General features: G+C 56.6%; 109 protein-coding genes, 2 tRNA genes and 1 pseudogene (1 of these 112 running past the window's edge). 61 read left to right on the plus strand and 51 right to left on the minus strand.

The window, feature by feature from the left end; translation table 11 throughout:
• Positions 1-421, minus strand: the 5' portion of a protein-coding gene (locus I5192_RS01165; protein WP_223117560.1) for a histidine phosphatase family protein. 158 nt of this gene lie to the left of the window's left edge; the window shows 421 of its 579 coding nt (coding positions 1-421); the start codon lies at positions 419-421; its stop codon lies off the left edge, out of view.
• Positions 418-939, minus strand: a complete 522-nt coding sequence (cobU, locus tag I5192_RS01170) for a bifunctional adenosylcobinamide kinase/adenosylcobinamide-phosphate guanylyltransferase (protein WP_223118247.1) — start codon at positions 937-939, stop codon at positions 418-420. The genes I5192_RS01165 and cobU overlap by 4 nt, the downstream gene beginning before the upstream one ends.
• A gap of 103 nt (positions 940-1,042) precedes the next feature.
• On the opposite strand from cobU, the gene I5192_RS01175 reads away from it, so the two are divergent.
• The 6 genes from I5192_RS01175 (at position 1,043) to I5192_RS01200 (ending at position 7,618) form a co-directional block, all read left to right on the plus strand.
• On the plus strand, positions 1,043-1,921 hold the full coding sequence (locus tag I5192_RS01175) for an RNA polymerase factor sigma-32 (protein WP_170423772.1): 879 nt from the start codon (positions 1,043-1,045) through the stop codon (positions 1,919-1,921).
• Positions 1,918-2,739 (plus strand): ChaN family lipoprotein, encoded by an 822-nt coding sequence (locus I5192_RS01180; RefSeq protein ID WP_223117561.1) that lies wholly within the window; start codon positions 1,918-1,920, stop codon positions 2,737-2,739. Before I5192_RS01175 ends, I5192_RS01180 begins: the two co-directional genes overlap by 4 nt.
• Before the next feature lie 63 nt (positions 2,740-2,802).
• Positions 2,803-3,999, plus strand: coding sequence for a bifunctional phosphopantothenoylcysteine decarboxylase/phosphopantothenate--cysteine ligase CoaBC (gene coaBC, locus I5192_RS01185; RefSeq protein ID WP_170733600.1), 1,197 nt, complete (start codon positions 2,803-2,805; stop codon positions 3,997-3,999).
• 26 nt (positions 4,000-4,025) lie between these two features.
• Positions 4,026-4,481: a dUTP diphosphatase gene (gene dut, locus I5192_RS01190; protein ID WP_170818616.1), complete on the plus strand. Its 456-nt coding sequence runs from the start codon at positions 4,026-4,028 to the stop codon at positions 4,479-4,481.
• Complete coding sequence (locus tag I5192_RS01195; protein ID WP_223117562.1) at positions 4,481-5,527, plus strand: molybdopterin-synthase adenylyltransferase MoeB; 1,047 nt, start codon at positions 4,481-4,483, stop codon at positions 5,525-5,527. Before dut ends, I5192_RS01195 begins: the two co-directional genes overlap by 1 nt.
• Before the next feature lie 75 nt (positions 5,528-5,602).
• Positions 5,603-7,618, plus strand: a complete 2,016-nt coding sequence (locus tag I5192_RS01200) for a M3 family metallopeptidase (protein ID WP_223117563.1) — start codon at positions 5,603-5,605, stop codon at positions 7,616-7,618.
• Here the strand turns inward: I5192_RS01200 and I5192_RS01205 are convergent.
• Genes I5192_RS01205 through I5192_RS01230 form a run of 6 tightly spaced genes read right to left on the minus strand, consistent with a single transcriptional unit; the run spans position 7,615 to position 14,174 of the window.
• Positions 7,615-8,547: a glyoxylate/hydroxypyruvate reductase A gene (locus I5192_RS01205; RefSeq protein ID WP_223117564.1), complete on the minus strand. Its 933-nt coding sequence runs from the start codon at positions 8,545-8,547 to the stop codon at positions 7,615-7,617. The genes I5192_RS01200 and I5192_RS01205 overlap by 4 nt on opposite strands.
• 10 nt (positions 8,548-8,557) lie before the next feature.
• Positions 8,558-9,697, minus strand: coding sequence for a rod shape-determining protein RodA (rodA, locus tag I5192_RS01210; protein WP_170395892.1), 1,140 nt, complete (start codon positions 9,695-9,697; stop codon positions 8,558-8,560).
• Positions 9,694-11,643: a penicillin-binding protein 2 gene (gene mrdA / locus I5192_RS01215; RefSeq protein WP_223117565.1), complete on the minus strand. Its 1,950-nt coding sequence runs from the start codon at positions 11,641-11,643 to the stop codon at positions 9,694-9,696. Before mrdA ends, rodA begins: the two co-directional genes overlap by 4 nt.
• A complete protein-coding gene (locus I5192_RS01220; RefSeq protein WP_170597301.1) occupies positions 11,640-12,176 on the minus strand; it encodes a rod shape-determining protein MreD in 537 nt (178 codons plus the stop codon). The genes mrdA and I5192_RS01220 overlap by 4 nt, the downstream gene beginning before the upstream one ends.
• Positions 12,169-13,071 carry a rod shape-determining protein MreC gene (mreC, locus tag I5192_RS01225; protein WP_170408296.1) on the minus strand — a complete coding sequence of 301 codons (903 nt, stop codon included), beginning with the start codon at positions 13,069-13,071 and terminating at the stop codon, positions 12,169-12,171. The genes I5192_RS01220 and mreC overlap by 8 nt, the downstream gene beginning before the upstream one ends.
• Before the next feature lie 56 nt (positions 13,072-13,127).
• Positions 13,128-14,174, minus strand: coding sequence for a rod shape-determining protein (locus I5192_RS01230; protein WP_039523195.1), 1,047 nt, complete (start codon positions 14,172-14,174; stop codon positions 13,128-13,130).
• 154 nt (positions 14,175-14,328) lie between these two features.
• On the opposite strand from I5192_RS01230, the gene I5192_RS01235 reads away from it, so the two are divergent.
• Entirely contained in the window at positions 14,329-15,114 is a 786-nt protein-coding gene (locus I5192_RS01235) for a 23S rRNA (adenine(2030)-N(6))-methyltransferase RlmJ (RefSeq protein ID WP_170612941.1), read from the plus strand.
• A 172-nt stretch (positions 15,115-15,286) separates the two neighbouring features.
• Here the strand turns inward: I5192_RS01235 and I5192_RS01240 are convergent, their stop codons facing one another.
• Positions 15,287-16,858 (minus strand): 2-isopropylmalate synthase, encoded by a 1,572-nt coding sequence (locus I5192_RS01240; protein ID WP_170395900.1) that lies wholly within the window; start codon positions 16,856-16,858, stop codon positions 15,287-15,289.
• 80 nt (positions 16,859-16,938) lie between these two features.
• Complete coding sequence (locus I5192_RS01245) at positions 16,939-17,154, minus strand: hypothetical protein (protein WP_170395902.1); 216 nt, start codon at positions 17,152-17,154, stop codon at positions 16,939-16,941.
• Here I5192_RS01245 and I5192_RS01250 point away from each other — a divergent pair.
• A complete protein-coding gene (locus I5192_RS01250) occupies positions 17,135-17,800 on the plus strand; it encodes an SDR family NAD(P)-dependent oxidoreductase (protein WP_170395904.1) in 666 nt (221 codons plus the stop codon). The two genes, I5192_RS01245 and I5192_RS01250, sit on opposite strands and share 20 nt — an antisense overlap.
• Before the next feature lie 7 nt (positions 17,801-17,807).
• Here I5192_RS01250 and I5192_RS01255 read toward each other — a convergent pair whose 3' ends face one another.
• Entirely contained in the window at positions 17,808-19,313 is a 1,506-nt protein-coding gene (locus I5192_RS01255) for an MORN repeat-containing protein (RefSeq protein WP_223117566.1), read from the minus strand.
• A gap of 141 nt (positions 19,314-19,454) precedes the next feature.
• Here I5192_RS01255 and I5192_RS01260 point away from each other — a divergent pair, with 141 nt between their 5' ends.
• The 3 genes from I5192_RS01260 to I5192_RS01270 all read left to right on the plus strand — a co-directional run bounded on the left by I5192_RS01260 (position 19,455) and on the right by I5192_RS01270 (position 23,154).
• The gene (locus tag I5192_RS01260; RefSeq protein ID WP_170818624.1) at positions 19,455-21,113 is read left to right on the plus strand and encodes an NAD+ synthase; all 1,659 of its coding nucleotides are present in this window, start codon (positions 19,455-19,457) and stop codon (positions 21,111-21,113) included.
• A 218-nt stretch (positions 21,114-21,331) separates the two neighbouring features.
• On the plus strand, positions 21,332-21,673 hold the full coding sequence (locus I5192_RS01265) for a hypothetical protein (RefSeq protein ID WP_170423801.1): 342 nt from the start codon (positions 21,332-21,334) through the stop codon (positions 21,671-21,673).
• Positions 21,674-21,822: 149 nt separating this feature from the next.
• Entirely contained in the window at positions 21,823-23,154 is a 1,332-nt protein-coding gene (locus I5192_RS01270) for an FAD-binding oxidoreductase (protein WP_223117567.1), read from the plus strand.
• Positions 23,155-23,157: 3 nt separating this feature from the next.
• Here the strand turns inward: I5192_RS01270 and I5192_RS01275 are convergent, their stop codons facing one another.
• Complete coding sequence (locus I5192_RS01275; RefSeq protein ID WP_170395914.1) at positions 23,158-24,090, minus strand: MBL fold metallo-hydrolase; 933 nt, start codon at positions 24,088-24,090, stop codon at positions 23,158-23,160.
• A 116-nt stretch (positions 24,091-24,206) separates the two neighbouring features.
• Between I5192_RS01275 and I5192_RS01280 the strand changes: the two genes are divergently transcribed.
• Together I5192_RS01280 and gltX are read left to right on the plus strand one after the other, a co-directional pair.
• On the plus strand, positions 24,207-24,641 hold the full coding sequence (locus tag I5192_RS01280) for a DUF1801 domain-containing protein (protein ID WP_223117568.1): 435 nt from the start codon (positions 24,207-24,209) through the stop codon (positions 24,639-24,641).
• A 60-nt stretch (positions 24,642-24,701) separates the two neighbouring features.
• On the plus strand, positions 24,702-26,027 hold the full coding sequence (gene gltX, locus I5192_RS01285; protein WP_170395918.1) for a glutamate--tRNA ligase: 1,326 nt from the start codon (positions 24,702-24,704) through the stop codon (positions 26,025-26,027).
• A gap of 15 nt (positions 26,028-26,042) precedes the next feature.
• Here gltX and I5192_RS01290 read toward each other — a convergent pair whose 3' ends face one another.
• Positions 26,043-26,654 carry a gamma-glutamylcyclotransferase family protein gene (locus I5192_RS01290; protein WP_170514025.1) on the minus strand — a complete coding sequence of 204 codons (612 nt, stop codon included), beginning with the start codon at positions 26,652-26,654 and terminating at the stop codon, positions 26,043-26,045.
• A gap of 94 nt (positions 26,655-26,748) precedes the next feature.
• Between I5192_RS01290 and I5192_RS01295 the strand changes: the two genes are divergently transcribed.
• Entirely contained in the window at positions 26,749-27,195 is a 447-nt protein-coding gene (locus I5192_RS01295; protein WP_170395922.1) for an Rrf2 family transcriptional regulator, read from the plus strand.
• Between the two features lie 2 nt (positions 27,196-27,197).
• Here I5192_RS01295 and I5192_RS01300 read toward each other — a convergent pair whose 3' ends face one another.
• Together I5192_RS01300 and I5192_RS01305 are read right to left on the minus strand one after the other, a co-directional pair.
• A complete protein-coding gene (locus I5192_RS01300) occupies positions 27,198-29,726 on the minus strand; it encodes an ABC transporter permease (RefSeq protein ID WP_223117569.1) in 2,529 nt (842 codons plus the stop codon).
• Entirely contained in the window at positions 29,723-30,418 is a 696-nt protein-coding gene (locus tag I5192_RS01305) for an ABC transporter ATP-binding protein (protein ID WP_223117570.1), read from the minus strand. The genes I5192_RS01300 and I5192_RS01305 overlap by 4 nt, the downstream gene beginning before the upstream one ends.
• 69 nt (positions 30,419-30,487) lie before the next feature.
• Between I5192_RS01305 and I5192_RS01310 the strand changes: the two genes are divergently transcribed.
• Together I5192_RS01310 and I5192_RS01315 are read left to right on the plus strand one after the other, a co-directional pair.
• Positions 30,488-31,108 (plus strand): arylesterase, encoded by a 621-nt coding sequence (locus I5192_RS01310; RefSeq protein WP_223117571.1) that lies wholly within the window; start codon positions 30,488-30,490, stop codon positions 31,106-31,108.
• A 9-nt stretch (positions 31,109-31,117) separates the two neighbouring features.
• Positions 31,118-31,732: an SOS response-associated peptidase gene (locus I5192_RS01315; protein ID WP_170423818.1), complete on the plus strand. Its 615-nt coding sequence runs from the start codon at positions 31,118-31,120 to the stop codon at positions 31,730-31,732.
• Here the strand turns inward: I5192_RS01315 and I5192_RS01320 are convergent.
• The gene (locus tag I5192_RS01320) at positions 31,729-32,283 is read right to left on the minus strand and encodes a L,D-transpeptidase (protein WP_170395928.1); all 555 of its coding nucleotides are present in this window, start codon (positions 32,281-32,283) and stop codon (positions 31,729-31,731) included. The two genes, I5192_RS01315 and I5192_RS01320, sit on opposite strands and share 4 nt — an antisense overlap.
• Positions 32,284-32,450: 167 nt before the next feature.
• Positions 32,451-32,657, minus strand: a complete 207-nt coding sequence (locus tag I5192_RS01325) for a cold-shock protein (RefSeq protein ID WP_010442474.1) — start codon at positions 32,655-32,657, stop codon at positions 32,451-32,453.
• Between the two features lie 327 nt (positions 32,658-32,984).
• Here I5192_RS01325 and I5192_RS01330 point away from each other — a divergent pair, with 327 nt between their 5' ends.
• The gene (locus tag I5192_RS01330) at positions 32,985-33,584 is read left to right on the plus strand and encodes a transposase (RefSeq protein WP_223117572.1); all 600 of its coding nucleotides are present in this window, start codon (positions 32,985-32,987) and stop codon (positions 33,582-33,584) included.
• Positions 33,585-33,712: 128 nt separating this feature from the next.
• On the opposite strand, the gene I5192_RS01335 is transcribed toward I5192_RS01330, so the two are convergent.
• Together I5192_RS01335 and ettA are read right to left on the minus strand one after the other, a co-directional pair.
• Positions 33,713-34,489, minus strand: coding sequence for a hypothetical protein (locus I5192_RS01335; RefSeq protein ID WP_223117573.1), 777 nt, complete (start codon positions 34,487-34,489; stop codon positions 33,713-33,715).
• Between the two features lie 52 nt (positions 34,490-34,541).
• Positions 34,542-36,209, minus strand: a complete 1,668-nt coding sequence (gene ettA, locus I5192_RS01340; protein ID WP_170462733.1) for an energy-dependent translational throttle protein EttA — start codon at positions 36,207-36,209, stop codon at positions 34,542-34,544.
• Positions 36,210-36,347: 138 nt separating this feature from the next.
• On the opposite strand from ettA, the gene I5192_RS01345 reads away from it, so the two are divergent.
• From I5192_RS01345 to dacB, 3 genes are all read left to right on the plus strand, one after another.
• Positions 36,348-36,818, plus strand: coding sequence for an MOSC domain-containing protein (locus I5192_RS01345; RefSeq protein WP_223117574.1), 471 nt, complete (start codon positions 36,348-36,350; stop codon positions 36,816-36,818).
• Positions 36,819-36,850: 32 nt separating this feature from the next.
• Entirely contained in the window at positions 36,851-37,471 is a 621-nt protein-coding gene (locus tag I5192_RS01350) for a nicotinate-nucleotide adenylyltransferase (protein WP_223117575.1), read from the plus strand.
• 67 nt (positions 37,472-37,538) lie between these two features.
• Positions 37,539-39,017, plus strand: a complete 1,479-nt coding sequence (dacB, locus tag I5192_RS01355; protein ID WP_223117576.1) for a D-alanyl-D-alanine carboxypeptidase/D-alanyl-D-alanine-endopeptidase — start codon at positions 37,539-37,541, stop codon at positions 39,015-39,017.
• Here the strand turns inward: dacB and I5192_RS01360 are convergent.
• The 3 genes from I5192_RS01360 to I5192_RS01370 form a co-directional block, all read right to left on the minus strand.
• A complete protein-coding gene (locus tag I5192_RS01360) occupies positions 39,014-39,436 on the minus strand; it encodes a tellurite resistance TerB family protein (protein WP_170395941.1) in 423 nt (140 codons plus the stop codon). The two genes, dacB and I5192_RS01360, sit on opposite strands and share 4 nt — an antisense overlap.
• 325 nt (positions 39,437-39,761) lie before the next feature.
• Positions 39,762-40,469 (minus strand): substrate-binding domain-containing protein, encoded by a 708-nt coding sequence (locus I5192_RS01365; protein ID WP_223117577.1) that lies wholly within the window; start codon positions 40,467-40,469, stop codon positions 39,762-39,764.
• A 20-nt stretch (positions 40,470-40,489) separates the two neighbouring features.
• Positions 40,490-40,660 (minus strand): LysR family transcriptional regulator, encoded by a 171-nt coding sequence (locus tag I5192_RS01370; protein ID WP_223117578.1) that lies wholly within the window; start codon positions 40,658-40,660, stop codon positions 40,490-40,492.
• 157 nt (positions 40,661-40,817) lie between these two features.
• Here I5192_RS01370 and I5192_RS01375 point away from each other — a divergent pair, with 157 nt between their 5' ends.
• Entirely contained in the window at positions 40,818-42,392 is a 1,575-nt protein-coding gene (locus I5192_RS01375; protein ID WP_223117579.1) for an arylsulfatase, read from the plus strand.
• A 93-nt stretch (positions 42,393-42,485) separates the two neighbouring features.
• Here the strand turns inward: I5192_RS01375 and I5192_RS01380 are convergent, their stop codons facing one another.
• The gene (locus I5192_RS01380) at positions 42,486-43,235 is read right to left on the minus strand and encodes an SDR family oxidoreductase (RefSeq protein WP_170395947.1); all 750 of its coding nucleotides are present in this window, start codon (positions 43,233-43,235) and stop codon (positions 42,486-42,488) included.
• 118 nt (positions 43,236-43,353) lie between these two features.
• On the opposite strand from I5192_RS01380, the gene I5192_RS01385 reads away from it, so the two are divergent.
• From I5192_RS01385 to I5192_RS01400, 4 genes are all read left to right on the plus strand, one after another.
• Positions 43,354-44,232 carry a LysR substrate-binding domain-containing protein gene (locus I5192_RS01385; RefSeq protein WP_223117580.1) on the plus strand — a complete coding sequence of 293 codons (879 nt, stop codon included), beginning with the start codon at positions 43,354-43,356 and terminating at the stop codon, positions 44,230-44,232.
• Positions 44,233-44,468: 236 nt separating this feature from the next.
• Positions 44,469-46,043 (plus strand): lysine--tRNA ligase, encoded by a 1,575-nt coding sequence (locus I5192_RS01390; protein WP_223117581.1) that lies wholly within the window; start codon positions 44,469-44,471, stop codon positions 46,041-46,043.
• A gap of 48 nt (positions 46,044-46,091) precedes the next feature.
• Positions 46,092-46,493, plus strand: a complete 402-nt coding sequence (locus tag I5192_RS01395; protein WP_223117582.1) for a DUF4864 domain-containing protein — start codon at positions 46,092-46,094, stop codon at positions 46,491-46,493.
• A 136-nt stretch (positions 46,494-46,629) separates the two neighbouring features.
• A complete protein-coding gene (locus I5192_RS01400) occupies positions 46,630-48,915 on the plus strand; it encodes a glycoside hydrolase family 55 protein (protein ID WP_223117583.1) in 2,286 nt (761 codons plus the stop codon).
• A 38-nt stretch (positions 48,916-48,953) separates the two neighbouring features.
• Here I5192_RS01400 and I5192_RS01405 read toward each other — a convergent pair whose 3' ends face one another.
• The gene (locus I5192_RS01405) at positions 48,954-49,637 is read right to left on the minus strand and encodes a hypothetical protein (protein ID WP_255612007.1); all 684 of its coding nucleotides are present in this window, start codon (positions 49,635-49,637) and stop codon (positions 48,954-48,956) included.
• 134 nt (positions 49,638-49,771) lie between these two features.
• Here I5192_RS01405 and I5192_RS01410 point away from each other — a divergent pair, with 134 nt between their 5' ends.
• The 3 genes from I5192_RS01410 (at position 49,772) to I5192_RS01420 (ending at position 51,087) form a co-directional block, all read left to right on the plus strand.
• Positions 49,772-50,098 carry an antibiotic biosynthesis monooxygenase gene (locus I5192_RS01410; RefSeq protein WP_170395957.1) on the plus strand — a complete coding sequence of 109 codons (327 nt, stop codon included), beginning with the start codon at positions 49,772-49,774 and terminating at the stop codon, positions 50,096-50,098.
• A gap of 65 nt (positions 50,099-50,163) precedes the next feature.
• Positions 50,164-50,571, plus strand: a complete 408-nt coding sequence (locus I5192_RS01415) for a universal stress protein (RefSeq protein ID WP_170395959.1) — start codon at positions 50,164-50,166, stop codon at positions 50,569-50,571.
• A gap of 72 nt (positions 50,572-50,643) precedes the next feature.
• Positions 50,644-51,087, plus strand: coding sequence for an excalibur calcium-binding domain-containing protein (locus I5192_RS01420; protein WP_255612008.1), 444 nt, complete (start codon positions 50,644-50,646; stop codon positions 51,085-51,087).
• A gap of 66 nt (positions 51,088-51,153) precedes the next feature.
• On the opposite strand, the gene I5192_RS01425 is transcribed toward I5192_RS01420, so the two are convergent.
• Positions 51,154-51,384 (minus strand): aspartate aminotransferase, encoded by a 231-nt coding sequence (locus I5192_RS01425; protein WP_170396104.1) that lies wholly within the window; start codon positions 51,382-51,384, stop codon positions 51,154-51,156.
• 100 nt (positions 51,385-51,484) lie between these two features.
• Between I5192_RS01425 and I5192_RS01430 the strand changes: the two genes are divergently transcribed.
• Entirely contained in the window at positions 51,485-51,838 is a 354-nt protein-coding gene (locus I5192_RS01430) for an MmcQ/YjbR family DNA-binding protein (RefSeq protein ID WP_170423840.1), read from the plus strand.
• A 5-nt stretch (positions 51,839-51,843) separates the two neighbouring features.
• Here the strand turns inward: I5192_RS01430 and I5192_RS01435 are convergent, their stop codons facing one another.
• Positions 51,844-52,554 (minus strand): ORF6N domain-containing protein, encoded by a 711-nt coding sequence (locus tag I5192_RS01435; RefSeq protein WP_255612009.1) that lies wholly within the window; start codon positions 52,552-52,554, stop codon positions 51,844-51,846.
• A gap of 211 nt (positions 52,555-52,765) precedes the next feature.
• Between I5192_RS01435 and I5192_RS01440 the strand changes: the two genes are divergently transcribed.
• Positions 52,766-52,843: transfer RNA gene (locus I5192_RS01440), tRNA-Arg, on the plus strand.
• 102 nt (positions 52,844-52,945) lie between these two features.
• Here the strand turns inward: I5192_RS01440 and I5192_RS01445 are convergent.
• Together I5192_RS01445 and I5192_RS01450 are read right to left on the minus strand one after the other, a co-directional pair.
• Positions 52,946-53,428: a GNAT family N-acetyltransferase gene (locus I5192_RS01445; RefSeq protein WP_170408263.1), complete on the minus strand. Its 483-nt coding sequence runs from the start codon at positions 53,426-53,428 to the stop codon at positions 52,946-52,948.
• Positions 53,429-53,441: 13 nt separating this feature from the next.
• A complete protein-coding gene (locus I5192_RS01450) occupies positions 53,442-53,753 on the minus strand; it encodes an ETC complex I subunit (RefSeq protein ID WP_170395965.1) in 312 nt (103 codons plus the stop codon).
• A gap of 154 nt (positions 53,754-53,907) precedes the next feature.
• On the opposite strand from I5192_RS01450, the gene I5192_RS01455 reads away from it, so the two are divergent.
• The 3 genes from I5192_RS01455 to I5192_RS01465 all read left to right on the plus strand — a co-directional run bounded on the left by I5192_RS01455 (position 53,908) and on the right by I5192_RS01465 (position 57,541).
• Complete coding sequence (locus I5192_RS01455; RefSeq protein WP_223117584.1) at positions 53,908-54,378, plus strand: SRPBCC family protein; 471 nt, start codon at positions 53,908-53,910, stop codon at positions 54,376-54,378.
• Between the two features lie 77 nt (positions 54,379-54,455).
• Positions 54,456-56,642 carry an excinuclease ABC subunit UvrB gene (gene uvrB / locus I5192_RS01460; RefSeq protein WP_170664073.1) on the plus strand — a complete coding sequence of 729 codons (2,187 nt, stop codon included), beginning with the start codon at positions 54,456-54,458 and terminating at the stop codon, positions 56,640-56,642.
• Between the two features lie 32 nt (positions 56,643-56,674).
• Positions 56,675-57,541, plus strand: a complete 867-nt coding sequence (locus I5192_RS01465; RefSeq protein ID WP_223117585.1) for a hypothetical protein — start codon at positions 56,675-56,677, stop codon at positions 57,539-57,541.
• A 94-nt stretch (positions 57,542-57,635) separates the two neighbouring features.
• Here the strand turns inward: I5192_RS01465 and I5192_RS01470 are convergent, their stop codons facing one another.
• On the minus strand, positions 57,636-57,878 hold the full coding sequence (locus I5192_RS01470; protein ID WP_170408258.1) for a zf-TFIIB domain-containing protein: 243 nt from the start codon (positions 57,876-57,878) through the stop codon (positions 57,636-57,638).
• A gap of 440 nt (positions 57,879-58,318) precedes the next feature.
• On the opposite strand from I5192_RS01470, the gene I5192_RS01475 reads away from it, so the two are divergent.
• Positions 58,319-58,654, plus strand: coding sequence for a hypothetical protein (locus I5192_RS01475; RefSeq protein WP_170514092.1), 336 nt, complete (start codon positions 58,319-58,321; stop codon positions 58,652-58,654).
• Positions 58,655-58,765: 111 nt separating this feature from the next.
• Here I5192_RS01475 and I5192_RS01480 read toward each other — a convergent pair whose 3' ends face one another.
• On the minus strand, positions 58,766-59,770 hold the full coding sequence (locus I5192_RS01480) for an AraC family transcriptional regulator (protein WP_170637487.1): 1,005 nt from the start codon (positions 59,768-59,770) through the stop codon (positions 58,766-58,768).
• Between the two features lie 124 nt (positions 59,771-59,894).
• Between I5192_RS01480 and I5192_RS01485 the strand changes: the two genes are divergently transcribed.
• From I5192_RS01485 to I5192_RS01500, 4 genes are all read left to right on the plus strand, one after another.
• Entirely contained in the window at positions 59,895-61,307 is a 1,413-nt protein-coding gene (locus tag I5192_RS01485; RefSeq protein WP_255612010.1) for an amidohydrolase family protein, read from the plus strand.
• Positions 61,308-61,393: 86 nt separating this feature from the next.
• Complete coding sequence (locus tag I5192_RS01490) at positions 61,394-62,098, plus strand: DUF3299 domain-containing protein (RefSeq protein ID WP_255612011.1); 705 nt, start codon at positions 61,394-61,396, stop codon at positions 62,096-62,098.
• A complete protein-coding gene (locus I5192_RS01495) occupies positions 62,095-63,273 on the plus strand; it encodes a carbohydrate porin (RefSeq protein ID WP_223117587.1) in 1,179 nt (392 codons plus the stop codon). The genes I5192_RS01490 and I5192_RS01495 overlap by 4 nt, the downstream gene beginning before the upstream one ends.
• A gap of 51 nt (positions 63,274-63,324) precedes the next feature.
• Positions 63,325-64,566 (plus strand): dipeptidase, encoded by a 1,242-nt coding sequence (locus I5192_RS01500; RefSeq protein ID WP_170626120.1) that lies wholly within the window; start codon positions 63,325-63,327, stop codon positions 64,564-64,566.
• A gap of 197 nt (positions 64,567-64,763) precedes the next feature.
• On the opposite strand, the gene I5192_RS01505 is transcribed toward I5192_RS01500, so the two are convergent.
• Positions 64,764-66,608 carry a DUF3604 domain-containing protein gene (locus I5192_RS01505; protein ID WP_223117588.1) on the minus strand — a complete coding sequence of 615 codons (1,845 nt, stop codon included), beginning with the start codon at positions 66,606-66,608 and terminating at the stop codon, positions 64,764-64,766.
• Positions 66,609-66,962: 354 nt separating this feature from the next.
• Between I5192_RS01505 and I5192_RS01510 the strand changes: the two genes are divergently transcribed.
• Positions 66,963-68,399 (plus strand): arylsulfatase, encoded by a 1,437-nt coding sequence (locus I5192_RS01510; RefSeq protein ID WP_223117589.1) that lies wholly within the window; start codon positions 66,963-66,965, stop codon positions 68,397-68,399.
• A 238-nt stretch (positions 68,400-68,637) separates the two neighbouring features.
• On the opposite strand, the gene I5192_RS01515 is transcribed toward I5192_RS01510, so the two are convergent.
• Positions 68,638-69,024 (minus strand): excinuclease ABC subunit A, encoded by a 387-nt coding sequence (locus tag I5192_RS01515; protein WP_255612012.1) that lies wholly within the window; start codon positions 69,022-69,024, stop codon positions 68,638-68,640.
• Positions 69,025-69,353: 329 nt separating this feature from the next.
• On the opposite strand from I5192_RS01515, the gene I5192_RS01520 reads away from it, so the two are divergent.
• Positions 69,354-69,542: a hypothetical protein gene (locus I5192_RS01520; RefSeq protein ID WP_223117590.1), complete on the plus strand. Its 189-nt coding sequence runs from the start codon at positions 69,354-69,356 to the stop codon at positions 69,540-69,542.
• A gap of 253 nt (positions 69,543-69,795) precedes the next feature.
• Here I5192_RS01520 and I5192_RS01525 read toward each other — a convergent pair whose 3' ends face one another.
• Positions 69,796-70,359: a hypothetical protein gene (locus I5192_RS01525; protein ID WP_223117591.1), complete on the minus strand. Its 564-nt coding sequence runs from the start codon at positions 70,357-70,359 to the stop codon at positions 69,796-69,798.
• Positions 70,360-70,390: 31 nt separating this feature from the next.
• Between I5192_RS01525 and I5192_RS01530 the strand changes: the two genes are divergently transcribed.
• The 11 genes from I5192_RS01530 to I5192_RS22730 all read left to right on the plus strand — a co-directional run bounded on the left by I5192_RS01530 (position 70,391) and on the right by I5192_RS22730 (position 79,180).
• Positions 70,391-70,966, plus strand: coding sequence for a hypothetical protein (locus tag I5192_RS01530; RefSeq protein ID WP_223117592.1), 576 nt, complete (start codon positions 70,391-70,393; stop codon positions 70,964-70,966).
• 134 nt (positions 70,967-71,100) lie between these two features.
• On the plus strand, positions 71,101-71,721 hold the full coding sequence (locus tag I5192_RS01535) for a PepSY domain-containing protein (RefSeq protein ID WP_223117593.1): 621 nt from the start codon (positions 71,101-71,103) through the stop codon (positions 71,719-71,721).
• Positions 71,722-71,759: 38 nt separating this feature from the next.
• Entirely contained in the window at positions 71,760-72,419 is a 660-nt protein-coding gene (locus I5192_RS01540; protein ID WP_223117594.1) for a response regulator transcription factor, read from the plus strand.
• Positions 72,419-73,747, plus strand: coding sequence for a sensor histidine kinase (locus tag I5192_RS01545; RefSeq protein ID WP_223117595.1), 1,329 nt, complete (start codon positions 72,419-72,421; stop codon positions 73,745-73,747). The genes I5192_RS01540 and I5192_RS01545 overlap by 1 nt, the downstream gene beginning before the upstream one ends.
• Positions 73,748-74,168: 421 nt before the next feature.
• Positions 74,169-74,537, plus strand: coding sequence for a deoxyribodipyrimidine photo-lyase (locus I5192_RS22405; protein WP_255612013.1), 369 nt, complete (start codon positions 74,169-74,171; stop codon positions 74,535-74,537).
• A gap of 330 nt (positions 74,538-74,867) precedes the next feature.
• A complete protein-coding gene (locus I5192_RS22410; RefSeq protein WP_255612014.1) occupies positions 74,868-75,683 on the plus strand; it encodes an FAD-binding domain-containing protein in 816 nt (271 codons plus the stop codon).
• Positions 75,680-75,817: a DUF2256 domain-containing protein gene (locus I5192_RS01555; RefSeq protein WP_223117596.1), complete on the plus strand. Its 138-nt coding sequence runs from the start codon at positions 75,680-75,682 to the stop codon at positions 75,815-75,817. Before I5192_RS22410 ends, I5192_RS01555 begins: the two co-directional genes overlap by 4 nt.
• Positions 75,799-77,055, plus strand: a complete 1,257-nt coding sequence (locus I5192_RS01560; RefSeq protein ID WP_255612015.1) for an FAD-binding domain-containing protein — start codon at positions 75,799-75,801, stop codon at positions 77,053-77,055. The genes I5192_RS01555 and I5192_RS01560 overlap by 19 nt, the downstream gene beginning before the upstream one ends.
• Positions 77,056-77,064: 9 nt before the next feature.
• Positions 77,065-78,558 (plus strand): cryptochrome/photolyase family protein, encoded by a 1,494-nt coding sequence (locus I5192_RS01565; protein WP_223117597.1) that lies wholly within the window; start codon positions 77,065-77,067, stop codon positions 78,556-78,558.
• Positions 78,559-78,579: 21 nt separating this feature from the next.
• The gene (locus I5192_RS01570) at positions 78,580-78,858 is read left to right on the plus strand and encodes a hypothetical protein (protein WP_223118331.1); all 279 of its coding nucleotides are present in this window, start codon (positions 78,580-78,582) and stop codon (positions 78,856-78,858) included.
• Positions 78,746-79,180: a DUF2306 domain-containing protein gene (locus tag I5192_RS22730; protein WP_223117598.1), complete on the plus strand. Its 435-nt coding sequence runs from the start codon at positions 78,746-78,748 to the stop codon at positions 79,178-79,180. The genes I5192_RS01570 and I5192_RS22730 overlap by 113 nt, the downstream gene beginning before the upstream one ends.
• Here I5192_RS22730 and I5192_RS01580 read toward each other — a convergent pair.
• The 3 genes from I5192_RS01580 to I5192_RS01590 are packed head-to-tail and all read right to left on the minus strand — an operon-like array spanning position 79,171 to position 85,243.
• A complete protein-coding gene (locus tag I5192_RS01580) occupies positions 79,171-80,490 on the minus strand; it encodes an aspartate aminotransferase family protein (RefSeq protein WP_223117599.1) in 1,320 nt (439 codons plus the stop codon). The genes I5192_RS22730 and I5192_RS01580 overlap by 10 nt on opposite strands.
• Positions 80,487-82,868, minus strand: coding sequence for an FAD-dependent oxidoreductase (locus I5192_RS01585; protein ID WP_255612016.1), 2,382 nt, complete (start codon positions 82,866-82,868; stop codon positions 80,487-80,489). The genes I5192_RS01580 and I5192_RS01585 overlap by 4 nt, the downstream gene beginning before the upstream one ends.
• Positions 82,865-85,243, minus strand: coding sequence for an FAD-dependent oxidoreductase (locus tag I5192_RS01590; protein WP_223117600.1), 2,379 nt, complete (start codon positions 85,241-85,243; stop codon positions 82,865-82,867). Before I5192_RS01590 ends, I5192_RS01585 begins: the two co-directional genes overlap by 4 nt.
• Positions 85,244-85,290: 47 nt before the next feature.
• Here I5192_RS01590 and I5192_RS01595 point away from each other — a divergent pair, with 47 nt between their 5' ends.
• Positions 85,291-86,043 carry a hypothetical protein gene (locus I5192_RS01595; RefSeq protein WP_170396015.1) on the plus strand — a complete coding sequence of 251 codons (753 nt, stop codon included), beginning with the start codon at positions 85,291-85,293 and terminating at the stop codon, positions 86,041-86,043.
• On the opposite strand, the gene I5192_RS01600 is transcribed toward I5192_RS01595, so the two are convergent.
• Positions 86,028-87,551, minus strand: a complete 1,524-nt coding sequence (locus I5192_RS01600) for a trimethylamine methyltransferase family protein (RefSeq protein ID WP_170566487.1) — start codon at positions 87,549-87,551, stop codon at positions 86,028-86,030. The genes I5192_RS01595 and I5192_RS01600 overlap by 16 nt on opposite strands.
• 112 nt (positions 87,552-87,663) lie before the next feature.
• Here I5192_RS01600 and I5192_RS22415 point away from each other — a divergent pair.
• Together I5192_RS22415 and I5192_RS01605 are read left to right on the plus strand one after the other, a co-directional pair.
• Positions 87,664-87,828 (plus strand): annotated as a pseudogene (locus tag I5192_RS22415) (LysR family transcriptional regulator); the annotation flags it as partial.
• Positions 87,829-87,888: 60 nt separating this feature from the next.
• Entirely contained in the window at positions 87,889-88,617 is a 729-nt protein-coding gene (locus tag I5192_RS01605; protein ID WP_255612158.1) for a substrate-binding domain-containing protein, read from the plus strand.
• A gap of 228 nt (positions 88,618-88,845) precedes the next feature.
• Here I5192_RS01605 and I5192_RS01610 read toward each other — a convergent pair whose 3' ends face one another.
• Both I5192_RS01610 and I5192_RS01615 read right to left on the minus strand, forming a co-directional pair.
• A complete protein-coding gene (locus I5192_RS01610; RefSeq protein ID WP_223117601.1) occupies positions 88,846-89,730 on the minus strand; it encodes a hypothetical protein in 885 nt (294 codons plus the stop codon).
• Between the two features lie 447 nt (positions 89,731-90,177).
• On the minus strand, positions 90,178-91,122 hold the full coding sequence (locus tag I5192_RS01615; protein WP_170566494.1) for an alpha/beta hydrolase: 945 nt from the start codon (positions 91,120-91,122) through the stop codon (positions 90,178-90,180).
• 119 nt (positions 91,123-91,241) lie between these two features.
• Between I5192_RS01615 and I5192_RS01620 the strand changes: the two genes are divergently transcribed.
• On the plus strand, positions 91,242-91,832 hold the full coding sequence (locus I5192_RS01620; RefSeq protein ID WP_223117602.1) for a TetR/AcrR family transcriptional regulator: 591 nt from the start codon (positions 91,242-91,244) through the stop codon (positions 91,830-91,832).
• A 536-nt stretch (positions 91,833-92,368) separates the two neighbouring features.
• Here the strand turns inward: I5192_RS01620 and I5192_RS01625 are convergent.
• Positions 92,369-92,444 (minus strand) — tRNA-Val (locus I5192_RS01625).
• A 408-nt stretch (positions 92,445-92,852) separates the two neighbouring features.
• On the opposite strand from I5192_RS01625, the gene modA reads away from it, so the two are divergent.
• From modA to modC, 3 genes are read left to right on the plus strand one after another with little or no spacing between them, the layout of a single operon-like run.
• Entirely contained in the window at positions 92,853-93,617 is a 765-nt protein-coding gene (modA, locus tag I5192_RS01630; RefSeq protein ID WP_170733630.1) for a molybdate ABC transporter substrate-binding protein, read from the plus strand.
• A 4-nt stretch (positions 93,618-93,621) separates the two neighbouring features.
• Positions 93,622-94,314 carry a molybdate ABC transporter permease subunit gene (gene modB / locus I5192_RS01635; protein ID WP_170408879.1) on the plus strand — a complete coding sequence of 231 codons (693 nt, stop codon included), beginning with the start codon at positions 93,622-93,624 and terminating at the stop codon, positions 94,312-94,314.
• Positions 94,311-95,402 carry a molybdenum ABC transporter ATP-binding protein gene (gene modC, locus I5192_RS01640; RefSeq protein ID WP_223117603.1) on the plus strand — a complete coding sequence of 364 codons (1,092 nt, stop codon included), beginning with the start codon at positions 94,311-94,313 and terminating at the stop codon, positions 95,400-95,402. Before modB ends, modC begins: the two co-directional genes overlap by 4 nt.
• A gap of 3 nt (positions 95,403-95,405) precedes the next feature.
• Here the strand turns inward: modC and I5192_RS01645 are convergent, their stop codons facing one another.
• Together I5192_RS01645 and I5192_RS01650 are read right to left on the minus strand one after the other, a co-directional pair.
• Positions 95,406-96,329 (minus strand): Hint domain-containing protein, encoded by a 924-nt coding sequence (locus tag I5192_RS01645; protein ID WP_223117604.1) that lies wholly within the window; start codon positions 96,327-96,329, stop codon positions 95,406-95,408.
• Positions 96,326-96,838 carry a toxin-activating lysine-acyltransferase gene (locus tag I5192_RS01650; RefSeq protein WP_170408881.1) on the minus strand — a complete coding sequence of 171 codons (513 nt, stop codon included), beginning with the start codon at positions 96,836-96,838 and terminating at the stop codon, positions 96,326-96,328. Before I5192_RS01650 ends, I5192_RS01645 begins: the two co-directional genes overlap by 4 nt.
• A 188-nt stretch (positions 96,839-97,026) precedes the next feature.
• Here I5192_RS01650 and I5192_RS01655 point away from each other — a divergent pair, with 188 nt between their 5' ends.
• A complete protein-coding gene (locus I5192_RS01655; RefSeq protein WP_170396038.1) occupies positions 97,027-97,443 on the plus strand; it encodes a hypothetical protein in 417 nt (138 codons plus the stop codon).
• Positions 97,444-97,446: 3 nt separating this feature from the next.
• On the opposite strand, the gene hemF is transcribed toward I5192_RS01655, so the two are convergent.
• From hemF to clpS, 4 genes are read right to left on the minus strand one after another with little or no spacing between them, the layout of a single operon-like run.
• The gene (gene hemF, locus I5192_RS01660) at positions 97,447-98,331 is read right to left on the minus strand and encodes an oxygen-dependent coproporphyrinogen oxidase (protein ID WP_170396040.1); all 885 of its coding nucleotides are present in this window, start codon (positions 98,329-98,331) and stop codon (positions 97,447-97,449) included.
• Positions 98,332-98,336: 5 nt separating this feature from the next.
• Positions 98,337-99,137, minus strand: coding sequence for an SDR family NAD(P)-dependent oxidoreductase (locus I5192_RS01665; RefSeq protein WP_170408883.1), 801 nt, complete (start codon positions 99,135-99,137; stop codon positions 98,337-98,339).
• A 37-nt stretch (positions 99,138-99,174) separates the two neighbouring features.
• Complete coding sequence (locus I5192_RS01670; RefSeq protein WP_223117605.1) at positions 99,175-100,137, minus strand: class I SAM-dependent methyltransferase; 963 nt, start codon at positions 100,135-100,137, stop codon at positions 99,175-99,177.
• Between the two features lie 9 nt (positions 100,138-100,146).
• Positions 100,147-100,488, minus strand: a complete 342-nt coding sequence (gene clpS, locus I5192_RS01675) for an ATP-dependent Clp protease adapter ClpS (RefSeq protein ID WP_170396046.1) — start codon at positions 100,486-100,488, stop codon at positions 100,147-100,149.
• A gap of 94 nt (positions 100,489-100,582) precedes the next feature.
• Between clpS and I5192_RS01680 the strand changes: the two genes are divergently transcribed.
• Entirely contained in the window at positions 100,583-101,284 is a 702-nt protein-coding gene (locus I5192_RS01680) for an HAD family hydrolase (protein ID WP_223117606.1), read from the plus strand.
• Positions 101,285-101,565: 281 nt separating this feature from the next.
• Positions 101,566-102,936: a D-alanyl-D-alanine carboxypeptidase family protein gene (locus I5192_RS01685; protein ID WP_223117607.1), complete on the plus strand. Its 1,371-nt coding sequence runs from the start codon at positions 101,566-101,568 to the stop codon at positions 102,934-102,936.
• Between the two features lie 66 nt (positions 102,937-103,002).
• On the opposite strand, the gene I5192_RS01690 is transcribed toward I5192_RS01685, so the two are convergent.
• From I5192_RS01690 to I5192_RS01710, 5 genes are all read right to left on the minus strand, one after another.
• Positions 103,003-104,250, minus strand: coding sequence for a hypothetical protein (locus I5192_RS01690; protein ID WP_223117608.1), 1,248 nt, complete (start codon positions 104,248-104,250; stop codon positions 103,003-103,005).
• 164 nt (positions 104,251-104,414) lie between these two features.
• The gene (locus I5192_RS01695; RefSeq protein WP_223117609.1) at positions 104,415-105,194 is read right to left on the minus strand and encodes a hypothetical protein; all 780 of its coding nucleotides are present in this window, start codon (positions 105,192-105,194) and stop codon (positions 104,415-104,417) included.
• A gap of 212 nt (positions 105,195-105,406) precedes the next feature.
• Positions 105,407-106,168 carry a LamB/YcsF family protein gene (locus I5192_RS01700; RefSeq protein ID WP_223117610.1) on the minus strand — a complete coding sequence of 254 codons (762 nt, stop codon included), beginning with the start codon at positions 106,166-106,168 and terminating at the stop codon, positions 105,407-105,409.
• A gap of 12 nt (positions 106,169-106,180) precedes the next feature.
• Positions 106,181-107,176, minus strand: coding sequence for a biotin-dependent carboxyltransferase family protein (locus I5192_RS01705; RefSeq protein ID WP_170664085.1), 996 nt, complete (start codon positions 107,174-107,176; stop codon positions 106,181-106,183).
• A complete protein-coding gene (locus I5192_RS01710) occupies positions 107,173-107,922 on the minus strand; it encodes an allophanate hydrolase subunit 1 (RefSeq protein ID WP_223117611.1) in 750 nt (249 codons plus the stop codon). Before I5192_RS01710 ends, I5192_RS01705 begins: the two co-directional genes overlap by 4 nt.
• Between the last annotated feature and the right edge of the window lie 720 nt (positions 107,923-108,642).

A 108,642-nucleotide genomic window follows, 5' to 3' on the forward strand; every position in this document is an offset into this window, starting at 1 on the left:
GGACTAGGTCACATCCGGTATGGGCCGCGATCAGGGTGTCGACGACCCTATCGACACGCGCGCGGACCTCATTCCAGCTTTCCCCGTTTGGAGGCCTGGCCTCGCCCGGATTATCCCAGTAGGCAAAGCAAAGCTCGGGGTCTTCCGCCTCGATCTCGGCGAAGGGGCGCATCTCCCAGTTGCCGAAATTGATTTCGCGCAGATCGCGGTGGTGCGGAAGGCGGAGGCGCGTGCCTTGAATGGCGCTGGCCGTATCGCTGGCGCGTGACAAGTCTGATGAGATTACGACGGCATTGGAAGGCAGATGCGCATCAAGCCGTGCAATCGCGGCCTCATCACTCAAGTCGGCAGGAAGGTCGGACCAGCCTACCATAGTTTTAGCATGGGTGGGGCCGTGCCGTACCAAATGCAGGCGCGTCATAGGGGTTGCCCTTTGAGAACCAGCGGCAGCCCGGCCGTAACCTGCACCACCCGATCTGCCTGCGCAGCCAGAGCGATGTTCAGCCGTCCCTGAGCCTCGCGAAACCGGCGGGAAAGCGCGTTGTCGGGGACGATCCCGTGGCCGACTTCGTTTGATACCACGACGATCTGGGCGGTACAGGTCTTCATCGCCTCAAGCAGCCCGGCCTGTGCTTCCTCTAGGTTATTCTCTGCCAGCAGGTGATTTGTCAGCCACATGGTTGCACAATCGATCAGGCAAATCTGATCATTTGTCAGCTTGGCGAGTTCCGGCGATAGATCAAATGGCGCTTCGATCGTCGTCCACCCGCTGCCGCGTTGTGCAATATGTTGCCTGATTTTTAGGCGCATCTCGTCATCAAACACTTGTGATGTCGCAAGGTAAACGCGACTTTTCCCAGTTGAAACAGCAAGTTGCTCCGCAAAAGCAGATTTTCCGGATGCAGCGCCGCCTAGGATAAAGGTTAAATCGGCATGCACTTTTATTACCTTTCTGGTGATCCACCCGGTTTTGTCCTGCGTATCGACCACAAGTCGGCAAGGCAAGCCCGGCCCATCGCCTGTGATAAAAGGGGAGAATTGCATGGCACTCGACAACGCACATGATTTTTCGATGTCCCGGCAGGCAATGAAGGCCGAGCTGCTGGATGCGGAGACTGAATTGAAACTGGCCTATGCCTGGCGCGACGAACGCGATGAGCAGGCGCTGCATCGCCTCATTACAGCTTATATGCGGCTGGCGATATCAATGGCGGCGAAATTCAAACGCTACGGCGCGCCGATGAATGATCTGATTCAGGAGGCGGGACTGGGCTTGATGAAAGCCGCCGACAAGTTCGATCCGGATCGGGGTGTGCGGTTTTCAACGTATGCAGTGTGGTGGATCAAGGCCAGCATTCAGGATTACGTGATGCGCAATTGGTCGATGGTGCGCACTGGTTCGACCTCTTCCCAGAAATCGCTGTTCTTCAACATGCGTCGGGTACAGGCGCGTCTGGAGCGCGAAGCCGCGACTGAGGGGCTGGAGCTGGATCGCCATCAGTTGCATCAGAAGATTGCCGCCGAAATCGGAGTCCCGCTGCGTGATGTCGAGATGATGGAAGGCCGTCTGGCAGGGTCCGATTTCTCGCTGAATGCGGTGCAGTCTGCAGATGAGGACGGGCGCGAGTGGATTGATGCGCTGGAAGATGACAGCGAACAAGCCGCCGAGGTAGTAGAGAACAGCCACGACAACCAGCAACTGCGCGAATGGCTGGTGGCGGCGATGCAAGCTTTGAACGATCGCGAGCGGTTTATCGTTCGCGAAAGAAAACTGCGTGAGCCTGCCCGGACGCTGGAAAGTCTTGGGAAAGAGCTTGGCCTGTCGAAAGAGCGTGTGCGCCAGCTCGAGGCGGCAGCGTTCACAAAGATGCGCAAGAACCTTGAAGCGCAATCGCGCGAGGTGCAACACTTCTTCGCATGAAACCTCTTGCGATTCTTACAGCTTTTGTGTTGCTCGCCACTTTGCCTCAAACGGTTCGAGCTGCTGAATTTATCCCTCAGGACGTGTTGGCCGACATGCGGGCCGCGGATGTCGTCATTCTGGGCGAGATACATGACAACCCTCAGCATCATCTGGTCCAAGCCGAAGCAGTTGAAGCAATCACGCCCACGGCGGTTGTCTGGGAGATGGTGACCGAAGAAGGTGCTCAGCGGTTGGCTCAAAAAGCGGCAACCAATCCCGAGGAGCTGTCCCGAATTCTGCGCTGGGCAGAATCCGGCTGGCCGCCTCTTAGAATGTACTACCCCATTTTTCAGGCCGCGGATGTGCCGGTGTATGGCGCGATGGTTCCGCGTGAAGCGGCCCGCGCTGCTATGGAACGCGGGGCGGCCACAGCGTTGGGGGCTGATGCGGCCAGATATGGATTGACTGTACCCCTGTCGGATGAAGATCAAGCCGCACGCGAGGCTGATCAACTGGCGGCACATTGCGACGCATTGCCCGCTGAAGTTCTACCGCAGATGGTCGCCATTCAACGTCTGAGGGACGCTGTGTTGACCCGAGCCATTCTGCGCGCCACCGATGAAACTGGTGGGCCTGTCGCGGTCATCACTGGCAATGGCCATGCCCGTAAGGATCGCGGAATTCCGACTTTTCTGTCGCGACTGCGCCCCGGTTTGAAGGTCTTTGTGCTTGGACAATCCGAAGATGGGGTCGTGAGCGGGGATTTTGATGCTGTTATCGATAGCCCCACGGCCGAGCGAGAAGACCCCTGCAAAGCCTTTGAGGTGCAGAATTAACTGCTGGAACTGCCCGCCAGCGTTGCCTAATGTCAGGGCCGACCGGGACGGGAAGGGCGAGCCATGCTGTCATCGAAACGTATTCTGCTGATTATCGGCGGTGGGATTGCGGCCTACAAGTCGCTGGACCTGATCCGGCGGTTGCGGGAACGTGGTGCTGCGGTCACGCCGGTTTTGACGCGTGCTGCCGAAGAATTCGTAACTCCGTTATCCGTGTCTGCCCTGGCCGGTGAAAAGGTCTATCGAGATCTCTTTGATCTGACCGATGAAGCTGAGATGGGTCATATTCAGCTTTCCCGTTCGGCTGATCTGATCGTGGTTGCTCCGGCAACGGCCGATCTGATGGGTAAGATGGCAGGCGGGTTGGCTAATGATCTGGCCTCGACCCTTTTGATGGCGACCGATACGCCGGTTCTGTGTGCGCCTGCGATGAATGTCCGCATGTGGGAGCATCCCGCAACCCGGCGTAACCATGCGCAACTGGAAGCAGACGGCGTGCGTTTTGTCGGCCCGAACGAAGGCGATATGGCTTGCGGTGAATACGGTCCGGGCCGCATGTCGGAGCCACTTGAAATTGTCGCGGCGATCGAGGCGCAGTTCGGGGATGGGCCTTTGGCTGGCAAACGTATTCTGGTGACATCGGGTCCGACACATGAACCAATTGATCCGGTACGATACATCGCCAACCGATCGTCGGGCGCGCAGGGGACAGCTGTCGCACGCGCGCTATCTGCATTGGGGGCCGATGTTACATTTATTACGGGTCCGGCTGACGTGCCTCCTCCAGACGGCGTGAAGGTCGTGCGTGTAGAGACCGCGCTGCAAATGTCGGATGCGGTCGACGCAGCGCTTCCGGTGGATGCGGGGGTATTTGCAGCTGCAGTGGCCGATTGGCGGGTATCCAGTGCCTCGGACCGGAAGCTGAAGAAAAGCCGCGACGGGGTGCCTGCGCTAGAGTTTGCCGAGAATCCCGACATTTTGAAGCGCATCGCGCGAATGGGAAGTGGCAGGCCCGTTTTGGTGGTGGGTTTTGCCGCCGAAACAGACAACGTGATCGAACATGCTACGGCCAAACGTGCCCGCAAGGGCTGTGACTGGATCGTTGCGAATGATGTCAGCCCCGCGACAGGTATCATGGGCGGTTCTGAGAATGCGGTGATCCTGATCTCAGAGCAAGGTGCCGAAGAATGGCCGCGAATGGGCAAGGATGATGTGGCAAAGCGGTTAGCAGCCAAGATCGCCGGCGCGTTGACCAGATAGCAGCCATAAAGACAAGAGGTACAGGTATGGTGGCAATTCGCGTGATCCGAGAGGAGGGGGCTGACCCGTTGGTGCCATTGCCTTCCTACGAAACCGCGGGTGCTGCCGGGGCGGATGTGCGCGCCAATCTGCCGGATGGTGCGTCAGTTATTCTTCAACCTGGCCGTCGTGCGCTGATACCGACAGGCCTTAGGATCGAAATTCCGCAGGGGTTCGAGGTTCAGGTACGTCCACGATCGGGCCTTGCCTTGAAACACGGGATCACCTTGCCCAACACTCCGGGTACAATCGACAGCGACTATCGCGGGCCATTGGGCGTAATCGTGATGAATGCGGGTCAGGAACCGTTCGAGATTACGCATGGCGAACGTATCGCGCAACTGATCGTCGCACCGGTGGTGCAGGCCATGTTCCAGGACGTTGAGGCTCTGACCGAGACTGATCGCGGCGCGGGTGGCTTCGGCTCGACCGGGCGCAGCTGATGCTGCTGGTTCTGATCCTTGCCGCCGGGCTTTGGGGTGTCGGCTATATTGCCGGGGTGTCGCGCAGCGCGCGGCTGGTTTCTGTTGGCGCGCTCTTGACGGGCGTGATTATTGCTCAACTTCTGCTGCCTGAGGGAAACCCGTTGCGTCAGGCGACCGGTGGGTCGGCAGCGATGTGGCTGATCCTCGCTGGAGCGGCTGTGCTGGTGCTGCTTTATGGGCGGGGTTTGAAGGCGTTGCGAAATCGCGCCGCGTCCGGCCAGACGTCGGAGCCCGCCAAGCCATCCGAACAGTTCAGCGAGACCGAGCTTGAACGCTATGCCCGCCACATCGTTCTGCGTGAACTGGGCGGTCCCGGCCAAAAGCGAATGAAACAGGCGCGCGTGCTGGTAATCGGTGCGGGGGGGCTCGGCGCGCCCGCCCTGCAATATTTGGCTGCCGCCGGAGTGGGAACAATCGGCGTAATCGACGATGACGAGGTCGAGAACGCGAACCTGCAGCGGCAGGTTATTCACCGCGATGCTGATATCGGTATGCCCAAGGTGTTTTCAGCCCAGCAGTCTATGTTGGCGCAGAATCCCAATGTGATTGTCTTGCCTTATCATCGCCGTCTGACCGAAGAGATTGCAACAGATCTGTTCGCTGATTTCGATTTGATCCTTGACGGCACTGACAATTTCGATACCCGCTACCTGGCCAACCGAACGGCCGTTGCGTTGGGCAAACCGCTGATCTCGGGGGCGCTTTCGCAATGGGAAGGGCAGCTGAGTGTGTTCGATCCCGCCACAACCGGCCCGTGCTATCAGTGCATTTTCCCCGAAGCGCCTGCCGCCGGCCTTGCACCTTCTTGCGCCGAAGCTGGAGTAATCGGCCCACTGCCGGGTGTGGTCGGCTCGATGATGGCGGTTGAGGCGATCAAGGTGATCACCGGCGCCGGGCAGGCATTGCGAGGTGAGATGTTGATCTACGATGCGCTATACGGCGAAAGCCGCAAGATCACCCTGGCGCGTCGCACCGATTGCCCGATCTGCGGGGCATCTCATTAAGGTGGGCTCAAATTTTCGGCTAGCTCTGGATCATTTCGACGGACGGTCTTAGCTATGAGGTCAAAGGAGACCTCAATGACCAATCCGATCCTTTCTGACTGGAACACGCCTTTCGAAATCGCACCGTTTGACACAATCTCGGATGATGATTTTTCCCCCGCGCTGAAACAGGCGATGCACGCACATGATGCCGAGATTGAGGCGATAGCAGCGAGCCCGGACACGCCCACATTCGCCAATACGATCGAAGCGCTGGAGGCTGCAGGCGAGCAGATGGATAAGGTTCTGTCGGTCTTTTTCACCGTTGCAGGTGCGGACAGCAACCCCAAGCGTGAAGAACTGCAACGCGAATTTTCGCCCAAGCTGGCGGCACACTACTCGCGCATCTCATCAAACAAAGCACTGTTTAAGCGCGTGGCGGATTTATGGGACCGGCGCGATAATCTGGACCTGACCGATGAACAGGCGCGCGTTTTGATGCTGTCTCATCGCGGGTTCGTGCGGGCGGGGGCGGCGTTGACCGGCGACGACGATGCGAGAATGCAAGAGATCAAGGCCCGTTTGGCGTCTCTGGGCACGTCCTTCACGCAGAACTTGCTGGCGGATGAACGCGACTGGTTCATGGATTTGACCGAAGAAGACCTGCAAGGCTTGCCGGATTTTGTTATCGATGCAGCGCGCGCAGCGGGTCAGGAAAAGGGAGCGGATGGCCCGGTGGTAACCCTTTCTCGGTCGATTATCGTGCCCTTTCTGCAATTCTCGCCCCGCCGGGATTTGCGTGCAAAGGCTTATCGCGCGTGGACTGCACGGGGGGCAAATGGAGGTGAGACCGACAACCGCGAGATTGCGGCGGACATCCTGCGCCTGCGCGAAGAACGCGCCAAGCTGCTGGGGTATGCCAGCTTCGCCGCCTACAAGCTTGAGACCGAGATGGCCCGCACACCAGATCGCGTGCGAGAGCTGCTGCTGGATGTGTGGGAGCCCGCCAAATCCCGCGCCGACGCAGATGCCGAGGTGCTGACGGCAATGATGCAAGAGGATGGCGTAAATGGCCCGCTGGAGGCGTGGGATTGGCGCTACTATGCCGAGAAACGCCGCAAGGCCGAACATGATCTCGATGAAGCGGCGCTGAAGCCGTACCTGCAACTGGACCGAATGATCGAGGCGTCTTTCGCCTGCGCCACACGGCTGTTCGGGCTGGAGTTCGCGCCGCTTGATGTGCCGCTCTATCATCCCGATTGCCGTGCATGGGAGGTGTCCCGTGACGGGCAGCATATTGCGGTGTTCATCGGTGACTACTTTGCACGCGGATCGAAACGGTCGGGTGCATGGTGCAGCGCAATGCGCGGGCAGGCGAAATACCCGAAAGAACAGGCTCCGGTCGTGATCAACGTCTGTAACTTTGCCAAAGGTGAACCAGCGCTTTTGTCCTATGATGACGCCCGAACGTTGTTTCACGAGTTCGGCCATGCCCTGCACCAGATGCTGTCCAATGTGACCTATGAGAGCATCTCGGGCACCTCGGTGGCGCGTGATTTCGTTGAACTGCCCAGCCAGCTTTACGAACACTGGCTGGAAGTGCCTGATGTACTGGCCGAGTTCGCGACCCACGCCGAAACCGGCGCACCGATGCCGCAAGAGATGTTGCAGAAGGTGCTACAGGCCGCCAATTTCGATCAGGGGTTCCAGACGGTGGAATATGTCGCCTCGGCCCTGGTCGATCTGGCGTTTCATGAGGGGGCTGCCCCCGCTGATCCGATGGAGAAACAGGCCGAGGTGCTGGCCGAAATCGGCATGCCTCGGGCCATTGGAATGCGCCACGCCACCCCGCATTTCGCCCATGTCTTTGCGGGCGACGGTTATAGCGCAGGTTACTACAGTTATATGTGGTCCGAAGTCATGGATGCCGACGCCTTTGCGGCCTTTGAAGAAGCAGACGGTGCGTTTGATCCCGAACGCGCCAAGGCACTGGAGGAACACATCCTGTCAACTGGCGGATCCCGCGAGGCGGAAGAGCTGTATCTGGCCTTCCGTGGACGTCTGCCTGGCGTCGAAGCCTTGCTGAAAGGCCGCGGGCTGATCGCGGCCTAGTACCCAAGCTTTCGGTCGACGAGGTGGAGAAAGGGTTCACCCGCTTCACCTCGGCGAATGTTCTCGCAGATCACCTGAGCTGCGGTAACAGGTCTAGTTTCCGAGGCGATATGCGGCGTCACCGTCACATTGGGATGTGCCCAATAGGGATGCTCGGTCGGCAGGGGTTCGGTGCGGAAGACATCCAGCGTGGCGTGCCCGACCTGCCCTGAATTCAGCGCGGCCAGCAGGGCCTCATCATCGATAAGCGGCCCGCGACCCGGGTTGATGATCTTGGCCCCTTCCGGCAACAGCGCCAGTGTTTCGGCGTTGAGCGTGTTTTCGGTCGCCGGAGTATCTGGCAGCAGCAAAACCACTATCTCGACCTGGGACAGCGCATCGCGCAGCCCGTTCTTACCATGCAGACAGGTCACGCCGGGAATAGTCTTGGCGGTACGGCTCCAACCGATGACATGGAAATTCAACGCTGCCAACGCGTGGGCCGATGCTTCACCCAATGCGCCCAAACCCAAGATGCAGACGGTGCGTTGCTGGGCCAGTGGTGGCGCATCAGGTGTCCAGACCCCATCCTGTAGCGTAATGTGTTGGTCCATCCCAAGGTGATAGCGCAGCACATGGCCCACCACCCATTCCGTCATGCCTTGCGTTAAACCCCCGTCAACCATACGCGCCAGCGGAACGGTCAAGGTTTCATTGCCCGAGATTTTCTCAACCCCCGCCCAGAGGCTCAGCACCGCCTTGAGCCGTGTAAAGGGGGTGAAATCCTGTACCCCTCCGTTCGGGGCGTAAACGATGTAGTCGACCTGATCTGCAGGGATGTCCGTGGCCAGATGAAAATCTAGCCCTGCGTCCGACAAGTATAGATGCATCAGAGCTTCATACTCAGGCCACAACTCAGGGCGCGCGGAAAACAGGACATTCACGGGCATGGGAAACCTTTCAGCGGGGACGATGTATATGGGCGCTTTGAACGATGCCAAAGGCGGCCATCAGGACCAGCATGGCCGAGCCGCCATAACTGACCATCGGCAGCGGTACTCCGACCACTGGGGCCAGCCCCATCACCATCGACATATTGACGGCAAAGAACAGGAAGAAATTCAGCGCGATCCCAAGTGTCACCAGAGACGAGAAACGATCCTTGGTCGACAGCGCCGTGACCATGCAGAAGATCAGGATCAGACCGTAAAGGATCAACAGTGTGATGCCGCCGACAAAGCCGAACTCTTCGGCCAAGGTGGTGAAGATGAAATCGGTGTGTTTTTCGGGCAGGAAGTTAAGACGTGATTGCGTTCCCTGCATGAAACCGCGCCCATTCCAGCCCCCCGAACCCAGAGCGATCTTCGATTGCGTGATGTGATATCCCGCTCCCAACGGATCGGTTGAAGGATCCAGAAACGTATCGATGCGTCGGAACTGGTAATCTTTGAGCAACTGCCATTCAGTCCCTCGGCTGTTGAACACCGCAGCAATCAGGCCAACCCCCGCTGCAATCACGGCAGCGAAATAGGCCCAATGCACCCCGGCAAGGAACATCAGACCACCACCAGCAGCCAATAACAGGATCGATGTGCCTAGGTCGGGCTGGCGCAGCACCATGAATGTCGGGATCAGGATCAGAATGACCGGGATAATCACCCAGAGCGGGCGCGAGGTTTTGTGCGCCGGCAGCCAGTCGTAATAAGCGGCCAGCACCATCACCAACGCCACTTTCATTACTTCTGAGGGTTGCAGCCGCATGAAGCCCAGATCAATCCAGCGCTGCGCCCCCATGCCGATCGTTCCAAACAGTTCGACCACGATCAGTAGACCGATCGCGCCCAGATAGGCCACAACCGACATGTTCCGCCAGAACCAGATGGGCACCAGCGCAATGATAAACATGGCTGCCAAGCCCAGACCGAACCGTTCCATTTGCGGTTCCGCCCACGGCATCCAGGATCCACCCGCGACCGAGTAGAGCATCAGGAACCCCGCGCTTGCCACGCTGATCAGCAACAGGGTGAGCGGCCAGTTCATATAAAGGAACTTGCGAAACCCCGACGGCGTGGATTTGACGGCATATTCAAGATAGCTCATGCGCGGTCCTTCTCGTCAGGACGCGCTTTGGGGCGACGGTCACCCTCTAGCCGTTTCTGTTGTTCCTTTATGCGTTCTCGATCTCCGGCCGGATACGCCTCGAGCGGTGGCGTGCCATCGTAGAGTGCCTGCAGCATGATATCGCGCGCCACTGGGGCCGCGGCTTTGGAGCCGCCGCCGCCGTGTTCTACCACCACAGCCACAGCGTATTTCGGATTGTCATAGGGGGCGAAGCTGACGAACAGGGCGTGGTCTCGACGCTCCCATGGCAGGTCTTCGTTTCGGATTACACCTGCGGCGCGTTCTGCCTTGGTAATATTGCGCACCTGACTAGTGCCGGTTTTGCCCGCCATGCGGAACTCATCGGCGATGATGCGACTGCGATACGCGGTGCCACGCCTGTTATTCGAGACTGTGAACATGGCTTTGCGCACTTGCTCAAGGTTGTTGCGGTTCACCTGCAGCGGTTCACCCGCGCCCGAGGGCTGCTCAACCCCATTGATTGATCGAACAAGGCGTGGTTGCACGGCGCGACCTGTCGCCAAACGCGCGGTCATCACGGCCAATTGAAGCGGTGAGGCAAGCATGAACCCCTGACCGATCGACGCGTTTGCGGTGTCGCCTACCAGCCAGTCCTGTCCGTGAACCCGCTGCTTCCATTCCTGATTGGGGGCAAGCCCGGCGGCAACGGCAGACATCGGAATGTCATGTTTGATACCCAGTCCGAAGGTGCGTGCCATCTCGGAAATCCTGTCGATCCCGACACGTATTGCCACGTCGTAATAGTAGACGTCGCAACTGCGCTTCAGCGAGGTTTCAAGGTCAACCGTCCCGTGCCCGCCGCGTTTCCAGCAGTGAAAGCGGCGGCTGCCCACTTTCATGTGACCCGGACAGTACACCGTGCTGGAAGGGCTGATCACCCCGGCTTCGAGCGCGGCCATGGCGGTGATCATTTTGAAAGTCGATCCAGGAGGGTAGGTGCCCTGCACTGTCTTATTGGCGAGTGGCCGATACTTGTCCTGCGTCAGCATCTGGTAGTCCGCCACCGAGATACCACGCACGAACAGGTTCGGATCGAAGCTGGGCGCGGAACTGATGGCGCGGATGTCGCCGGTTTCGCAGTCGATCACGACCGCGGCGGCGCTTTCCCCAGCCAATCGCGCCTGCGCGTATTGCTGCAGATTGGCGTCGACTGACAATTGCAAGTCAGCCCCGGCTTCGCCGATCTGGCGGTCCAACTCGCGCATCACCCGGCCTGTGGCGTTGACCTCAACCCGCTTGGCCCCCGCCTTGCCGCGCAATGTGATCTCTTGCTTGGCTTCCAGTCCGACCTTGCCGATCTGGAACCGTGGGATGCGCAGTACCGGCTCGGGGTCTTCAATCTGGCTCAGATCATAGTCGCTGACCGGGCCGACATAGCCGACCACATGGGCGAAATCTTCATAGCGCGGATACTGGCGCGTCATGCCGACCTCGGGCGTGACACCAGGCAGTGCGGGGGCATTGACCGCGACTTTCGAGATATCCTCCCACGTTACTTGATCGGCCAGCGTGACCGGCAGAAACGGGGCCGATCGACGCATCTCGGTTTTGGCACGTTCGATCTCATCCTCGGTCAATGGGATCAGTTCCGAAAGCTTGGCGATAACCTTGTCGATATCGCCTGCATCCTCGCGCACGATGACGATGCGATAGGACTGAGAGTTTAATCCTATGATCTGCCCGTTCCGGTCATATATCCGGCCCCGGGTTGGTGGGATCAGACGGATGTTGATCCGGTTTTCTTCGGCCAGCAGACGGTATTCATCCGCTTGATCCACCTGCATGAACCGCATCCGGGCTGCCAGCCCCCCGATAAAGGCCGCTTGTAGCCCACCGAGGATCAAGGCGCGGCGCGGCAAACGTTTGTAAGCAAGGCCCTTGGGCTTTGGTCTGCGCTGCTTCATGGCCGCACCCGTGGCATCGTGCTGTCGGCAACAGATTTGCGCCTAACGCCAAACACAGTTTGGCTCATCAAAACCATCACAGGATAGATTGCGATTGTCAGAATAACTTGCACCACTACCGGTCCCAGAGTTGCCTGTTGCACCGAGAGGATAGCAAGAATGAGTCGATTGAGCACAAACACAACCGTGATCACGGCCCCGACGGTTGCCCATTCGCCCACAAACCCGCTGTCTTTCATGCCAGCTGCAGTGGAATGAAGATAGGCTGCACCCAGAACCACTAACGCAGCAAGCAACCCGGGTGGGCGTTGCAACAGCAAATCGGCCATGAACATGACCATGGCAATGATCAGGATCGGAATATATTCCGGCCGCCGCAGCACCCATGCGTAGGTAAGAGCGATCAGTATGTCAGGAAAGGGCAGGCGATCAGGTTTTGTATCCAGCGGCAACAGGTGCAGAAACACCACAAACACCGCCAGAGCGACATAGAGACCGCGCTTGGCCCACAGATCTGAGACCGACCTATCCATCATTGACCTCGGATGGAGTCAAGGATGCTTCGGGTTGACGGGGGCCGACGATATCACCGGATTCCGTGATCGGTGGGGCCGACTGATAGCGTAGTACGCGCAGAAACTCGAGCCGCTCGAAATCTGCCGACAGCCGCACGCGCAACCTGCCACCGGGATCAACCGTAATTTGACCGATCAGCAAGCCACCGGGGAACACACCGCCATCGCCCGACGTGACAACCCGGTCACCAGGGCGCACGAGTTCCCGGTTTTCCAGAAACTCCACCGCAGGGGCTGAAGTATTGTCTCCTGCGATCAGCGCTGTCTGCCCCGAAGGTTGGATTGTCGCCGGGATCGCGCTTGAGGCATCGGTCATCAGAATTACGCGGGCGGTATCGGGGCCCACGCCCGAAATACGTCCGACCACGCCGATCCCATCCATCGTGGCCCAGCCATCCACTATCCCGTCACGCTCGCCTACGTTCAACAGCACAGATTGCCTGAAGGGTGAGCCGCTATCGGCCATCACAACTCCTGTGACATAGGTCAGGCGCGGATCGAGCCGTACGTTGTTGAGATCCAGCAGTCGGGCGTTTTCCTGTTCCAGCTGCAGCGCGGCCTCTTTCCAGGCGCGCATCAGGCGCAGCTCGCTGCGCAATTCCTGGTTCTGCTCGCTCAGCCGCTGATAGCTTTGGAAATCACGAGACAGGTTCACCAGCGCAGTGACCGGAACCATCGCCCACTCCATCGAGGGGACAACCGTGTCCACCACCTGCGCGCGGAACCGTTCAACGCGCGGGCTGTCAATGCGCCAGACGAGGAAAATACCAAGCAGGCACAGAACAACGATCCCCAGAAGCAATCGGCGCAGGGGTGTCGTGTATTCATCGCGCTGTGATCGGTCCTTTGCCACAGGTTACCTTCCCGTGCTGCTCGTGCCCGAGTTCTCACCCGATCAGGGTGCGCGCCTTAGCTTTCGTAGTCAATCGCGTGGCGCAGTTGTTTTTCGTATTCGAGTGCTTTGCCCGTGCCCAAAGCCACACAATTCAGGCTTTCATCGGCAATCGACACGGCCAGACCGGTCTGTTCGCGCAGAGCAAGGTCAAGGTCACCTAGCAAAGCTCCGCCTCCAGTCAGCATAACACCCCGGTCCACGATATCGGCAGCCAGATCGGGCGGCGTGGTTTCCAGAGCTGTCATTACCGCCTCGCAAATCTGCTGCACGGGTTCAGACAGCGCTTCGGCCACCTGAGCCTGGCTGATCTCGATTTCCTTCGGTACACCATTTAACAAGTCGCGCCCGCGAATATGCATCGACTGGCCACGCCCATCGTCTGGCATCCGTGCGGTACCGATGGTGGTCTTGATCCGTTCCGCAGTTGATTCACCCACCAGCAGGTTCTGTTGACGCCGCAGGTACGAGATGATCGCCTCATCCATCCGGTCGCCACCAACGCGGACCGAGCGGGCATAGACGATATCGCCCAGCGACAGAACCGCGACCTCGGTGGTACCGCCGCCGATATCGACAACCATGTTGCCGGTCGGATCGGTTATCGGCATCCCCGCGCCAATCGCAGCCGCAATTGGTTCGGCAATCAGGCCCGCGCGGCGCGCGCCTGCGGACAGAACCGACTGGCGGATTGCGCGTTTTTCAACCGGGGTTGCGCCATGAGGGACGCAAACGATGATCTTGGGTTTCGAGAATGTCGAGCGTTTATGCACCTTGCGGATAAAATGCTTGATCATCTCTTCGGCGGTGTCGAAGTCCGCGATGACACCCTCGCGCATCGGACGGATGGCTTCAATGGAGCCCGGGGTCCGGCCCAACATCAGCTTGGCGTCCTCGCCAACAGCAAGGACTTTCTTGACCCCATCCTTGACGTGGTAGGCAACGACCGAGGGCTCAGACAGGATCACTCCGCGCCCTTTGACATAAACCAGCGTGTTCGCTGTTCCAAGGTCGATAGCCATGTCCGCTGTGAACAGGCCGCCCAGATTGCCAAAGATGCCCATATTTCCCTGATCCCGTTTGTCAGAATTTCCACTGCCCGCGACTCGACGGTTCCGGGACGGATGCCTTATAGGGTGCCAACTCGCCCGGTTAAAGGGCTGATTCCGCGACAGTCAGCACCTTTCCGCCTTATTGATGGGGACTTTAGAAGGCATAATGCTCTCATATCAACACATTTACCACGCTGGAAATCTGGCTGATGTGCAAAAGCACGCTTTATTGGCGTGGACGCTGCGTTATTTGACCCAAAAGGACAAACCCCTCAGCTATATCGAAACGCACTCCGGGCGTGGACTATATCACCTTGACGCGGCTGAGGCGGTTCGAACGGGTGAAGCTGTCGCCGGGATCGGGCGCGTCAGGCGCGAAGGTTGGTTTGATTCCGATCATCCAATGGCGCGGGTGCTGGATACCATACAGGCCAGTCACGGCGTGCAAGCGTATCCCGGTTCACCTCTGATTGCGGCCAACCTGCTGCGAAAACAGGATAGCCTGCATTTCGCCGAGCTGCATCCGCAGGAACATACGGCACTTTCACTGGCGCTGTCTCCTTTCGGGGCGAAGGTTTATCGGCAGGATGGGTTTGAGTTGGCCCAATCGTTGCTGCCTCCGACCCCGAGGCGGGGCATGATGCTGATCGATCCCAGTTATGAAGTGAAAGCCGAGTATGACCGTTTGCCTGGGGTGATCGCGAAGCTGCACCGCAAATGGAATGTGGGTGTGATCGCACTTTGGTATCCAATCCTGACGGATGCACGTCACAAGGCTATGATTTCGTCTCTGAAATCCGCTGGATATCCCAAAACGATTTGCCATGAGGTGACGTTCCCTCCGGCGCGGGAAGGTCATCGCATGGTCGGATCAGGTATGTTCATGTTGAATGCACCCTTCGGGATCGAAGACGAAACGCGCCGCTTGTCGGAGCTGTTCGCTCAGCTTTGATAAGCAAGAATTACACAGGGAAAGCTCCCGTCCTGTTTGCCCGCATCAAAGATGCCGACAAACGCGTTGGGCCCGGCAGCGCGCTAGTGGCGCGCTGCCGGGCCCAAAACCCAAGAAGGGTCGGCGAAGCCGGGCCGCCGCGGGCGCGGGAGCCATTCGCCTTACCCTTCAATCAGGTCAGGTCTTTGTAGCTGATCTCGCGTGTATCTGCTCCCGGACCAGCCTTTTCACGACGCATGATCAGGCGGTTCAGCGCGTGGATATAGGCTTTGGCCGACGCAACCACCGTATCTGTATTTGCAGACTGACCGGTGGCGATCATACCATCCTCTTCCAGACGGACCGAAACCGTGGCTTGCGCGTCCGTGCCTTCGGTTACCGCATGCACCTGATACAGTTGCAGCCGCGCAGTGTTGGGATAGATCGCCCGGATCGCCCGGAAGGTTGCGTCGACTGGGCCGTCACCGTTTTCCGTGGCGATCCTGTCTGCACCCTCTACCTCCAGTTCGACCGTCGCTTCGGCCTGACCTCCGGTACCGCAGGTCACTTTCATCGACACCAGTTGCAGGTGATCGTCCGCTTCGTCGTCGACGCTCATTAACGCGATGAGGTCATCGTCAAAGACTTCTTTCTTGCGGTCGGCCAGATCCTTGAAGCGCACAAAAATGTCTTTGAGCTGGTTGTCACCAACCTCATACCCTAGCGTTTCGAGCTTATCGCGCAGCGCAGCGCGGCCCGAATGCTTGCCCAGCGGCAAAGAGGTGCCAGAGAGCCCAATGTCTTCAGGGCGCATGATCTCGAAGTTTTCGCGGTTCTTCAGCATGCCATCCTGATGGATGCCGCTTTCATGGGCAAAAGCGTTCTTGCCGACGATGGCCTTGTTGAACTGCACCGGAAATCCGGCCACGGTCGCGACCCGGCGTGAAATATGCATGATCTTGGTGGTGTCGATGCCAGTATGCCACGGCATGATGTCGTTGCGTGTGCGCAACGCCATCACAACTTCTTCCAGCGCGGTGTTGCCTGCGCGTTCACCCAACCCGTTTATGGTGCATTCGATCTGACGCGCACCACCTGCGACCGCTGCCAGAGAGTTCGCTGTCGCCATGCCAAGGTCGTTGTGGCAGTGGGTGGCAAAGATTACCTCATCCGCGCCGGGAACCGTCTCGATCAGGCGCTTGATCAGATCTGCAGACTCGACCGGGGCAGTATAACCGACAGTATCGGGGATATTGATCGTGGTGGCGCCAGCCTTGATTGCAATCTCGATCACACGGCACAGATAATCCCATTCGGTCCGGGTCGCATCCATCGGCGACCACTGCACGTTTTCGCAAAGGTTGCGCGCGTGGCTGACCGTTTCGTGGATCTTGTCGGCCATCTCGTCTTGCGTCAGATTTGGTATCGCCCGGTGCAGCGGAGAGGTTCCGATAAAGGTGTGGATCCGGTTCTTCTCGGCGTGTTTCACCGCCTCCCAACACCGATCGATATCGGCGAAATTGGCGCGGGCCAGACCACAGATGCGGCTGTTCTTCGAGCGCTCGGCAATCTCGGACACCGCTTTGAAGTCGCCTTCCGATGCAATGGGGAATCCGGCTTCGATGATGTCGACGCCCATCTCATCCAGAAGCTCGGCAATTTCGAGCTTTTCGTTGTGGGTCATGGTCGCGCCGGGGCTCTGCTCGCCGTCGCGCAAGGTGGTGTCGAAGATCACGACGCGGTCTTGGTCGGTCACGTTTGTCATGGGGTTCTCTTTCTTCTTCTGTCCTAAAGCCTCTTGGCGCGCGGGCGTCCTCCTCTGAGCGGGCGCGCCGGATGGCACGCTCAGAGGCGGATTAGGATCAGTAGACCACGCAGCAACGCGCCGCTGGGTGCGGCGTTTGCAAAAGCGATATCTGCGCGGTTGATCATGGGGATCAGCTTATACAGGGCGCGCGGCGAATGAAAAGCGGGAAATTTACGGGGGAACAAAAATGACGGTGGAGTTGAAGCGATGAAGCTTTCGGCTAACTTCTCGAGCATGAAAACAGCATTAATCATCGGAGCTTCTGGCGGTATCGGGCGCGCTTTGAATGACCACCTGACAACGGATGGTGTCAAAGTCACCCGACTGGCCAGATCAACGGATGGGTTTGACCTGACCGACCCGGATGGCGCAGAGCGTATGCTGGCGTCCCTTTCTGATCCGTTTGATCTGATCCTGGTAGCCTCAGGGGCGCTTGAGATTAACGGTATGGGTCCGGAAAAATCTATGCGCACCTTGTCCGCGAAGGCGATGATGGACCAGTTTGCACTGAACGCAGTTGGCCCGGCCTTGGTGTTGAAGCACGTGCACCGCCTGCTGCCACGCGACCGCAGATCGGTGATCGCCGTGCTGTCGGCCCGGGTTGGTTCAATCGGGGACAACCGGCTGGGTGGGTGGGTCAGTTATCGTGCGGCCAAGGCGGCTGTGAATCAGATAGTACATACGGCTGCCATCGAATTGGCGCGCACGCACAAACAGGCCATATGTGTCGCTTTGCACCCCGGAACAGTCAAAACGGCCTTTACCGAAAAGTACCTTGCCCGCCACCCGGCTGTTGAACCCAATGAGGCCGCAGCCAATCTGCTGTCCGTCATCAATGGACTTACCCCCGCTGACTCGGGCAGTTTTTACGATTGGGCTGGCAAGCGCGTGCCGTGGTAAGGCTGATTTAGCCGTCGTTTGTATCCGGGTCCGTCGCGTCAGGGGCGGGCGCGTCGGGGGTAGAGTCGGGCTCAGGGGTTTCGGCGCTCGAAGCGGGTGTTTCGGGCGCAATCTCTGTCTCGGTCGCCAGCGTGTCATTTTCCCAGACGCCGGTCTCAACCTCGCCGCCTGCGAAACGCATCGTGCCGTCACCATGGCGTTTGTTTTCCAGGAAATTGCCCTCATAGACATCCCCGGTCTCATAGGTGGCGGTTCCAAAGCCAGTGATCTTGCCGTCGGCCCAGTCGCCTGTGTAGCTGTATCCGCCCGGTCGGGTCAGTGTTCCCTTGCCGTGACGCTTGCCATTCAGAAAATCGCCTTCGTAAATGATCCCGTCCGGAAACGTAGCCTTGCCCTTCCCCTGCCGGACGCCGTCTACCCAATCGCCATCATAGCGATAGCCATTTGCAAAGGTCAGAATACCTTTGCCGTCGAAGCGGGCGTTTTTGAACTGGCCCGTATAAGCCGTTCCGTTGGGATAGGTTGCCGTGCCGGTGCCCTCAAAAATCCCGGCGATCCAGTTGCCGTCGTAAACTGATCCGTCGGGGTATGTCGTTTGCCCCTTGCCATGAGGCAGGTCATCCAGAAAGTCGCCGATATAAACCGAACCATCGGGATAGAGCATCTCGCCCAGGCCCTCAATCTGGCCCTTTTGCCAGGCACCTGTGTACGCAAACCCGTCGCTGCCCTTGTAGGTGCCCTGACCATGGCGCTGGTCGTCAGAATAGTCGCCTTCATAGGTCGCACCGTTGGCATAGATGGACTTGCCTTTGCCCTGTCGGCGATTTTCGACCATTTCGCCTTCGTAGACATCTCCGTTTGGTTGAACCAAACGGCCTGTTCCGGCCATCTGGTCGTTGGCCCAGGACCCAGCATAAGTCATGCCGTCGACCCAGACCTGACTGCCCTGACCATGCCGTTGCCCGCCATTCAAGTCGCCCTCATAGGTACTTCCATCGGCGTAGGTGATCTTGGCGCTGCCGGTTTTCTGGCCGTTTACCCAGTCGCCCTCATAAACCGAGCCATCCGGGCCGGTCAGCACGCCGTGACCGTGATATCTGGCGTCCTTGAAGCCGCCCTCGTATCGCGAGCCGTTGGAATATGTCGCGATACCGGTACCGTTTATCGTGCCGTTGGCCCACTCGCCCTCATAGGACTGGCCATCAGAATAGACGATTTTGCCGCGCCCTTCTGGTTGGCCCTTGGTGAATGTCCCTTCATAGACAGAGCCATTGGCGTAGCGCGCGGTGCCTTGTCCTTGAATCTCGCCCTCGACCCATTGACCGGAATATTCAAAACCGTTCGGCAGGCGGTAAGTGCCGGTACCATGGCGCAGCCCGTTTTCGAACGTGCCCTCGTAGACACCTCCGACATCATCATCAGCGATGACAATCTGACCGTCCTGTTGGGCGATAGCAAAAGACGCCAGCATTGTAAGCGTTGCAGCGGTAAGGGATGTGCGGATCGCTTTCATTTTTGTACCTGCCTGCGGTGTTTGTGTTGGCGCAAAACTAAGATACCGCCGAGGGCAGAGCAACGGCTTTTGGCGCATTTGCCTTTCACTCGCGGTGTGATCTGCTAAATCCCTGAAAGACATGAGGGCAAGAGGGCAAAAATGGCCGATCGTTTCCGCATCACTCTGGCGCAATTGAACCCAACGGTTGGGGATATCGACGGTAATGCCGCCAAGGCTGCTGCAGCCTGGCAGCAAGGGCGCGCGGCGCAGGCTGATCTTGTGGCGCTGCCCGAGATGTTCATAACCGGCTACAATACCCAGGATCTGGTGATGAAGCCCGCGTTTCATCGGGCCGCGATGAATGCGGTGCAGGCGTTGGCTGAAGACTGTGCCGACGGCCCGGCGTTGGCCATCGGCGGTCCTTGGGTTGAAGATGGGAAGCTTTATAACGCCTACCTGATCCTCAAAGGTGGGCGGATTGTCAGCAAAGTTCTTAAACATCATTTGCCCAATGAGACCGTCTTTGATGAAGTACGCCTTTATGATGCGGGTCCTATGGGCGGCCCTTATGCGGTTGGAAATGTCCGTATTGGTAGCCCGATTTGCGAGGATGGCTGGCACGAGGATGTCGCCGAGACACTGGAAGAAACCGGGGCCGAGTTTCTGCTGATCCCCAACGGCTCGCCCTATTTTCGAAACAAATACGATATCCGGTTGAACCACATGGTGGCTCGCACGGTCGAAACGGGTCTGCCGGTAATCTACCTGAACATGGTCGGCGGGCAGGATGATCAGGTTTTCGACGGTGCTACGTTTGGATTGAACCCGGGTGGAGAGCTTGCGTTCCGCATGCCCGTCTTCGATGAGGCCGTCAGCCATATCGATCTGTCGCGCCAAGATGACGGATGGCGTATTGTGGCTGGTGAAGTCGTGCCGCAACCCGACGAATGGGAGCAGGATTATCGCGCGATGGTGCAATCTCTGCGCGATTACATGGGTAAGACGGGGTTTGGCAAAGCTGTGCTGGGGTTGTCGGGTGGCGTCGACTCGGCGCTGGTGGCCGCAATAGCCGTGGATGCGATCGGTGCGGAAAATGTACGCTGCGTAATGCTGCCTTCGGAATATACAAGCCAAAGTTCTTTGGATGATGCCGAAGCCGTCGCCAAGGCGCTGGGCGTGCACTACGACTTTGTGCCGATCTCTGAGGGACGCGCAGCGGTAACCAACACTTTGGCTCCGCTTTTTGCGGGGCTGAATGAGGACCTGACCGAAGAAAATGTCCAGTCTCGCCTGCGCGGTCTTCTGCTAATGGCGATTTCGAACAAGTTTGGCGAGATGCTGCTGACCACCGGCAACAAGTCCGAGGTCGCAGTTGGCTACGCCACTATCTATGGTGACATGAACGGTGGCTATAACCCGATCAAAGATCTGTACAAAACTCGCGTGTTCGAGACCTGCCGCTGGCGCAACGCCAATCATCGCGACTGGATGATGGGTCCCGAGGGTGAGGTCATACGCCCTTCGGTGATCGACAAGCCGCCAAGTGCTGAATTGCGTGAAGACCAGAAAGACAGCGACAGCCTGCCGGACTACCCCGTTCTCGATGCGATTCTTGATATTTTGGTGGATCAGGATGGCTCAATCGCCGACTGCGTTGCAGCCGGATTTGATGAGGCCGAGGCCCGGCGGGTCGAACATCTGATTTACATTAGTGAATACAAGCGCTTCCAGTCCGCGCCTGGCACACGGTTGTCGCCGCGGGCCTTCTGGCTGGATCGCCGCTATCCGATTGTAAATCGCTGGCGGGATAGAACGTAAGCACCGCTCTGGTTGAAGAATTTACCATTGTTTCGAAAGTGCATGGTAATGCGGATTTCTGCGGCAGTTTGTTTATCCATTTCAGCCAGTTGTGCGGTGAAAAGACTATGTTTCGCTTGTACGCGCGTCCTTTTTTTGCCACATTTACGACAGGGGTTCGCCTCATATGGGGCGGATGTGACGCAATCCGGTAGGTTGGCCTGCCATTTTCAGAGCCGATGACCGGGATTGTGGAACTGGGAAAAGGCATCCGTGTTTGGGATGTCAGTAAAGGTATTGGTGGTCAAATGACGAATGGATACGATAAGCCGCTTCATTCTCCGTTGCAGTTGAAGCCCATGGAATCAGCGCCGCGCAAGTTGGATGAACAGGCGCTGGATGCTGCGATTGCAGACATTATGAGCCAGGAAGAGCCGACGCCCGACGCGTTGGCAGGCCCGGTTCCGTTGCGATCGGAATTTCCGGTGTTGCAGCCACAGGAATCGCTTGCATCAAAGTCCGATCCCAAGCTCAGCACGGTACTGCGCCAGAAATGGGCGCAACTTTCCGGGGCGGCGTAATCTGAACGCATCTGCGCGGCTTAATTCGCCGCGCATTGGCCAATTGGCCACAGGTTCCGGCAATTGCCCGGGACCAATCGTTTTCTACATTGCCAGTGAAATCGCCTTCAGGCTGGATGTCGCTCCGATGAACGAGCACCGAGCGGTTAATGCCAGGCCCCACACCGACACCCGTCGAATCTGATCTCACACTTCCCAAACACGTAGATGTTGTCGTCATAGGTGGTGGAATCATCGGGGCTTCGGCAGCCTTCGAGCTTGCTGAGCGAGGTGTTTCCGTTCTGTTGTGCGAGAAAGGCCGGATTGCGGGCGAGCAAAGCTCGCGCAATTGGGGCTGGGTGCGCCTTGGGACACGTGATCCGCGCGAGATCCCCCTGATGCAAGAGGCGCTTAGAATCTGGCAAGGGCTGGATGCGCGATTGGGACGCGCCACAGGCTATGTTCAATCAGGAATCGTGTTTGGCGCATCTGGCACACGAGACGATGAAAACCTGACGCGATGGCTGGACCATGTTGAAGGGCTGCAAACAGGTGCTCGCATGGTATCCGGCCCTGAACTGGACGGGTTGCTGTCGGATAACAGTATGAAACTGCGCTCAGCGCTTTACATGCCGCAGGACGGGCGGGCCGAGCCGCAATGGGCGGCCCCCGCAATCGCCGAGGCGGCGCGCGACCGTGGGGCCGCGATCATGACGCAATGCGCGGTGCGAAGTGTCGATGTTGCTGCGGGCCGGATCGCAGGTGTTTTCACCGAACGCGGCCGCGTAAGGTGTAGTCAAGTCGTACTTGCAGGCGGAGCCTGGTCTCGGCTGTTTGCGGGGAACGCTGGAATCACTCTGCCACAGCTCAAAGTGCTCAATACGGTCATGCGGACCTCTCCGGTTGCAGCAGGGCCAGAGGTGTCGCTTTGGAGTGATGATTTTGCCATTCGAAAGCGCTCGGACGGGGGATACACCATAGCTTCGGGTCACGAGAATACAGTGGATATCGTTCCTGACAGTTTCCGACTCGGGTTGCAGTTTCTGCCCGCATTCCGGCAAGAGTGGCGGTCCTTAAGGTTTCGCTTTTCGAGACGCTGGATGGTCGAGGCGAATGAGGATCGAAGCTGGCTGCCGACCGATGTGACACCGTTTGAACATTGCCGAGTGCTCGACCCGGAACCTTCCCAGAAAGTGTTGCGAAGGGCGTGGGCCAACGCCCGCAAGGCGTTGCCTGCGCTTGATAGTGCGGAGATCGTGCAAAGCTGGGCCGGCCTGATCGATGTGACCCCGGATGCGATCCCGGTCATCTCGAAAGTGGACGCGGTGCTGGGCCTGCATATTGCCACCGGTTTCTCTGGCCACGGTTTTGGCATCGGTCCTGCCGCAGGTCGATTAGTGGCGGACCTTGTTACGGAAAGCACGCCTTGCGTTGATCCGACCGCCTTTCGCCTGCCCCGTTTCACGGATGGGTCAAAAGTGCGGCCGGATGCTGGTTTTTAGCTCCTAGCCCATCATTTGATAGCTGACCGGCACGAACCGGAACCCGTCGCCACGGGATTCGACATACCCAGCGGCTGGGAAAGGCATGTGATAGCCGATCATAGGCACTTTGTCCGCAGCCAGCATGCCCAGCACATTCCTGCGCGATTCCGTGGCAGCGGCTTTGTCCATGTCGAATCGCACTTCCCATTCAGGATGTGCAAAAGACCAGACATAGTGATTTGCAAGATCCGCCGTCAGGACCAGACGCTGACCGTTGCTTTCTAGGTGATAGACCATATGGCCCGGAGTATGCCCAAACGCTGCCATACCGGTGACGCCGGATGCGACTTCACCACCATCCCCGATAAAAGTCATCTTCTCTGCCATCGGGGTGACTTTGGCTGCAACCATATCACCCACTCGGTTGCCCGCGTCTTGCGCTGACCAAAAGTCGTATTCGGGTGCTGCTGTTACATAACGCGCATTGGCAAAAGTTGCGGCATCATTGGTTGTCATACCACCGATATGATCGGGATGCATGTGGGTAATGACCACCACATCGATCTGATCAGGCGTTACGCCGGCGTCGGCCAACGCGGCCTGAATTCCACCTTGGCCAAGCCCAGTATCAAACAGGATCATCTCGGACCCCGTATTAACCAGCGTTGGTGTGAAGAAGAACTGTGCAACATCTGGCGAGATGAAGTTGTCAGCCGATACACGGGCGAAATCTTCATCCGAGGCGCCGCCGCCGAAAATGTCTTGCGCACCATCACGAGGCAGGCTGCCATCCAACAAGGTGGTGACGGTGAAATCGCCCAGTTGAAACGATTTTGCTATTGTAGAGTTGGCTTTGGTCTCGGTACCCGCGGCCAGAACAGGCGAAGTAGCTGCCGCAAGCGGCAGAGCCGCAACCGTTCCAAGCGCCGCCCGGCGAGTCAATCTGATGGTCATGGTCGTTCTCCCTGTCAGAGCATGTTTGACTGAATTAGGTCAGTCTGGGCCTGTGGCCATACTATGGCACTGTTATATGGGCTGCGCGGTTGAACATTACGTGTTAATTTTTGTTCATGCCGCGATCTGCGAATAAAACCGTACCCACCGAGCAAAACGTTGCTGATTTTCTGGCGAGTATTCAGCCGACCCGCAAGGCGGAGGAGGCGCACGTGCTGGACAGGCTGTTTCGTGAAACCACAGGTTATGCGCCAGTAATGTGGGGGCCGTCGATCATTGGCTATGGTCGATATCACTATCGCTATGCGTCAGGGCGCGAGGGCGACTTTCTCGCAACTGGGTTCTCTCCGCGCAAGGCGGCGCATTCCATCTATATCATGCCCGGGTATGCTGACTTCGGAGATGTCTTATCAAGACTGGGCAAGCACAAGCTGGGTAAATCCTGCCTCTATATGAATAAGCTACCGGATATCGATCTCGACGTGCTTAGTGAACTCATCAAAGCCGGGCTCGAACGCTTAGATGGCATTTGGCCGGTTGAACCAACCTGAAAGCCTCTTCTGGACAAAAACGCGCCCATGTGAGATGAGCCGCGCCAACAGGAGACTTCCATGACCACGACCCGTTTTGCCCCGTCGCCCACCGGTTACATCCATGTGGGCAACCTGCGCACCGCCCTGATGAACTATTTGATCGCCCGCAAAGCCGGTGGTACGTTCATCTTGCGTATCGATGACACCGATCCTGAGCGGTCGAAGGAAGAATATGTCGACGCGATCAAGCAGGATCTGGAGTGGTTGGGCCTGCATTGGGACCGGGTTGAGCGACAGTCGGAGCGTCTGGATCGCTACGCCGAGGCCGCCGACAAGCTGCGCGAGATGGGCCGGTTTTATGAGGCGTTCGAAACGCCGACCGAGCTGGACCTGAAGCGCAAGAAACAGCTGAACATGGGCAAGCCGCCGGTCTATGATCGTGCGGCGTTGAATCTGTCGGATGCCGAGAAAGAAGCCCTGCGTGCCGAACGCGGCAACGGCGTCTGGCGGTTCAAGCTGAACCACGAGCGGATCGAATGGAACGATGGCATTCTGGGCGATATCTCGATTGATGCGGCCTCGGTCTCTGATCCGGTGCTGATCCGAGGAGATGGTCAGGTTCTCTACACGATAGCCTCTGTGGTCGATGACACCGAAATGGGCGTAACCGATGTCGTGCGCGGCTCGGACCATGTCACCAACACCGCAACGCAGATTCAGATCATCGAGGCCTTGGGCGGGACCTGTCCGCGTTTTGCGCACCACTCGTTGCTGACTGGCCCGCAGGGAGAGGCGTTGTCGAAACGCTTGGGCACTCTGGCCTTGCGCGATCTGCGAGAGCAGGGTGTGCAGCCAATGGCCTTACTGAGTCTGATGGCGCGTCTGGGGTCGTCAGATCCGGTTGAGCTGCGCTCGGATATGGCAGAGTTGATCGACGGCTTTGATGTTACACGCTTCGGTGCAGCCCCAACCAAGTTCGACGTGCAGGACCTGTTCCCGCTGACTGCGAAGCATCTACAATCGCTGCCGCTGACCGATGTGGCCGATGCCGTTGCTAAAGCAGGTGTACCTGCTGAACTGGCCGAGCCTTTCTGGACCATGGCGCGCGAAAATATCACCACGCTGAGCGATCTCGAGGGATGGTGGGAATTGTGCCGTGATGGGGCCGAACCCCTGATTGCAGACGAGGATCGTGAGTTCATCGCTCAGGCTGTCTCATTGCTGCCCGAAGGCCCATTCGATGGGGAAACTTGGGGCACATGGACCAAGGCAGTCAAAGAAGCAACTGGTCGCAAGGGCAAAGGCCTGTTCATGCCGCTGCGCAAAGCGCTAACGGGGATGGAGCGCGGGCCCGAAATGGCGACCTTGCTGCCGCTGTTGCAGGTGATCCGCGCTCGCGGCTGACTTCAGGGTCAGTGCTTAGAATACGAAGGAGGCAGGTAAATCACCTGCCTTTCTTTGTTCTCCGGGTCGCAAAACTTGCGCCGAAACGCGTTGCAGGCGGTCATCCACGAATTCGGTCTCGGCCTGCTTCAATTGTTGGTGACGGGGATAACGGGGCTCGGCGCGGTCGTTCAAAATCGGAGCATCCCAACCATCGGTTGTTGCAAAGAAGCGATCGGCGCCCTCTGGTCCAAAAGCCCGCAGATACCCTTGCACGACAACATCAATATAGCTGAGCAATAGGGGATGGTGATTGCTGGGCGCGGTGTGTCGATCATGCGGGACTGCGTAGACAGCGATTTCCACCTCTTGCGTCAGAGTGTGCGTGACCGACCGTGTGGCTGGAACGCGGTCATAGGCCCATTCTCTTTCATCCAACGCGGCCCAGTCGTTTTTAGGAACATGGGCGATCATACCATCGATCTCGGAATCAGCATCCGGCACAGCGGTCAAAAACGCCACCGGGCGCAGATCCGTGTGCCGCCATGCGCGTCGCCAACCTTTCAGTCGCGCTGGGCGCGGGTCGGGGAAATCATGCGTCGACAGGTTCACGAGGCTGCCATAGCCGAAGAAATAAGGGTCTGCCATGCGGGTCGCGTCCTTCTTTGACGATTGATGTATGTCAAACAGTCTTTTTACGAGACATGCAATAAAGCTTCACCTTGAGATTCGGGAGGCCCTAATGCGGATTACCAAACGGACGAATATCGCGGTGCGTGTTTTGATGTATTGCGCCGCACATCAGGAACGGCTGGTCACGAAGGCCGAGATCGCCGATGTCTGTAATATTTCAGAAAACCATCTGGCACAGGTGATCAACCAACTGAGCCAGCTAGACTATCTCAGCACACAACGCGGCCGCAATGGCGGCATGACGCTGGCACGCCCGGCGGATCAGATCCGGGTCGGGTCCGTGTTTCGCCATGTCGAAGGCGGGTTGCCGATTGCCGAGTGTTTTGCGGATGCTGACAACACCTGCCCACTGACCGATGCCTGCCGCCTCCGGTTGGCGCTGCAAGATGCGGCTGAGGTGTTTTATGCGTCGCTGGACGAAATCACGCTCGATGCGTTGGTTTGCGACAATGACCAATTGCTGAAAATATTGCAGCCTGTCGCTTGTATGCGCTGAACTCAGTCGCTGGCGCGCAGTATACGCGCAGGGCGTACTGAAAGCGGGCGCAGGGCAAAGACCATCCCCGCGCCTAAGGTAACGCCAACACCGGCGATGACGATCCCAAGCGCGGATGGCCAGATGACCGCGAACTCTGTGTCGAATATATAAGTAGCCACGGCCCAACCGCCCAGAATTCCGGTCAGCAAAGCAACGCAACCTGCGGCTGCTCCCAAAAGGATTGCCCGCAGGGCAAAGCTGCGCAATATGCGCCCACGGTTGGCACCCAGAGTCTTGAGGATCGCTGCCTCGTACCTACGCGCCGGTTCGCCCGCTGCCGCCGCACCGATCAACACCAAAAACCCGGTCAACAGAGAGACCCCTGCGCCATATGACGTGGCTGCCGCAAGCCCCGCCAGCAGGCCTGATACCCGGTCGATGGCGTCTCTGACCCGGACTGCCGTGATGTTGGGGAATTGACCGGCCAAATCACGCAGAATGGCGGCCTCGGCCTGTTCTTCGGCATAAACGGTAGCGATGAAGCTATGCGGGGCACCAGCCAATGCAGAGGGGTTCATCGACATGACAAAACCCATTCCTGCAGTAGAGAAATCAACCTCACGCAGCGATGTGAGTTCAGCTGTGATATCGCGGCCCAGGATATTAACGGTCAGCTCATCGCCCAGTTTCAGGCCCATCTCGTCGGCCTCTTCTGCGGCAAAGCTGACTTGCGGTGGGCCGCTGTAGTCCTCTGGCCACCAAACCCCGTCAGTCACGCGGGCATTCCGTGGGGGGCGGGCAGAGTAGGTTACGCCCCGGTCGCCGTCCAGAACCCAGTGATCGCCTGCAATCTCGCGCGCGGGTCGCCCATTGATTTTGGTAATGATCCCACGCAGCATCGGAGCGCTTTCTACCCGACTGACGGCAGGGTCAGTGTCGAGACGTTCGCTGAACCCGGGCATCTGATCCTTCTGGATATCGACGAAGAAATACGAGGGTGCGACCTCAGGCAAGTTGCCCGAAATCGCATTGCGTAGCGTGCCGTCGATCTGCCCAACCGCCGCAAGGACCGAAAGGCCGAGCCCAAGGGACAGGACCACCGATGCTGCGCCTTCGCGTGGGTCAGAGATGGCGGACAACGCCCACCGCAGGGCTGGACGCCCTCTGGCCCAAGGAGCGCCCGCGCGGGCCAATTTGCGAATGGCAATGGCAGAAAGGGTCAGCAAAGTGAGCGCCCCCGCCAGACCTGCGCTTGTCCAGAGGGTCAACCGGGTTGAACCGCTGAACCAAGCGGCGGCTCCGATCAGTGCGGCCAGGCCAATTGCAGTCGCAATTACATAGATCAACCGCGGGAAGCTGCTTGCCGAAGTCAGCGCATCCCGGAACAATGTTGCCGCACGCACCTCCTCGGTTCTGGCCAGAGGCCAAAGCGTAAACAGGAACGCGGTTAGCACACCATAAAGTGCGGCCTCGAACAGGGGCTGCGGATATAGCGAGAATACAGCAGGGATCGGCAGTTGGGTTTCGATAACCGGTGCCAGCAGCATTGGAAGCGCCGCGCCCAGGGTCAAACCCATGACGATACCAACGCCTGAAAGAACGGCGATCTGGATCATGTATGTCTGAAAGATTGTGGCCCGATCAGCGCCCAAAGTCCGCAATGTCGCAATGGTTTCCGTTTTCTGGGATAGATAGGCGCGCACGGCAGCCGATACTCCGATCCCCCCAACCGCCAATCCGGATAGACCAACCAGCACCAGAAACGCGCTGAGGCGCCCTACAAACTCGGATATCCCCGGCGCACCATTGCGGGCATCAGTCCAGCGCATGCCGGTTCCCTCGAAGGCCTGCCTGGCCTGCTGCGACAGCGCCTCCAACTCGACGGTTTGCGGCAAGTTCATCCTGTATTTGGTGGAAAACAAAGTACCCGGAGCCAGCAGGCCCGATGATTGCAAATCCTCGGTTCGAACCAAGGTGCGCGGTCCCAGCGAGAACCCATCTGCCGCACCATCCGGTTCGTGTTCCAGCGAGGCCATCAAAACGAACCTCTGCGTACCGAGATCAAATTGGTCCCCAATCGCAAGGTTCAGGCGGTCAATCAGGGACGGAGCCATCACGGCGCCGGGCAGCCCATCGGCGCCCGCCAAGGCCTCGGGCAAAGAAACTGCGGGTTCCAGAGCCACCGATCCCAACAACGGATAGGCCCCGTCCACGGCCTTCACCTGAGTTAACGCCCGTTGCGCGCCTGCGCCATCACCCGTGACGGCCATGGACCTGAAATCGACGACCTCCGACACTGCTTGCGCGGTGTCCGCCATCCAGTCACGTTCCTCATCGTTTGCAAAGCGATAGGTGAACTCCAGCTGGGCATCGCCGCCTAAGAGCGACGCGCCCTCTTGTTGCAATCCGGTCTGAATGGCTTGGCGCACCATGCCAACCGCAGCAATTGCTGCAACACCCAAAGCCAGGCAGGCCAGAAACACCCGAAACCCGCGCAACCCACCGCGCAGTTCGCGCCGGGCCAGGCGACCGGCCAGTCGCAGGCTCATTCGGCGGCCTCACGCTGGGATTCCTCGGCGATACGCCCATCGCGCAAGCGCACAACGCGGTCGCATTTCTGAGCCAGTGTATGGCTGTGCGTGACCAGAACCAGAGTTGCCCCGTGACGGTCCCGCAGTCCGAATAACAGATCAATGATTGCTGAACCGTTGGTTTCATCCAGATTTCCCGTTGGTTCATCCGCCAGTAATATATGCGGGCGCGGGGCCGAAGCGCGGGCCAGCGCCGCACGCTGTTGCTCGCCGCCTGACAACTGCGCCGGGTAGTGATCGATACGATGTGAAAGGCCCACGGCCTCCAACTCGGCCGCGGCGCGCTGGAATGCATCTTTGTGTCCCGCGAGTTCTAACGGGGTCGCCACGTTCTCAAGCGCGGTCATCGTCGGAATCAAGTGGAAATTCTGAAACACTACGCCCATGGCATCTCTTCTGAACCGTGCCAGCGCATCCTCGCTCATTTTCGTCAAATCTTGGCCCAATGCGGTAACGCGTCCACCAGTTGCCTGTTCTAAGCCGCCCATTAGCATCAGTAGCGAAGACTTTCCGGAACCAGAGGGACCGATCAGCCCCAGAGTTTCACCCTTGCTCACAGTCAAAGTGATGTCGTGCAGGATATCCACTCTTCCGGCATTGCCATCCAGCGATAATGCGGCATCTTGGAGGGTGAGAACGGGTGTCGTCATCGATCAGGCCATCAAGAGGGGTACAGTCCATTGGGATATGGCGCGATACAGAAGCTGCGCAAGGGTTTGATGTCAGGCGTGTTCATCTGTTGCGGATTTGCCGCGACGGCTGAGCCGGTGGTGATTGCGGCGCTCGGAGATTCCCTGACACAAGGATATGGACTTCCGCAACAAGACGGGTTTGTGCCGCAACTGCAACGCTGGTTGCAGGAGGAAGGGGCGGATATTCAGCTTATCAACGCCGGTGTTTCCGGGGATACGACCGCAGGAGGAGCCTCCCGCGTTGATTGGACTCTGACGCCAGAGGTCGATGGCATGATTGTAGCCCTCGGCGGCAATGATCTGTTACGCGGTATCGATCCGGATGTGTCGCGCGCCAATCTTGAGGCAATCCTGAACACCGCTGAAGCTGCGAATGTCGAAGTTCTGCTGATCGGCATGCAAGCCCCCGGGAACTATGGGATGGATTACAAGCAAAGTTTCGATGCCATGTATCCGGAACTGGCGCAGCAGTATGGCGCGATCTATGCGGAAAGCTTCTTTGACGGGCTCACGACCGAGGGCGATCCTGCAGTCGCGCGCCAGTTCATGCAATCTGATGGCATCCATCCAAATGCCCAAGGCGTTGCGCTGATCGTTGACGCGCTAGGACCTTTTGTACTGGCTTTAGCGGAGCGCGCTGCCGATTAGGAGGGTCCTATGCCAGGCCGGTTTTTTCTCACACGACCAATTGGCGAGATTGCTAAGTTCCTGAACGTGAAAGATAACGTAGGGCCTCAACCCCCGCGCAGGAACATTCAACCGGGTCAGGAGGTGACGGTATTGACCGGTGAAGGCTTGAAGATGATGCGTTGGGGGATGATCCCGGTCGGCAGGGTCAATGCGCGCGGACGTCCGGTGATGGAGACCATTATCAACGCTCGCTCTGAAACGGTTTTTGACAAAAGCGCATTCGAAGGTGTTGGGCGCGCAGTTATACCAGTTGATGGCTGGTACGAGTGGACCGGAGAGAAACGGCGCAAAACTGCATGGCGTATCGCAGCGAAGGATGGCATTCCGCTATTATTTGCTGCAATTACGGATTGTTGGGAGGCCCCTGGTGGGCAGCGTGTGGATCAGGTCGCCGCAGTCACCTGCGAGCCAAATGCCGATGTAAAGCCGATCCACCACCGTATGGGTGTGTTGCTGGGGTCGCAGGATGTGGATTGCTGGTTACATGGATCCGAAGAAGAGGCGCAGAAGCTGATGCGCCCATGGCCAGAAGGTCGCCTGAGGATTGAACAAGCCGACGATGTGGATTGGTCGGCGGCTTAGACCACGGTCACCACGGTTCCAATCGGCACCCGGTTGTACAGATCGATTACATGCTCATTCAGCATCCGTATGCAGCCGTTCGAGGCCGCGCGACCGATGGTTTGCGGTTGTGTGGTGCCATGGATGCGGAAATAGGTGTCGACTCCGTTTTGGAACAGATACAAAGCGCGCGCGCCCAGTGGATTATCGCTCCCTCCCGGTTGGACATAGTCGTTGTCCTTAAACCGACCATAGGCCACCGGGTCGCGTTCGATCATCTCATCGGTCGGTCGCCAGGTGGGCCATTCCTTCTTGACGTCGATAGTTGCGGTTCCTGTAAACTCCAGTCCGGCTTTGCCGACGCCGCAGCCATAGCGGATCGCTTTGCGGGGTTCGGTTATGTAATAAAGGTAGAAGGAACGGGGAACGACCAGCAGCTGACCGGGTAGGAATTGCTTTTTGACCCGCACGAATTGTGGCGTGGGATCATACTCGACCGCTTTCTTGGCGCTGACAACGCCCGGAAGCAGGCTGACGGCAGTACCGGCCAGAAATACGCGGCGTGTGAACATGGTGACATCCCTCAAATGACCAAAGAAATCATAACGCTAGTTTTGAAATGATAGCGGATTTGGTCAATCACCGGGGAGGAATAACCCGATTGTGATGTATTCCCTATGCCACACACGGGGCGCGGGCATAGCGGAGAGGGCGGGAAAAATCCCGCCCTTTGAATGGCTTAGGCCAGTTCGATATTGTCGGCGCTTTCGCGGCCGTCACGACCAGCGCGCAGCTCGTACGTGACCTTCTGGTTGTCGGCCAGACCGGTGAGGCCCGAACGCTCGACAGCCGAGATGTGTACGAAGATGTCTTTGCCGCCATCTTCAGGTGCGATAAAGCCGTAGCCTTTGGTGGTGTTGAACCATTTTACGGTGCCTGCGGGCATATCCGTTGTCTCCTGTTTAGTGCTGCCCACGTGGATGCGGCAGCCCGGCGTCGTTGTCTGGATCGATAGACTGAGCGCCGTAGAAGGAGACTGCAGGTCGAAATAGAAAAACGTAAGCCTCATGGATATGGCATCGGTCAGGCGGTGTGGCAAGGGCGGATTGTACGGTTTGTACAGGGGTTTGAGGGGCAATCGTCCGACTTGTACAAGAATCCGCCGATGGTTTTGGTTATTGGTTGGCAGAGCTTTGATAAGGTCCGGTTATTTATCTGGCGCGTCGGAGTGGCATTCAGAATCCGTTAACCCTCGTCATGATCAAGTTACAGCATGAGCGATTATCGACGCGTCTGCATTCCCGGGGCCAAGTATTTTTTCACCGTGTCTTTGGCCGACCGGTCGTCGGATTTGTTAGTGCGAGAGGTGGCGCATTTGCGGGCCGCCTTTGCGGTGACCCAGAGGGAGCGGCCGTTCTGGTGCGATGCGTTTGTTGTGTTGCCGGATCATTTGCACGCGGTTTGGACCTTGCCGCCGGGGGATGCGGATTATTCGACACGGTGGGGTGCGATTAAGGCGCGGTTTAACATGCGGGTCAGAGAAGCAATGCGTAGGCCGGGCTTCAGCCCGGCACCCGCCCCCGAACACCTGCCCGTTGTGACATCCGGCAGATATGCCGGGCTGAAGCCCGGCCTACGGGCCGACAGACGCGAAGCGCCTGTTTGGCAGCGCCGTTTTTGGGAGCACACCATTCGGGACGAACAGGATTACCGCAATCATATGGCGTATTGTTGGCGGAATCCGGTGAAGCACGGGTTGGTCGAGCGCCCGACCGATTGGCCGTATTCGTCAATCCATCGCGATATTCGTGCGGGTCGGGTTGATCCGGAGTGGAGTGGTGCGGTCACCGAGGGACCGTTCGGAGAGCCGTAGGATGGGGTTTCACCCCATCATTTGAGAGGTTGGAGTTTGCAAGTGGTTTTGTGCGCGGGAACAGATCGTGCGAGTGTTCGGGTATTATCGTTGAGTGAGTGATGGGGTGAAACCCCATCCTACGCTTGCTAAGCAAGTTCAGCGTAATCCGGACGCGTCTTCAAAAACCCATTTAGGGCTACATCATCCAGCATCTCAATCATTTCGAAAGCCGAGAATACACCTAAAAGGTGATCATTCTTTTCGTTTAGTATAGTCGACTTGACTATATACCAAGCCAAACAATATGCGCACTCTTCGTCAAACAAAGAGCGCAGTAAGCTAGCCATGTCTTCGGCTTCATTGTTCCGATCTACCAGATTCGTGAGATGGACTAACATGCAAACATAGAAATAATTCTTGTTTGCCAGCTTGTTTATGGAATCCTGAAGTATCAGTTCAGTACGGACGCCTACTGCAACTTTTTCAAGAAGGCTTGCGCAGAAAAAACTCGAGCTAGAATACTCGGACTGACCTAGTCTTCCATCTACGACCGGGCGAATAGCCAAACGGTTTTTTTCTTGAAGCGCGGAATTCAGCAAAGAATTGAATGTCTGTGTGAAATTCTGTCTTTCTAGTGCTTCTTTTTGAAGCTCATTAAGCTCCTCTTGTCCTTCTAGTAGTTTGCGAGTGTCATTTCGTTCCTTTCTGACTTCTTCAAGCTCTTCACGTTGCAAGCTCACCGCAAGCACTAGCATTAGTAACGCGGTGCCGGAGAAAAGGGCGTTGGCCGCACCAAATGTGTCACCAAATGTGCCGCCTGATTGGTCTGACTGAATTGCATATATGAAATTCAGCAAGTAGGCGCAGGGCACGAACCAAAGTGCATGTTTCAACCAGAAACGAAGTTCTTTAAATCTATTCATGGTCTCGAGCTAGTATTAAATGAAAAGGGGCAGCAAACTAGCCGCCCCCATATCACCGCGCAAACTTCTTATGCTTCAACCGCTTGGGCTCCAGCGCGTCCGGTCCCAGACGGCGCTTTTTGTCCTCTTCGTAATCCTCGAAGTTGCCCTCGAACCATTCCACGTGCGCGTCGCCCTCGAAGGCCAGAATATGCGTGCAAATCCGGTCAAGGAAGAAGCGGTCGTGGGAGATCACCACGGCGCAGCCGGCGAAATCGACCAGCGCGTCTTCCAGTGCGCGCAGGGTTTCAACGTCAAGGTCGTTGGTCGGTTCGTCGAGCAGCAGGACGTTGCCGCCCTCTTTCAGCAGGCGGGCCATGTGGACGCGGTTGCGCTCACCGCCTGAGAGTAGCGAGACCTTTTTCTGCTGGTCGCCGCCCTTGAAGTTGAAAGACGAGCAATAGGCGCGGGAATTGACCTGCGCGTCGCCCAGTTGGATGATCTCGGCACCGCCGGTGATCGCCTCCCACACGGTATCGTTGTCGGCAAGGTCATCGCGGGACTGGTCGACATAGGACAGCTCGACCGTGTCGCCCAGCGTGATGGTGCCGCTGTCGGGTTGTTCCTGACCGGTGAGCATCTTGAACAGGGTCGATTTACCGGCACCGTTGGGGCCGATGACGCCGACGATGCCGCCGGGGGGCAGGGCAAAGTCCAGCCCTTCGATCAGCTGCTTGTCGCCCATGTGTTTTGACAGGCCCTCGACCTCGATCACCTTGCCACCAAGGCGCTGGCCGTTGGGGATGACGATCTGGGCGCGGGTCAGCTTTTCGCGCTCGGACTGCTCGGCCAGTTCGTTATAGGCGTTGATCCGGGCCTTGGATTTGGCCTGACGTGCCTTTTGACCCTGACGCATCCATTCCAGTTCGCGCTGCAGGGTTTTCTGCTTGGACTTGTCCTCACGCGCTTCCTGCTCCAGCCGTTTGGCCTTTTGTTCCAGCCACGCGGAATAGTTGCCCTCGTAGGGAATACCGCGGCCGCGGTCGAGTTCGAGGATCCAGCCTGTGATGTCATCCAGGAAATAACGGTCGTGAGTGACGATCAGAATGGTGCCTTTGTAGTCGATCAGGTGCTGTTGCAGCCACGCGATGGTCTCGGCGTCCAGGTGGTTGGTCGGTTCGTCGAGCAGCAGCATGTCGGGCGCTTCCAGCAGCAGCTTGCAAAGCGCCACACGGCGTTTCTCACCGCCCGAAAGGTTGGCGATGTTGGCATCGTCTGGCGGGCAGCGCAGCGCTTCCATCGAGACATCGATCTGACTGTCGAGGTCCCACAGGTTTTCCGCGTCGATCGCATCCTGCAGGGTAGTCATTTCCTCCATCAACTCGTCCGAGTAGTTCTCGGCGATCTCCATGGCAATCTCGTTGAACCGGTCGACCTTGGCCTTTTTCGCGGCCACGCCCAGCATGACGTTCTCGCGGACGGTCAGCGATTCATCCAACTGAGGTTCCTGCGGCAGATAGCCGACCTTGGCGCCCTCGGCCGCCCATGCCTCACCGGTGAAGTCCGTGTCGAGGCCCGCCATGATCTTCATCAGCGTCGATTTACCTGCGCCGTTGACGCCGACGACACCGATTTTCACGCCGGGCAGAAAGCTGAGGTGGATGTTTTCAAAGCACTTTTTGCCACCGGGATAGGTCTTGGAGACACCCTGCATGTGGTAGACATATTGATAGGCGGCCATGTCGCGTCCTCTGGGTCGGGGAAATCAAGTTGGAACGCTGGATATCCGAGGCGAGCGGGCGGGGCAAGCTGCTGGTATTGTGAATTTTCTGTGGTCGTTTGATCCGGTAGAACCAACACGACAAGGAGTGGTGGGGTTTTGGCAGAACTTGCGGAACTGATTGCCGGTTGGGCGCAACCGGGCCGGGTGACATGGATCGGTTTACGTCCCGGCCGCAGAGCGGAAATGGATGGGCGCAACGAGGTTTGGGTATCAGCCGATGGGCTGGACGGCGACCGCAGCCGGGCGGGCAAGCGGGCGGTGACTTTGATCCAGCAGGAACATCTGGCGGCGATTGGCTCTTATCTGGGGCAAGGATCGGTTAAGCCTGAGATCCTGCGGCGCAATCTGGTGGTTTCGGGAATCAATCTGGCGGCGCTAAAGGGGCGGGAGGTGCAGGTCGGGGAGGCCGTTTTGCGCTTTACCGTGATCTGCGCTCCGTGCAGTCGGATGGAGGAGGCGTTGGGCAAAGGCGGCTATTCTGCTGTGCGGGGGCATGGGGGATGGTGTGCCGAAGTAGTGCAACCGGGGCAAGTCAGGCTTGGCGATGTGGTGCAGCCGATTGATTGACAACACCTCTCAGTTCTGAACATCAGCAGAGGATGGAACGCAGTACCATTCCATATGCGGGGCCCGGGCAGGTCGTGGGGTTGTTCGGAGGGTCATTTGATCCTCCGCATCAAGGTCATGTGCATGTGACGCGCGAGGCGATGAAGGCGTTCGGGCTGGATCGGGTGTGGTGGCTGGTGTCGCCGGGCAATCCGTTGAAGGAGCGGGGGCCTGCGCCTTTGGAGCGGCGGGTTGCGGCGGCGCGGGACGTGATGCAGCATCCGCGCGTTGATGTGACGGATATTGAGGCGCTGACGGGGACGCGGGCGACGGCGGATACACTGGCGGCGCTGCGGCGGCTTTATCCGCAGGTTCGGTTTGTATGGCTGATGGGGGCCGACAATCTGGCGCAGTTTCACCGCTGGAAAGACTGGCGACAGATCATGGACAGCGTGCCTGTGGGCGTTGTGGCGCGGCCTGGGGACCGGATTTCTGCTCGGATGTCTCCGGCGGCTCGGCTTTATGCCAAGTACCGTATCGATGGGCAGGCGCGGCATTTGCTGGGGCGGGCGGAGGCTCCGGCGTGGTGTTTTGTGAACGTGCCGATGGTTGACGTCAGTTCGACCGAGTTGCGCAATCGCGGGAATTGGAGCGATGGGGTGTTGCCCGAATGACTCCACTTGGCGCATAATCTTAATCAAGTGATTGTCTGCATTTAAGCTCTGGGATTCTAATAGACCCATGGTCGATCGAATTTCGCGTCGTTTGTTTCTGGGTGGATTAGGGGCGTCTCTGGTTCCGGGCACAGGTCTGGCCGAGGCGCCTTTGGTGTCTCTGCGCCCTGTGCTGCGTGGCCCGCAACCCAGCGGGGCTGAGCGGCTGGTTAAGGCGGCGGGGCTGAGGGGCGAGGTTGTTTTTGCCGTGGCCGACGTGGAATCCGGAACGCCGCTGGAGGTGTTCGGCGAGGGCCAAAGCCTACCACCAGCCAGCGTCGCCAAGGCGCTGACCGCGCTTTATGCGCTGGATGTGCTGGGTCCGGAGTATCGGTTCGAAACGCGCTTGATCGCGGATGGACCGGTCGAGAATGGCATTCTGAAAGGCGACCTGATCCTTGCGGGTGGCGGTGATCCGCTGCTGGATACAGACGCGCTGGCCACAATGGCAGCCAATCTGCGCAAGGCCGGGATCACCGAGGTGAAGGGCGCGTTCAAGGTCTATGATGGTGCGCTGCCCTACGTCTTCAGCATTGATCCGGGGCAGCCGGATCATCTGGGCTATAGCCCGTCGATCAGCGGGATTTCCCTGAATTTCAACCGTGTGCATTTCGAGTGGAAACGCGAGGGCACCGGCTATGACGTGACCATGGATGCGCGCAGCGCAAGTTACAGGCCGTCGGTGGATATGGCATCAATGCGGGTCGAGAACCGCAGCCTGCCGATCTACACCTATCAGCCAAGCGCGCGGCAGGATCGCTGGACCGTGGCCAAAGGCGCGCTAGGCAATGGCGGGGCACGCTGGCTGCCGGTACGCAAGCCTGCGCTTTATGCCGGAGATGTGTTCCGCACGCTGGCACGCGTGAATGGGATCGTGCTGGGCCGGGTGCAGGTGACGCGGCAAGCACCGCAAGGGACCGAACTGGTGGTGCATCAGAGCGATCCGTTGGAAAGCATCCTGAAGGGGATGCTGAGATATTCGACCAATATAACCGCCGAAATGGTGGGTTTGGCGGCCACCAAGGCGCGCGGGGTTGCGCCGCAGAGCCTTGAGGACTCGGCCGCAGAAATGAACCTGTGGGCGGCAGAGCGTTTTGGCGCAGATGGGATCGCGATGGTCGATCATTCCGGACTTAGCGGTTCCTCACGTATGGCCCCCTTCAGTCTGGTCAATACGCTGGTGGCGGCGGGGCAATCAGAGGAGCTGCGGCCGTTGCTTCGGTCCTTCACGCTGGCCGACAAAAATGGGCAGCCGGTCAAGGATCATCCGATCAAGGTCGACGCAAAGACGGGGACGTTGAACTTCGTCTCGGGTCTTGGCGGTTATATGACAACGGCAGATGGGGTGGATCTGGCGTTTGCGATCTTCACCGCCGATACCGCGCACCGTGCCACGATCCCGCGTGCATCGCGCGAGCGCCCGGACGGCGCGCGGGCCTGGAACCGACGGTCCCGCAAATTGCAACGCAATCTGATTGAGCGTTGGGGTGCGCTCTACGGTAGCTAGGTTGTATGCCGCGCCCGTGCCCCGCGTTCGATAGCGGCAGCGTGCAGGCGGTCGATGCTGAGCTCGTACCGGATTTCTTCCAGCAGACGCAGTTCGGTTTCGGCCAGAGTGCCGTCAGCGGCGGCGACATCACAGGCCAGCGCGTAGGCGGTTTCGTTCAGGCGTTCGGGCAGGTTGTCACGGATCAGTCCGAACAGGGCATCCAGCCCGTCAACCTGCTCAAACAAATCAAACACGATCTGCGAGACGCGGCGGGTTCGGTCGATGTCGTAGCCTGCAAACACCGGCAGCATGTTGACCGCGCCTTCAATCTTGACCAGCTCTGCGGTTCGGATGTTCTCGTCCGAAGCGGAAATCGCCACCATGATCGCCACAAGGCAATCCTGCGGGGACATCGGATGTGGGGTTTGCTCGGTCATGGTGTCGTCCTGAATGAAACGTTTGTTGCCGCACGATAGGAGCGGGTGCAAGGAGGTTCAACTGGTAGTTTTGGGGTGCAATGAATGCGATCGATGAGGGTGGGTGATTTCGGCTGCGATGTAAACGTCCGTTGAGAGCTTACACCTGCCGTCGACCAGGCTTCTATTCTTTGCATGTGCTGCGCGTCGCGAACCAAGCGTTTCGGACTTTCACCGCCAGCATTCCAATGCAGAACTTCGCCAAGTTAATTGGCCATACGGAAACGACCAGGCACTAGCTAAGATGCGTTTCAGTTGGGCGTTTTTCTATGCCTTGCACCGCCGGTCATGCCCGATATTTAGCAAGCTCACTCCAGAATAATTCTACAGCATCCGAAGTGTTCTGTGACTTACGCGCTGCGCAGATGTTCCACGTAAGGTTCTGTGCCATAGACACGGGTTTCACCGTCTTTGCATGGATCAGATCCGCAAATGTGTCCGCCATCCCTCCCACGATGTAGTCCGGTTCTGCCAACAATCCGGTCAGGAGGTTGTAGTCGTCGCATTCGATATGCGGCTGTGCATTCACCTTTTCGACGGCTTCAGCACCGCCACCAAGTGCTTTTGTCAAAGCGGCTTTCCAGTGTTTGTGGAGATGCGGAGATGCAAAGGGAAAATCGAATATGCCTGCCATCGTTTGCGGGCCACGCTGATGAATCTTATGGTCGCGATGTGCCACAAACTGGATTTGTTGTTTCTCCATCACCATAATCTCGACGTTGTCAGCTTCGGGTGTGTAGGTCAGGTCACCCAGGAACATGTCGAACTTTCCCGCCTGCAACAAATCAAGCGGTCGTGCGTAGGCGCTTACCAGAATTCGGAAACGAAGATCAGGCATCACTTGCCGCACTGATCGCAGGGCGGGCAGGATCAGGGTTCTCGTGGTCAGAGGCCCGCAACCGATCAGCAAAGTGCCCGGCCCGGTTTCGCGCAAAGCGGCCACGCGCGTTGCATACTGGTTCAGGTCTTCGCGCAGCGCCTGGGCGATTGGCAAGAACTCCTGCCCTGCGCGTGTCAGAGTGCTGTTGTTTCGGCTTCGATGAAACAAAACAAGCCCCGTATAGTCCTCGGCCTGCCGACATAGCGGGACAATGATGCGTTGGACACACCCATCGCACGGGCAGCATTTTGGAAACTGCCGATTTCAGCCAATGTAAGAAAAGCGGTCAAAGAGTTTTTGTTCATCATGCCGTCAAACACATTTCAGGTTTTGCTCTTTAGATTTCACAATATGAAATTCCGGTAAAGCTCTGTTGCGACGCGAAAGTTTCGACCGCTATCCCTGATCGGACTTTCGATATTCCCTTCACCGGTATCGTCTTCTACGTTCGCAGAGGTAAAAATGTTCATTTTTCGATCTATTGTGGTTTCCGCCACGCTGGCTACAGCTTCGGTCTGTGCCCTGCCAGTTTTGGCCGAAACCGACCAGCCCAATATCCTTGTCATCATGGCCGACGATGTCGGCTGGGCCAGTCTGGGCAGCTATCATCAGGGTGTGAAAAGTATCAAAACCCCCAACCTTGACCAGCTTGCTGCGGATGGTATGCGCCTTACGGACTACTATGCACAGCCAAGCTGCACCGCAGGGCGATCTGCCTTTATCACCGGACAATTGCCTGTTCGGACGGGGATGCACACAGTCGGGCTGCCCGGAGATCCGGAAAAAGGTCTGAATGAAAAAGACCCTACTCTGGCCAACATCCTTAAATCTCTAGGCTACACCACCGGGCAATTTGGCAAAAATCACTTGGGCGATATGAACAAGTTTCTGCCAATTGTGAAAGGTTTCGATGAATATTGGGGCTGGCTCTACCACCTGAATGCGATGGAATACACCTCTGACCCCGATTGGCCCAAAGATCAGAAATTCAACGACACATTTGGCCCACGGAACATCATCCACGCTTATGCCACGGATACAATTGATGAAACCGTAGATCCACGCTGGGGGCTGGTTGGAAAGCAGCGTATAATAGACGATGGCCCAGCTCCGCCCGAACGGCAAAAAACGCTCGACGATGAGGTGACGGCCCATACTCTGGACTTCATCAACCGCGCGGTCGATAGCGACACGCCCTTCTTTGTCTGGATGGCCCCGGCCCGAGCGCATGTCTGGACACATTTGAGCCCCGAATACGAGGCGATGCTGGGCGACGGGCGCGGTTTGCAGGATGTCGTAATGAAAGAGCTTGACGACAACGTGGGCAAGGTCATGGCCCGTCTGGACGAACTTGGCATCTCGGACAACACTATTGTAGTCTTCACCTCGGATAACGGCCCCGAAACCATGACTTGGCCTGACGGTGGAACAACACCGTTCCGAGGCGAAAAAGGTACGACATGGGAAGGCGGCTTCCGCGTTCCTGCTATCATTCGCTGGCCCGGAAGAGTTTCCGCCGGGACCGTAAGCAACGGTATTTTTGCTGGTCTTGACTGGATGCCTACCCTCGTCGCCGCCGCCGGAGGACCTGACGATCTGCCTGGATCACTACTGAAGGGCTATGAGGGCTATCAGGTGCATCTGGATGGTTACAACCAACTGCCTTTCCTGACTGGTAAAGGTGAGAGCAACCGGGACGAGATTATCTACTATGAAGGTCCGGACCTGCAAGCGGTACGCCATGGTGATTGGAAAGCACATTTCACGATACAAACCGAAGGATGGGCAGCTCCAAAAGAGGAACTGAACGCGCCCCTGCTGTTCAACCTGCGCCGCGATCCCTATGAAAAGGCAGCTGAGGAATCGGGGATGTATACCCGTTGGATGGGCAACAAAATGTGGGCCTTTGGCCCTGCTGCCAAAATCGTCCAAAACCACCTGTCTACCTTCAAGGACTATCCTCCGCGGGGGTCGGACATAACCAACCAGGGCCATGTCGAAGAGCAGATATCGACCGAAGGTGGGATGTCGCAGTAGAAATCAAACCTCGGGGGGCATCACCTGTTGCCTCCCGATCTGTGTCAAGGATTTCATCGAGGGCCGCGAAAATCACGCTTCACCGCCTCTTTGCTATCGCACTGCCCGGTTCATCCCGCCGTCGGACAGTATACTCTGACCGTTGATATACCGGGCTGCATCGCTGGCGAGAAACACGCAAGCCTGCCCAATTTCTTCGAACGTTGCGGGCCGCTGAGCGGGGATTTCCCGGCGTGCCTGTTCGGACAGGTTCACGTTTTCGCAGAACCCCGGCAGCAGGTTGTTCATGCGAATGTTGTGCCGTGCATATCGGTCCCCGTAAAGCTTTGAGAAACTATGCAATGCTCCACGCAGCATGCTCATGGGATAGGGCGCACGTGGCTCGATTGTGTTCATGGATGAGATATTTACGAATGCACCTCCGCCTTGTTCGATCAGAATGGGCGTGACGATACGGGCGATCTTGACGACATTTAGCACATACATGTCCAGACTTTCGTGCCATAACTCGTCGCTGAGTTCCAATAGCGGTCCGTCAAAGTCAGGATCGAAACCGACGGTTTTGATGGCTTCAGGCACCGTTCCACCGTGACCCATATTACTGACGATTGCATCAATCCGTCCATATTTGCTCATGGTGTCGTCGACCATCGCTTGCAAATCATCGACATCTAATACAGAGCCGCGACGGCCAATGCCCTCAAGTTCCTCCGCCAATTCAACCGAGCGGTTGGACGGAGACATAAGCGAAACCTTATAGCCGGCTTTCGCCATTTCAATGGCACAACCCCGGCCAATTCCCTGTCCTGTACCTGTCATCAAAGCAACTTTGGTATCGGGCATGGTATGTCCTTTCTTGGGGCGCACAGTGTGTGAGGTTTATTGATCTGTGGTCAGTGTAACTGCCGGGAACAAAGCAGACCTATCGAGTTTTTGGGGCAATGCTGTTAGGTTTTCTCACATGCCGGAGAACCTTAGACATCTACGTGCCCTTCAGGCCTTTGATGAAACCGCAACCCACTCCAGCCTGACCAAGGCAGCGGATGTTCTGAACGTCACCCACGGGGCGATCAGTCGGCAAATTAAGCTGCTGGAACTGCATCTTGGCGTAACGCTTTTTCATCGCCGCCCAAATGGGGTTGAACTGACCAGTGCCGGGGAGCTTCTGCATCAATCGACGCGCGGGGCATTTTCGGCGTTGCAACTGGGCGTGATGGAGGTGAAGCGGCTGCATCACCGCCAGTCGATTACGGTGTCGTTGTCAACATCGCTGGCGCTTAAATGGCTTGTCCCGTTGCTCAGTTCATTTCAGCAAGAACATCCGGGTATCGCGTTGCTGCTGGACACAAATGATCGATTTGCGGATTTTGATGCGTCTGAGGTCGATGTCGCCCTGCGGTTCGGGGAACCCGGTTGGGACGGGCTCTATCATGAGCAGATAAGACAAGAGGACCTGATTGTTGTAGCAGCGCCATCCCTTGTTGGTAAAACCCGACTGCCGATGCCCGCCGAGAATGTGGCTGATCTTCCACTCTTGCATGATGCCTACAACGTCGGATGGGAAAGCTGGGCTGCGCAGGTCGGGCTGGGCGCTGACCGGATCAATTCGCAGAGCATCAAGTACGTGGACAGCGCGGTTCTGTTGGAGGCTGCGATTGACGGGCAAGGTGTAGCGTTGGCAAGACATCTCTTGGCGGAGAGGGATTTGGAACTTGGTCGCTTGATCCGCCTCGATGAAAGCCGGGTTCGATTGGATCGGGGGCTCTACTTCGTCTGCCGCCCCGGCGATCAGGAACGGGTCACCGTGAGAATTTTCAGGAAATGGCTTATGTCGATTTAATCTTTTGCCTTGCTTGCAAATCCGCGAGAGCGATCAACAGACTACGTTTTTCAGAATGCCGCAATGCCCCGTGCTGCGGACACTTGTAACCAAGACCAGATATGGATTGTACGCTGTTCATGCTCATAGAGGCATGAAAATCACCACCCTTTATTGACTCATACTGCACCTGCACAATAACAGGGGCCGGTCCGGGCGCATGGGGTGTCTGGCACGTTTCCCGATGGAGTATCCAAATGTCTGACCTGCGTGAAACCGCGACGACGTCCAAGGCGTGGCCGTTTGAAGAGGCGCGGCGGTTGCTCAAACGGTATAAGCAGGGCGCTCCGGAGAAGGGATATGTGCTGTTTGAGACGGGCTATGGCCCCTCAGGTCTGCCGCATATCGGCACCTTTGGTGAGGTCGCGCGGACCACGATGGTCAAGCGCGCGTTTGAGGCGCTGTCGGATATCCCGACCAAGCTGATCTGTTTCTCTGACGATCTGGATGGGATGCGGAAAGTGCCCAGCAATGTGCCGAACCCCGAGGCGCTGAAGGATTATCTGCAATGTCCGCTGACCTCGGTGCCGGACCCGTTTGGTGAATATGACAGCTTTGGTGAGCATAACAATGCGATGCTGCGCCGGTTCCTCGATACTTTCGGGTTCGAGTATGAGTTCTATTCGGCGCGTGAGTTTTACCGCTCGGGCCAGTTCGACGAGATCCTGAAGCGCGCCGTTGAGAAGTATGACGACGTGATGGCCATCATGCTGAAAAGCCTGCGCGAAGAACGTCAGCAGACCTACTCGATCTTCCTGCCGATCCATCCCGAGACCGGGCGGGTTCTGTATGTGCCGATGAAGAAGGTTTGCGCCGATACCTACACTGTCACCTTCGATGACGAGGATGGCAAGGAATGGACGCTGCCCGTGACTGGCGGCAATGTGAAGCTGCAGTGGAAGCCTGATTTTGGCGCGCGCTGGGCCGCTTTGGGCGTTGATTTCGAAATGTATGGCAAGGAACATGCCACCAACGAGAAGATCTATGACGCGATCTGCCGGGCTTTGGGAGGTCGTGCGCCTGAGCATTTCTCGTATGAACTGTTCCTCGATGAGAACGGCCAGAAGATTTCGAAGTCGTCGGGCAATGGTGTTTCGATCGATGAATGGCTGACCTATGCGCCCACCGAGTCGCTGGCCTATTTCATGTATCAAAAGCCCAAGACCGCGAAGCGGATGCATTTCGATGTGATCCCAAAGGCGTATGATGAATATCATCAACAGTTGCGGGCCTATCCGGGACAGGACCTGAAGGCTCAGCTGAATAATCCCGTCTGGCATATCCATGGTGGCGACGTTCCGGTATCCACCCTGATGGTTCCGTTTGCGATGCTGTTGAACCTGGCGTCCGTGTCTGGGGCCGAGGACAAGGAGGCGCTGTGGGGCTTTATCCGCCGTTATGCGCCCGAGGCCACTGCGGAGACCCATCCCGATTTGGATCAGGCGGCGGGCTTTGCAGTGAGGTACTTCAACGATTTCGTCAAGCCGACGCGCCAGCATCGCGCGCCGACGGATCAGGAGCGTGAGGCGCTGGAAGCATTGAGGGCGGCCTTGGAAGCCTATGACGGGCCGATGGAAGACGAGGCACTGCAATCGGTGGTCTATTCCATCGGGCGTGAGCGGTTCGATCCGATGCGCGGCTGGTTCACGGCACTTTACGAGGTGCTGCTGGGGGCTTCGCAAGGGCCTCGGTTTGGTGGGTTCATCGCGCTTTATGGCGTGCCAGAGACGATTGCTCTGATCGACAAGGCGCTGGCCGGGGAATTGGCCTGATTTGACCTGATCCAGTGTGGGGCTACCCTTGCATCAGGAGGTGGCCCCATGCGTCGACTATTGCTTGCTGTATCCCTGAGTGCCGGACTGGCATCCGGAGTTTTTGCTCAGAGTGACGAGATTGAGGCCAATATCTCGGCGCAGATACAGGCCTTCAAGGCGGATGACTTTGCCACCGCCTTCACCTTTGCCAGCCCCAATATCCAGCGGCTGTTCGGCGATCCCGAGAATTTCGGGATCATGGTGCGCCGTGGCTATCCTATGGTCTGGCGGCCTGCGGATGTGAGGTTTCTGGAGTTGCGCGAGATTAGCGGAGCCCTGTGGCAGAAGGTCATGATCACTGATGGTGACGGACGCGTGCATTTGCTGGACTACCAGATGATCCGGCAGGAAAACGGCTGGAAGATCAACGGTGTACAGTTGCTGGGCAACTCCGACCCGGCGGCCTGAGGCAACACCACCGTCACGGTGGTAAGAGCCGCGATTAATCCCTTTTCGATACTCAGACCCATGCGCTTGGGCTCAGGGCCCGGGCGGTTTCGGGTTTTGGCGCGCGTGCTTGGCGCGATTGGGAAAGGGATTTTACATGAACAAGGCAATCACCGACGGCATCGTGTTCATGCCGCCCGCCTATGCGGCTGGTCTTGGGGTCTGGTCCAGTGGCGACGGCACGCCGGGCTCTCCGACCTATGAGGGGTCGGGCACGGGGGTGTTCGTTCCGGCGGATGCGGATTTCGCTGGCTGTCTGGAAATTTATAAGACGGCAGAACCGCAGCGACTGCGGTATATGGGGCAAACGCCTTTGTTGCCGGGCTGCTATCTGCAGATCAAGGCGCGGGTGAAGGCGATCAGCGGGCCGCTGCCCGAGGTGCGGATCGCCGGCTGGGCCGGAGGAGCCGGAGATGCGCATGTGGACGGATTGGCGGAGCAGGGTCCGGCGGTGCAGCTGACCGGCTATGGCACCGTGCATGAGGTGACGGCCATCGTGGGCACAGGCCTGCGGCCCGGCGTGGACATGCCCTGGGGCAATGCGGTGCTTTATGGCCATTTTGGATTGGATATCGAAGGCACCAACGGTGCGGTGGTGCGGGTGGATGATATCGAGATCACCGATGTGACCTCGGTCTTCCTGCGCGATTTGATTGGTCTGGTCGACGTGCGTGATTTTGGGGCAGTCGGGGATGGTGTCACCGATGACTCGGCAGCGTTTGAGGCAGCGGATCAGGCAGCGAATGGGCGCAAGGTTTATATTCCGCGAGGAGTGTTCCGGCTGGAAGAGAACACCAACATGGCGTCCGAGGTCTCGTTTGACGGGACCGTCACGATGCCGGTCGACAAGATGCTGCTGCTGACCAAGAATTTCGATCTGCCGACCTATATCACCGCCTTTGGTGACGAGATGCTGGCGTTCAAGAAGGCGTTTCAGGCTCTGCTGAACAGCTCGGACCATGAATCACTGGATCTGGGCGGGCGCAAGATCGCGGTGACCGAGCCCATCGATATGGCAGCGGCTGTGCCGAACCGGACGGGCTATGCCACCCGTCGCGTGGTGCGCAACGGGCAGTTTGACGTCAAAAGCAGCTCGACCTGGGATACCGAGACCTTCACCTCGATCGCGACCTACAGCCCGTCTGATCCTGATACGCTGACCAACGTGGCCAATGTGGCGAATATACCGGTGGGTTCGCTGGTCACCGGCAGCGGGGTCGGGCGTGAGGTTTATGTGCGGTCGAAAAACGAAAGCACCGGTGAAATCACGCTGAGTGCGCCGACTTATGATGCCGCAGGGACGCAGACCTTCACCTTCACATCGTTCAAGTACCTGCTAGATTTCAGCGGTTTCAGTGCGCTGCAGAAGTTCAACATGGAAGGGATCGAGTTCCAGTGTAACGGTCGGTGCAGCGCGATCCGGTTGTCTCCGGGCGGGAACACTTTTGTACTGAAAGACTGTTTCATCAGTCGCCCGAAGGACCGGGGTATCACATCAATCGGGCGCGGATGTCAGGGGATGCTGATCGATGGCTGTCAGTTCCTATCGACCGAGGAAAGTCTGGACGTGCCGGACCGAAGCTCAATCGCGCTGAACGCCAATGCCAACGACGTCAAGCTGCGCCACAACCGGGCCACGCGGTTCCATCATTTCGCGGTGCTAAGTGGGGACAACAATCTGGTGCTGGGCAACCACTTCTTCCAGGGCGACAACGTCGCGAACGGGGTGCGCAACGCTGGGTTGGTGATCATCGGCGGCTATAACAGTTCGTCCATCGCCGAGAACTATGTCGATAACTGTTTTATCGAATGGACCAACGAGCACGATGCCAACCCGGATTATTTCACCAGCTTCTCGTTCAGCGCGCTGAGCATCACGGATAACATCTTTTATGCCAGCGATGTTGCCCCCTGGTTCAGCTATCTGGTGATCCGCCCCCATGGCACGGGGCATTTCTTGAACGGGCTGACCGTCACCGGCAACAAGTTCCGCGTCAACAACGTGCGGATCGACCGAGTGGACCGGGTCGATACCAGTTTTGCCGATCTTGATCCGGAAAGGCACAAGAGGGTGTGTTTCGAGAACAATACGTTCCACGGCATCGATACGCCTTGCGCCAATCCATTGCGGCTGCAGCACACGCAAAGCTCACCGTCATCAGCCTGGACCGTCAGTTCGCAGGGCCAATTGCCGTTCGGGGGCAGGGCGCGCGGGTGTGATGCGGTTGTTGCCCTGGGAAGCCTCAGGACATCGTTGAATGCGGTGCGCTATACCGCGCCATATGTCGAGTTGCGACAGGGATCGGGCCAGAGCGATATCCGCCTGCGCTGGTCCGAAAGCTTGCGTGGTGCGGTTTCGACCATTCTGCGGATTGATACCTGATTGATGCGGTGGGCCGCCTGAATGTAGGCGGCCCATCTTTAATAGCTGCGCCACAATCCAAATTTGATCCCGATGTTATCATCAGCCGAATTGCGCTCGGCACCCAGAATCCAGGTGAGTCTGCCCGTCTTTGGGCGATACATCAGCGAAGGTCGCACCCTCCAGTACCATGGTCGGTCCGAAACATAAGAAGTTTCGATCTGCAGGAGCGGGTCAAACCGTCGACCCGAGGACAGACCGGCCGTGAAATCCAATTTGCGGATCACTGCCTCATGGGTGCGGTTTTCGAGCGCTGCGTCGACATTGATCCATCCACCTCCCAATCCGGTTTGAATGCTTTTGCCGTATGAAAGTGTTGCTTTGTACATTGCCCAACTACTGTACTGGCGATGGTGCGCGCCAACGCCGAACTCGGCCGCCAGACGCCCTGCTGACCCCATGTCTGCAACCGGCACGCGTGCAAAGACCAGCGCGTGCCCATACAAATCCTGATGCTCCTCGGCATCCAGTCCGATCGTGAGTTTCGGCCGCAATCCCCACTCGGTATAAAGCGAGGATTTGTACTTGTAGACGTCTTCCTCTTTGAAAGCGGTCACAGATAACGCGGTGAAGCTTGACCCCTTCTCGCGGAGCCACGCACCGGACCATGCCGGAGTGCACACCATAAAAAGCAGCGGAATGACGAGAACCAGACGAGCCATGGGGGCAGCATCGGCAGACATGGTTAACGGATGGTTAGTTTCTTGTTCATCTTCGAGAAAGATTTTTTGATCCAAAAACATTGTCTATGTGCAGGAAAAGGGTGGCGTTTTCAAAAGCTGTGCTAGGCTCGGGTCAGCTATAAAGGAGGAGCCTTATGCCGCAGATTTCCAAAACCAACAGCTATCAGACTGTCATCACCACCTTCGAGATGACCCCCGGAACCTGCCAGGACCTTCTTGAGGCGCTGACCGATGCTTATGCCGAGTTCATTTCGAAACAGCCGGGTTTCATTTCAGCCGGATTGCATGTGAATGATGCCCAGACGCGGATTGCCAATTATTCACAATGGGAGCGCCGCGAGGATTTCCTGGCGATGTTGCGCACACCGGAAATGCGAGAGCGGAATCGCAGGGTTAACGAGCTGTGCAAGAGCTTTGAACCCGTGATGTACGACGTCGCCGAGACATTCGGTGAGACCTGATCTGAGTCAATGCACGGCCACCACCGGTCGCGCAGTATAGCGGCACAACTACGGAGGCGCGAGCCATGTATCATAACATTCTTGTTCCCATTTCCTTTGATGCCGAACGGGACAGCTCGGCAGCGTTGAAGCTGGCAGAACTACTGTCGACGCCCGAGGCTGCGGTTACGCTGCTGCATGTGGTAGAGCACATTCCGGATTATGCGATCTCGTACATGCCTGCCGAGTATCTGTCCGAAGCCCGCAAGGCCATTCAGACCGAGCTTGATGCTCTGGCGGCGCGCGTCCCGAATGCGAAGGGGCTGGTGGTTGAAGGCCATTCCGGGCGAACGATTCTGGACTGGGCCGAAGTGAATAAGCCCGACCTGATCATCCTGGCTTCGCACCGCCCGGGGATGCAGGACCTGTTGTTGGGTTCAACCGCGACCCATGTGGTGCGCCACGCCAAATGTGCCGTGCATGTGGTGCGATAAGGTCGAGCTTTTTCCAAGCCGACCCCGATTGCGGCCATGGCTTTGCCACATACCGCGTGTAAGACCTATGGCATGACAACCGGGAAACAAACGAAAGACACCGATCCGAACCCTCGTCTTACACGGCGGCAACGGCGGGCAGACGCGTTGCGCAGGCAGGCTCTGTCTCCGGTGCGTATTCTACTGATGGTGCTGGCCTTGCCCTTAACCACAGGAATGATCGCAATCGGTGTCTACCTGCGCGTTTCAGACTACGAACGTCATGAAGCGGTGATCCATCTGGTGGCGCTGGCTGGGTGTGATGCGGTGGAGATGCTGGGTTTCGGGCCTTTTCGCGAAGGGAGGCCCGGATATCATAAGCGCAATGATCCCGATGGCGATGGTGTCGCCTGTGGCTCGTTTGCCTTGCAGAAACCACGCAATGTCGCGATGCCGGGAGATATCCAAGCCAATCCCCGGAATCTTCAGACCCCGAAACAGCGCACTGTCGGAACGGCAAAGTTTTTGAAGCCTTGAATCGGTGGGGGGCGAAATCTTGAAAAGATTTCGGGGCGCTTTCTTTTCAAGAAAGCGTTGCGTGGCTCAGGTGAGCCAACGCACGGGTGCGCGGTTGCAGAAGATTACGATCTGGCCCGAGTTTTCCGCCACTTGATAACCGCGACGATTGATTTCGGCCATAAAACGCTCCATCCCGGCAAATCGCTCTATATCGCGCGCCTTGCGACGGATTACGCCACCTTGCTGCACCGCCTTGGAGGCGAATAGATCACTGAGCCAAACCTCAGGCGAGAGGGGAGAATTACAGTTATACATCACCTATGATTTGGCGCAGCTAGGTTAATGCTGGGTAAAGAAAGTTGCGCCCGCAAAGCGGGTCTTGCCTTGTCCTGACCAGAGCGCCACAGTCGCCGCGATGACTCGTGATGAATTCAATGCCTTTTGCTCGGACCTCAAAGCCACCAGCCATGTCGTGCAGTGGGGCAACGCAGATGTCTGGAAAGTAGGCGGCAAAGTCTTTGCCATCTGTGGTTGGAACGACGGAAAGGATGCGTTTACCTTCAAGGCCACCGATCTTGCCTTTGAGGTCCTCGGAGATGAGCCAGGTATCCGCCCAGCGCCCTATCTGGCATCGCGAGGTATGAAATGGCTGCAGGTTTACGATGAACGTGGCATGAGCGACGCGTCGCTGCGAGATCATATTGTAATCTCATACGATCTGGTCGTAGCTAAGCTGACCAGAAAGGCGCGGGCAGAGCTGGGCCTTTAAGGCGGTCAGTCTTTCATGGCGTGCAGCAGCTCAAGCAGTTTTTTCCGGTCATCATCGTCGGCATAGTCTCCGCTGGCCAGCCGTTCGGCGATGCTCAGGCGCAGACGGTCATGTTGTGTGCGAACCTCTTCGCCCGCCGTTTCCGCGAGGGTCTTCATGATCACTGCCACCGCCTGCTGCCGTTTGGTGGTGGGATTGGCGATGTAGTCCACAAGGCTTTGCTGTCCGGAATCAAGGATGTTTTCGGCCAGATCACGCAGTTGATCCCCATTTGGAAGCAACGGCGTAGGGGCATCTTGCGGTGGCAGAATCTCAGGCGGGTTGCGCGGGGTTTCCGCTAGCGCATTGGTGCCGTCAACAAAGGCTTCGGTGATCATCCGCGTGATCCTGATCGCGCGCGGATCTTTAAACAAAGTCGAGGCAATAGCTACGCCGTAGTCGGTATAGACCCACGGATTGACCCTACGGCCACCGCGGCCTTCGGGTTTTGAGATCACATTCTGTGATTGCAAATCCGCGACCTCTGCGTCGGAAAGCTGAAAGCGGTAGCCTTCGAACAGATCCTTATTGCGCGAGACGGCCTGATTGAAGGCGCTGACGGATTTCCCGTAAAACTGCGCCAGATCTTCTGCCAGAACCACGCGTACACCGCGCACCCGATGAATGGCGTTTTGGACCTCTTGAGGGCTGGGCAGGTTTTCCGGGTTCGTCATCATATCCGTTTGGAATCACAATTTGTGATTTCAAACGTGACGCAGGGAGCGCTGGGCTGCAAGTTTGAACTGCAGGTAGGTTCGATGTCTCTTGCCGAGAGGTCTGCCAGATTCGGCCAATACCCTGATGGAAATAACTTTTTTGAAAGAACAAGCTTGCCCTCTATCAAGTTGACAATCCTAATGGATTGACTGATACAAACGGAACAAGACCGGGCCGTTAGCTCAGCTGGATTAGAGCAGGGAACTTCTAATTCTCAGGTCGGGGGTTCGAGTCCTCCACGGCTCGCCATTTTTTCAGATGTTTTTCGAAACGGGGCAAGGGTACGGCCCTTATATCTGAATTCAAAGCGGTCGGTCAGACTGCACCAAGCGGGTGCTTTCAGCTTTTCCCTCAGCGTTTTGGGCTGGACGTAAGGTCCAACCGCATAAACGCGCTGTTTGGATCGGCGTCATAGCCGTAGATCGGACCGCAATAGGAATATCCCAATGTTTCATATAGCTTGCGTGCTGCGTCATATTCCGAGAGATGATTTGCGCCAGTTTCCAGGACAAGTGCGGAAACGCCCTCGGCTCGGGCCAGATCGGCAAGATGGTTCATGATCACACGCGCCAATCCTCGGCCGCGCGCAGCAGCAACCACGTGCACCGATTTAACTTCGGCAGTGCCATCCGGCAGCGCCTTAAGCGCACCACAACCCAAGGGCTTACCCGCCTCATAAATAGCCCAAAAGCGAATGCCCGGCTCGCGCAGGGCATCAATGTCCAGCGTATGATTTGAGGTTTGCGGTGTCGCGTCCCAGCTATGGGCGAGATGCGCTTGAATGATCGGGCGCAGATCCTTGGCGCCGGGGTCTGCTTGGCGGATGTCGATCATTCACTGGGCCTTGTCAGTGGGTCCAGGGAGCGCGCCGGTCAGTGGCGAAATTCTCACCATAGCCGCGCGCCCGCAGGTTCGGCTTGCGCTTGTGCGGCTCGCATACCTGCGCGTCGATACCGTTGTCTTTGGCATAGTCCAGCGCCTCTTCCTTGGTATCGAACTTCAGACGCACCTGCGTTTGGGTGTCATTGGACGAGGTCCAGCCCATCAGCGGATCGACCTCACGCGCAGAAGCCGGGGCGTATTCCAGAACCCATTTGCGGGTTTTGGCCATCCCCGAGGTCATCGCGTTTCGCGAAGGCTGGTAAATCCGTGCGCGCATGTCGCCTCTCCGTACTCACTTGGCTGAAGCTGTTTATGCGTCAGAGCGCGCGCCGGGACAAGATGACAATTGTCGCGGGTCGCATGGACTGCCTAATGACAGGTATTGTCATTAGTTCGGGGTAGAAAGCGCGCAGACGTAAAAGGACAGCAGGATGCTTCACCAAGAACGCCACCTCGACATCAACGCCCGACCCAATGAGATTTGGGCTATCCTCCGCCGCTTTATGCATATCGATGAGTTTGCCCCGCAGGTGATATCGGTTGATGCTTTGACTGCCGGATCGGATGGTGTTGGGTCACAGCGCCGGTGTCACTTCGCGAACGGCACATCATTGGTCGAAGAGGTGACGGATTGGCAGGTTGACCGCGGCTACACCGTGCGGTTGTCGCAGATGGCGATGCCTCTGCGCGAAGCACAGGCGGCGATTGCCATCACACCGCTGTCCGACACGTGCAGCCGTGTTATCTGGAGTATGGATTTTCGTATGAAATATGGACCGTTGGGCTGGTTAATGGGACAAACTCTGTTGAAGATGATGATAGGCCGCGTACTGGCCGAGAACCTGTCGGCCTTGGCGGTGAAGGTTCAAACGCACCCCGACGCCCAAGCCCGGACCGCTTAGCTGAAAATGAATCCAGATCAGCCCTTGCAGATGGACAAAATAAGAACAAATGTAGGGGCCTGACCCGGAGCCCGCCCATGCCTTATGCCCATTCCGACAAGACTCAACTGACCGCAGACGACGTGCGCGCGCGTCTGAAACTGGAGGGCGGCAAGGAGTTCGTCATGCACACCGAGTTCGCACCGGCTGGCGACCAGCCGACGGCGATTAAGGAGCTGGCAGGCGGTGTGAATGATGGTGAGCGAGATCAGGTCCTGCTGGGTGCGACCGGGACGGGCAAGACCTTCACCATGGCCAAGGTAATTGAAGAAACGCAGCGGCCTGCGATCATCCTGGCGCCAAATAAGACGCTGGCAGCGCAGCTGTACGGGGAATTCAAGGGCTTCTTCCCAGAGAACTCGGTCGAGTATTTCGTTTCCTATTACGACTATTACCAGCCAGAAGCCTATGTGCCGCGGTCGGACACGTACATCGAGAAAGAATCGCAGATCAACGAACAGATCGACCGGATGCGCCACTCGGCCACGCGGGCGCTGCTGGAACGCGATGACGTGATCATCGTCGCCTCGGTCTCGTGCATCTACGGTATCGGTTCGGTCGAGACCTATGGAGCGATGACACAGGATCTGAAGGTGGGTCATGAGTATGACCAGAGGCAGGTGATGGCTGATCTGGTTGCCCAACAGTACCGCCGCAACGATCAGGCTTTCCAGCGCGGGTCCTTCCGGGTGCGTGGCGATTCCCTGGAAATCTGGCCGGCCCACCTTGAGGACCGTGCTTGGAAATTCTCGTTCTTCGGCGAGGAACTGGAAACCATCACCGAGTTCGACCCGCTGACCGGCGAACGCGCGGCAACGATGGAGCAGGTGCGGGTCTATGCGAATTCGCACTACGTCACGCCGAAGCCAACGATGAACCAAGCGATTATCGGGATCAAAAAGGAACTCCGCATCCGGTTGGACCAGCTGGTTGGCGAGGGCAAGCTGCTGGAAGCTCAAAGGCTGGAACAGCGTACGAACTTCGATCTGGAAATGCTTGAGGCCACCGGCGTTTGTAACGGGATCGAGAACTACTCACGCTACCTCACGGGCCGTGCGCCGGGCGAACCGCCGCCAACCCTGTTCGAATTCATTCCGGACAACGCGATTGTCTTCGCGGATGAATCCCATGTCAGCGTCCCGCAGATCGGCGGCATGTACCGTGGCGACTATCGGCGCAAGTTCACGCTGGCCGAACACGGGTTCCGCCTGCCGTCCTGCATGGACAATCGACCTTTGAAGTTCGAGGAATGGGACGCAATGCGCCCGCAATCCGTCTTTGTCTCGGCCACCCCGGCGAAGTGGGAGATCGAACAGACCGGCGGTGTCTTCACCGAACAGGTCATCCGCCCCACCGGCCTCTTGGACCCCGAGGTCGAAATCCGCCCGGTGTCGATGCAGGTGGACGACCTGCTGGACGAGGTGCGCAAGGTGGCCGCCAACGGATTCCGCACGCTGGTGACAACGCTGACCAAACGCATGGCCGAGGACCTGACCGAATACCTGCACGAACAGGGCATCAAAGTGCGCTACATGCACTCGGACATCGACACGCTGGAACGCATCGAAATCCTGCGCGATTTGCGGCTTGGGGCCTTCGACGTTCTGGTCGGCATCAACCTGCTGCGCGAAGGGCTCGACATCCCAGAATGCGGGCTGGTCGCCATTCTGGACGCGGATAAAGAGGGTTTCCTGCGCTCGGAAACCTCACTGATCCAGACCATCGGCCGCGCCGCGCGCAACGCCGATGGGCGGGTGATCATGTATGCCGACAAGATCACCGGCTCGATGGAGCGCGCCTTGGGCGAAACTAACCGCCGCCGCGCCAAACAGCTCGCCTATAACGAAGAACACGGCATCACGCCTGAGACCGTGAAGAAAAACGTCGAGGACGTTCTGGCCGGTCTCTACGAAGGCGATGTCGACATGAACCGGGTCACCGCCACCATCGACAAACCGATGCATGGTGCGAATTTGGAAGCGCACTTGGACGGGCTGCGCGACCAGATGCGCAAGGCCGCCGAGAATCTTGAATTCGAAGAGGCCGCCAACATCCGGGATGAGATCAAACGTCTGGAAGCGGTCGATCTGGCCGTCGCCGACGACCCCATGGCGCGCCAATGGGCGGTCGAGAAAGCCTCGGAAGACGCGGTGAAATCGCGCGGGCGGTCAACGGCTGGCAGGCCGGGGCAGCGGGGTGGGAATGTGAAGAGACGGAAGCGGTGAAGAATTTGCTCCACTAATATTTAGGAAAAGGTATGAAGTTAGATATACTTAACGAGATCAACCTCAAGAACGAGAAATGTGTTAGCGAAAAACAGATCGCAGAACTGATAAAGAAGTCACCGGGGTGTCTCGGGCTAGGTGAATTGGATTTGGTCGGCGTAGAAGTACCGCAGGTTGGTGGCGGCTTTCTAGATCTTCTTCTTCAGGATGGTGAACCGACTCGTTACTGCGTGGAAGTTCAACTTGGCAAAACTGATCCTTCTCACATTATTCGAGCAATAGAGTATTGGGATTTGCAGCGTTCGCGTTACAAAGGGATCGATCACGTTTGCGTGTTGATTGCAGAAGAAATCACTGGACGCTTCTTCAACGTTATCACACTGCTAGGAAACTCAGTGCCGATAGTTGCAATTAAGCTTTCGGCCGCAAAAAACGATCTCGGATTGAGTATCATGTTCTCTAAAATCTTGGATACCCGGCAAGAGTATTATGGAGGCGATAAGGAACTCGACGAGTACGTTGAGGTAGATCGCTCATATTGGGTTGAGCGCGCATCCTCAGCGTCGATTGGTGTTGTCGAACGGATTTTCACTTTAATGAAAGATCAGATATCTAACTCTGAGCTAAATTTTGCCAAACATTATATTGGACCAAAAATCGAAGGTCGTTCGAGAAATTTTTGTGTCTTTCATCCTAGAAAATCGACGATGGTTCTTGAGGTTAAATTACCTCTGGAAGCAGAGATTTTGGCGTCAATCGAAGAATCTAAGTGTGATTATCTTGGCTACAACCAAAGGTATGGGACCTATAAATTCAGTTTGAAGTCCGATGATGAAGGGCTGAATGATCAGTTTCTCGTAGGGCTGATCTGCAAAGCTCACGATCAAATGATGAACTGATTTTTGTAGCAAGCGTAGGATGGGTGCTCGCACCCATCTCACCCGTGACCATACAACAACCGATAAAACCCTCTCAGATCACGGTGCCAACGTCTTAGAAGTCAAACAGCTCGTCCAGAAAGCCGCCGCGTTTCTTCTTTTTCCGGTATCCGTGATCGGACCGGTCATCATAACCCCGCTGCGGCGGTGGCGGCGGCGTATGGTCGGCAGAGCGATCGATGATCTTGTCCAGCTCTCCACGGTCCAGCCACACGCCACGACATTGCGGACAATAATCAATCTCGACCCCGCTCCGCTCGGTGATTACCAGCTGAGTTCCATCAATCGGACATTGCATCAGACGCTCTCCTTTTTCTGTCCTGAACAGATGGGAGCGCGCGCAGGGATTTTCACCCCACTGCGACCGCACGTCCCGCTATGGGCAAAGCTATAGGGCAGAGTTGGCCCGGTCCCGCGCTGCCCCCTTCAGCATTGGAATTCACAAATTGAGGTTCCAAATGGTTGCCATGACGAACCCGAAGAAATTTCTCAGCAGCTGATGGGTGCATAGACCCATTGTCTCTGTCTTCGAGCCCTCAATGCTGGGTTGGATACTCCCCAAAACGCGATGGAAATGTGCTTGGGGCTCACCTCAAAACGCATGCGAAACCCAAACGTGAATTGGTCTAACGAGATGCGTGCTACGAGACCGCAGAACGACCCGAGTTTGGACAAAATTCCGCCCAAAATCGTCAATAGCCGCCGCAGTGCAACAGATCGAATACAGATTGGAAATCAATGAAAAAGGCAGCTCTTCTTCTTGCCCTATTGCCCGCAGCCGCAGTCGCTGAGGAGCGGGTGTTTGAATGTGAGGCACCGGATGCGGAACACCCGGAAATGGCCGCTCGGCTTGTGAAGTATGATGGCCAGCAGAAGGGCCACATCACGATCGGGGATATCGACAAGGATGTGGATGTGTTTCCCGGTCTCGACACCCTGACCTATCTGTATGTCGGTGAGGATTACACGCTGAATTATAACGTTCACCCTGAGAAGGGCACGTTTGATTACTCTGCCTCTGGCAGCAAGTCAGGATGGGGCAAGGGAACGTGCGTAGAGACCACGGGCCAATAATGGCGTTCGAATAGAATGGTTTAAGGCGCGGTCGGGACGGCAGTCTGGTCGCGCCTTTGCTTTTGTTCCGAGATCAAGTTCGCACAGCTGATCCAAGCATTTGCAGCATAATTACGAACCCAGGCGGAACTTGGTCGGTGTCATTCCGGTCTGGCCCCTGAAAAAGCGTGTGAAATGGGATTTGTCGGAGTAGCCGAGCATCAGACCGATCTCAGCTATTGTCATTTTGTCTTCTCCGAGGTGTTCCTTGGCGACATCGACACGCAGCCGTTTGATTTCGCGGGGCAGCGTTGTGCCTTGCTGCTGAAGCGCCTTAAGAAACCGTTCCGGCTGTATTCCCAACAACCCGGCCACAACCTCTGGTCCCAAATCGGTTTCATCCAGTTTATCGCGCAAAACAGATCGCAAAGCAGCTACTACGGTTACTTCTTCATCTTGTCGCGGTGAGGCGATGGGCTTGGCAGAGCCCTCAGAGACATGGTGCAAAAACAACCATTCTACAGGGAAACTAATCTGCATTCCGGGATCGGTCCCAAGGCCGACCTCGATCCCTTTGTAATCGATAGGTAGTCCGTTGATGTATCTGCTTTCCCATCGCACACGAGAAGAATCCCAGGCATCTCCGACGACGGTCTGCAATAGGCGTACATAGATTGCGGCACCAAATCCGGTCACCTGAATGGGTGGGACAGTAGGCTCTTGTTGCCTCTCGATACGATAAGTCGCTTTGTCCGCTTCAATGACAAGGCTATGTCGCACAGAATTGGATTCCTGCGGTACAAGCCCCACGAAACGGGTAAAGAACTCGAACAGCGTCTTTGTCGATTGCAGGGCCTGAGCGAACGGAGGCCACTGTTGCAGGTCAAACGTCTCCCCTACTTTCAGTCCAAGGTATCGATCCCCTGATACTTCTGAGAAGGCATTTACCAAACCATAGACCAACTCTGAGTGCACGAACACGGCTGGGTCAGACAACAGTTCGGCTTTCAGGCCGACCTGATCCAATGCTGGTTGCGGATTGATCTTACGTTCGGTGAGATATTGCAGGAACGGAGCAGCTAAGGAGAGGCGAATAAAGCCCTCGCTATGCTCTTGAGAGGTGGAGTTGAAAGGCAAGCTCGTCACCCTTGTCTGGATTAGTTTTAAGAAGTGGCCATTTTTTCAATCACATTCGAACATCCTAATTCGAAAGTGGCAACCGAGCCAAGATTTTCCGGACTACAGTTTGCAAAACACGAATATGAAGGGAGTGCTTATGTCCGGTCTACGAATGTCCCTTTGCTCGGCGGTAATTGTCGCTGCAGCTCTTTCTTTTCCAACGTCCGTGCAGGCTCAGGATCAAGAAGAACCTCAAACGCTGTTTACCAATGTGCATGTCTTCGATGGCGTGAATGAACAGCGTATCGAGAATGCCAGCGTATTGGTCGAGGGTAATCTGATTAAGGCCGTATCAACCGATGCGATCGATGCCCCCAATGCTACGGTCATTGACGGAGAGGGACGGACACTGACCCCCGGGTTTATTGAACTGCACGCGCACCTCATGCTGATGGGGCCGACGTTACCTGCGATGGAGGCCAACACAACGTGGGAGGACTTTGCCATACACGGTGCACGGATGGCCGAGATGTATTTGATGCAGGGCTTCACCACAGTCAGGGATGCGGGTGGCGCCAATGGCGGGTTACGTCGCGCAATTGACGCAGGCCAAATTGACGGCCCGCGTTACTTTCCATCTGGTGCATTTATCGGAACGCGAGGTGGTCACGCTGACTTCGCGAATTTCACCGCACCGCCCGGGTCTGAAACAAACATGAGCAGGCTGAACTTGGCGCAGGAAATTAGCGGTGTTGATGACGTTTACAAGTTCGCACGCAACAATTTCCGCATGGGCGCGACGCAGTTGAAGTTCATGCAATCTGGTGGCGTCGTATCGGCCTTCGATCCGTGGCAGTTGCTGGCTGGATCGCCTGAGGAAATCAAAGCTGCGGTACAGGTGGCAAACGAGTATGGCAGCTATGTCATGGCGCATTCCTATCGGAAGGAAGCAATCCTGAGCGCGCTAGATGCGGGTGTGATGTCGATCGAACATGGCTTCTCGTTTGACTGTGAAATTGCCCAAGTCATGAACGAAAAAGGGGCATACATTACCACCAACCTGACGGCCTTCGATCCCGGATTGCTAGATATTCCGGCAGTGGCAAATGTCCCGTCGAGTCTTGCTAAGGCAAAGTCCGCCTCGGCCACATTTGCGGGCTACATCGACAATATGAAGGAATGCCCGGTGAAGCGAGGGTTCCAGACCGACTGTGTTGGTTCGGTCGAGGCATGCAATATCCAGATTGCCTACGAGAAGCACCTGAACAATGAGTTTTTTGGACCCTACACGTCGATGGTGACGTTGACATCGACGGGTGGTGAGGTGGTCGCTTTGTCAGGTGACTTTATGAACCCGTATACCGCCGGAAAACTGGGCGTTATCGAGGAAGGAGCTTATGCGGATATCCTGCTCATCGATGGTAACCCACTTGAAGACTTCTCGGTTGTTGGCACGGGAGATCAATGGTTTGGTGCCGACCCGAGGCCTGAAAGCCCAGATACGATCCGCCTGATCATGAAGGACGGCGTCATCTACAAAAACACACTGGATTGACCTGTCTGAACAGCCGGAGAGTATTTATGCGACATTGCTTCCGCTCCGTAGTATTCGCAGGGTTGGTTTGGTGTGCTCTTCCTGTCATGGCGACGCCAGGAACCGCGTTAGACTGGTCTGACCTGCCTGACCCGTCCGCGCAGGTCTTTGAAGACCCCTATCGCGAACTTAGCGCTGAACAGTTCGACGATGTTCTTTACGTCGTAAGGCTGCGCGGCAGATTGCAGCGGGAATCTGGTAGCGATGAAGAAAGGCAGAAATGGCAAGAGCTTCTGACCGAGACTGAGGATGCCTTGGTGGCAGATGGTATTGATGTCGACTGGCTACTCGATCAGCGAGAGGTCGTAACAGAACGTCGAAGAAAGGCTGGTACAAACGGAAATCCGCAATTCGACGGTCAAACAATCACACTCGCGGGCTTTGCCATTCCTGCTCCGAGTGATCCGGACGGGCGACCTGTCGCGTATCTGGTGCCGGAACGCGGGATGTGCAGTCACATGCCTCCACCTCCGCCCAACCAAATGATCCGTGTGCGGTTGAATGGCGACTGGACGCCCAGCTATTTCCACGAACCTGTTCGGCTAACGGGCACTTTGACCATCAATCCTTCTGTTCAGAACATGATGGTTGTGGACGGCCTTATGCCTATGAATGCGACGTTCCAGTTGGAGACGGAACGTGTCGAAACTCTGGAGACTGAAGCAGACAGGCTTGAATGGAGGCAGCGCGCCTCCGATCGCATCCGGGCGGCGGGAGCTCGCAAGACCGGTAGGGCAAGGGCGTCTGAATGATAAGACTTCTGGTTGCCGCTTTGAGCATTGCCTTCGCTGGCGCAGCGTCGGCTCAGGGACTGTCCGGGCCATCTTCGGTTGAAGCTGATCTAGAGCCCGGAGATGGGCTAACCGACCCGCAATACCGTTCCGATTTTCCACGCAATATCGCACCAGGTTGGTTTCAGTGGAAAGACCGACTGGCCGAGGAAGGTTTTCGCTTCAATATTGACTACTTGGCATTGGGCCAATCCACGAATGCTGATCTGGGAACCGGCGAAGCGGCAAGCGGAATTGCGCGTTTTTACGGTAGTTGGCAGGCAACTGAACGCGGCTCTTTGACATTCAAGATCGAAGACCGGCACAGTTACACCGATGTTGCCCCGCAATTCCTTGGGCTGGATGGCGGAGCACTTTCGATCACTGGGACAGCCTTCAACGATAATGGTTTTCTGCTGACCAATCTATTCTGGACGCAAAGGGCCGAGAACGGCGCGTGGACGCTGCAAGTCGGGCAGATTGATGTAACGGACTTTGTGGACATTTATGGGTTGGTCAGCCCATACAGTGGTTTCCAAAACCTGTCTTTCAATACCAACCCGACTATTAACACACCCAATCAAGGCCTTGGCATTGCCGGTGGAGTAAAGCTGAGCGAAAACTTCTACGCTGTTGCGAGCATCTCAGACGCAAACGCCGACCCGTCTGATCCAAACTTTGATGTGTTTAGCGATGGCAATCTCTTCAAGTCACTCGAGCTTGGTTACACCTCTGGCTTTGATCGCATCTACTTTGACAATATCCACCTGACCCTTTGGCACGCGGATGCAGCCGACGATGGCAGCCGCCCAGAAGACTACGGGGCCGCGTTTTCAGCGGCGTGGTTTGTTGGCAATAAATGGATGCCATTCTTCAGGGCAGGGGCCTCAAAAGGGACAGCGGCGCTTTATGATCGGTCCGTTTCTGCAGGTCTGGGATATTACGGTCGCAATACCGATCTGGCCGGGCTGGGACTGAACTGGGCCGAGGCAAGGGGCATAGACGGTGATCAGTTCACGCTCGAAGCATTCTATCGTTTTTCAATATCACCCGGGCTGCAGATCACGCCATCACTGCAGTTCATATCTAACCCGCTGCTGAACCCCACGCAGGATAGCATTACGCTGTTCGGTCTAAGAACCCGGATCGTTTTCTGAGGTGGTTCGAGAGTGGCAACCAAAAAGCAAAGTAGATTGGGAGGTTGGGACATGAAGACCTTGTTAGCCCTAGGTGCCATAGCGATTGCTATTGGGGGCGCATTGAACGCCAGCGAGGAAAGCAAGACTTGGGAAGCGTCAGATGAGGCGAAGCAATTTGTGCAGGACGCAATTGTCCTTGGCATGTTGGCCAGCCCCCACGGCACCGGCTGGACCGAAGACGAGCAGCTTCACACATACTTTGAGCGTGCTCGCGAGAACGGTATCACAGGGCACGAAATGACGCTGGCTGCTGCAGATATGTCTTTCGAAACCTTTCTGGATCAGCATTACCACTTCCGTGCGGCCATGGCGCAGCAACCGGAAAACTACCTGATTGTGAATGAAACCCGCGATATCGAAGCTGCCCATTTACAAGGCAAAACGGCGGTCATCTGGAACAGCCAAACGGCTACGATCCTGGACGGCGACCTTAAGAAGATGGCGGTGCTCAAGGATATGGGGATCAAGAGTATGATCCTGGCCTACAATGACATCTTCCGCACAGGTTCAGGACAATTGGCGGCCTACAACGGGCGCGATATTGGTCTGACCCCTTGGGGGAAGTCGGTCATCGATGAAATGGTGAGGTTCGGTATCCTGCTGGACCTGAGCCATACTGGCTCAAAAACGGCCAATGACGCAATGGACTACATGGATGAGACCTATCCCGGTGTGCCTTATGTTTACACGCACTCTGTCCCTGCTGGTCTTTACGCGAATGAACCGAATGCGACGCTGCGCGGGTGTTATCGTGCCATTCCCGACGACGAGGCGCTGCGCGCGGCCAAATCGGGCGGCTACATTTCTCCGACCTTCACTGAATGGATGATGGACGGCGTCTGGCCTGAAGATATCTCACCCAAGCAGGCCGCTGACATGATCGACTATTACGTCCGACTTGTAGGAGTTGACCATGTCGGAATCGCAACGGATGACATGTTCTCACTTGAACTCGTCGTGCAGTGGGCGACTGACAATGCGAGTATGTACGATGATGGCGGCTACATGATCGACGCGTTCAACAAAGGGGCTACCGGCAACGGCGAACTCGCCAAAATCCTTGCGGCGATAACCGATGACCTTTGGGCGCGGGGCTATTCAAACGAGGACCTTGCAAAGATCTATGGCGGCAACAAGATGCGGGTTTATGCGCAAGTTTGGGAAGGCAAACCACCCGAACAATTCATGAAAGAATACCCTGAGCGTTTGCGCCTGAGGCAAGAACTTCGTGATGGATTCTATTCACGGTAACCGTCTGGAGCTTGCCTCTACCCTCCCAAAAAATGTGCCGTAAATTCTCGTCCGGTCCCAAAGCGGACGTTTTTACGATCGGTTGCGAATGACCGAGTTTAGCTCTTAGCGGACGTTCGCATGAACGGATTAGCCTAATGTTGCGGCGACCTGAACTGCCGGGCTTTTACAGCAACGACGTAGGTATTTGGTATATTTCACCCCCCGGGAGTATACCAAATTGGCGAAGTGTAAGCGCGTTCCTGTGTTGAGGTCGGCACTTCAGCAGGCAATTCGTCTCCGAACCGAACGGCATCGTAAATTGTCCACCTCGGTGTGGGAATTTCCAGGACGCGGGCGTAGTAGAAAGCCCGCACAGAAGGATCGAATTCAGGGTCCGTCCAAACAGTGATCAGTTCCGGGGATCCTATCGAATTGGTAAACGTACCCGTTGCAACATCCACGGTATTCCCCACCGCCGGTAGGTTGCCGTCCGCATCAGGTTCGCGGTCTCCCGACCATGCCACGTCATAAACCCGCTCTTCAGTGTCGCCGTTGGCATTTAACCAGCCTTTCACAATCTGAATACGGTCGAGATTGCCGGAAAACGGGTCTTTCAGGGCAGCGACCAGGAATGTCGGGGAGTCCGCGCCTTCTGTAGCGGTTGCGAGGTCCCCACCCATCGGAACGCCTTTTTCATATCCGACGTCGGCGGGCAAACGAGATTTTGCATCAGCTTCAGTAAAGTCCCAGCCACCAAAGAAGCGAACCGCGATGCGACTACCAGTCGTCCCATATACTTCTTTCCTCTCCATGGCATCGAATATCGCTTCGCGCGTGTTATCTTCTGCCCAGACTGCAGCGTAACCTGAGGCTGCCATTTCCCACCCAAGAATCCTTGTCGTATCGAACTCGCCAACGACATGCTGCCAACGGCCAGGTTCCGGTTCGACACCGGAGTGTTTGCCAAAGAAATTGTCTTCTTCCGCCGTTGCCAAAGCCGTATGGCTGTCGGTCGAGCCCACTACTCCGAACTTGTATGGATTGCTGCCGAGTTGAGCCTCTAGTTTAAGACCATTCTTCAAAGCCTCACGCGCGTATTCGTACTGAAGCATCCAGTCTTCTTTGGGTGTCGGACCCAGATTTGACTTATCCCAGGTTTCATAGTCCGCGAACTCATCATTCGGGCTGAGAAACGGGTGGGTTTCTCCATCGCCCTTGATCTGGGTGATCTCATACATCGGCTCCCACTTGGCACGCCGCTCTGCGTAATCTTCTGTCAAAGGTTCACCCGTTTCAGGGTTGGTCTCGACAGGAAACATCAGGCCATTGGAGACGTTACCGTTGTGGGCAAGGGCCAGCACACGGCCGCCGGTCTCTAGTTCATAAGTATCCATCCAGTCCCACAAACGTTCGGGATTAAAAGTTTCTGCGGTTGTGAATGGCAGCATCTGCCGTGCGCGAATGGCATCATCTCGGTAGATCACGTTGCGGTGGAGGTTGTTGCCTCCTTCAGTGGACGTCCATTCGTACCCGATGAACGCAGTGAATGCGCCGGGGTCGTTGTGATGATCCGCAGTTTGCGTGAATTCGTCCCAAACGGATTGTACGAACCTGCGATCTGAAACAGCCTCGGGAAGAGCATCACCGGTTATACCCGCAAAGGTTTCTATGACCTCCATTGTTGCGCCGAGAGCAACATCTCCACCGGCATTAAGACGTTCGTTCCAGTCTCGAAGTGTTGGATCGCGCATCAGCGTAGAATTCCCTGCGACGATCTCATTCATGGCGCCCATGGCGTCCGAGTGATCGGATACGACAAGCCAGTCGAGGGGACGCGATAACTGCACCCGAAGGCCGTGCGACGTAGTGACTTCCTCACCGCGTGCAAATCTATAAGCATCGTCTGGGCTCAGGATGACGCCAAACCCCCGCGCGTCGAGCGAATTTGACGTGTGCAGGTGAGTGTCACCCCACAGAGGTCGTGTAGGAAAGTTTCGACCTGCATAAGGTGAGAAATCAGCAGGCGCGGGTTCACGCATATCATCAACTGATATGGTCATCTCTCCAACTTGCCCACCTTGAGCGGCCTCTTGAGCATGTGAAGAGCTTGTTATGAATGCTGCGGAAACTATTGCTGTTGATGTCGTCAGAAAAAACTTCATTTGAACCTCCCAGCCGAGCTGAATGCCAGCCCATGGCAACATCTGAGCCGGCTGTTCGTCAAGGAAAACAACAGTTTTTCTTAGTTTTGCACAAGGACCCCGGGGGAAGTTCGACCAAAATCGGACCGCAGCTTCGCCCAATTCTTTAACGCTCAGCCGTTGTGAGAAAATACCGCAACGAGTGGGTGTTCTTGACGACTTGTGGCCTGGATCGTCAGACTTGAACCTGTGATCTTGATTGGAGGCGTTGTTATGAAATGGTTGTCGCGAACATTCCTACTGGCCTTATCCCTTCAATTTGCCACGGGAGCTTCAGCTCAAGATAAACCAAACATCGTATTCATATTTCTAGATAATTTTGGTTGGGGTGAACCCGGGTTCAATGGAGGTGGCATAATCCGAGGTACAGCGACCCCCGAGATGGATGCCCTCGCCGCGGAGGGACTGCGACTCACGAACTTCAACGTGGAAAGCCAGTGCACGCCGTCCCGCGCAGCGACCATGACGGGACGATATGGCATCCGGAGCGGCAACCACACGGTCCCACTAGGCGGCGGTGTCTACGGCCTAACTCAGTGGGAAATCACGATGGCCGAGATGCTAAAGGATGTGGGATACAACACGGCCATGTACGGCAAGTGGCACCTTGGCTGGACCGAAGGACGATATCCAACGAATCAAGGATTCGACGAATTTTTCGGAGTTGAGACCACTGACGTTACAGTCTGGCGCACGCTTCCGGGATTTGCTGAAGCCAACTTGGAAGAGCCTGTTGTGATGCAGGGTGTTGCAGGTGAGCCAGCAACCATCGCGCGGGACTACGATCTCGACTATCGCGGCGAGATAGACGGCGACCTGACGAAAAAGGCTATCGAGTTTATCAAAGCGAAGAGTGCCGAAGAAGCGCCGTTTTTTATCTATCTTGCCTATACTCAGACTCACTATCCAAATATCGCGTCCGAGGAATTTGATGGCGCCACCGGTAATGGTGTTTGGGCCGATATTCTGCTTCAAACAGATACCTATGTCGGGCGCATCGTGGATGCGATCGAGGCGGCAGGTGTTTCCGACGACACTGTGGTGATATTTACTGCTGACAATGGCCCCGAAGCTCTTCCGGTTGGAAACGCAAATGTCTCGCCCGTGCCAGCGGTACATGGCACCGCCGGGCCCTGGCGTGGCACTCTGTTCACCAGCCTCGAAGGAAGCATGCGGGTGCCTTTTGCGATCAAGTGGCCGGGTAAGATTCCCGCGGGTTCAGCAAGCAACGATGTTGTCCATTCGATGGACCTCTATCCGACACTTGCGGCATTTGCAGGCGGCAAGGTGCCTGATGACAGGGCCTTTGATGGTATCGACCAGTCGAAGTTCTTTCTTGGTGTCCAGCCAAATTCAAACCGAGAAGGCGTGATCGTTTACATGGGAGAGCAAATATTCGGCGTAAAATGGAAGGATTGGAAAGTTCTTTTCAAAGAGAATACGACGGCTTTTGGTGCAACGGAGTCTTTCGACACACCAAGGGTCTACAATCTATTGAACGATCCACACGAGCGCGAAAGTGTACTTTTCCCTTACACGTGGGCGGTCGAAAAGGCGCTTCCGCAGCTGCAAGAGCACATCGCTACCTTCGAGGAATACCCTCCGATTCCACCGGGAACGCCCGATCCCTACGAACCACCCAAAAACTGAACGGCGTCTTTGTCTGCACACTCGCCTTTAGTCGTCATTAGGTCTAACGACCTTTTTTTGCAGTTCGCGACTTGCTGCAAGAGCGAAACCCTAAACGGCGATCAAGGTCCGCTCAGGGCTCTCACCACCAGTCCAAGCGCACCACAGTGAATGGCCGCAGCGAGTCCATACTTTCGACTGCCGCAATCCAACCGAATGGCCGCAAACAGTGCTTCAAGGTGGTGAGCGATACCAGCTCTCAATTCAGAATGTCGGCGATTGCCCCTATCAGGTTCAGCACTTCATGTGTTTCACGGTTTACTTCGTAAACATAATCTCCGGCACGCACGTAATATCCGTTGCGCCGTAGTCCCCAACGGCTGGGATCATCAATGCGGACATACCCATCATAGATGTAATCGCCACGTCGATATTTCTTTGCCTGTCCAGGCGGTACGCACGGGATTGCCTTTTTTGCCAAGCCCGGCGGACAATGTCCGGATTTGGATTTCACATGGATCGGCGAGGTAGCGCCGGTTCCGCTAACGTGCCCCGTGCTAAGGCTCCACAAGCTGACACTGGCGTTCGCAAATGACGCGCCTTGCACGGTCAGTGCCACCGCCAGAATCCCAACAATCTTTTTCATTCCCAGCGCCTTTTTCAGCTTCTTAGCCTAGATATGATCTTGAATGGGCCTTGGCGAGTTCATAAGCGAAGAGTTGCTTTCCGATGCAGCAGTTTGTTCACGAGCTGAAATCATCGGCTGCGATTGTCATCGCAAATTCAACTAAAGCATCAAAACGGGAAGTTCTTCCTCCACCTGGTCGCCCGCCTATTCGTTTGTCTTTATTTCGCGAACAACATTAACTGAACGTGAACAATGTATTCTCAGAGTGTTCAAACAGTCTCAGGCATAGTGATGGTGTTGGATCATTCGGGACGTTGTTCCGTTTGATCGCTGACAAGGGGAAACGCATGATCAAGTCTGCCTTTGTGACTGAAGAGTCCAGCACAACAGCTGTGATGCAAACCTCCGGCAAAATCGCCGAAGAACGTTTGCCAACCACGACCAAATCGAGCAGTGGTCGCTTCCCTCCTATCGATAATGCATTAACACAGATCGTCAAAAACAAGCGGCTTTCCGAGGCACATAACAACGTCTGAAGGCAGTTCAGCAGACCCCCACACAATTCCCGGTATTCGTCCTAGATATTGGAATTGAAAACTAAATCCCGCTCCAGTTATGGGGCGGGATTTCTTTCTTATGCCTTTGGGAAAAAGGGCGTAGCCCTTGATTTGCAAAAGTATCCGGCCAGCCGCTACCCATCCTGTGAAGCCTTTGGCTGACCCGGGCTTTAGTACTTCCGTGAGTGGTCAGTACTGAGGGTTGATTGACGCAGAGAGCCGTTGTCTTTCGTTACAGACCCAACAGCGCCTTTACCTCATGTTCAACGGCGTCGGTCACGGGCTTGTTTGCGGCGGCTTCTAGGGCTTCCCGTTCGGTCAATTCCTGTTCCTCGACCTGGTCAGCCAGTTCTTGCACCTGTTCAGCCGCTTCTTCGTATTCGACGGCAGCCTGACGTTCATCGTTCAGGTCCTGCGCTGCTTCGATCGAAGAGTCCAAATCAGCGCGGGCTTCATCCAATTGCTCCTCAATCTCTGGGTCTGTTCCCCCTGCGTCTTCCAGAGCTTGTTCGAGATCCTCCACGCGTTCCTGGTTTTCCTGGACTTCACTCAACGCGGCTTCCAGGTCTTCTTCAATCTCAGGAACAGTCCGCTCCGGCGGCTCCAAGCCAGCGAGCTCTTCCAATTGTTCCTCAAGCTCTTCGCGCAAGGGTTCTCCGGCCAACACGGTATCTCGATAATTGGCAATTCGGCCTACGCGGGAATTGGGTGCTGCATTTTCTAATGCAGTTGCGCTGGCGTTGGCGGCATTGAGCGCCCCTAACTCAGACGGGTGGGCACCAAGAAGTGCCGCCATCTTGTTCCCCTTTTCCCTGACCGCTGGGCGAATGGACTCTTCGACAATTACTGTTTTCGAAGGCTTCTTGTACGTCCTGGGCTTTTGTTTGCTACCGCTGGTGGTCGAGCGTTTTCCAGATGTGGCAACCGTTCTCGACTTGCCTTTGCCGCTAAAGATATCCTTCAAGGAAAAACGACCGCCCTTGCCCAAAGCAGAGCGCGAAGATTTTGTCTTGGATTTCCCGGTGTTTCGGCCACCAAAACTTTTGTCGGCACCTTTCTTTCCGCCTTTGTTACCGGCGAAACTGTGGTCACCACGATCTCCGCTGGCGGAGTTCCCCTTGCCATCGCTATTGCCTTTTCCGCCGCCGTTGCCTCCACCGTTTCCTTTATCGCCGCCTTTGCCGTTGCCTCCACCGTTACCCTTTCCACCGCTATTGCCTTTGCCCTCCTTTGCAAATGCAATATCCGGCACCGCAACGGTAGCTACGATGGCTGTAGATCCCAACAACGCGATTGCCAGGGTCGATGCTTTTAGCAGTCTCAAACTGGTGATTTTCATATCGACCTCCTCGGTTGAAATCAGCGGGTATCAGTTTTCTGAAACAACTCGCTATGTTCAATAGTCTTGATTCACGCACGAATCCCCAATGCTTCTTGCCATTTAACTTGAGGGTGCTTGAACGCAGGGCTAACTGCTTGTTCATCATCGGTTCATGTCGAAAGACGTAGTCTCTAGCCGCGAAATACGAGGACTTTCATGCGCGCGAAGGTGATCTTGGTGGTAGCAAGCCTGATTGTTGCTTTGCCTGTTGGGGAAGCGGCTGCCCAGACACGCGAGCTCAAGCAAGGTGAACTGCGCAAAGCGACCCTGACCGGGGACACCATTCGTTTGAAACGGGTTATCAAAGGTGTCGAAAAAGCCTATGGCGGGACTCCAGTCGATGCGCGCGCGTTTCAGGCTGATCAAATTTACTATCGTATTCTAGTCAAAAAGCCCGATGGAAAAATTGTCAGTGTCATTGTGAATGCCCAGTCCGGTACAGTCGTTTCCAATCGATCCAGCGTTGGGCGTCAAATATCAAAAGCAGCCCGTTCGAACCCCGCCAACGCCAACACCAGCCGCGACACCAACAGCAATCGTGGAGCTTCTGCGAGCCGTGGAAACAACGGCAAAAGCGGTGGCAATAGCAATGCTGGTGGAAACGGCGGCGGCAACGGCGGCGGCAATGGCAACGGCGGCGGCAATGGAGGTGGAAATGGTGGTGGAAACGGAGGAGGTAATAGCGGTGGAAACGGCAGCGGCAATGGTGGCGGAAACAGCGGTGGAAACGGCGGCGGCAACTCTGGCGGGAACGGCAAGGGCAACGGTAAAAAATAGGGCTTAAACCAAAGCCCTTGTGACTGTAGTTTTTGAATATGAGAGTACTTCTGGCCGAAGATGAACCGCAGCTATGCGAGCAGATTAAGAAACTTCTTAGCGTAGAAGGCCGCGTGGTAGATGTGGCCAAGAATGGTACTGACGCCCTGCACCTAGGTGCGACCGAACCTTACGACATGATCATCCTCGACATCGGGTTGCCGGAACGCGACGGTATTTCTGTCCTGCGCGAATGGCGCAGCGTGGGCGTCAAGACACCCGTGTTGATCCTCACCGCCCGCGATGGGTGGAGCGAGCGGGTGGATGGTCTTGATGCAGGTGCTGATGACTATATGACCAAGCCATTTCACATGCCCGAGCTGGCCGCTCGTGTACGGGCCATCTTGCGCCGACAAAGCGGTCAGTTGAACCCGGTTATCGAAATGGGGGACGTTATGCTCGATACACGAAACGGTCGCGTCAGCGTGGGCGGCATTCCTGTCGATCTGACGGCGCAAGAGATCGCAGTTCTGACATACCTTGCCCACAACATCGGACGCATGGTGTCACGTACCGAGTTGTCAGAGCATATCTATGAATATGACGGTGACAGGGATTCGAACACCATTGCCGTCTTCATAACCCGGCTGCGAAAGAAACTGGGCTCTGACCTTATTACAACGGTCAGAGGACGCGGCTATATGATCGATACGACCTGATGTTATCGCTGCGCCAACGCGCTTTGCTTGGCGGCCTTGCGACAGGCGCGCTTTCTGTCGGCGTCGGAACGTTGATTGTGTTTTCGTACATCAACACCCGTGTTCTGGAACAATTCGACCAGACGCTACGCGACCGGCACACCCAACTCGTTGTCGGTTTGAGCGCAACGACGCACAACCCTGAGGCACTGCGCGAACTGATATTCGATCCAGCCTATGGAACGCCGTATTCAGGCAGATACTGGCAGGTTACCGATGGAAACGGGGCTACATTCACATCAGCCTCGCTCTTTGACGAGACAATTTCCGAACCTGTACGTGTGAGCGAAGAGGCAATCGTTTGGAACACCACAGGTCCGGAAAGCGAAGCCGTTCGTAGCGCATATCAGAGAATCACATTCGAAGACGGAACCGAGTGGGGCGTAACGGTCGCCGAAAGCAGGCGAGAGCTGATAAGCGAACGCAGAGCCGCGCAAAACAACTTGCTACCGGTTTTTGGATTGGTTGGTTTGATTGGAGTTGCCGGTTCGTTGTTGTTGATGTCAGCAATTATTGGCCCACTCAAAAAACTGCGCGCAGATGTGGTGCATCGCTGGGACAAAGGAGATGACTTGATTCCGGAAGACTACCCAGAAGAGGTTTCGCCGCTTGTTGAGGACCTAAATAAATTGCTTCACAGGAATCGTGAAATTGTGTCTGGTTCTCGGCGACAAGCTGCGGATCTGGCACATGCGCTCAAAACACCGACGGCAATTCTCAGAAATGAACTGGCGATTTTGTCGGACGCGGGTGCAGATATCGAACCTGCAGATGACGCGTTAAATCGAATTGATGCTCAGCTAAAGCGCTCACTTGCGCGTATGCGTGCGTCGAACACCGCAGAACTTACGCATTCACGAACTGACCTTACCAATTCCGTCAACAGGTTATCCAGACTGTTTTCGGTCATGGCGGAACGCGAAGGAAAATCTCTGACGACAGATTGCGAGGATGGGATTCAGGTTCGAATGGATACTCAGGACATCGAAGAGGTGATTGGAAACCTTCTCGACAACGCGCTCAAGTGGTGTCGGACAACAATTCACATCGCCGCAAAGCGTGTAGAGGGCGGCATTGAGATTTGCATTGAGGATGACGGACAAGGAATTCCGGAGGATGCACTTGACGGAGTAGTTCGATCCGGAGGTCGGTTGGATACCTCTGTCAGCGGCACAGGATTGGGTTTGGCAATCTGTGTTGATCTGATGAACGCTTACGGCGGCAAACTAAAACTGGAGAAATCAGCGGACCTTGGCGGCTTGGCCTGCCGAGTACTTATATCAAGCTAAAGGTGGCCGCATCTGGTTAGAAATAGTCGTTGATCGCAAGCAATCAAAAGGCGGCTTTGTCCGTAGAGCAGACATTGAGTTGAATTCAAACAACGACTGCTTCGTGCCCAATCTCCCAAATGCTGCGCCTCACCCCAAACGCACCGATGCGCCCAGAGCTGACATTGAGCCATAAACGAACGACCCAAACTTGCTTTCCAGTTACCTTTAGATACCCGGCTACGTAGCTCCTAAGAATGGAAATTCGGTGCAAACGCGAAATCGGAGCAGTATCGAACTGAAAGATTTGTGGACATTCGAGTTCTTGTTTGAGTGCGGTTTGCCAGAGTTCATTGTGCTCAAGTCTGACACTGGTAGGTGACTTGTCGGACGGCAGATCCAACGTAAGAGCTTTCACGTATTCTATCAAAAGGGAGATTACGTGCAGGTTGTATGGTTCAAACGCGATCTCCGGGTCGATGATCATGAAGCGCTGGCGCAGGCGTCTCGTATCGGTCCGGTTTTGCCGCTTTATGTGGTTGAGCCCGAGCTTTGGAAGCAACCCGATGCCGCGGCGCGACATTGGGACTTTGTTGCCGAAACACTTGCTGAATTGCGTGGAGATTTAGCGGACTTGGGCCAACTGCTCATCTTACGTATGGGTCGGGTGACACAGGTGCTGTCTGATTTGGCGACCAGCCGACTGATCGAAGTCCTTTGGTCACATGATGAAAAGGGAAATGATTGGATCTATCGGCGGGATCGTGAAGTTAGCGCGTGGTGCAGGCAGAGAGGTATTCCTTGGACCTAGGTTCAGAACCATGGTGTGTTTCGCCCGCTTAAATCCCGCGATGGCTGGGCGGCCCGCTGGACAGAGTTTATGGAGCGACTCGTGTCTTCGTCAACGCAACTTACCCCTTTAGACATAGAGCTCGGCCCCACGCCGATCCGGTGTGACCTTAACCTGGCGGATGATCCATGCGCCCACCGCCAATTTGCTGGCCGCCGTGCGGGACTTGATTCCTTGGATAGTTATCTGATCAGCCGCGGCAAACGATATCGGCGTGAAGTGTCGAGCCCTATTGAGGGCCCAGTCGCGTACTCGCGCATTTCGCCTTATCTTGCATGGGGTGCGTTTTCGATGCGTGAAGTGAAGCAAGCGACGGATCGACAGCGTCGTTCATTGCCTGCGAATGCCAGAAATTGGCGCAAATCTCTCCGATCATATTCCAGCCGGCTCCATTGGCATTGCCACTTTATTCAAAAGCTTGAGGACGAACCGCGGATGGAGTCGGAGAATTTAAATCCGCTCTACGATGGTCTTCGTCCTCGGGAGCCCCACGCGGATTTACGTTCCACATGGTCAAGGGGGGAAACGGGGTATCCGTTTTTTGATGCCTGCATGCGGTCATTTTCAGCGACTGGGTGGCTGAATTTTCGGATGCGGGCAATGGTGACGGCCACGGCTAGCTATCACCTCTGGCTTGATTGGTGGGCTCGGGGTTTGCATTTGACGCGGATGTTTTCGGATTACGAGCCGGGTATTCATTGTAGCCAAGTGCAGATGCAATCGGGAACCACGGGCATCAATACGGTGCGCACCTACAATCCAGTGAAACAGGGGTGCGATCAGGACCCGCATGAGCAGTTCATTCGAAAATGGGTGCCCGAATTGGCGGCGATCTCTGACCCGTACATCCATGAACCTTGGACGGCACCGAACGCAGGGCAGATCATAGGCTTTGCCTATCCTGCACGCGTCTTTGATCATATGGCGGCCGTCAAAGCCGCGCGCGAAAGGGTCTGGAGGGTCCGCAGAGGCGATGAATTCCGCGATGGATCCAAAAAGATCATGTCAAAACACACCAGCAGAAAATCCGGTAAAAGAACACTTAAACGCACAGGATCGACAGAGGATCTAGCACAGCTCAGTCTACCACGCGGAGACGCCGAATGAAGATGCGAAAAAAAGCGAATCTACCACAGAAAATCTGCTCAGTCTGTCAGCGTCCGTTTGTTTGGCGCAAGAAATGGGAAAAGGTCTGGGATGAGGTTAAGTACTGCTCAAATAAATGCAGATCCGCCGCATGACTGAACTGTTCCCGGAACTTATTACTTTACCCGAGACCGTCGATTTCAGCCCGACGCGCGCGGGTGGCCTTAAACGGCTAGAGAAATTCGTGACGCGCGCTGGACAGGACTATGCTCGCACGCGGAGCTACGATTTTGGGACCGAGCGGCGCAACAATGTATCAGTCTTGTCACCATGGCTCCGCCATCGCTTGTTGACCGAAGAGGAGGTGCTTACACGGGTATTGGCGTCGCACAGTCCCGACACTGCTGAGAAGTTTGTACAAGAAGTTTTTTGGCGGGCTTACTTCAAAGGTTGGCTGGAACAAAGACCAAGCGTCTGGTCACACTATCAACGCGACCTGATGGACGCGCTTAACTCACTTGATAACGACACGTCATTGGCAAGCCGCCATACTGATGCAGTGTCAGGCAATACCGGCATAGACTGCTTTGATCATTGGGCAAAAGAACTCGTGGGCACCGGTTATCTGCATAACCATGCGCGGATTTGGTTTGCCTCAATCTGGATATTCACCTTGCGTCTGCCTTGGCAGTTGGGCGCTGACTTGTTTTTGCGACATCTGATTGATGGTGATCCGGCGTCGAACACATTGAGCTGGCGATGGGTCGCGGGCTTGCACACGAAAGGCAAGACCTACCTCGCCCGACCTGACAACATCGCCAAATATACCGAAGGCCGATTTCGCCCCACTGGATTGGCCAAGTTCGCAGAACCGCTGACCGAACCGGTAGAACACCCACGTGTTTCTTTTCCAATCCTTCAAATGCAGCCGAAAGAGCCATTTCTATTGCTAGTAAGCGAGGATGACATGACCGGTGCATCCATCATGCCCGTACCGCCCGTTGCAGTGGTAGGACTTTTGGCAACCCACGGTCGCTCCCCTAATCCGGTTGGATTTATCCCGGTGAATTTTGCAAAAGAAGCAATGAACAGCGTTTTGTCAGACCATGAAGTGCGTGCGCAATCTGCCGATGATTGGAGTCTGCCAATAATTGAAGCTGCGCAAAGTGCAGGAGTAAGAAGAATTGCGACTGCTTATGCGCCAATAGGTCCGGTACGGTCCAGGTTAGATCGTGCTGAGCCTATTTTGCGTGAAGCAGGCCTGACGCTGGAACGGTTAATTCGCCCTTATGACGCTGTCTCATGGCCCCACGCGAAGGCGGGATTTTTCGGACTAAAGAAAAAGATACCGAACGTTCTGAGCCAGTTGAATTTTATCGCTGTAACGAAGTGAGATCTCAGTTTGTCAACCGCTGCCCTGCTGCTCCCTAACCAACTGTTTGCCCAACATCCCAGTCTGACTCCCCAGCCGGACAAAGTGGTGCTCTTTGAAGACCCTCTATTCTTTGGCGACCCGATCTATCCCGCCAACATGCACAAGCAAAAGCTTTGGCTGCACCGGTCATCGATGGCCCGATATCGCGACGATCTGATTAGGCAGGGTTTCGACGCGACGATCTGGCCCTATGAACGGGAGGCGGGTTCGTGTTTGCGGTTATTTCAGAACCTGCAAGAACTCGGCGTCGATCAAGTGAACATGGTCGATCCTGTCGATTTTATCGCCGAAAAACGCCTAAGTGCGGCGGCGGGTATTACAAACATCACAATCAACTTACAGCCGTCCCCAGGCTTCTTGAACACACAAGACTATAACCTGGCTTGGTCGACCGGCAGAAAGCGCTGGTTCATGGCGGAGTTCTACAAAAGCCAACGCCGCCGTTTGAACGTGCTGATGAATGGCGATCAACCGGTGGGCGGGCAGTGGAGCTATGACGAAGACAATCGAAAGAAAGTCCCCAAAGCGCTGCTCAAAAGCCTGCCTTGGATTGATTGGCCGACCCATGATGCAATTGATCAAACGGCAAAAGACAGCGTTCTTGCCGAGTTTCCGGACGCTCTGGGGACACTGGATCGTCTTTATTACCCAACATTCCACAAAGAAGCGGCCAACTGGCTAAATCAGTTTTTGGAACGGCGCTTTGATCGGTTTGGCGATTATGAGGATGCCATTGTCGAAGGCGAAAGCTGGCTTTGGCACGCTGTCCTGACGCCCGCATTGAACATTGGACTTTTGACGCCGAAACAAGTCTTGAATACCACGCTCGCCCATGCCTATCGCAGAAATGTTCCGCTGAATTCGGTGGAAGGGTTCATCCGCCAGATCATCGGATGGCGTGAATTTATGCGGGCGACCTATGATGACCTAGGCGTAAAGATGCGGACCACAAATCACTGGAACCATCGCCGCACTATGCCAGTCGCATTCTACGACGCCAGCACCGGGATCGATCCGCTGGACGACACGATCCGCAGGGTGCTTAAAACCGGGTATTGCCACCACATCGAGCGGCTTATGGTTCTGGGTGGCTTCATGTTCCTTTGCGAGATCGATCCTGACGATGTTTACCGCTGGTTCATGGAGATGTTCGTGGACAGCTATGATTGGGTCATGGTTCCCAACGCCTATGCCATGAGCCAGCACGCTGACGGCGGGCTGATCACAACGAAGCCCTATTTTTCCGGCTCAAACTACATCCGCAAAATGAGCCATTGGGGCAAAGGGCCGTGGGCCGACATATGGGACGGTCTGTATTGGCGCTTCATCCTGAAACACGCGGGCACGCTTGCCAGCAATCCAAGATGGGCAATGATGTGCCGCACGGCTGAGCGCATGTCCTCGGATGTCAAAGACAAGCACGTCACGACCGCCGAAGCCTTTCTGCAGCGGATAACCTGAACATGATCTACCTGGGGCACCATGGACGAGATCGTGATCACATCCAAAGATCAGCTTTGGCACTGGTTGGCAAAGAACAATGCCCAAAACGAAAGCGCCCGATTGATCACCTGGAAAGCAGCACATCCCGATAAATATATCAGCTGCGAAGAGGTATCGGGTGCGCTGGTTGTACATGGGCGGATCGATGGCCGAAGGCTCAAAGTCTACGAAAAAAGGAGGGCACAACTCATCAGCCCGCGCTGGCAGCAAGCTTGGTCCAAAAGCTACAAAGATCGTGCCGCGCGTCTCAGTCATTAAGGCATCATGCACCTATCAGGTGAACCACTGTCATCGGCTGTTCGGATATGCTTGGGCCTTACTTATGGCGGGAACGGCGTTTACCGCAGTTTTCATGCACCAGACACGGTTATGGGGGAGCTACTCTCCCATCCACCTGTTGATTCCGGTTACACTTGTTAGCCTTTTTCTGGCGAGCAAGGCGGCACGTCAGGGAGACATCAACCGTCACAAGGTGCTTATGATATCCCTATTTGCTTTGGCGCTTGTGGTAACGGGCTTGTTCACGCTGTTACCTGGCCGCGTCATGAACACTACACTTTTTGGTGCTGTTCATATCTGAATCGCCGCATCGCCTAGCGCCTGATCTAGACTCGTTGTGACTTGATCCACATCCTCCATAGACAGGCAAAGCGGGGGCACCATGCGTAGGCATTGCTGGAACGGACCGGATTTCGATAAGATAATTCCTTGTGCGCGGCAAGCCTCGAAGACCTCGGACGTCATCGTCTTGTCAGGTGTTTTGCTGTCGCGGTCGATCACGAATTCCAGTGCCAGCATCAGACCGTGGCCTCGAACATCTCCGATGGCCTTATGCTTGGCTTTCAGATCGTTCAGGCGCTCCAACAGCTTTGCACCAACGGTCTTTGCGTTCTCTTGCAAACCCTCATCGCGCATTACCGCAAGGACGGCACGCGCGGCGGCAGCAGAGGTCGGGTTCGCTCCATAGGTGTGGAACATGAACTTCTCGGCCATTGGCTCTGCGATATGTTTCTTGGCCACAACGGCGCCGATAGGAAAGCCATTGCCCAAACCTTTAGCCATAACAATTATATCGGGAACCACGCCGTCCGCCTCAAACCCCCAGAAGTGATCGCCAGTGCGGCCGAAACCGGATTGAACTTCATCCGCGATATAGAGCCCACCTGCTGCGCGTACTCGTTCCGCCGCCCCCGACATGTATCCCGGCGGCATCTGGTGGATACCGCCATAACCTTGCACACTCTCAACCAAAATCCCGGCCACCTGGCCGGATGTAGCGGCATTGATCGTGTGGGTGATCTCATCAAGATAAGGCGCAGTGCCGGGGCCAAAAATGCCGCGATACTGGTTCGGATCAGCGACAAAAGCCACGTTGCCGGGCATGCCCGGGTGTCGCCACCCAGAAATACCCGTGACTGATTGCGCTGCAGCGGTCGGTCCATGATAGGCGGTCCTCAAAGCGAGCAAATCAAGATTGCCGGTGAAGGTCCGCGCCATTGTCATGGCCAGGTCGATGGCCTCAGACCCCGAATTGGTAAGATGCACCACCCAATCATGACCTTTTGGCATTGTGGCAGCAAGTTCCTCTGCCAAATGCGCAGGCGTCGGGTGATAGAACATGGTCGTACAATGGGTGAGTTCTTGCGCCTGTTCCATCGCTGCGGCGACGACCCGGGGATGCGAATGGCCGACAGAGATGCAGACGTTCATTCCCAGAAGGTCCGTGTATTTCCGCCCGTCCGTATCCCACAAATACTGACCTTGCCCCTTCTGAAATACGATTGGTTCCCGGAACGGTGTGAAACGGGTCAGTGAGGCTGCATAGAACCGATCACGCCGCGCGGCGGTACTGTCAAAGTTCCAATCGGTATGCAGGGGATGTTCGATCATTTGGCGGCTCCAGCTTTCAAACGGGTATTGTCAGGGTCATATGGAGGACGCGGCAGAATGGTTGCCCGCCTGTGCTGCCCTAGGATGGAAACGGTCAAGTTTTCGCGTGCAGTTGGGTCGCGCAGGTACGCCAGTGCGAGCACTTTGCCGGTGCGATGGCCATAAGCACCGGAGGTGATGATCCCAACCGGGTGCTCCCGATGCCAAAGCGTGTGGGCATAGAACGGATCGACTTCGCCTGCCTCAATCTCCAGCAGAACCATGTCCCATTCTTGACGCAGGGTGTTGCGCAAGTCTTTGCGGACAAAGGGTGTAAGGCCGGCGTCTAGCGGGCTGCGTTCCGTTGTCAGGTCGCTTCCCCAAGCGCGATAGCCCTTTTCCAGCCGCATCGAGTTGGCGGCATAGGCGCCATAAAAGCCAAGGCCATGGGGTTGGGCGGTCTCTTCCAGTTTGGTGAAAAGCGCAACGGCCTGATTGCGCGTAACATGCAGCTCCCACCCGCATTCCCCAAGGTAGGACACGCGCAGGGCTCGCACGGGGATACCAGCGATCTCGGTTGCCTGCGCGGTGAGCCACGGCATGCTGGTGAGTTGGGGCAACACATCGGGTGATTTCGGGCCCATGACACCGATCACGGCCAGATCTTCGCAGCGGTTGGTAACGGTGACCTCGAACGCCGCCGCTGCCTTGATCAACTGATCCAAGTCGATTTCCTCGGCCGCAGCCGCGCAGGTCAGGTAGGCATGATCCTCGGCCAATCTGGTGACGGTGAGCTCCGACAATACCCCGCCTGCTGGTGTTAGCACATGGGTCAGGCCGATGCGCCCCGGTTCTGGCGCGCGGTTGGATCCGAGCGCCTCAAGGAACGCCGCCACATCCGGCCCGGTGACATCGAATTTCGAGAACACCGAAAGATCGGCCATCGCAACGCGGTTGGTGGCGGCATCGACCTCGGCGGCCACTGCATCGAACCAATTGGCGCGGCGGAAGGTTTCAATCGCCTCTGCGCCGGGTGTATCGGTGAACCAGTTTGGCCGTTCCCAGCCATGGGCCGCTCCCATGACCGCACCCCGTTCGACCATCAGCTCATGCAATTGAGACAGACGCAGGCCACGACCTGCGGGTCGTTCCTCGTGGGGATAGTGGACACCAAATTGTAAGCCGAAACACTCAATGGCTTTGGCCACGCGATAGTCGCGATCTGCCCAGGACCCGAAGCGGCGACTATCCACTGCCAGCGCATCCATAGGCGGCGCGCCATGGGTCATCCAATGCGCGAGGAACCAGCCCGCGCCGCCGCCCTCCATCACACCCATGGACGAGCCGGTCAGCAACCACGCGTTTTGCAACCCATGCGCCGGACCAATCAGCGGGTTGGCGTCGGGGGTAAAGGTGATGGGGCCGTTGATGACCGATTTGATGCCCCCAGTTTCCAGCGCTGGAATGCGTGCCATGGCCGCCTCGATGATATCTTCTACCCGGTCTAGGTCAGGCGGCAGCAAGTCCGCACCAAATTCGGGCGGGACGCCATCCACGGACCAGACCTGTGCCTCTTTTTCGTAAGGTCCAAGGATCAGCCCATCGCGTTCTTGCCGGACATACCAGCTTTCTTCGGGGTCGCGGATGATCGGCAGTTCAGGCAGCCCCTGAGTAATCCGGTCTTCCACGACCGGTACAGTATCGGTTACCAGATATTGGTGTAGCACCGGGACAGAGGGGATGTTCAGCCCCATCATTTGGCCGATTTCCCATCCCCAAGTGCCAGCCGCGTTGACTACATGTACCGCCTCAACCGTGCCTTTGGGCGTGTCGATCAACCAATGGTCGCCATCGCGCCGGATCGCGGTTACTGGGCAGTTGCGCCAGATCTGCGCGCCGCCCTGGCGTGCCACCTCAGCCATGGCGTTGGTGGCAAGCGTGGGATCGACGTGGCCGTCATCGGGTTCATAGATTCCGCCCAACAGACCGTCGAGTCTTGCCAGCGGATGCAACTCGGCGATGCGTTCGGGTGCCAGGACTTCCAGCGGATAGCCCGTGAAATCCGACAGGCCTGCGACATGGCGAAACTCATCCATCCGGTCCGGGTTGCGCGTGATCCGCATTGCGCCAGTGGTGTGAAACCCGCAGTCACGGCCCGTCTCCTGTGGCAAAATATCCCGATAGAGTCGCACGGACGTGGCACGCAGTTCCTGAATCGTCGGATTGTGCGCGAAATGGGTACACAGGCCCGCTGCATGCCAGGTTGAGCCATGGGTGAGGTCGTTCTTCTCCACCAGCAGCACATCCGTCCAACCCACTTTGACCAGATGATACATCAGCGAGACGCCCATCGCGCCGCCGCCGATGATGACAACCTGTGCCTTGGTCACGGTGCTCATTGTCCACGCATCCTTTCATTTTTCGGGTCAAAGGGCGGGCGCTGCAACGGGGTGGCAGCATAGTTTTTGCCAGCGACCTTTACCGTGAAACTACGTGCGCAAGTTTGAGCTTTCGCCTCACTTGGGTCGGTGGACACAAGAGCAAAGCAAAGGTTCAGCCCGGTGCGAGGTCCACGCGCGCCGGAGGTTGTGAACCCGACATGTCGACCCTCTTCAAAGATGGGTTCATCGTGCAGCATCAACGCCGAACCTTCGATTTGCATCAGGACAAGACGTTTGCGGGTGCCCTGTTCCTTTTGTTCCTGCAAAGCTGCCTTGCCGGTGAAGTCCTTATTCCAGTCGATGGTAAAGCCAAGCCCCGCTTCCAAAGGTGTGACGGTCGGATCAATGTCATGGCCCCAGTGTTTGAAGCCCTTTTCGATCCGGCAGCCATCAAGCGCATAGTGCCCAAGCGGCGCAGCGCCTGCAGCGATGAGCGCGTCGAAAACGCGCACTGCGACAGCATTGGGAAGGGTTAATTCCCAGCCGTATTCACCGACAAAGCTTACGCGGGTGGCGCGCGCACTTTGGCCTTCGACCTTAAATTCGCACACCTGACCCATTGGCGCATTTGCCCATGCGACCCCGGCATCCAGTTTCTGCAGCACCGGGCCACTGCCTGCGCCCATGACACCAAGTGTGCAAAACTCCTCGGTCACATCCGTCAGCGTCACGCCATCGGCCAGATTGCGTCGCAGGAACGCAAAGTCACGAGCACGGGTCGCGGCACCCGATGTGATATGGAAACGGCTGTCGGCGAGACGAGAGACGGTGATATCCATCTCGATCCCGCCACGGTCGTTCAGGATTTGGGTGTAAACTGCTTTGCCGATAGCGACGTCCATCTGCGCGGTACAAAGCTGGTTCAGCGCGTCAAGAACACGCGGCCCCGTGACGTCTATCTTGGTAAAGGGGCTGAGGTCGATCAGGGCCGTGCCCTTGGCCATAGACGCAGCTTCGTTTTGGGTAATCGGCCACCATCCTTGAGCGCCAATAGAATACGCCTGCGCCTCGCCATACCAAAGCCCTCGCTCCCACCCGGCGGTTTGTCCAAACTGCGCCCCAAGGGCAGCCCATCGATCATGCAGTGCGGACCTAAGCATCCCGCGCCCGGCCTTGGGCTGTTTGTAAGGCCAATGCAGGTTGAAGAGGTCCGCGACGGCCTCTTCCATCCGTGCTTCCAAATGCGCGGGCGTTGCCGTAAGTGGGTCGACCCGGGCGACATCCACCTCCCACATGTTCATTGGCGGTTGGCCATCGACCATCCAATCGGCCAAGGCGCGTCCGATCCCGGCCGAGGACATAACACCCACCGAGTTCATGCCTGCGCCGACAAACAGACGATCAACGTCAGTTTCCCCGACTAGTGGGCGTGTGTCGGCGGTAAAGCTCTCGGGGCCGTTCATGAAATGCTGCACGCCTAAGTGCTCCAACGCGGGGCAAAGCTCCAAAGCCGCCTCCATAAAAGGGGCAAACTGATCCCAGTCTTCTGCCATCTCAAGGAAAGGTCGGTTGCCTTCTGGCCCGTATGGGTTCCAGCATTTGGCATTGGGTTCAAATCCGCCAATCACCAATTTTCCGGCATCGCCCTTGATATAGATGCCTCGATCCAGATCGCGGATCACTGGGAAAGGGTCGGGCAGATCGGGGAAGGGTTCGGTCACAACGTACATATGCTCAACCGCCTGGAGCGGTAGCGCGACCCCGGCAGTCGCAGCCAGCTCTCGCGACCAGGCTCCTGTCGCGATGACCACCTGGTCCGCTTCCATAGTGGTGCCGTCAGCAAGTGCCACGCCCTTTGCTTTCCTGTTTTCGGTGATCAGCCTTTCGACCTCGACGCCTTCACGGATCGTTACACCGAGGGTCTTGGCGGCACGAGCATAGGCCATACATAGGTCGACCGGGTTCACATTGGCGTCTTCCGGCACATGCAATGCGCCGACATGTTTTGAAAGATCGAGCACGGGCAGCGGAACATCGCGCGCAGCGATCATCGCTGGCGTTAACCCTTGCGTCGCGCCGAGGTCAGCAATCCGGTGAAATTCGTCCATGCGCGCCGGTTCGCGCGCCAGCCAATAACCCCCGGTGCGTCGATATCCGGTGGACATGCCTGTCTCTTGCTCCAGCGCCGGAAAGACCTCAAGCGCGGCAGAGGCAAGTACCGTCATATTGGGCGTCGCGCGCAAGGGGCCAACAATCCCCGCCGCATGCCAGGAGGTGCCCGACGTCAACTGGTTGCGCTCCAGCAACGTGACATCATCTGCGCCGCGTTTCCCAAGATGATAGGCTACGCTAAGGCCAATTGCGCCGCCGCCAATGATCAAAATGCGGCTCATGCAAACCCCTGTTGACGCAAGCTTTTCAGCACCACTAGGCTAACCACATGACTATACATGCTTTGTGGTGCCACCCACGCTCGGTTTCGACGGCGTTTGAACGGATCATGCGCGAGCGTGGTGATCTGTCGGTCCTGCACGAACCGTTCATGTACCACCACTACCTTACGACCAAGGATCGGCTTTTCCCGGGTTTCACTCCGGAACCGGGACATCCGGTGACCTACGATGAAATCCGCGCCATGATCCGCAAGACCGCGCAGGGTGGTCTGGTTTTCTTCAAGGACATGGCGTACTACGTCGCCGACAGACTGCCCCGCGATGCAGGGTTTGCGGGCGAAATGACCCACGCCTTTTTGGTGCGCAATCCCATCGAAGCCGCGCTTTCCTACGCAAAGCGCGATCCTGAGTTTACGCAGTTGGAGCTGGGGCATGAGGCGCAATGCAGGCTTTACAGCGCGTTGACCGAGCTGGGCCATAGCCCGTTGGTGATTACTGCAGATCAGTTGCGCAATGATCCGCAGACCACGTTGCGCCGCTACTGGGCACATGTGGGGCTTACGTTTCTGGACCATGCGTTCACGTGGAACGATGCTGTGCCGGATGGATGGGGTTCGGTTCAAAGCTGGCATACCGAAGTGCTGCAAAGCGGGGCGATCAAGGCACCTGAAGCGGTCGACTTCCAAGCAGAGCTTCACCAGCTCGGAGAACCCTATACCGACATAGCTGCGCATCACGTACCGTTCTACGAGCGGATGTGTGAGATTGCAGAAAGCCAGGCCCATCAGAAGTATTCCTGATCTGGTTTTTCGGCTTTGCGGGCGGCGATGTAGTCCTTGAGAGCTGCATCAATGTCTCGGTCGAGGCCAGGGTCCTCATACCCTGCTAGTCGTTCCTTCCAAATGACGTTGGCCCGCACGGCCGCATCCTGTTCACCTGCCGCGTGCCATTGCTCGAACGAGTTATCGTCGGGTGTCCACGGGCGAAAGAGCGCAGTCATGAAGTTGGCTTGCGTATGTTCAGACCCAAGGAAATGTTGCCCCGGCCCTGTTGTGGCAATAGCCTCCATCGCCTGAGCATTTTCGCTCATATCGATCCCGTCAAAAAAGCGTCCGATCTTGCCGCACAGATCATGATCAATCACGGTTTTTTCGAACGAGGTCACCAACCCCCCTTCGAGCCAGCCGGTCGCATGGTTGATCAAGTTGGCACCGGCAAACATCGACATCATCAGACCCCACGCGGCCTCTTGCTGGCTTTGTGCATCGGACAGTTTGGACGAACTTAGTGTGCCAACAGTGTGCAGGGGCACCCCGAGCCTGCGCGCAAGTTGCCCCGCGGCGAGAACCATCAACCCGGCCTCAGGTGTGCCAAAAGTTGGCGCGCCGGATTTCATCGACATGGTCGAGGCGAAGCTGCCCATCAGACAAGGCGCGCCGGGGTTCACCAGTTGGGTTAACGTCATTGTCGCCATGGATTCGGCCAGCACTTGCGCAAGCGTGCCGGCCACGGTTGCGGGTGACATCGCCCCAGTCAGCACCCAGGGCGTGCAGGCGACGGGCTGGCCCGCGCGGGCATAGGTTTTCAGCGCGCCAGACATATGGCTGTCCATCACCAAAGGCGCATTGGTGTTAGACACGCAGTATAACGCGGGCTTCTCTGAGATGTCGCCAAAAACAATGCGCGCCATGTCAATTGCATGACCTGCCCGTTCAGCGCCGATAAAGGCCCCCATAAACGCGCGGTCAGAGTGGCGGATATGAGCGTAGAGCATATCCAGATGGCGCTTGTTGGCGGGCAGATCAACAGGTTCACAAACCACACCGCCCGAATGATGCAGCCATGGCAGCGTGTGGTGTAGCTTTACCAGATTGTTGAAGTCTTCATGGCTCGCATAACGCCGGCCGCGATCCAGATCATGCACAAAAGGCGGACCCCAGGACGGGCACAAAACCGTCGCATCGCCGCCAAGCTGGACAGTGTTTTTGGGGTTGCGGGCATGCTGTATGAACTGGCTTGGCGCGGTTGCCATGATGGTCCGGCGGCAAAAGCCGGGCGCGAACCGTACCCGTGTGCCGTCTACATCGCACCCTGCATCCGCAAAAATCAGGAGGATCTCAGGATCGTCTTGAAATTCCATACCCGTCTCAGAAAGGATGGTGTCGGCATTTGCCTCAATCTGCTCAAGCCCGGCATCGCTGAGGACACCGAAGGTTGAAAGCTTGCGCAAAATGAATGGCGCACGCGCGTCGTTCGGTGAGCGTTGCTTTGCCGTTTTTTTGCGGCGAGAGGTGCGTATGCGAGACATGTGATAACGATGCCGCAGCGATTGACCAAACCCAAGAAAATCTAAATAGTATTAGAAATTCTTATACTAAGGATGAGCCGTGCTTGATCGCTATAAAATGTCACCCAGTCTTATGCGCTCGCTTGAGGTGTTCCTTGCGGTAGCAGAAACAGGTCAAATGCGGGCTGGAGCGAGCCTGCTGAGTCTGTCACAACCCGCCGCATCTCAGCACATTTCCGCGTTGGAAAAGGCGTTCGGCACGACGCTACTGGACCGCAGCACGCGACCCGCAAAACTGACATACGCTGGTGCACGACTGCACGGCAAAGCGCAAAAGATACTTGATGCTTTGTCGGATATGGAAACCGAGTTGCGCCATGTCGGTGGCCAGTCCCTGACGCTGCTAAGGGTGGGCATTCAAGCCTCCGTTGCAACAACCCTTACACCGCCATTGATCGATCTTGCGCAAAAGATGTTCAACGTCGAAGATATCACATTGCACGCCGGGCAAAGCGGTAACCATGAGCATCTCTTGCGCACCAAGCAGGCGGACCTGGCAATTACATCAAACCCTTTTTTGGACATGGACGGGCTAGAACGGCATCACATTTTGACCGAAAAATACCTCTTGGTTCTTCCTGAAGCATACAACGGACCAACTGAAAGCCTGGAAGCAATCCAGACAAGGCTGCCTCTTGTACGTTTCGGGGATACGACCAATGCAGGACGCCAGATTGCCCAACACCTGCGACGACTGCGCTTCGAGCCTGACAAAGTCATACAGGCAGATCGCTCCAGCATGGTGACTTCCTGCGTTTCGACAGGACAGGGTTTTAGCCTTTTGACCCCGACGCTGTTGATCGATGGTCTCGTTGAAAACATGGCTTTGCGATTGCAAGAATTGCCTGTTTCGGGTTTGTCGCGCACGTTGACGGTCGTTGCGAGGAAAGAGGAGTTGCAAGGCTTGCCAGCGGCCGTAGCGGAGTTGTGCAAACAAAGGCTAGCAGAGCGAATAACTCTCCACATGGGTAATATCGGAGTTAACAGTGTGGAGCTCGAGCGGTCTAGTAGCTCAGTCTATAGTTGAATGGCGGTTGGCTAAATCGCCTGACTTCAAGACAAAATAACAGAAGCAGACATTCCGTCCGCAAAGTTGGAGATGGGGTTGTCCGAATTGCGGTCGTTTTCGGCGACTTGCTTGTACGTCCACTTTGCGGACATTGCTGCCATTCGCTGTTTTGGACCCAGCAGGAGCGAAGGCCCAAACCGGACCAAGATGCGCGTGAACGGCGTAAGCCGACCTACACAGGGCTCATTAGGGGCCGCCTGATGTTTCTGCGTATTCGTTAAGCACGTCCCAGACAATTTCTTGCATCCATGCCGCCTGCACCTTGTCCGGCCCGCCCTGCGTCAGCATCGTTGGCGGCAAGCCACGCGGATCGCCGTCGTAGATCACCGCGAAATGTGCCAGTGCGATGAGATAGTTACCCATCTTGTTGGGGTGAATGCTATCTGAAAAAAGGTCGTGAATATCATTGAGCCCCGGGGCTGTGCCTGATGCAATTTCGTCATAAGCGCGAGCCATAATCAGAGGGCCAGGGATCATGTCCATTTCAGGCATCCCATCGGGCCGGTTTGCGTTGACGTGATCAAGAATGCTTTGCCACCGCACCATCTCCAACGGCAGTCGTTCGCGAAATGTCAAATGACCTTCAGGGTCGTTGTGGCGATTTTCAAAACCCGAACCGCTTTCGATATCGACCCAGCTTGCATAGAGCACAGACCGAGCGCCATCACCATTCGCGCCATGCTCCCACGCATGGCTCGCCCAATGCAAAGCCCAGTGTTTGCTGTCATGATGGTCCATTGTGTTTGTCAGTGCGACACGTTCGGTGATTGCTAGAACGTCGTAACGGGCCATCACCTCAGGCTGACGGATATCCGGGTTACTCGCATTTTCCCATCGCCACTCCATCGGACTGCCCGGAATTGTAGCCTTGTCCAGTTTGCCGCCACGCATACTGGTTACACGTACCATGATCTCAAGCGGACCGATGACGCCATCGGTGAGGCTATGACCTGATTGTACGACGCGTAGCGCCGGTAGCCGCTCAGAGGCCGCAGCGCCAATCCCGAACGCCATACTTGCAAAGCTTGCCAGCACTAGTGCCTTGACCCGGTTGCTTCGATGTAAATTCATGTCAATCCTGAAAGGTTATTCCTAGGAGTGTACAAAATATATGGCTGTGTGCACAAACGCGTTAGGCTCTGAGCGCATCACAAGTAAGAGTCTTGAGGGTTTTCGGATCAAAATCATGCGGCCTGACTGCGTGAGTGCGCGGGCTCAAATTGGCCATTTCTGACAACTTTCGAAATGTGTAAAGTTGGCCTAGTTTTTGCTGTCCCTGCTTAGGTGCATCTAGCTAACCAAGGTTGGCTTGAAGAGTATAGCAGCTGCCAAAACACTGCGACTAGCCGACGTAGGCTCATTTCGCTGCGAAAGACCGCTTTTCTGCCTTTAACAGCCAATGCCGCGTCTTAGCCTGATGTCTGCTTTGAGCCCTAAGCGACCATTGCTGAACCTCAGGTCAACTTCCGCTTGTCGGCAAGGAGGCAGAGACCACTGTATGACCTCTGCCTCATCACTTCATCTATTGAAGAACTCTGCTACAGCGTCCGTCGACGCCTTTACTGCCTCGGGCTTGTAGTAGAAGTCCACATGAGAGAACTCATCAAACGCCAACTCCTCATGTTCATTCGTCAGCTTCGCGACAAACTGCGTGGAGCACGGCGCTGTAAAGGCCGTGCTGCTGTAGATGGTTAGGGACGGCTGCACGATCTTATCGGCATAAGCCTCTCCAATGGAAATCAGAGACTGCATGCCCTGATCGCCGATATGCATGTTGGTATAGGTCGGAACCGCAACCGGGCCTTTGACTCCATCGCGTCCGTAGTAGTCATAGGATTCTCCGGCCATCGGGTTGACACCCGATCCAACAAATTCTTCTCGGGTTTGCTCATCATTTAGCCCAAATGGTTCGACATAATCCGGCTCGCCGGTTTCATACATCTTCTGCATCGAGGCGTTCGAGGCCGCGATTTGCTGATTGACCATATCGCGGTCGGTCCATTGAAAACCATCAGCCGCCATCATGCCCGACACCATGGCGATCTTCTTGATGCGATGATCGGTCACGGCGGCGGATGCGATGATCGAGCCGCCTTGGCAAACACCCAGACCGTAAATCTCGTCAACGAACGGTAGAGTGCCGAGGTAAGACACGGCGTCCCAGGTGTTTTCGATCAGCCGGAACATGTAGCGGGATTGCTTGTACTCTCCGGGCAGCGCAGGGGACGAGCCCATGCCGAGGTAATCGAAACCGAGGTAGATGAAACCCCGCGCGGCCATTTCCGGCCCGTAAGTAGCCGGGATCTGATCTTTGACCTGCGGGAACGGGCTGGCCCCCACGATGGCCTTGTAGGTCTTGGTCTCATCAAAGCCTTCGGGCAGGTAGAGATCGCCCGCCAAATCCACGCCAAAGGATTTGAAGGTGACTTCGTTTTTGCCCGCTGTGAGATTTTGAGTTGTCATGGTCTTGGTCCTTTCGGGATCAGGCAGCATTGCGCCTTGCTAAAGTAAATCGTTGAGTTTACTTATGGTGAGGCAAGTGTTTTTGTAAACACTTCTTTTTACTTTTTGAGGTAGAAATCTTGAAACGTACTGAAAAAAAACGAAAAGATATCATCGATGCGGCCATCGATGAGTTCAAAGAGCAGGGGTTTCTGGGGGCAAAGACCACTTCAATCGCCAAAAAAGCGAACGTATCGAGTCGCACGCTCTACAATCACTTCGAGAGCAAGGAGGCTCTCTTTGAGGCGATCTCACAGATCATGCTGGAGCAGAACCGGAGCATGGAGCCAGTGCCGTATGATCCGGATCGAGAATTCGTTGAGCAACTGAAGAACGCCTTGTGGCGCTACATTGGGGTGATCACCGATGAGACCGCCATCGGATTGAACCGGATGGTCATCTCAGAATTGATCCGTGACCTTGACCGTTCCCGGCAATTCTTCACTGAAACAGCAACACATGATTACCCAATAACGAGGCTGATCAGCGAAGCCATGGATGCAGGCGTGATCCGAAAGGCTGATCCGGTTCTTGCGACCAACCAGCTTCTGGCGCTTGTAAAAAACTTCTTCTTCTGGCCAGAGTTCTTCCTTGGCGAGAACCCAACGCCGAAAGACGTACTGGACGATTGTGTCGCGATGTTCCTAAAGCACTACAAAGCGGACGTTTAAACGGCCATCACGAAGAGCAGGAAAGTCCGCAGGACTGACGTTCGGCATAAGCTAAGGGAATGTCGGCTTCGCCTTTTTCCTTGAATACTCGATATCGGTGCGGGTTGAGCAAATTCGCAACCAGCCTTGTGCAAAGAAAACAGGTTCTAGCCCGCACGGGCGAGGCTTACGCCCCGCCATTTGCTAGGGTGTCCCGCTTCCAAAGAGGTTGCAGGTTGCTGTAACCGCAAAGTTCGGTGAGGTGCTCCAAAGACCGAGCAGCCGAAAGCCCATAGATCGGTCGGTGTGATCAATCCAGTATAGCCTAATCTCATTCCCAAAGGTCTCTCCCGAGGAAATCATTTTGATTTTCCATTGGACCGATCCAAAGAAGCTGTTTCCTCCAAGGCAGTTAAGTGCGTACCCTTTACCTCTAAGGAACAATCCTCTGGGTAGTCCAACACGGTTTTGAAGTTTCGATTCCCGTGCATTCATCCTCAAATAGTCTCCAAGTTCTCGTTACAAGACCCTGAGTAAACCATTGAAAATGAAGGGAATGGTGGGTGATGAGAGACTCGAACTCCCGACATCTTCGGTGTAAACGAAGCGCTCTACCAACTGAGCTAATCACCCGTGAGGGCTCATGTAGCTAAGCCCGTGCGTGGGTGCAAGAGGGTATGGCACAATTTCTTTTGCAAAATTGCGCAAGGTTTCAGATCAGCGTTTAGGCAACTGGGCGCGGTTACCAATCGAGCAAACTCACGTGTCATATCGTGGTTGAATAGCGAAATGCGGATATCGCTGTTCAGGCGAGGCGGATCAGACACGTTGTTTAGCGATTGAGCGCTCTACCTCGGGAGTTTCCGGTTTTAGAGAAGCGCGACAGCATATTGATCTTGGGTTGGGCGATTCTCGTTTTCCACCGAATTCTGAGTTCAATATGGGCCGTAGCTTTGGTTGTAAGGCCAAAGGGCCTTGCCTGCCACGTGTTGCCTCCGATATGCCCAGAGGGATTGCAACCCTCTGATCCGGAGGCAAAGAATGACGGGCGCCTGTCGCTGTCTGATCGCAGCTTTGGCCTTCTGCGCGATACTCGCTGTCCCGGTTCGGGCCGAGGGCGTGCTGGTTTTTGCCGCCGCCAGCCTCAAGACCGCACTGGACGTGATTGCCAGAAGTTATGAGGCTGAGACCGGGCAAGAGGTGACGGTGTCGTACGCGGCCTCCTCGGTGCTGGCACGGCAGATACAAGCGGGGGCGCCCGCCGATCTGTTCATTTCCGCCAACGAGGATTGGATGGACGTGCTGCAGGATCAGGGCCTGATCGATACCGCTTCACGTATTGAGTTGCTGGGTAACGGGCTGGTTTTGATTGGTGCGCCGGGGGCTGACACGGCCGAGATTGAGGCGGGGTTTGACCTGAGCACCCGTCTAGGCAGTGGGTATCTGGCCATGGCTTTGGTCGATGCGGTGCCTGCGGGCATCTATGGCAAGGCCGCGTTACAGGGTCTGGGACTTTGGGGCGATGTTCAGGACCAGATCGCCCAGACGGACAATGTACGCGCCGCGCTGGCGCTGGTTGCGACGGGGGCGGCGCCTTTGGGCATTGTCTATCGCTCGGACGCTGTGGCTGATGAGCGGGTCGGGGTCATCGGTGTCATCCCGGCAGATATCCACCCAAAAATTGTGTATCCAGCAGCCCTGACTTCTACTGCAGAACCTACGGCGCACGCGCTTTTGACCTATTTGCAAGGCAATTCCGCACGGGCCGAATTTGTGAGGCAGGGGTTCTCCCTGCCCGAAGGTTAGTACGATGGGATGGTTGGGCCCGGCAGAGATGGAGGCATTGCGCCTGTCGCTGCGCGTATCGTTCTGGGCAACGCTGATCACGTTGCCCTTTGGGATTTTCATTGCCTATGCGCTTGCGCGCTGGCGGTTTCCGGGGCGCCAGTTGCTGAATGGTCTGGTTCATCTGCCTCTGATCCTGCCGCCGGTGGTGACCGGCTATCTGCTGCTGCTGACCTTTGGGATTCAGGGGCCGTTGGGCGCGCCTTTGGCCGAGCTTGGGATCGTTTTTGCTTTCCGATGGACCGGCGCTGCGCTGGCTGCCGGGATCATGGCTTTTCCGCTGATGGTGCGCGCGATCCGGCTGTCGATCGAGGCAGTAGACCCAAAACTGGAACAGGCAGGCGCCACTTTGGGGGCGTCGCGTCTGCTGGTCTTTGGAACGGTGACGCTGCCAATGATCCTGCCTGGGGTCATTGCGGGCGCGATCCTGGCGTTTGCCAAGGCGATGGGAGAGTTCGGGGCCACGATCACCTTTGTTTCGAACATACCCGGTCAGACGCAGACGTTGCCCTCGGCAGTCTATGCGTTTTTGCAGGTTCCAGGGGGTGAGGCGGCGGCGACGCGGCTGGTGATCATCTCGATCATCATCGCCATGGGCGCGCTTTTGCTGTCGGAATATGTGGGCCGTCGTGTGGCCAAACGCGTGGCCGGATCATGAGCCTGTCCGTCCACCTGCAACACCAGCTACCCGGGATGAAGCTGGACCTCGATTTCGACGCACCTTCCGGTGTAACGGTTCTGTTTGGGCGTTCTGGTTCGGGAAAGACGACGGTAGTGAATGCAGTCGCTGGGCTATTGAGGCCCGAGGCCGGGCGGGTCGCGGTTGGCGATTGGGTGTTGTTCGACACGGATCGTGGGGCATGGCTGCCGCCACATAGACGGCGCTTGGGCTATATCTTTCAGGAAGGCCGTCTGTTCCCGCATCTGACCGTACGCCAGAACCTGAATTATGGTCGCTGGTTTGCACCGCGCGGGGCACGACGCGAAAACCCGGATCGGGTGATCGAGATGTTGGGTGTTGGCCATCTGCTGGACCGCCGCCCAGCCATGCTATCGGGGGGTGAGAAACAGCGCGTCGCCATTGGCCGCGCCCTGCTGGCCAGCCCGCGCCTGATCCTTGCGGATGAGCCTCTTGCCGCGCTCGACGACGCGCGAAAGGCTGAAATCCTGCCCTATTTCGAACGGTTGCGGGACGAGGTATCAGTCCCGATACTCTATGTGACCCATTCGGCGGCCGAGGTTGCCCGGCTTGCAACGTCCGTGGTTGCGCTGCAGGACGGGCGTGTCGTGCGGCATGGTCCCGCGTCCGATGTTCTGTCGGACCCATCCGTGGCCCCTGCAGGCGTGCGCGCGGTGGGGGCCGTTCTGCGGGTCCGTGTTACGGCGCATCACGACGATGGCCTGTCCGAACTTGATGCCGGTGGCGCTCGTCTTTACCTGCCTCGGATTGCCCATCAAATCGGCGAAGAGCTGCGTATTCGTATTCCGGCGCAAGAGGTGATCCTGTCCAATAGACCACCCGAGGGTCTTTCAGCCTTGAATGTGTTGTCGGGGCAGGTCGAGGCGATCCGGGCAGGTGAGGGGCCCGGTGCAATCGTGTCGGTCAAAACAACTGCGGGTGTTGTGCTGGCGCGCGTGACCCGACGCTCGGTCGCGGCGCTGGGTTTGCAGCAGGGCAGTGCATGCTATGCGGTGATCAAGACCGTCGCGCTGGCTCCGCAGGATGTCGGGGGGCGGGTTGTCTAGGACCTAGGCAAGCGCACGCGCCTCATGTTCGCGCAGGATCAGCCGCGCAGCAAGGCCGAAGCCGATATGTTCGTCCGAGGCGCGCTCGGGGAATATCTCGGCGAGTTCCTGCAGCGCGTCAGAAGACAGCGTGTGGAGGGTTTCTTCACCCAGAAACAGGCTTTCGGCCTGAGCCCCTTCGGCAAACAAAATCTCGTGCCTGTCCAGCAGAATATGCAGGTATTCGACCGGCTCATCACCGGTATCAATATCTATTCCCGGCCACGAGCACAGATGTTTGGCGGCGACCAACACTTCGGGCGCGCCAAACAGAATCTCGACCTTGGGGCCGCGGATCAGGAGGCGATGCTGTTGAGACACCAGTAAGTCGCAGGATGGAACACCAGGTCCCAGACTACCTGCGGTCACTCGCACCGGGCGCATCGCAGGATTTGCGCGCAACCGCTCGGGCGACAAGGTGCTGCTTTCGATCCAGCGGATCGGCTGTATTCCGTGATCGGCAGTCAACACGTCGTCATCGACGCGCAGGGTCTCAATCGCGCGCTGGCCTTCCGCCGTTTCAATCAGAGTACCTGCGGTAAAGCAAACGCCTTCGATAGTGATATCAATGATCTGGGTCTGGGTTCCACTGAAGGTGAAGAAACCATTGGCGAAATTGGCGGTGACCGTCACCTCGAACGAGTCCAATTGGATTTCTCCGTCATCGAGGCTATCGAAGAAGGCCGGGTCGACGGTATAGGTCCACGTACCGTTCGCATCGATTGAGGCGGTGCCGAAATCCGGTTGATCGGAGATTGCCCAGGTGGCCCCGGTGAAGGTCCCGAAATCCGATGTTGCGGTGACATCGAGGTCACCCGAGGCGACATTCGGAGGAAAGCCGGTCACGTCGCCCGTGATATCGCCCGATATGGTTACAACCGAAGTCATCCGTTTTCCTGCTCGAGCGTTCTGGCAAATTCGGCATCCCGGTAAAGGCGCATATGCACCTGTTGCTGGTCATCGCGTGTCCATTCGACGATACGTTTTGTGGATAGGTCGCTGCTGAGACGATTGGTGCGCACGCGTGGGTGCGGGATGTCCCGTTTCAGCATGTCGACGATCTGACGAGTTTGGCCGAAGGGTGCCACCATATCGATGATCCAGAAGGATGAGCCACTGGCGAAATCGACATCTCTCAGCGGCTCTTCCTTCACCGCATAGCGATATTCGGCTTCCGGGCTGAGACCGGCAAATGTCACGAATCCGCGCGGAAAGCCGTTTTGGCGGAAGATGTGATACTGGCCCAATCTCAGCGGCGTTTCGAACGCATAGAGAACCTGTGCCAAACTGCGGTTACGATGCGTTTTGGTCAGGGCAGCCAGATAAAATAACGCACCGAAGTCGGCGTATTTTTCACCGGAAAGATCGAACCAGTCTTTGGGAAATGACTTTTCCACGGGCCACTCTGGAAACTGCTGCTGCAGAGATCATAGCGCACCACATATTCAAAGAAAGAATTTTCACTCAAGTTGATGTGTTACGGGTTGAGTTAGACCTGAGGCCCGGTTTGACTATATTGATTCGTATAGGCTGGTTGGTCCCACGTCGTCTCAGCCGTGATCGCGTTTTTCATAGGGTGTTTTATATGCGTTTTCTTACATGCCTCTCTCTGACAGCCATCATACTGGCCCCCACCATTGCGCAGTCTCAGGGCGTTGGTTTTGGCTATAAACTAAGACCGCAGTTCAGAACCCAGATCACGCCGCTAAAGGATGGAACCTACGAAGTGAAGCCTGTCGGCGGGTCCTCGGCCGCGGTCACCTATTGGTGTGGAATTGGGGATTATGCAGTTCGCACATTGGGAGTTTCAAACTCGCAGCGGATTTATGTTTCCAAAGCTTACGAGAAAGGTGTTCGCACAGTGCAGTTTTCGCTAACTCCACCGCCCGGCGCGGATACCAATCCGGGATATTCTTTGACCGTCAACAGGGTGGGTGAGAACCTTTCCGCCGCTTCGGCGCAAAACTACTGCTTTGATAATTCCATCGATATGGGGTTTTAGCGGTCAGACCCATTTGGCCAAGGGCGGCAGACTCATCAGAACAGCATCGGGGTCGTGCCCGGTTTCCAGACCAAACTTGGTGCCCCGGTCATAGACCAGATTGTATTCGGCATAGAGCCCACGATGCACCAGCTGGGTGTTTTTGTCCGCGTCGTCAAAGCTTTGCACCCGGCGTTTTTCGACCAGAGGCAGAAAGGCGGGCAGGAAGGCGCGACCGATGTCCTGAGTCAGCGCAAAATCCGCCTGCCAGTCGCCGGTGCAATAGTCATCCATGAAGATCCCGCCGACACCCCGAGCGCGCTTTCGGTGGGGGATATAAAAATACTCGTCAGCCCAATCTTTGAGGCGCGGGTAGTGGCCGGGTCCGTGCGGGTCGAGATGCGCTTTTTGGGTGGCGTGGAAATGGGCGGTGTCGTCGTCATATTCGATGCAAGGATTCAGGTCGGAGCCGCCGCCGAACCACCAGGCATGTGGGGTCCAGAACATCCGGGTGTTCATATGGACCGCAGGCACATGCGGGTTCTGCATATGGGCCACAAGGCTGATGCCCGAAGCCCAGAACCGGGGGTCGTCCTTCATCCCCGGAATACCCTTGCGCGCAGCCATCGCGTTTTGCGCGCGCTCACCCAGCGTACCAAAGACGGTTGAGACATTAACGCCCACCTTCTCGAACACGCGGCCCCCGCGCATCACCGACATCAGCCCGCCGCCCGCGTCGGAGCCATCGTCAGACTGCCGTTTAGTTTCTTTGACTTCGAACCTTCCCGGCTGAGAATCCGAGAAGGGGCCTGAGGTGTGGCTGTCTTCCAACGCTTCGAAGGCGGTTACGATGTCATCTCGCAACTGGCGGAACCAGGCAGCGGCGGTGGCTTTTTCGTTATCGAACATTGGGATCAGTGGGCCGGGGCTGCGACAGGGTCCAGCAGGGTGCGGCCTCCGTCAATGGTTAGAATTTGGCCTGTCATGAAGCCCGCAGCGTCCGACGCGAGAAATTGCGCGGTTTCGACCAGTTCGTTCGGAGCGGCAATCCGGGAAAGCGGAGTATGTTTTTCGATGTCGTCCCGGAAATCTCGGTTTTCTTTCAGCGTTGACTGCAATGAAGCGCTCATGACTGATCCCAGTGCGATGGAGTTTACGCGAATGCGGCTGGGCGCAAGTGCAACCGCCAACGAACGGGTCATCTGATCCAGCGCAGCGGTCGAAACGGAATAGGCCATCAGATCGGGATGGGTGCGGCGTGCGGCAATCGAGGACAGGTTGATGATTGACCCGGCAGGGTTCTCATCGTCTCCATCAGCCTGTTTGATAAATCGCTTAGCCACTAGTTGGCTCAGTCGCAGCGCGGGCATCAGGTTCTGGTTCAGCAATGTGCGCACGGAATCGTCATCGGTGTCCAGCGGGTCCGACGGGATCACCTGCCGTGCACCATTGATCAGGATATCAACCTGATCAAACGCATCCAGCGTGGCCGAAAGCAGATTGGCGATGGTCAGCTTTTCACGCAGGTCACCGGCGAAATAACGGATGTTGCTGTCATCCGCCTGTTCGCCCAGCTCATCGGACAGGCGCTTTTCATCCATATCGGCGAACATGACATTGGCGCCTGCATCGGCAAAGTGCCGTCCGATGGCCAGTCCGATGCCGTTGGCACCCCCGGTAACGATTGCGGTTTTGCCCGCGATGGAAAAGGACATGCGAATCCTCCTGAGTTCTGGCGAAGGTTAGCGGGCCTCAGCCCCGAGGGCGAGAGGCATGGAACACCTTGAAGCGGTTGTCTCCTGCCACTTCATCAACACGGTCGAAAGCCTCGGCCAGCGTGGCCTCGTAAGGCAGGTGGCGATTTGCAACCATCCAGAGTTGACCGTTGCGGGTGAGGTTGCGTGCAGCACTGGTGATAAAGCCCTGGCCCAATGTCGGGTCGGCGCTGCGCGAGGTGTGAAAGGGCGGATTCATGATCACCATGTCCAGCGGCTCGGGCGCGCTCCATTTGGTGGCGTCGGCCCAGTGGAACTGCGCACGGGTGTCGGTGACATTGGCGCGGGCACAAGTAAGGGCGGTGTGGTCGGCCTCCACCAGATGCAGGCTGCGCAAGGTGTCGTCGATCAGCATGGCGGACAGAAAGCCCCAACCTGCACCCAGATCAGCGATGCGCGTGCCGCGCTTGGTTGGCAGAGACTTCAGCAGCAGGGCCGAGGCAGGATCGATACCATCGGCGGAAAACACACCGGGCGCGGTATGGAAGCCGTCAACCATTTGGTTTTCAGGCGCAGCCCAGTCGGCAAAGGCGTCCGCATCAGACTGAAACCAGAAAATCTTGCCATGTGCCTTCGAGATTGGACCCTCGATCGCAACCCGCTTGCGGATATCTTTCAGCAAACTGTCGACGCCATCGGTTTTGGCCCCGTCCACCACGATGACCCCGCTGGCGCGGCTGCAGGCCTGATGGATCAGCGCCCGGGCCAGCGCCTTGGCGCGCGGTAGAAACACGACCGCATCCTGGCAAGGCGCGTCACTATTGGGCGTAGCGACAAAGCCCTGCGTGGCAAAGTGATCGTGGAACGGTTTGAACGGCTGCACCATCTGCGCCTCGCGCGGAAGGTCCGACAAATCGTGGTCCGGGGTAGGCGCCAAAACAGTCAGCGGTTGCGACAGGCTGAGCCCGCTGTTCAAGGCTAGATCAAGGCGAGAGGACATGGCCGCGCGTTATTCTTCGCGTTCCATGGTGCATTGCAGCGGGTGCTGATGCCTGCGCGCGAAATCCATGACTTGCCCGACCTTGGTCTCGGCAATCTCATGACTGAACACGCCAACCACGGCGACACCTTTCTTGTGGACGGTCAGCATGATTTCAAACGCTTGCGCATGGGTCATGCCGAAGAACCGTTCCAGCACATGCACCACGAACTCCATCGGCGTGTAATCGTCATTCAGCAACAACACCTTATACAGCGGCGGCCGCTTGGTCTTGGGGCGCGTTTGCACCAGGACCGACGTGTCGTCGTCTTCGTCGTCCTTTTCAGACATGATCCACTGGTGTTTGCGCATTGCTGTAAGAGAATCTCGATTAACACTACGAATTGTTTCCCGGCTTATATAACGTCACGGTGGCCAGAGAAAAGAGCAACCGGACGGAAATGCGATGCGGGACAAACTGACAACAATCGGGTTCGATGCAGACGATACCCTTTGGCATAACGAGCGTTTCTTCCAGCTGACTCAGGCATATTTTGCCGAATTGCTGGCCGATCACGCCGATCACGATCACCTGATGGAACGTCTACTTGCCGCCGAAAAGCGCAACATCCAGCACTATGGGTATGGCATCAAGGGCTTTACCCTGTCGATGATCGAGACAGCGATTGAGGTGACGGAAGATCGCGTACCGGCGCGCGTCATCCGCCAACTTGTTGAAGCGGGGCAGGAGATGCTGGCACATCCCATCGAACTGCTCCCCCATGCGCGCGAGGCCATCGAGGCGGTGGCCGAGACGCATAAGGTTCTGCTGATCACCAAGGGCGACCTGATCGATCAGGAGCGTAAGCTGGCGCAATCCGGATTGGGTGAGCTGTTCGATGGCGTCGAGATCGTGAGCGAAAAAACGGCGGCGACCTATGCGGAGATTTTTGACCAGTACGGTGATGGACCCGACGCTTCGATGATGATCGGAAACTCGATGCGTTCTGACGTGGTGGCCCCAATCGAAGCCGGGTGCTGGGGCGTGCATGTCCCGCACGGGTTGGTATGGGAGGTCGAGCAGGCCGAGGTCCCAACTTCCAACCCACGGTTCCGCGAGTTGAAGGATTTGGGTGATCTTTCAGCTTTGATTGATCAGATTTCCTGACCTGTTGCCGTTTGACATCAGTCACAAAAAATTCGATGACACGGCTTGCCTGAAATTCGGCACAATCGCCGGTATGGTGTTCGGGCGCGCATGAAGCACCATATGTAGCGTGAATCTGATTGTGTATATGATCCACTCAAACGCAGCTTTCAGTTTCTTTAAACCCGTCCCTGTGTTAGCCTGAAGAATATCAAAATAAAAATTGCTGACCGGGAAAACCCGGCGGCGCGAGGCAGACAGAGGCAAAGATCGTGCAGATTCGGCGGACAGTTCCGGCCCGAATGGGCTTATTACTTATAGCATTTCTGTGGCTGCTTTCATTTGCACCACTTCAGGGCATGGCGGCCCCTTACGCGGCCATGGTGATCGACGCACGCACCGGAGAAGTGCTGCATTCCCGCAATGCCGACACGCGGTTGCATCCGGCATCTCTGACCAAGATGATGACGCTGTATATTGCGTTTGAGGCCGTGCGGAATGGTGAGATCACGTTGGACACTCAGGTGCGCATCACCAAGGCTGCAGCGGCTGAGCCGCCCTCGAAGCTGGGTTTGCGCACTGGGCAGCGAATCTCGTTTCGCTATCTGATCCGGGCGGCGGCGGTGAAATCCGCCAATGACGCGGCAACCGCGATCGGCATCGCCCTCAGCGGGTCCGAGGCGGCGTTTGCTCGTCGCATGACCCGCACCGCCAAGGCGATGGGGATGAGCCGGACCACCTTCAAGAATGCCCATGGCCTGACCGAGTCGGGGCATTTGTCGACCGCGCGGGATATGACCACGCTGGGCCGTCACCTACTGTATGATTACCCGCAGTACTACAACCTGTTCTCGCGCCAATCGACGAATGCCGGGATCAAGACTGTACCGAACACCAACCGCCGCCTTTTGGCAGCCTATCGGGGCGCCGATGGGATCAAGACCGGCTATACCCGCGCTGCAGGGTTTAATCTGGTTGCTTCGGCCAAGCGCAAGGATGAACGTATCATCGCGACCGTCTTCGGTGGCAAATCAGGGGCATCGCGCAACGCCCGGGTGGCCGAGCTTTTGGATATGGGTTTCCGCCGTGCCCCCTCGCGTGCGCCAATCCGTAAGCCCGCCCGCCCGGTCTATGCAGGGAATGCAGGTCTTGGTAGTGCACAAGTGGTCGCCCAAGCGGGCCCGCCGAAAAAGAGCCTGCGCCCGGTGTTGCGCCCGGTGGCGAGCGAAACGGTTCAGGTCGCGGGGTCGGTCGCTGCAACGGCTGAAAAAGACAACACCCGGATTCAGGACGGTATCGCTGCTGCGATTGCAGCAGCAGACATAGCACCGTCGGATGGCGCCAAGCCTTCCGAAAACGTGGTGCTGGCCTCGGTCGAACCGGCCAAACAACCCGAGCCTGAACCCGAAGTTGTGACCCGCTTGTCCACTTCCGGCGGTCACCTTTGGGGCGTCAATGTTGGCCGCTACACCACACGGTATGAGGCCGAGAAGGTTCTGTTGAAAACTGCGCTGTCGGAAATGACCACTTTGGAAGGCACTTTGCGTAAGGTGAACCAAAGCTCGCGTGGGTTTGACGCGACATTTCAGGGCATGACCCGCGAGCAGGCTGATCTGGCCTGTCGTCGGTTACAGGCGCGCAATGTCACGTGTTTCATGATCGGGCCGTCATAAGACCCGGCATTCTCTCCTGGATGGGCCTGGGCTGCGATGACCTCGCAGCCCATTTTTTATGGCAAATCAATCGAAGACGTGGCCGTGCTTGTACTGTTCATCTTGCCCGGCCGCCGCAGTTAAGGCTGCAACGTTATCCTTGGTGAAGAAACCGTCGTAGTGATGACAACGTTCGATGTATTCGGTGATCAGCAGCGTGTGTTTCGAGTGCTTTGAGAAGATCTGTTTCAGGTTCGGATCATCTTTGCATTCCCCGACCACATGGGCCAGGAACGGAACGCCCTTGTCTTTAAGAGTGTTGACCACGAAATCGACATTTTTCTCACCCGCGCCATGGTCGCCGTCCTGAATTTCAACCGCCATGTGGTGCAAGCGTCGTCCGAAATTACGCACGAAATCCTCGGTTGGCATCGGCAATTGCTCGAAAGAGTTCACGAACGACGGCGTGTTGTTAGCAGTAAAGACCTTGGCAGGGGATTTCTTGTCGTCATCCACATTGGCATTGCGATTCACATTGGTCGACGAGTTCATGTCGAAGATGTTGTACGCCCCCCAGAAGTAATAAGGCACCATGGTCAGAAATTCGAGGATCGCGTCCTCACGTTCCCCGGCCAGAATGCGTGTCGCCAGATGGTCGATCCCCAGCATCAGTGGTGAGATATTGCTTTCGGTCCCAAAAGCGGCGGCCTGATCCAGCTTGACCTGTTCCGCATCACTCAACAGCACACGGTCACCCAGTCCCAAACTGTCTGTGTCGTTGAAATCCAGCGTGGAATAGCCGACGCGATTGCACGTGAAATCCGATGGCGTCGTAAAGCGGTATCCTTCCAGCGTGTAGAACGGATTTTCGGTGTCCCCAGAATATTCGAACCGAATATTCTGATCCTCCAGCGATCCAGTCAGCGCCTTCAGGTCGATGGCACCGTAAATCTCACCTACATATCGCGTCTGCGGCTTACCGCGCGCCAGCGGGTACATACGATTGATACGCGGGATGAAATCCTCGAATGCCGGGCTGAGCGGAGCCATCAGGATCAGCGCCGGATAATCGGCATGTGAATGCATCACCGAGAACTTGTGTGTCTGTCCCAAATAGCTGGCGGTGTGGCGATAGGGGGTCATCACATAAAGCTCGACCAGCGTGTCAAACAGCGCATCTGTCTCGACTTGAATGACAATGGCCCGCATCGCACCGACCTGATCCGCAATGCCCGAGCTGATGCGGCGCTCGTAAATCCTGGGAAGATATTCGGTGAAGAAGTCTGAGTTCTTCTTGTCGCCCCTTGGCTGGTAGGACATCAGATCAAAAGACATAGGCTCACCTCCTTGCGGCGCGTTGCTTGGATTTGTGGTAGTCAGATCATGCACTTGCCGCGATGCTAGGCGCAAAGCTTTGCTTGGGCAACAGCCTGTTCAGAGAAGCATCAGATGGAATGCTTGGTTTACACGTGCGAATGTGAACTTCGGGTCGGGCACACCTAATCGGCAGTGATCCCGTACTTGAAGGCTAAGTCGCCAAGAACTGTGCCTTTCTGTGGTCCGTTTGCGTGAAAGAAACGTCTCACATTGGCCTGATAGAAATGCGTCACACAGGTTTTGGGAGTCGATACGTCGCCTATCGATATCCCTTCAGAGAAAAGCATGTAGCCTTTGGTGTTCCCAATCGGATTGAAAACCTCGTGGCTGAAGGCTTTATCGATATTATCGGATTTCTGGAAAACATGATTAAGAAGATCGGGCCCGAATGTAGTCTGTCTGCTGGTCACTATTTCGCGGCGTTCGCGGCCAGAGAATTGTCTTGCCTTTTTGGCGCGGCGCGGTGGAACCCAATCGGGAATAGCCTCGGGGTCCAGAGCAATCTCAAGCAGTTCTGACAATTCCTGAGACTCCGAGGGGACTCGCAGAACATTGTTGTTCAATAGCTTCGATTCCGCGTCCGTCCTGGCAAGAATGATATTCGTATCCGGCAGGGGCTGAAGCGCCACGCAATCGCAATCTGCCCAGATATAATTAGTGTCCCGCATTAGAATGAGCCTGAATATGTCGGATGCCACACGAGGAGTCGTGCCAAGCTTGGTCAGAATCTGCGAATCCAAAACTTCCCGATAGTCTCGGAGCGGAAGGTCGCTCTCGGTTTCGCGCAGCGACTCCTCGCAGAACAGTTCTACGGGATGCCCGATTTCCTGAAATGTTTTGATCGCGACTTTGTTGAACCATGGCAGTTCATTGCCAAGCCACAGAAATCCAACTGTTTTCACCGCCACCTCGATCGAAGATTTAATGCATCCGGGACATTCAGGGAATGTTGGTCAACTTTAGTAGCCATGTTCGCGGGGGCAAGTAAGAACGCACTTTCTGAATGAAATAGCATGCTTGTGCATCTAAACACGGCCATTGAAGCTGAGATATATCCGAGCAGGCGAATGATCGATCAAGGATAAGCGCAGTTTCAGGTAAATAACATGACGCTCTAACGGATGAATTTTGTGACCTCGACTCCGCCCGCGATCAGGTTCTCGCGCACCGAGTGCGCGATCTGAACTGCCGTTGGGCCATCACCATGCAGGCAGATCGTATCGATTGAGGTCTCAAGGCGTTCGCCGGATTCGGTGATGATGGCGCCTTCCTTCACCATTTCCAGAATACGTGCTCCGGCCAGTGTGGGGTCATGGATCACGGCTCCCGGCAGTGACCGATCCACCAAAGTACCATCGTCGTTATAGGCACGGTCGGCAAAAATCTCGCCCACCCATTTGCAGCCCAGCTCGCGCACCGCTTCTTCTTGTTTGGTGACCGCCAGCACCATGATGATGATGTCCGGGTCCAAGTCCAATGCACCCTGATAACAGGCCCGCGCCATATCGATATCGACCGAACACATGTTGGCCAGCGCCCCGTGCAATTTCAGATGCCGTACTTCGGTGCCCAACGCCTTGGCCATACCGATTGCCGATCCAAGCTGATAACGCACCAGATTGCGCAAACTGTCATGGGGCACTTTCATGTTTCGACGCCCGAATCCCTGCAGGTCAGGAAAACCGGGATGCGCACCGATGCCCACACCGTTCTGGGCTGCCAGAGCTATGGTCTTGGCCATCACATCCGGGTCACCCGCATGAAAGCCACAGGCGATATTGGCTGATGTGATGATCTTCAGAAGGCTTTCATCGTCACCCATCTTCCACGGGCCAAAGCCTTCGCCCATATCGGCATTCAGATCGACGCTCGGCATCGCAATAACTCCTTATTCGGTGGCAGAGATCATTCCGCTGATCAGTTGGTAGGACAGGAGGTCCGGGATGTCATGTGGATCGCGGACCAAGGGTTCAACACGGGCGGGCAGGCGGGCAAGGTCGGCCTTAAATGCGGCTTGCAGCGTGATGGCTTGTTCCAGTGTTACGAATTCGAAGCGCACCTCGCCTCCCGCCGGGGTCTGTGCAGCGCGGGGCAGATCACAGGGCAGAACGGTTGCGATGCGCGGATAACCTCCGGTGGTCTGGCACTCGGGCAGTAGGATGAAGGGCGCACCGGTGCCGGTCATCTGTATATCGCCGGGAGTTATGACTTCGGACAGTATGTTCAACTGACCCTTTGCCGCGAAGCCGTTACCGTCGCTATCCAGCTGCATGCCCATCCGGTTGGCTCGGGCACCGCGGCGGAATGTCGTTTGCGTAAACCGTGCCAGCGTCTCGTCATCGAACAGTGCGGTTTGAAAGCTGGCCACAACCCGCAACGTCCCACCCGAAAACCGATCCTCCGAACGCAGTTTCAGGCCGGTCTTGCCGGTTTCCGTCGAAGGCAGGTGATCACCCGCTTGAACGGCGCGCCCGATCCTTGCGGTCAGATGGGCCGCGCGTGAGCCCAGAGTCATGTCGGTCCCGATCCCGCCACCCAGATTCAGATACCCGTAACTGCCCTGCAGCACCGACCCGACTACCAGCCGCTGCCCAGCCTCCATCTGATGCGAGGCATTCCACAAGACGGGGCTGCCATCGATACTGGCCTGCATCGGTGCGCCGGTCAGCGCGATGGCGGTTGGTGCGGTTGCCTCAAACTCACCACCCATCCCCGCCATTTCGAGGGCGGCGCTCGTTGGGGTGTTACCAAGCAACGCGGCCCCTTCATAAAGCGCCGCTATATCTGCGGCACCCGAACGCGACAGGCCTTGATCCAGATACCCGGTGCGCCCTTGATCCTGAACCGTGCAAGCTGGGCCGATGCGATGGACGATCAGCGTCATGTCGTGATCTCCTCGCAACTCGCACCACCAGAGCCATCAGTGCAGGTTGTACGGATATCCTCAAGCTCTTCGCGCGTGACTGAGATGAACTGCATCTCATCACCGGGGTTGAGGGCAAAACTTCGCCCCATGTCCGGACGAAAGCAACGAAACGCGGTTTGTCCAACATGACGCCATCCGGTTGGGGTTGGCCCCGAGAACAGGACAAATTGCGAAATTGCCAAAACCAACGCCCCTTCAGGCACCATCGGCGTCAGCTCTTTCAGGCGTGGAATGTTGAATTCGGGTCCGAGTGGCCCGAGATAAGGTTGGCCCGGCGCAAATCCGATGGTTAAAACCCGCACACGCGATTGGCTGAGACGATCAATGGCGTCCGCTGGTGACAACCCTGCTGCCAATGCCGCGTCTTCTAGCTGTGGCGCAAGATCGGAACCGTAGACCGTCGGCACTTTCCAGAATCGTCGCCCCGCAGGCAAAGGTGCAGCGTACCAATCGCGACTGACCAGCATAGCCCGCAGCAACTCTTCGATGTCATGATGCGACAGGCTTAATGGATCAAACCTTATAAATGCAGATGCCAGCGAGGCCGAAGTCTCAAGCACGCCATCAATCTGCTGCGCCTCGACTGCGCCCCGAAACGCCAGGGCGGCGCGGTTCGACGGCTCGGACATGGTTTGCGCAAAGGTCACCAACAGACCGTCAAACCCAACGGTTCGCAGCAAGGGAAACTTAATGTCATTCGTCATATCAAGGTCACAGGCGTATCGGGTTTGCTTTGAAAAGACCTGAGCCTATCCATAGACGATGCGCAAGGCCCTGTAAGGCCAACTTGCATTGCGCCTGGCGGCGCCGATATCGGGTGCGATTCCGGGATTGGAAATGAATCGCTGATTGCCGTCGAGTCGGTATGGTCTTGTGGGTGACTGTAGTGTTCTCACTATATGTTGGGTTTGAACCAACAAGCACTGAAACCTAGGCGGTATATCTGATGTGCTTGAAGGATGATTTTCGCCGATTTCCATGAGGTGAGTTCCACTCAAATATTTGAAATTATTGTATAAAAAATGAATTTGAAGTTTTTTGCGATATTCTTGAATTTTCCACTTGCGCGTTGAATGCGTAAGGCATAGAACGCCCTTCACCGGCGCTGCTGAGGTGCTGGGACGCGGTGGAAGCTGCGGAGACGCTCGGGAGAGACTGGGGGCATCTGAGGTTTTTGATTGGGCGGTGGCGCTGAGAGATTGGCGTTATGGTCTGGTTTTTGGGTCTTGGTTGTTTTGTTCTTTGACATTGATGGATAACTGAAGAGATATGTGGGCGGTTTGGTTCGTTTCGACGGATTGAATGTCTGTATATCGCGCTGGTAGGGGTTTTTCCCCGATGACCAGTGTCAGCTTCACTGTTTGTACGGCTTTCGGTTTCTGATGAAACCAGAAGCACACAAACAGATGACTTTTAGTTGTACT

It is taken from the genome of Ruegeria sp. SCSIO 43209 (genome assembly GCF_019904295.1).
Classification (GTDB): domain Bacteria; phylum Pseudomonadota; class Alphaproteobacteria; order Rhodobacterales; family Rhodobacteraceae; genus Ruegeria.

What these genes read in the sequence shown, in the direction of transcription:
- I5192_RS01175 (WP_170423772.1), top strand. Translation starts at nt 1,043, where the DNA reads ATGGCACTCGACAACGCACATGATTTTTCGATGTCCCGGCAGGCAATG.
- I5192_RS01180 (WP_223117561.1), top strand. Translation starts at nt 1,918, where the DNA reads ATGAAACCTCTTGCGATTCTTACAGCTTTTGTGTTGCTCGCCACTTTG.
- coaBC (WP_170733600.1), top strand. Translation starts at nt 2,803, where the DNA reads ATGCTGTCATCGAAACGTATTCTGCTGATTATCGGCGGTGGGATTGCG.
- dut (WP_170818616.1), top strand. Translation starts at nt 4,026, where the DNA reads ATGGTGGCAATTCGCGTGATCCGAGAGGAGGGGGCTGACCCGTTGGTG.
- I5192_RS01195 (WP_223117562.1), top strand. Translation starts at nt 4,481, where the DNA reads ATGCTGCTGGTTCTGATCCTTGCCGCCGGGCTTTGGGGTGTCGGCTAT.
- I5192_RS01200 (WP_223117563.1), top strand. Translation starts at nt 5,603, where the DNA reads ATGACCAATCCGATCCTTTCTGACTGGAACACGCCTTTCGAAATCGCA.
- I5192_RS01205 (WP_223117564.1), bottom strand. Translation starts at nt 8,547, where the DNA reads ATGCCCGTGAATGTCCTGTTTTCCGCGCGCCCTGAGTTGTGGCCTGAG.
- rodA (WP_170395892.1), bottom strand. Translation starts at nt 9,697, where the DNA reads ATGAGCTATCTTGAATATGCCGTCAAATCCACGCCGTCGGGGTTTCGC.
- mrdA (WP_223117565.1), bottom strand. Translation starts at nt 11,643, where the DNA reads ATGAAGCAGCGCAGACCAAAGCCCAAGGGCCTTGCTTACAAACGTTTG.
- I5192_RS01220 (WP_170597301.1), bottom strand. Translation starts at nt 12,176, where the DNA reads ATGGATAGGTCGGTCTCAGATCTGTGGGCCAAGCGCGGTCTCTATGTC.
- I5192_RS01230 (WP_039523195.1), bottom strand. Translation starts at nt 14,174, where the DNA reads ATGGGCATCTTTGGCAATCTGGGCGGCCTGTTCACAGCGGACATGGCT.
- I5192_RS01235 (WP_170612941.1), top strand. Translation starts at nt 14,329, where the DNA reads ATGCTCTCATATCAACACATTTACCACGCTGGAAATCTGGCTGATGTG.
- I5192_RS01240 (WP_170395900.1), bottom strand. Translation starts at nt 16,858, where the DNA reads ATGACAAACGTGACCGACCAAGACCGCGTCGTGATCTTCGACACCACC.
- I5192_RS01250 (WP_170395904.1), top strand. Translation starts at nt 17,135, where the DNA reads ATGAAAACAGCATTAATCATCGGAGCTTCTGGCGGTATCGGGCGCGCT.
- I5192_RS01245 (WP_170395902.1), bottom strand. Translation starts at nt 17,154, where the DNA reads ATGATTAATGCTGTTTTCATGCTCGAGAAGTTAGCCGAAAGCTTCATC.
- I5192_RS01255 (WP_223117566.1), bottom strand. Translation starts at nt 19,313, where the DNA reads ATGAAAGCGATCCGCACATCCCTTACCGCTGCAACGCTTACAATGCTG.
- I5192_RS01260 (WP_170818624.1), top strand. Translation starts at nt 19,455, where the DNA reads ATGGCCGATCGTTTCCGCATCACTCTGGCGCAATTGAACCCAACGGTT.
- I5192_RS01265 (WP_170423801.1), top strand. Translation starts at nt 21,332, where the DNA reads ATGACCGGGATTGTGGAACTGGGAAAAGGCATCCGTGTTTGGGATGTC.
- I5192_RS01270 (WP_223117567.1), top strand. Translation starts at nt 21,823, where the DNA reads ATGCCAGGCCCCACACCGACACCCGTCGAATCTGATCTCACACTTCCC.
- I5192_RS01275 (WP_170395914.1), bottom strand. Translation starts at nt 24,090, where the DNA reads ATGACCATCAGATTGACTCGCCGGGCGGCGCTTGGAACGGTTGCGGCT.
- I5192_RS01280 (WP_223117568.1), top strand. Translation starts at nt 24,207, where the DNA reads ATGCCGCGATCTGCGAATAAAACCGTACCCACCGAGCAAAACGTTGCT.
- gltX (WP_170395918.1), top strand. Translation starts at nt 24,702, where the DNA reads ATGACCACGACCCGTTTTGCCCCGTCGCCCACCGGTTACATCCATGTG.
- I5192_RS01290 (WP_170514025.1), bottom strand. Translation starts at nt 26,654, where the DNA reads ATGGCAGACCCTTATTTCTTCGGCTATGGCAGCCTCGTGAACCTGTCG.
- I5192_RS01295 (WP_170395922.1), top strand. Translation starts at nt 26,749, where the DNA reads ATGCGGATTACCAAACGGACGAATATCGCGGTGCGTGTTTTGATGTAT.
- I5192_RS01300 (WP_223117569.1), bottom strand. Translation starts at nt 29,726, where the DNA reads ATGAGCCTGCGACTGGCCGGTCGCCTGGCCCGGCGCGAACTGCGCGGT.
- I5192_RS01305 (WP_223117570.1), bottom strand. Translation starts at nt 30,418, where the DNA reads ATGACGACACCCGTTCTCACCCTCCAAGATGCCGCATTATCGCTGGAT.
- I5192_RS01310 (WP_223117571.1), top strand. Translation starts at nt 30,488, where the DNA reads ATGTCAGGCGTGTTCATCTGTTGCGGATTTGCCGCGACGGCTGAGCCG.
- I5192_RS01315 (WP_170423818.1), top strand. Translation starts at nt 31,118, where the DNA reads ATGCCAGGCCGGTTTTTTCTCACACGACCAATTGGCGAGATTGCTAAG.
- I5192_RS01320 (WP_170395928.1), bottom strand. Translation starts at nt 32,283, where the DNA reads ATGTTCACACGCCGCGTATTTCTGGCCGGTACTGCCGTCAGCCTGCTT.
- I5192_RS01325 (WP_010442474.1), bottom strand. Translation starts at nt 32,657, where the DNA reads ATGCCCGCAGGCACCGTAAAATGGTTCAACACCACCAAAGGCTACGGC.
- I5192_RS01330 (WP_223117572.1), top strand. Translation starts at nt 32,985, where the DNA reads ATGAGCGATTATCGACGCGTCTGCATTCCCGGGGCCAAGTATTTTTTC.
- I5192_RS01335 (WP_223117573.1), bottom strand. Translation starts at nt 34,489, where the DNA reads ATGAATAGATTTAAAGAACTTCGTTTCTGGTTGAAACATGCACTTTGG.
- ettA (WP_170462733.1), bottom strand. Translation starts at nt 36,209, where the DNA reads ATGGCCGCCTATCAATATGTCTACCACATGCAGGGTGTCTCCAAGACC.
- I5192_RS01350 (WP_223117575.1), top strand. Translation starts at nt 36,851, where the DNA reads ATGGAACGCAGTACCATTCCATATGCGGGGCCCGGGCAGGTCGTGGGG.
- dacB (WP_223117576.1), top strand. Translation starts at nt 37,539, where the DNA reads ATGGTCGATCGAATTTCGCGTCGTTTGTTTCTGGGTGGATTAGGGGCG.
- I5192_RS01360 (WP_170395941.1), bottom strand. Translation starts at nt 39,436, where the DNA reads ATGACCGAGCAAACCCCACATCCGATGTCCCCGCAGGATTGCCTTGTG.
- I5192_RS01370 (WP_223117578.1), bottom strand. Translation starts at nt 40,660, where the DNA reads ATGAACAAAAACTCTTTGACCGCTTTTCTTACATTGGCTGAAATCGGC.
- I5192_RS01375 (WP_223117579.1), top strand. Translation starts at nt 40,818, where the DNA reads ATGTTCATTTTTCGATCTATTGTGGTTTCCGCCACGCTGGCTACAGCT.
- I5192_RS01380 (WP_170395947.1), bottom strand. Translation starts at nt 43,235, where the DNA reads ATGCCCGATACCAAAGTTGCTTTGATGACAGGTACAGGACAGGGAATT.
- I5192_RS01385 (WP_223117580.1), top strand. Translation starts at nt 43,354, where the DNA reads ATGCCGGAGAACCTTAGACATCTACGTGCCCTTCAGGCCTTTGATGAA.
- I5192_RS01390 (WP_223117581.1), top strand. Translation starts at nt 44,469, where the DNA reads ATGTCTGACCTGCGTGAAACCGCGACGACGTCCAAGGCGTGGCCGTTT.
- I5192_RS01395 (WP_223117582.1), top strand. Translation starts at nt 46,092, where the DNA reads ATGCGTCGACTATTGCTTGCTGTATCCCTGAGTGCCGGACTGGCATCC.
- I5192_RS01400 (WP_223117583.1), top strand. Translation starts at nt 46,630, where the DNA reads ATGAACAAGGCAATCACCGACGGCATCGTGTTCATGCCGCCCGCCTAT.
- I5192_RS01405 (WP_255612007.1), bottom strand. Translation starts at nt 49,637, where the DNA reads ATGTCTGCCGATGCTGCCCCCATGGCTCGTCTGGTTCTCGTCATTCCG.
- I5192_RS01410 (WP_170395957.1), top strand. Translation starts at nt 49,772, where the DNA reads ATGCCGCAGATTTCCAAAACCAACAGCTATCAGACTGTCATCACCACC.
- I5192_RS01415 (WP_170395959.1), top strand. Translation starts at nt 50,164, where the DNA reads ATGTATCATAACATTCTTGTTCCCATTTCCTTTGATGCCGAACGGGAC.
- I5192_RS01420 (WP_255612008.1), top strand. Translation starts at nt 50,644, where the DNA reads ATGACAACCGGGAAACAAACGAAAGACACCGATCCGAACCCTCGTCTT.
- I5192_RS01425 (WP_170396104.1), bottom strand. Translation starts at nt 51,384, where the DNA reads ATGTATAACTGTAATTCTCCCCTCTCGCCTGAGGTTTGGCTCAGTGAT.
- I5192_RS01430 (WP_170423840.1), top strand. Translation starts at nt 51,485, where the DNA reads ATGACTCGTGATGAATTCAATGCCTTTTGCTCGGACCTCAAAGCCACC.
- I5192_RS01435 (WP_255612009.1), bottom strand. Translation starts at nt 52,554, where the DNA reads ATGATGACGAACCCGGAAAACCTGCCCAGCCCTCAAGAGGTCCAAAAC.
- I5192_RS01445 (WP_170408263.1), bottom strand. Translation starts at nt 53,428, where the DNA reads ATGATCGACATCCGCCAAGCAGACCCCGGCGCCAAGGATCTGCGCCCG.
- I5192_RS01450 (WP_170395965.1), bottom strand. Translation starts at nt 53,753, where the DNA reads ATGCGCGCACGGATTTACCAGCCTTCGCGAAACGCGATGACCTCGGGG.
- I5192_RS01455 (WP_223117584.1), top strand. Translation starts at nt 53,908, where the DNA reads ATGCTTCACCAAGAACGCCACCTCGACATCAACGCCCGACCCAATGAG.
- uvrB (WP_170664073.1), top strand. Translation starts at nt 54,456, where the DNA reads ATGCCTTATGCCCATTCCGACAAGACTCAACTGACCGCAGACGACGTG.
- I5192_RS01465 (WP_223117585.1), top strand. Translation starts at nt 56,675, where the DNA reads ATGAAGTTAGATATACTTAACGAGATCAACCTCAAGAACGAGAAATGT.
- I5192_RS01470 (WP_170408258.1), bottom strand. Translation starts at nt 57,878, where the DNA reads ATGCAATGTCCGATTGATGGAACTCAGCTGGTAATCACCGAGCGGAGC.
- I5192_RS01475 (WP_170514092.1), top strand. Translation starts at nt 58,319, where the DNA reads ATGAAAAAGGCAGCTCTTCTTCTTGCCCTATTGCCCGCAGCCGCAGTC.
- I5192_RS01485 (WP_255612010.1), top strand. Translation starts at nt 59,895, where the DNA reads ATGAAGGGAGTGCTTATGTCCGGTCTACGAATGTCCCTTTGCTCGGCG.
- I5192_RS01490 (WP_255612011.1), top strand. Translation starts at nt 61,394, where the DNA reads ATGGCGACGCCAGGAACCGCGTTAGACTGGTCTGACCTGCCTGACCCG.
- I5192_RS01495 (WP_223117587.1), top strand. Translation starts at nt 62,095, where the DNA reads ATGATAAGACTTCTGGTTGCCGCTTTGAGCATTGCCTTCGCTGGCGCA.
- I5192_RS01500 (WP_170626120.1), top strand. Translation starts at nt 63,325, where the DNA reads ATGAAGACCTTGTTAGCCCTAGGTGCCATAGCGATTGCTATTGGGGGC.
- I5192_RS01505 (WP_223117588.1), bottom strand. Translation starts at nt 66,608, where the DNA reads ATGACCATATCAGTTGATGATATGCGTGAACCCGCGCCTGCTGATTTC.
- I5192_RS01510 (WP_223117589.1), top strand. Translation starts at nt 66,963, where the DNA reads ATGAAATGGTTGTCGCGAACATTCCTACTGGCCTTATCCCTTCAATTT.
- I5192_RS01515 (WP_255612012.1), bottom strand. Translation starts at nt 69,024, where the DNA reads ATGAAAAAGATTGTTGGGATTCTGGCGGTGGCACTGACCGTGCAAGGC.
- I5192_RS01520 (WP_223117590.1), top strand. Translation starts at nt 69,354, where the DNA reads ATGATCAAGTCTGCCTTTGTGACTGAAGAGTCCAGCACAACAGCTGTG.
- I5192_RS01525 (WP_223117591.1), bottom strand. Translation starts at nt 70,359, where the DNA reads ATGGCGGCACTTCTTGGTGCCCACCCGTCTGAGTTAGGGGCGCTCAAT.
- I5192_RS01530 (WP_223117592.1), top strand. Translation starts at nt 70,391, where the DNA reads ATGGACTCTTCGACAATTACTGTTTTCGAAGGCTTCTTGTACGTCCTG.
- I5192_RS01535 (WP_223117593.1), top strand. Translation starts at nt 71,101, where the DNA reads ATGCGCGCGAAGGTGATCTTGGTGGTAGCAAGCCTGATTGTTGCTTTG.
- I5192_RS01540 (WP_223117594.1), top strand. Translation starts at nt 71,760, where the DNA reads ATGAGAGTACTTCTGGCCGAAGATGAACCGCAGCTATGCGAGCAGATT.
- I5192_RS01545 (WP_223117595.1), top strand. Translation starts at nt 72,419, where the DNA reads ATGTTATCGCTGCGCCAACGCGCTTTGCTTGGCGGCCTTGCGACAGGC.
- I5192_RS22410 (WP_255612014.1), top strand. Translation starts at nt 74,868, where the DNA reads ATGCGTGAAGTGAAGCAAGCGACGGATCGACAGCGTCGTTCATTGCCT.
- I5192_RS01555 (WP_223117596.1), top strand. Translation starts at nt 75,680, where the DNA reads ATGAAGATGCGAAAAAAAGCGAATCTACCACAGAAAATCTGCTCAGTC.
- I5192_RS01560 (WP_255612015.1), top strand. Translation starts at nt 75,799, where the DNA reads ATGCAGATCCGCCGCATGACTGAACTGTTCCCGGAACTTATTACTTTA.
- I5192_RS01570 (WP_223118331.1), top strand. Translation starts at nt 78,580, where the DNA reads ATGGACGAGATCGTGATCACATCCAAAGATCAGCTTTGGCACTGGTTG.
- I5192_RS22730 (WP_223117598.1), top strand. Translation starts at nt 78,746, where the DNA reads ATGGCCGAAGGCTCAAAGTCTACGAAAAAAGGAGGGCACAACTCATCA.
- I5192_RS01580 (WP_223117599.1), bottom strand. Translation starts at nt 80,490, where the DNA reads ATGATCGAACATCCCCTGCATACCGATTGGAACTTTGACAGTACCGCC.
- I5192_RS01585 (WP_255612016.1), bottom strand. Translation starts at nt 82,868, where the DNA reads ATGAGCACCGTGACCAAGGCACAGGTTGTCATCATCGGCGGCGGCGCG.
- I5192_RS01590 (WP_223117600.1), bottom strand. Translation starts at nt 85,243, where the DNA reads ATGAGCCGCATTTTGATCATTGGCGGCGGCGCAATTGGCCTTAGCGTA.
- I5192_RS01595 (WP_170396015.1), top strand. Translation starts at nt 85,291, where the DNA reads ATGACTATACATGCTTTGTGGTGCCACCCACGCTCGGTTTCGACGGCG.
- I5192_RS01600 (WP_170566487.1), bottom strand. Translation starts at nt 87,551, where the DNA reads ATGTCTCGCATACGCACCTCTCGCCGCAAAAAAACGGCAAAGCAACGC.
- I5192_RS01605 (WP_255612158.1), top strand. Translation starts at nt 87,889, where the DNA reads ATGGAAACCGAGTTGCGCCATGTCGGTGGCCAGTCCCTGACGCTGCTA.
- I5192_RS01610 (WP_223117601.1), bottom strand. Translation starts at nt 89,730, where the DNA reads ATGAATTTACATCGAAGCAACCGGGTCAAGGCACTAGTGCTGGCAAGC.
- I5192_RS01615 (WP_170566494.1), bottom strand. Translation starts at nt 91,122, where the DNA reads ATGACAACTCAAAATCTCACAGCGGGCAAAAACGAAGTCACCTTCAAA.
- modA (WP_170733630.1), top strand. Translation starts at nt 92,853, where the DNA reads ATGACGGGCGCCTGTCGCTGTCTGATCGCAGCTTTGGCCTTCTGCGCG.
- modB (WP_170408879.1), top strand. Translation starts at nt 93,622, where the DNA reads ATGGGATGGTTGGGCCCGGCAGAGATGGAGGCATTGCGCCTGTCGCTG.
- modC (WP_223117603.1), top strand. Translation starts at nt 94,311, where the DNA reads ATGAGCCTGTCCGTCCACCTGCAACACCAGCTACCCGGGATGAAGCTG.
- I5192_RS01645 (WP_223117604.1), bottom strand. Translation starts at nt 96,329, where the DNA reads ATGACTTCGGTTGTAACCATATCGGGCGATATCACGGGCGACGTGACC.
- I5192_RS01655 (WP_170396038.1), top strand. Translation starts at nt 97,027, where the DNA reads ATGCGTTTTCTTACATGCCTCTCTCTGACAGCCATCATACTGGCCCCC.
- hemF (WP_170396040.1), bottom strand. Translation starts at nt 98,331, where the DNA reads ATGTTCGATAACGAAAAAGCCACCGCCGCTGCCTGGTTCCGCCAGTTG.
- I5192_RS01665 (WP_170408883.1), bottom strand. Translation starts at nt 99,137, where the DNA reads ATGTCCTTTTCCATCGCGGGCAAAACCGCAATCGTTACCGGGGGTGCC.
- I5192_RS01670 (WP_223117605.1), bottom strand. Translation starts at nt 100,137, where the DNA reads ATGTCCTCTCGCCTTGATCTAGCCTTGAACAGCGGGCTCAGCCTGTCG.
- clpS (WP_170396046.1), bottom strand. Translation starts at nt 100,488, where the DNA reads ATGCGCAAACACCAGTGGATCATGTCTGAAAAGGACGACGAAGACGAC.
- I5192_RS01680 (WP_223117606.1), top strand. Translation starts at nt 100,583, where the DNA reads ATGCGGGACAAACTGACAACAATCGGGTTCGATGCAGACGATACCCTT.
- I5192_RS01685 (WP_223117607.1), top strand. Translation starts at nt 101,566, where the DNA reads ATGGGCTTATTACTTATAGCATTTCTGTGGCTGCTTTCATTTGCACCA.
- I5192_RS01690 (WP_223117608.1), bottom strand. Translation starts at nt 104,250, where the DNA reads ATGTCTTTTGATCTGATGTCCTACCAGCCAAGGGGCGACAAGAAGAAC.
- I5192_RS01700 (WP_223117610.1), bottom strand. Translation starts at nt 106,168, where the DNA reads ATGCCGAGCGTCGATCTGAATGCCGATATGGGCGAAGGCTTTGGCCCG.
- I5192_RS01705 (WP_170664085.1), bottom strand. Translation starts at nt 107,176, where the DNA reads ATGACGCTGATCGTCCATCGCATCGGCCCAGCTTGCACGGTTCAGGAT.
- I5192_RS01710 (WP_223117611.1), bottom strand. Translation starts at nt 107,922, where the DNA reads ATGACGAATGACATTAAGTTTCCCTTGCTGCGAACCGTTGGGTTTGAC.